The sequence below is a fragment of the Mangrovibacter plantisponsor genome (assembly GCF_003182475.1).
Taxonomy (GTDB): Bacteria; Pseudomonadota; Gammaproteobacteria; order Enterobacterales; family Enterobacteriaceae; genus Mangrovibacter; species Mangrovibacter plantisponsor.
The window spans coordinates 1-115,343 of record NZ_QGTS01000006.1 but is presented as its reverse complement, the minus strand read 5'-3'; the positions used below and the strand labels follow the sequence as shown (position 1 = coordinate 115,343).

Below are 115,343 nucleotides of genomic sequence, written 5' to 3'. Positions count from 1 at the left end.
TCTCGGTTGGTGTGGGCGGTAATATCGGCCTGCCAGCTCTGATGCTGTTGGATTCACCTCATGAGTTGTATGTGCTTGAGCTTTCCAGTTTCCAGCTTGAAACCACTTACAGCCTTAATGCTGCCGCGGCCACTATTCTCAATGTCACTGAAGATCATATGGATCGTTATCCTTTCGGTCTTCAGCAATACCGTGCCGCCAAGTTACGTATTTATGAAAACGCTCATGTCTGCGTGGTGAATGCCGATGACGCATTGACGATGCCAGTGCGTGGCGCTGATGAACGGTGTGTCAGTTTTGGTGTGGATGTCGGCGATTACCACCTGAACCGCCAGCAGGGTGAAACCTGGCTGCGGGTTAAAGGTGAGAAAGTGCTCAATGTGAAAGAGATGAAACTGGTTGGGCGGCATAACTATACCAATGCGCTGGCGGCACTGGCGCTGGCAGATGCAGTGGGCTTACCTCGTGCCAGCAGCCTGAAAGCGCTGACCACGTTTACCGGCCTGGCTCATCGCTTTGAGTTGGTGCTGGAAAGTAAAGGTGTGCGTTGGATTAATGACTCCAAAGCCACCAATGTTGGCAGTACTGAAGCCGCGCTCAACGGTTTGCATTGTGAAGGGGCGTTGCATCTGCTGCTGGGGGGCGATGGTAAATCGGCAGACTTCTCGCCTTTGCGTCCTTTCCTTCAGGGGGACAGCATTCGTCTCTATTGCTTTGGCCGGGATGGTGCTCAACTGGCGGAACTCCGCCCTGATGTGGCGGAACAAACCGAAACGATGGAAGAAGCAATGCGGCTGATAGCTGCGCAGGTTAAGCCGGGAGATATGGTGTTGTTATCCCCCGCCTGTGCCAGCCTGGATCAGTTTAAAAACTTTGAACAGCGTGGTGAGATCTTCGCGCAACTGGCGAAGGAGTTGGGCTGATGCGTTTATCTCTCCCTCGTCTTCGTATGCCGCGGCTACCCGGGTTTTTTATCCTGGGGTGGTTATTTACCGCGCTGAAAGGCTGGGTGATGGGGTCCCGGGAGAAAGATGCCAACAGTATGGTGTTGTATGACCGTACATTGTTCTGGCTGACTCTGGGGCTGGCGGCAATTGGCTTTGTCATGGTGACTTCAGCGTCAATGCCCGTAGGGCAACGTTTGGCGGGCGATCCCTTTTTGTTCTCTAAGCGTGATGGGGTGTATCTGGTGCTGGCTTTTATCCTTGCGCTGGTTACCCTGCGTTTGCCTATGACGTTCTGGCAAAAATACAGTGCGCCTATGCTGCTGGCTTCAATTGTTATGTTGCTGGTTGTGTTGGTGGTAGGTAGCTCAGTAAACGGGGCATCACGCTGGATTTCTCTGGGGCCACTGCGTATTCAGCCAGCGGAATTTTCGAAGTTATCGCTGTTTTGTTATCTCTCCAACTACCTGGTGCGTAAGGTGGATGAAGTTCGTAACAATTTGCGCGGCTTCCTGAAACCCATGGGCGTTATCCTGGTAATGGCGGTGTTATTACTTGCTCAGCCTGACCTTGGTACCGTGGTTGTATTGTTTGTCACGACTCTTGCGATGCTGTTCCTGGCGGGTGCCAAGCTTTGGCAATTTATTGCCATCATCGGCATGGGTATTTCCGCCGTGGTGTTACTGATTTTGGCCGAGCCTTATCGTATCCGGCGTGTGACCTCATTCTGGAACCCCTGGCAGGATCCTTTTGGCAGCGGCTACCAGTTAACGCAATCACTGATGGCCTTCGGGCGCGGTGAGCTTTGGGGGCAAGGACTCGGGAATTCAGTACAAAAACTCGAATATTTGCCCGAAGCACATACCGATTTCATCTTCTCGATTATCGGTGAGGAGCTGGGATATATCGGTGTGGTACTGGCACTTTTGATGGTATTCTTCGTCGCTTTTCGCGCCATGTCGATTGGCAAGCGTGCTTTGGAAATTGACCAGCGTTTCTCGGGTTTTCTGGCATGTTCTATCGGTATCTGGTTTAGCTTCCAGGCACTGGTAAACGTTGGGGCTGCTGCCGGTATGCTGCCAACGAAAGGGCTGACACTGCCGCTTATCAGCTATGGTGGTTCCAGCCTGCTGATTATGTCTACAGCAATCATATTATTGCTGCGAATTGATTATGAAACACGCCTGGAAAAAGCACAGGCGTTTACACGAGGTGCACGATGAGTAGTGGACCTAAGCGATTAATGGTGATGGCTGGCGGGACTGGCGGGCACGTTTTCCCCGGGCTTGCTGTTGCTCACTATTTGATGGCTCAGGGCTGGCAGGTTCGCTGGCTGGGTACCGCAGACCGCATGGAAGCAGATTTGGTTCCGGCGCGTGGTATCGAAATTGATTTTATTCGTATTTCAGGGATTCGCGGTAAAGGGCTGAAAGCCATGTTACTGGCACCATGGCGGATATTTAACGCCTGGCGTCAGGCCCGGGCCATTATGAAAAATTATCGCCCGGATGTGGTATTAGGCATGGGTGGTTATGTGTCCGGCCCTGGCGGCCTGGCTGCATGGTCGTTGGGTATTCCTGTGGTTTTGCATGAGCAAAATGGCATTGCCGGGTTAACCAATAAATGGTTGTCGCGCATTGCCAGTAAAGTAATGCAGGCATTCCCGGGGGCTTTCCCTAAGGCAGATGTTGTGGGTAACCCTGTCCGTGAGGATGTGCTGGCACTGCCATTACCGCAAGACAGGCTGTCCGGGCGTACCGGGCCAGTTCGGGTATTAGTGGTGGGTGGTTCTCAGGGCGCCCGGGTGCTCAACCAAACAATGCCCGGAGTTGCCGCGCAATTAGGGGAACACATCACCATTTGGCATCAGTGTGGGAAAGGTGCCGGAGAAGAGGTTTCGCAGGCTTATGCAACGGCAACGCCTGTCAGGCATAAAGTTACTGAGTTTATTGACGATATGGCTCAGGCGTATGCCTGGGCAGATGTTGTGGTCTGCCGCTCCGGAGCTCTGACAGTTAGTGAAATTGCTGCTGCGGGTTTACCCGCTATTTTTGTGCCTTTTCAGCATAAAGACCGCCAGCAATACTGGAATGCTGCGCCACTGGAAAAAGCCGGGGCTGCACGCATTTTGGAGCAACCGCAATTCACGGCTCAGGCCGTGGCCGATATTCTGAGTGGTTGGGATCGTCAGGTTCTGCTCTCGATGGCGAAATTAGCCCGGGAAGCAGCGATTCCTGATGCAACACAACGTGTGGCAAATGAGATTGTGCATCAGGCCAGAGCCTGATGTGTCGGGTTGCGACAGGCAACCGCATGTTTTTGATGTGAAGGCAAAGAGCCTCAGGTTTAAAGAATGAATACACAAGAACTGGCAAAACTGCGTTCAATCGTTCCTGAAATGCGCCGCGTGCGGCACATTCACTTTGTTGGCATCGGCGGTGCCGGCATGGGAGGGATTGCCGAAGTGCTGGCGAATGAAGGTTATCAAATCAGCGGTTCTGATTTAGCGCCAAACCCGGTTACGCAGCAACTGTCAGCGCTGGGCGCGACGATTTACTTTAATCATCGGCCTGAAAACGTCCGCGATGCCAGTGTGGTTGTGGTATCCACTGCCATTCGGGCGGATAACCCGGAAATTATTGCTGCTCATGAAGCACGTATTCCGGTTATTCGCCGGGCTGAAATGCTGGCGGAATTGATGCGCTTTCGTCATGGCATTGCTATTGCCGGTACGCATGGGAAAACTACCACCACGGCGATGGTGGCGAGTATTTATGCAGAAGCAGGTCTTGACCCGACATTCGTGAATGGTGGCCTGGTCAAAGCGGCAGGTACTCATGCGCGTTTAGGGCACAGCCGTTACCTGATTGCGGAAGCAGACGAAAGCGATGCCTCTTTCCTGCATTTGCAGCCAATGGTAGCTGTGGTAACCAATATCGAAGCCGACCATATGGATACTTACCATGGCGACTTTGAGAACCTGAAGCAGACATTTATTAATTTTCTTCACAACCTGCCGTTTTATGGCAGAGCGGTGATGTGTGTGGATGACCCGGTTATCAAAGAGTTGTTGCCACGGGTTGGGCGTCAACTGACCACTTACGGTTTTAGTGAAGATGCGGATGTTCGCATTGAAAACTACCGGCAGTCAGGCGCGCAAGGGCACTTTGACATCCTGCGCCAGGATAAACCCGTACTGCATGTTATGTTGAATGCACCAGGACGGCATAACGCCCTGAATGCAGCTGCTGCAGTGGCAGTAGCAACCGAAGAAGGCATTGATGACAGCGCAATTTTACGCGCGCTTGAAAGTTTTGCCGGTACCGGGCGTCGTTTCGATTTCCTTGGCGAGTTTCCGCTTGATGCCATTAATGGCAAAGAGGGCAAAGCGTTGTTGGTTGATGACTACGGTCACCACCCGACTGAAGTTGACGCAACTATCAAGGCTGCGCGTGCAGGGTGGCCGGACAAACACCTGGTAATGGTGTTCCAGCCTCACCGTTACACGCGTACCCGCGATTTGTACGACGACTTTGCCAATGTGTTATCGCAGGTTGATGCGCTAATTATGCTGGATGTGTACCCGGCTGGAGAAGCACCGATCCCTGGCGCAGACAGCCGTTCTCTGTGCCGTACTATTCGCGGGCGTGGCAAGGTTGACCCGATTCTGGTTTCCGATCATGCACAGGTAGCCCAAATGTTGGCGCCGATTCTGTCGGGGAATGATTTAGTGCTGGTTCAGGGGGCGGGCAATATTGGCAAGATAGCGCGTACTTTGGCAGAGACACGTCTGGTTCCTCAGTTACAGGAGGAAGACAGCCATGGTTGAGAAATTAGCATTTTTACAGGGTGGCAACGCAGGTCAGTTACCTGTTGTGTTCCAGCCTGGCCCCAAAGCTTTTGGGCAGTTTGTTGTAAATACACTGGAACTGGCGGAGTGATATGTCCCAGGCGGCGTTGAATACACGTACTCAACAGGAAGAAAAAGCCTTTTCCGGGCGCAGTAATGGCTCGCGTCTTGCGGGCATTATCTTTCTGATGGCGGTACTACTGACAATCTTTATCGGCGGCTGGATGGTTGTGCGCTGGATGGAAGATGCTCAGCGCTTGCCTCTGTCTCGTCTTGTTGTGACGGGTGAGCGCCATTACACACGTAATGATGATATTCGCCAGTCAATATTGGCTTTGGGCGCGCCAGGAACGTTTATGACGCAGGATGTAGACATTATCCAGCAGCAAATAGAACGGCTTCCCTGGATAAAACAGGCCAGTGTCAGAAAACAGTGGCCTGATGAATTGAAGATTCATCTGGTTGAATATGTGCCGATTGCACGCTGGAATGACCAGCACATGATTGATGCACAAGGGAATTCATTCAGTGCACCTGCTGACAGGTCGGCAAAACAAGTATTGCCGGGTCTGTCTGGTCCGGAAGGAAGCGAGGTTGAAGTCCTTGAAGGATACCGGGCAATGAGTGATGTGCTGGCGAAATCCAGGTTTACGTTGAAGGATGCAGCCATGACGGCCAGACGGTCGTGGGTTTTAACCCTGAATGACGGGATTAAACTCAACCTCGGCCGTGGCGATACGATGAAACGCCTGAACCGCTTTATCGAACTTTACCCAGTTCTTTTAAAGCAGGCGCAGACGGACAACAAGCTTATTAGTTATGTTGACCTGCGCTATGACTCAGGTGCCGCGGTGGGTTGGGCTCCGGCCCCGGCTCCCGTTGAAGGAACTAATCAACAACAGAATCAGGCACAGGCAAAACAACAATGATTAAGTCGACGGACAGAAAACTGGTGGTTGGACTGGAGATTGGCACTGCAAAAGTTGCCGCTTTAGTAGGGGAAGTTCTGCCCGACGGAGTGATTAACATTATCGGTGTGGGAAGTTGTCCGTCCCGTGGTATGGATAAAGGCGGGGTTAACGATCTTGAATCTGTGGTTAAGTGCGTACAGCGTGCCATTGATCAGGCAGAGTTAATGGCAGACTGCCAAATATCTTCTGTCTACCTGGCGCTGTCAGGTAAACACATTAGCTGCCAGAACGAAATCGGCATGGTGCCAATTTCAGAAGAAGAAGTAACCCAGGAAGATGTGGAAAATGTGGTGCATACGGCGAAATCTGTTCGCGTAAGAGATGAACATCGTGTACTGCACGTCATTCCACAAGAATATGCCATTGATTACCAGGAAGGGATTAAAAACCCGGTTGGTTTATCGGGTGTGCGTATGCAGGCCAAGGTGCACTTGATTACCTGCCACAACGATATGGCGAAAAATATCGTGAAAGCCGTGGAGCGTTGTGGCCTGAAGGTTGATCAACTGATTTTCGCCGGGCTGGCCTCAAGCTACGCTGTACTGACAGAAGATGAGCGCGAGTTGGGCGTCTGTGTCGTCGATATCGGCGGTGGTACAATGGATATGGCAGTATACACTGGCGGCGCGTTGCGCCACACCAAGGTCATTCCTTACGCAGGGAATGTGGTCACCAGTGATATCGCTTACGCTTTTGGTACACCGCCCAGCGATGCAGAAGCTATTAAAGTGCGTCACGGTTGTGCACTGGGGTCACTGGTGGGCAAAGATGAAAGTGTTGAAGTACCCAGCGTGGGTGGCAGGCCGCCGCGCAGCCTTCAGCGCCAGACTTTGGCAGAGGTTATCGAGCCTCGCTACACCGAATTGTTGAATTTGGTGAATGAAGAGATCCTGCAACTGCAGGAACAGTTACGCCAGCAAGGTGTCAAACACCACCTGGCTGCAGGGATTGTGCTGACAGGTGGCGCAGCCCAAATGGAAGGTTTGGCCGCGTGTGCCCAACGAGTATTCCATACTCAGGTGCGCATTGGTCAGCCTTTAAATATCACAGGTCTTACCGATTATGCCCAGGAGCCGTATTATTCAACCGCAGTTGGGTTATTACATTACGGCAAGGAATCGCATTTAACCGGTGAAGCTGAAGTGGAAAAGCACACATCAGTCACTTCGTGGTTTAAACGAATTAATAGCTGGCTGAGAAAAGAGTTTTAATTTTATTAAGAGACTATGACAATAAGTAGTCTCAGGCGACAGGCACAAAACGGAGAGAAACTATGTTTGAACCTATGGAACTGACCAATGACGCGGTGATTAAAGTCATCGGCGTCGGTGGTGGCGGCGGTAATGCCGTAGAACACATGGTGCGCGAACGTATTGAAGGCGTTGAATTTTTCGCCGTCAATACTGATGCACAAGCACTGCGTAAAACAGCCGTTGGCCAGACAATTCAGATCGGTAGTGGCATCACTAAAGGTCTGGGTGCTGGTGCAAACCCGGAAGTAGGCCGTAATGCAGCGGAAGAAGACCGTGAAGCGTTGCGTTCTGCACTGGAAGGTGCTGATATGGTCTTTATCGCAGCTGGTATGGGCGGTGGTACCGGAACCGGTGCAGCGCCAGTTGTTGCTGAAGTTGCAAAAGATTTAGGTATTCTGACCGTTGCTGTGGTGACCAAGCCTTTTAATTTTGAAGGCAAAAAGCGCATGGCATTCGCGGAGCAGGGTATCACTGAACTGTCCAAGCATGTCGATTCATTGATTACGATTCCGAACGACAAACTGCTGAAGGTGCTTGGCCGTGGCATCTCTTTGCTGGATGCATTCGGTGCAGCGAACGACGTTCTGAAAGGCGCAGTACAGGGGATCGCAGAACTGATTACTCGTCCAGGCCTGATGAACGTTGACTTTGCTGACGTACGCACGGTGATGTCCGAAATGGGTTATGCCATGATGGGCTCAGGTGTGGCAACCGGCGAAGACCGTGCTGAAGAAGCTGCTGAAATGGCTATCTCCAGCCCACTGCTGGAAGATATCGATCTGTCTGGCGCTCGTGGCGTGCTGGTCAACATCACCGCTGGCTTCGACCTGCGTCTGGATGAGTTCGAAACTGTTGGTAATACTATCCGTGCTTTCGCGTCTGATAATGCTACAGTGGTTATCGGTACTTCTCTGGATCCAGAAATGAACGACGAGCTGCGTGTGACTGTTGTTGCCACCGGGATTGGTATGGACAAACGTCCTGAAATCACGTTGGTAACCAACAAGCAACAGCAGCAGCCGGTTATGGGTTACCAGAGCGGTATGACTCAGTTGCAGCCAGAACAGAAAAATGTGGCGAAAGTCGTGAACGATACGGCTTCCCAGAGCAATAAAGAACCTGATTATCTGGATATTCCAGCCTTCCTGCGTAAGCAGGCAGACTAAGAATTAGCCGGAATTTGGGTATCTCAGCTCTTTGTGCTACTATGGCCTGCCGATAGTGATGTACACTTTCGGTTGGATCAGTAACAGGCGAGATAATGCGATGATCAAACAAAGGACATTAAAACGTATTGTTCAGGCGACAGGTGTCGGTTTACATACCGGCAAGAAAGTCACGCTGACGCTACGCCCTGCACCGGCTAACACCGGGGTCATCTATCGTCGTACCGACTTGAATCCACCGGTAGATTTCCCGGCTGATGCCAAATCTGTGCGTGATACCATGCTCTGTACGTGCCTGGTAAATGAGCATGACGTGCGGATATCAACTGTGGAGCACCTGAATGCAGCTTTGGCTGGTTTAGGCATCGACAACATTATTGTTGAAGTGAATGCGCCGGAAATCCCAATTATGGATGGCAGTGCTGCTCCCTTTGTTTATCTGTTGATGGACGCAGGGGTTGACGAGCTGAATGTTGCGAAGAAATTCGTGCGCATTAAAGATGTCGTCCGGGTTGAAGATGGTGACAAATGGGCAGAGTTCAGGCCGCATAATGGCTTTACTCTGGATTTCACCATTGACTTTAATCACCCGGCGATTGATGCCAGCACTCAGCGTTACAGCATGAACTTCTCGGCAGATGCGTTTATGCGCCAAATCAGCCGGGCGCGTACTTTTGGTTTTATGCGTGACATCGAATATCTTCAGTCACGTGGTTTGTGCCTTGGTGGTAGCTTTGATTGTGCTATCGTCGTGGACGACTACCGTGTGTTGAATGAAGATGGCCTGCGTTTTGAAGACGAGTTTGTGCGTCACAAAATGCTGGATGCCATTGGTGACCTGTTTATGTGTGGTCACAATATTATCGGTGCGTTTACTGCGTATAAATCCGGCCATGCGTTGAATAACAAACTGTTGCAGGCTGTGCTTGCTAAACAGGAAGCGTGGGAATACGTGACCTTCGAGGACGAAGCTGAACTGCCACTGGCTTTCAAGGCACCGTCGACAGTCCTGGCATAAGGGCGAGATACGTTTAAAACGACTGGTTAATCAGGCACTCTCTCCGGCCTGGTGACCCAGTCGTTTTTTATTTCTGCTGCACAACAGCTATTTCCTCTTTTTTGCTCCTGTTTTTTCATTTAATCGGTTTGTTCGCTCATTTGTTACGCGTTTTTTCGGGGTTCATCGCAGGGATTAAGCTGATGAACGGCGCGTTTGGTGATACTATTTGGTCGCTAAAATGTGGCTTGTCAGTTTGAATAGCCAAAATGATTCAATTCCTTTGGTGAAATAGAGTGTCTGGTATATTTGCGCGTTGGCGACAATTAGGTAGACGATATTTCTGGCCCCATCTCCTGTTAGGGATGGTCGCGGCCAGTTTTGGGCTACCTGTTTTAGCGAGCAGCAGCGCGGGTGCTAGCACACCAGCAGAAACCACTGCGAACTATAATCGTTTTAATCCCGCACTTTCGTTGGCGCAATTGCAGGAAAGCAACCGCCGCCAGTCAACTTTTAGCGTCGACTACTGGCACCAACATGCAATTCGTACTGTTATCCGCCACCTGACTTTTGTGATGGCGCCTCAGGTGATGGCCGGGGCTTCGGTGTCCGATGACTCGCCACTGGAAAAACAGCATATTGCATTACTTGATACACTTAGTGCGCTGCTTACTCAGGAAAGCAAACCACCGTCAGTTGTACGCCAGGAACCCTGGCCTGCAATGGCACCTTCACTCTCCTTTACCTTCACGAACTGGCTGGGTACCGCTCAGGGGATTCGTGCAGGCCCGCAGGCTCGCTGCTGATAAACACCACTACTCTTATCATTTTGTTTTATCGCTCAGCGAAGCGTTTGGGAATTTATTATGTTAGTCAAACTATTAACTAAAGTATTCGGAAGCCGTAACGACCGTACATTGCGTCGTATGCGTAAACTTGTTACGCAAATTAACGCCATGGAACCGGCAATTGAAAAATTGTCAGATGATGAACTCAAAGGCAAAACAGGCGAGTTCCGTGCACGCCTGGAGAAAGGCGACGCACTGGAAAGTATCCTGCCTGAAGCGTTCGCGGTAGTTCGTGAAGCCAGTAAACGCGTATTTGGTATGCGCCACTTTGATGTCCAGTTGCTCGGTGGTATGGTGCTCAATGAGCGCTGCATTGCAGAAATGCGTACTGGTGAAGGTAAAACACTGACAGCAACATTACCTGCTTACCTGAATGCCCTGAGCGGTAAAGGTGTGCATGTAGTAACGGTGAACGATTACCTCGCCCAGCGTGATGCTGAGAATAACCGCCCGCTGTTTGAATTCCTGGGCCTGAGCGTGGGTATCAACCTGCCAGGTATGCCAGCGCCAGCGAAGCGTGAAGCTTATGCTGCAGATATTACTTACGGCACCAACAATGAGTACGGGTTCGATTACCTGCGTGACAACATGGCATTCAGCCCGGAAGAGCGTGTTCAACGTAAACTGCATTATGCGCTGGTGGATGAAGTTGACTCCATCCTTATCGATGAAGCGCGTACTCCATTGATCATTTCTGGCCCGGCGGAAGACAGCTCAGAAATGTACCGCCGTGTGAACACCATCATTCCTCATCTGGTCCGCCAGGAAAAAGAAGATTCCGACACCTTCCAGGGTGAAGGTCACTTCTCCGTAGATGAAAAAGCACGCCAGGTTAACCTGACTGAACGTGGTCTGGTGCTGATAGAAGAATTACTGGTACAGGAAGGCATTATGGATGAAGGTGAATCTTTGTATTCACCGGCCAATATTATGCTGATGCACCACGTAACGGCGGCGCTGCGTGCACATGCCCTGTTTACCCGCGATGTTGATTACATTGTAAAAGACGGCGAAGTCATCATTGTTGATGAACATACTGGCCGTACCATGCACGGGCGTCGTTGGTCTGATGGCCTTCACCAGGCAGTGGAAGCAAAAGAAGGGGTTGATATTCAGAATGAAAACCAGACCCTGGCGTCAATAACCTTCCAGAACTACTTCCGCCTGTATGAAAAACTCGCGGGTATGACGGGGACGGCAGATACCGAAGCTTTTGAGTTCAGTTCAATCTATAAACTGGACACTGTTGTTGTGCCAACCAACCGGCCTATGGTTCGTAAAGACATGGCTGACCTGGTCTACATGACCGAAGCAGAGAAAATTGGCGCGATCATTGAAGATATTCGTGATCGTACTGCAAATGGCCAGCCTGTTCTGGTTGGTACTATCTCCATTGAGAAATCTGAACTGGTTGCTCAGGAACTGACGAAAGCAGGCATCAAACACAATGTACTGAATGCGAAGTTCCATGCGCGTGAAGCAGACATTGTTGCTCAGGCCGGTTACCCTGGCTCTGTTACTATCGCCACCAACATGGCTGGCCGTGGTACTGATATTATGTTGGGTGGTAGCTGGCAGGCTGAGTTGGCCGAGCTTGAAGCGCCAACTGAAGAACAAATTGCTGAAATCAAGAGTAACTGGCAGCAACGTCACGATGCTGTACTGGCATCCGGTGGTCTGCATATTATCGGTACTGAACGCCATGAATCGCGCCGTATCGATAACCAGTTGCGTGGCCGTTCAGGCCGCCAGGGCGACCCGGGTTCATCACGTTTCTATCTGTCAATGGAAGATGCCCTGATGCGTATTTTCGCATCAGACCGCGTGTCTAACATGATGCGTAAACTGGGGATGAAACCAGGCGAAGCCATTGAGCACCCCTGGGTTACCAAAGCTATCGCCAACGCGCAGCGTAAAGTTGAAAGCCGCAACTTTGATATTCGTAAGCAATTGCTGGAATATGATGATGTGGCGAATGACCAGCGGCGTGCAATTTATACTCAGCGTAACGAATTGCTGGATGCAACTGATGTCAGCGAGACAATCAACAGCATTCGTGAAGATGTATTTAAAACCACGATTGATGCCCATATTCCGCCTCAGTCTCTGGAAGAGATGTGGGATATCCCTGGTTTGGAAGAGCGTCTGAAAAGTGATTTCGACCTCGAACTGCCGATTTCTGAATGGCTGGACAAAGAGCCTGAACTGCACGAAGAAACATTGCGTGAACGTATTCTGCAGATGGCTGTTGAAGTCTATCAGCGTAAAGAAGAAATTGTCGGCACCGAGATGATGCGCAATTTCGAAAAAGGTGTGATGCTGCAGACGCTGGACAGCCTGTGGAAAGAGCACCTTGCTGCCATGGATTACCTGCGTCAGGGGATTCACTTGCGCGGCTATGCGCAAAAAGATCCTAAGCAAGAGTATAAACGTGAATCTTTCTCTATGTTCGCAGCTATGCTGGAGTCACTGAAGTACGAAGTAATCAGTACGCTGAGCAAAGTTCAGGTGCGTTTACCGGAAGAAGTTGAAGCCATGGAACAGCAACGCCGTGAAGAGGCTGAGCGCCTGGCGCAAATGCAGCAACTGAGCCATCAAAGTGATGATCTCCAGGCTGCACAGTCTCTGGCTGAACAGACCGGTGATCGTAAAGTGGGTCGTAATGATCCTTGCCCTTGCGGCTCAGGCAAAAAATATAAGCAGTGCCATGGGCGCCTGAGCTAAGCCTGGTACATGTTGTTGGTAAGATTTTAACGTTAATTAATCGGGCCAGGGGGAAACCTCTGGCCCGGTCGTATCCGGGGCACAGGCAACTGCGCCTCTTTTTCAGGAGCTTCCCGATGAAACGATTTGAGATAGCGGTTGGGATCATTCGTAATCAGAACGCAGAGATTTTTCTGGCGCAACGAAGTGCTGACTCGCATATGGCGAACATGTGGGAGTTTCCCGGTGGAAAAATTGAGCAAGGCGAAACCCCCGAACAGGCACTGGAACGGGAGTTAATGGAAGAAGTTGGAATTACGCCCACAGGTTTCTCATTATTTGAAAAACAGGAACACCAGTTTCCGGACAGGCACGTCAGCCTGTGGTTTTTCCTTGTAGAACAGTGGGATGGTGAACCCTGGGGGAAAGAAGGGCAACCTTCTCGTTGGGTGGACCAACAGGCGCTGGAGCCGGAACAATTTCCGCCCGCCAATGCGCCTGTTATCGCGAAGCTGAAGCAAACGGCTTAGTCCTGCTTTTCACTCCAGTCATCGCTGTCAGATAAGGTGTTTTGGCTGGGGATACGTTTCTCTTCTGCGGCCCATTCACCTAAATCAATCAACTGGCAGCGCTTTGAACAAAATGGCCGCCATGGGCTTTGTTCACCCCAGATAACGGTTTTGCCACAGGTTGGGCAGTTCACTTCTGTTGTTTCAGACATCTTACTTCCTTAGCAGCAAGCTAAATTGAAATCAATCCGCTCTGGTATCACCCCATGTTCACTATCAAGAGGCAGGAAACGAATAGCAAAACGGCTTTTATGGCCGGACACTTGCGGATAGATAGCATCCTCAAGATTCATCTCCAGGCGCAACAAATCAGCATCATCACCATTGTCCTGATAAAACCCATTGAGGCTGGTTTGTTTACGAAAGGGCGAAGAATGGCGAATCAGGTCAAGGATCAAGACAAGCGTTTCGCGCAATGGCTCCAGGCTGCTGAGCCAGTGGCTTACCTGATTACTGCGTGTACTTTCGCTGGATTTCAGCCAGACATGCAATGTTGGCAAATCAAAGCTACAGCACCCGCCAGGAATGCTTAAGCGCTGGCGAACCAGGCTTATCAGTTTATCTTCACGCAATGTTTGCCCTAAACGCGAGCCTGCCATCAAACGGGAGCCTGTATTCTTTAACTGCTCTTTTAGTGATGTGATTCGCTGCATATCCACACCAGGGACTTCCACCCATGCCTGAAGTTTACGCTGCTGGCGTTCAAGTTCTTTTAGTAATTCAGTACGAATATCACCGCGTTCAAAAATATCCAGCAGGTCACTAATATTTCTTAAAAAATAGAGTGCGGAAGGGTAATCATTCAAAGGGAGCTGAGAAGAAAGTTGTTGTAGCAAAAACTCTATACGCAACCAGGTGCGCATTTTCTCGCTCAGGGGATGTTCAAAAAGTATTTGCGAGCTCATTCTTCCTCATTCCTGTCTGACGGACTGCATAGCCAGCGCCATGTATCGTTGGTGCAGGCGGGCCACATCGCGAGTTAATGTTTGTGGTAAACCATCATTATTAATAATGTCATCTGCGACAGCAAGACGCGCCTCCCGGCTTACCTGTGCTGAGATAATGTGTTGCGCAAGTTCACGGCTGACATTATCTCGTGCCATGGTTCTCTGAAGCTGTGTTTCAGTGCTGACATCAACAACCAATACGCGGTCAGCCTGCTGCTGAAGTTGGTTTTCAACCAGCAAAGGTACGACCCACAAAACATAAGGCGAAGACGCCTGAGCAATAGCTTGCTGCGTCCGTTGGTGAATTAATGGGTGTAATAAGGCATTAAGCCACTGCTTTTCTTTGGGATCAGTAAAAATAAGTTCGCGCAGAGCTGTGCGGTTGAGTGCGCCTTCGTGGTTGATAACCCGTTCGCCAAAATGCCCGGCAATTTTTTGCAGGGCTGGCTGGCCCGGCGCCACAACTTCTCTGGCGATAATGTCTGCATCAACAAGCGATACACCATGGTTGGCAAACAACGCGGCAACAGTACTTTTGCCACTGCCAATCCCTCCGGTAAGCGCAACAGTGAAGACCATAAACAACGAAACCCCGATGTGATGAGTGTGCTTATAACAAAAGAAAAATGCCTTTCCCCTTGTGAAACCATGCCAGAGCTCAACATGCCGCCATTAGCTGTGTTTTTTTACACAGCAGGGCAAACAGTACTTCGAAATATTTACCTCCAGCTCTGCTTAGCCTGGGCTGGCTGACTCATGTTTTCGAAAAAAACGAGCAATACATGGTAATAAATAAGCTTTTAATACAGGTTATTCCTTAACACCATACTTACGCTAAATTTATAGGATTGTAGCGTAAAAAAGTCGCTTTTCGCAGTCTTGCGCTCCCTTTATTAGTGCGTAAGATAACGTCACTGGAGTCGGCAGTTGTATCGCCTCTTACCTTTTAATTACATCGCCACGACCAGGATAATCGCAAATGCGTATTGAAGAAGATATCAAGTTAGGTTTTAAAGACGTTCTCATCCGCCCCAAACGTTCCACACTGAAGAGCCGCTCTGATGTAGAGCTTGAACGCCAGTATACTTTTAAACATTCTGGCGTGAACTGGGCTGGCGTTCCTGTTATTGCAGCAAATATGGACACAGTGGGAACCTTCAGCATGGCAAGTGCTCTGGCGGCGTTTGATATTTTGACCGCCGTCCACAAGCATTATTCCGTTGAAGACTGGCGCCAGTTTGTTGAGCAATCTCCGGCGTCTGTGCTGCGCCATGTCATGGTATCCACGGGGACGTCCGCTGCCGATTTTGAAAAAACCAAACAGATTCTGGCGTTGAGCCCGTCTCTGGCTTTTGTGTGTATCGATGTGGCTAATGGTTACTCCGAGCATTTCGTTCAGTTTGTGGCAAAAGCGCGTGAAGCATGGCCTGATAAAGTTATTTGTGCCGGGAATGTGGTAACGGGCGAAATGTGCGAAGAACTGATCCTGTCAGGTGCTGATATTGTGAAAGTCGGCATTGGGCCCGGATCTGTTTGTACCACTCGGGTAAAAACCGGGGTCGGTTACCCACAGTTGTCTGCTGTCATCGAGTGTGCAGATGCCGCTCATGGCCTTGGTGGGCAAATTGTCAGCGATGGTGGTTGTACTGTGCCAGGTGACGTGGCCAAAGCATTTGGCGGTGGTGCTGATTTTGTCATGCTTGGCGGTATGCTGGCAGGCCATGAAGAGAGTGGTGGCACTGTAGTTGAAGAAAATGGTGAGAAATTTATGCTGTTCTATGGCATGAGTTCTGCTTCTGCTATGAACCGCCATGTCGGTGGTGTGGCTGAATACCGGGCTGCAGAGGGCAAAACCGTGAAGCTTCCCTTGCGTGGGCCGGTTGAAAATACTGCACGGGATATCCTGGGTGGGCTGCGTTCAGCCTGTACCTATGTGGGGGCTTCCCGCCTGAAAGAGTTGACTAAACGCACGACATTTATCCGTGTGCAGGAGCAAGAAAACCGGGTGTTTAACAGCCTGTAATAGTTTGCCACAGTACTAACAGGGTAAGAAGATCGTCTTACCCTGTTGCGCTTTATTAACCCACAGTAATTAACCTGCTCCCATTGCTTCCCCCAGCCCAAAAATGGGCAAATACATTGCCAGCACAAGCAAACCAGTTATCAGCCCGGTAATTACCATTAACAATGGTTCCATTAATTGAGTTAACTGGCTGGCCTGTAGTTGCGTATTTTCTCTGTGCCAGTCGGCAAGTTTTTCCAGCATAGTATCCAACGCACCAGATTGTTCCCCGGTTGTCACTAACTGATAGCAGAGTGGTGTAAAACAGCCATGCTGGCGCATAGCTTCACCCAGAGTTATACCCTGAGTAACATCTTCCAGAAGTTGCCCTATAACCTGCCGCCAGTGGCTGGTGTCGGGTAGAGCCTCTTTAACAAGCTGTAACCCCTGCAGAATATTTACGCCTGATTGTTGTGTCAGGGCGAGCATCATAAAAATCTGGCTGCGCATCAGTGACTCGTACAGCCGATTCATTACTGGAGCGCGTTGTAACAGGTATTGGGTAAATCTGTGCCATGCTTTTCTGGCAGGCCACACCACAAGGATAACCGCCGTAAGGCCAGTAAACGCCAGAATGTACAGATGTTGGCTAAGCCAGGCAGATACAGACATCAAAATACGTGTCACTGCTGGAAGTGGAGTATTAAATGCCTGGTAGATATCCGCGAAAGTTGGCAGAACAAACAGTAGCATGCCCAGTGTAACGGCCAGTGCCATACACAGAGTCAGTAATGGGTAGCGTAGTGCTTTCGACACAGTACGCTGCAAGGTGCGCTGTTGTTCTTGTTGCTCAGACAGGTGCGTAAAGCATAAATCCAGCTTCCCTGTCATTTCACCTGTGCGGCTCAGAGCGACGAACAAGGGAGGGAAGAGCTCAGGCCAGCTTTGAATAATGGCCGAAAAAGGTTCACCTTCGTTGAGCCGTAATGTGATTTGTTGCATTACCGCCTGCCAAAGCGGAGAAGCATGTTGCTGGCCGAGTAACACCAGTGCATCTGGCAGGCTGATACCCGCTTTCAGCAATGCCGACAGCTGTTGTAAAAAATGGATTCGGTGATCCATATGGCGGGGTTTACTTTCATACGCCCGTGCCCGTTGAATGCGTACCGGAAATAATGCCTTGCTACAAAGCAGGGTCATTATCTCAATTTTCCCAACGGCAAAGCTGATGCCGGATTGCGGGTTGCCTTTTATATCAAGTGCAGACCAGCGCCAAAGCGATAACTTAGCTGCCATGAGGTAACCCCAACACTCGGTACAGCTCATTCACTGTCGTTTCTCCGCGGCTGACTGCCTGGCAGCCATGTTCGAAAAGTGCTATGCAACCTTGTTGCTTTGCGAGTTCAGCAATTTGTGTGGCTGTATCTCCGCGTAATAAAGCATCATGAACCTCGGGTGTGATAGCCAGAACTTCAAACAGTGCCACCCGCCCATAGAACCCGCTGTAGCACTGCTCACAGCCAACCGGTATCCAGTTTGGTAAAGGTAACCGGCTCACTGTCCGGGGCAGAACCAGTGGTTTGGTATGTTGTTTACGGCAGTGTGGGCACAATTTTCTGACCAGCCGTTGCGCAATAACCAGTTTGAGTGCTGAAGCAATCATCCAGCGGGCAATGCCCATTTGTTCCAGGCGAACAAGTGTATCGGTCGTGGAGTTGGTGTGTAGCGTGGATAACACCAAATGCCCGGTTTGTGCGGCCTTAATAGCAATTTCAGCAGTTTCGTTGTCACGGATCTCACCCACCATAATGACATCAGGATCCTGGCGCAGTAGAGCCCGCAACACTCGCTGAAATGTTAAACCCGCCTTCAGATTTACTTGCGCCTGGTTAAGCCCGCTTAGTGGAATTTCTATTGGGTCTTCAACACTGCTGATATTAATACCTGGTTGATTAAGGGCATTCAGGCCGCTATATAAGGAGACGGTTTTCCCACTCCCGGTCGGGCCTGTCACCAGAATCAGCCCTTGCGGCGCGTTGAGTGCATTTTTAAATTCATCCAGTTGCCGGGGGGCAAGGCCAAGTGCATCAAGTGAGAGTTGTTCATCCTGCTTATGTAAAACCCTTAAGACGATTTTTTCTCCAGCCCGGCAAGGGAGTGTCGCCAGGCGAAACGAAATATTCCCGGGGAGGTCCGGAAGTGTGAATTGCCCGTCCTGGGGAAGGCGTTTCTCAGCGATATCCATATCGCTGAGTACTTTCAACCGGGCAACAAGAGCGGGGTAGGCGTCTGCATTCCCCTGGTACTGTGTGTGTAATACGCCATCAATACGGAAACGCACACGGAACAGTGGCGTATCGGGCTCAAAATGAATATCCGAGGCCCGCTGGTTTAACGCCTGCTGCAATGTCTGTTCGATATGGACAACGGTGTTGTTGGCTGAGCCTGACGTGGGCTGGTAAGGTTCTGTTGCGTGGTGCTGTGCCCGGTGCCGTTCTATTTGTGCCGGTGACCAGTGCTCAACCACTACTTTTTTGTGGGACAGAAAGCGCAGTGAGTTGAGTAGTTCATCAGGGGCGCTATTTGCAACTGCAATGACAATCTCCGGGTCATGGCGCAGAAGCAGTGCGTGATGGCGGGCACACAGGGCAAAGAGTTTCTCATCACTCATTTATTCGTTCTCCAGTTTACTCGTCAGCAAAGCGGAATATGTCATTGCATGCCTGCTCAAGGCCTGTATTACCAGGCGCCGAACAGGTTTTTCGCCAGCCAGTGATACCCTGGTTGTCATCCCATTGTGGAAGCAGTGTTAATGAGAGACCGTTGAGGCTGTCCTGCCCGTTAAGCTGAATGCTCCCTGCTGTAACTGACAAGCTGGCGATATACCTTGAGGTTCGTGGGGCTGGAATTCCGTTGCTGTCAGCATGGCAGGGTGTGATGCCACCGCGTTCAATAGCGCAGAGTTCGACAGCGCTGCGGTAGGGCAATACATTTTGTAGAACGTCGGTTAATGCCGCTTTACGTAAGTAGTTTTGATATGCGGGAATAGCGGTTGCGCTAAGAATAGCGATGATGCCTACTACTACCATTAATTCAATCAGGGTGAAGCCACGTTGCCTGTGCATGGTTGTCTCCTTTGGTGTAACGGAGCTCGACTATGGCAGGTTGCGCCATATGCTTCGACAGGGTGTTTTTTATTCTGGAGTTTCTGTTCCTGAGTGAATATGCACACTGCAAAAAAAGCGGAATAAATGCGAGGATGCCTGAAAATACGGGCAGGCTGGCTGCCCGTAACGGAGAAAAAGCGCTCTAAGCGTTTAGCGGAAACGCATTGAGAGATCCAGTGCGCGGATATGTTTAGTCAGGGCACCTACTGAAATAAAATCCACACCAGTTTCAGCGCAGGCGCGCAGCGTATCCAGAGTCACGTTGCCAGACACTTCCAACTGGGCATTGCCCTGGGTTATCCCAACAGCTTTGCGCATCATATCGGTATCAAAGTTGTCCAGCATGATGATATCTGCACCAGCATGTAGGGCATCCTGCAGTTCTTCAAGGCTTTCAACTTCGACTTCAATAGGAACATCTGGATGGATCCAGCTCGCTTTTTCGATTGCCTGGCGAACAGAGCCGGCGGCAATAATATGGTTTTCCTTGATTAGGAAAGCATCGGATAACCCCAGGCGGTGGTTGCTTCCGCCGCCACAGAGAACTGCATATTTTAGTGCGGTGCGCAGGCCAGGAACTGTCTTGCGTGTATCCAGTAATTGGGTGTTCGTACCAGCCAGTTGTGCAACATAACGGTGAACTTCACTGGAAACACCAGAGAGAGTTTGTACAAAGTTCAGTGCGGTTCGTTCACCTGTGAGCAGTATACGCGAGGAGCCCGTCAGCTCGAATAATGGCTGGTTTGCCGTGATTTCATCACCATCATTGACATGCCATGTAACCTGTACGTTGCCGCCAAGCTGGATGAACACTTCTTCAACCCAGCGTTTGCCACAAAAAATACCTTCTTCGCGGGTGATAACAACAGCATGAGATGTGCTTTCCGGCGGGAGTAATTGCGCAGTAATATCGTTATTGGCATCAATGTTACCGCCAAGGTCTTCTTTTAGCGCAACAGAAACTGTACCGGGAATATCGGTATTAATCCGCTCCAACAGTGCTTCACGTCGGTGGTCTGGGTTATAGCGGCGTGGTGGCATTATTAACTCCGAAATGGCTGATATAAATTGGAAACATGCTACTCTGAAGCGACCTTTAGTGCCACAGCAAGGAGAACCATAATGAAGCTTCAGGATGGCTGGTTAAGCGAAGCAAGGCATGCGCCTTCACCGCATTGTGATGATCGCCCGGAAGGTGAATCGCCTTCATTGCTGGTCGTACATAATATCAGTTTACCACCCGGTGAATTTGGGGGCCCGTGGATTGATGCTCTGTTTGCCGGTACGCTGGATGCCAAAGCCCACCCTTATTTTGAAGGCATTGCACAATTACGTGTGTCAGCACATTGCCTGATTCGCCGTGATGGTGAAGTGGTTCAGTACGTCCCTTTTAATAAAAGAGCCTGGCATGCTGGTGTTTCTTCCTGGCAGGGGCGGGAAAAATGTAATGATTTTTCTATCGGGATTGAACTGGAAGGCACCGATGTCTTGCCATATACCGATGCACAATATCTGCGCCTTGCTGAGATAACACGAGTTTTGGCGGCATCCTGGCCGGATATTGCCAGAAATATGGCAGGGCATTGTGATATTGCACCTTCCAGAAAAACGGACCCTGGCACTGTTTTTGACTGGCCGCGCTTTCACGCACTGGTTTCAGTTTCTGGTAAGGAGAAGGTATGACGCTATTTACCTTATTGTTGGTGTTAATTTCAGAACGTTTATTTAAGTTTGGAGAACACTGGCAATTGGAAAGCCGCCTGGAGGTTATCTTCCGCCGAACCCGTTATTTCTCTATGGGTTACACGCTTTTGCTGTCTGTTGCCGCGATGGCGATTATTGCTGCGTGTCTGTATTTATTAAAAGGGATTTTGTTCAATGTCCCGCTATTGGTGTTCTGGATCCTGATTGGCGTTTTGTGTATCGGTGCCGGCAAGGTACGTCTGCACTATCATGCTTACCTCAAAGCGGCCAGCCGCGGGGATTCACGTGCCTGTGATGAAATGGTGGCTGAGTTAACGATGATCCATGGTGTCCCGCCTGGTTGTGATGATCGTGAGTTTTTACGTGAGTTACAAAATGCCCTGTTGTGGATTAATTATCGTTACTACCTGGCACCTCTTTTCTGGTTTGTTGTGGGGGGGAGCTTTGGGCCGGTAACCTTAGTCGGGTATGCAGTTCTCAGAGCCTGGCAGACATGGCTTGCCCGCCACCACACTCCGCATCAGCGGTTACATGCGGGTATTGATGCCATTTTGCACGTTCTGGATTGGGTGCCGGTCAGGTTAGTTGGGCTGGCTTATGCGTTATTGGGGCATGGTGAAAAAGCGCTACCGGCATGGTTCGCATCACTCGGTGACCGGGGAACTTCTCAATACCAGGTATTGACACAACTGGCACAATTTTCCCTGGCGCGGGAACCTCACTCTGACAAAGTCAGAACCCCGAAAGCGGCTGTATCAATGGCGAAGAAGACTGCGCTGGTGGTGGTAGTGGTGGTGGCTTTATTAACGATTTACGGCGCACTGGTTTAAGTACGCCGTTTTTTTGATTGCTACTTTTTACTGCTACGGGTGGTCTGCGGGTGGTATGCCGAAATCAGGCATACCATCGGGCCCCCACTCAATCAATTTAACCCGGGTGTGGCGGCCGGGGTCATAAAGCGGGTCGCCTTCTATTTCAGTGTAGTTGCGTGCATGGTAAACCAGCACATCCTGGCCGTCTGGTGTGGTGGTGAAACTGTTATGCCCGGGGCCAAACTGGCGGTTGGCTTCACTGGTGGTAAACACCGGTTGGAGGGACTTATGCCAGTTTTTCGGGTCCAGAATATTGGCATCTTTATTGGCCCACAACAAACCCATGCAGTAGTTTTCATCGGTAGCGCTGGCTGAATAGGTAATAAAAATACGTTCGCCATGGAAAATGACCGCCGGCCCTTCATTCACCAGAAAACCCCGGCATTCCCAGTCAAACTCAGGCTTGCTTAACATGACGGCTTCCCCTTTCAGAGTCCACGGGTTTGCCATTTCACTTAAATATAAATTGGAATTACCTGGGATATCTGGTGCTTTTTGCGCCCACAGGTACCACTGCTTGCCCTGGTGTGAAAAGGTGGTGGCATCAAGGCAGAAGGTATCGAACTGCGTGGTTAACTGGCCTTTTTCAACCCAGTTACCGGTTAACGGGCAGCTATCTGCGCATTCGAGCACATACATGCGGTGCTGGAACATGTTGTCGCGCAGTGCCTTGGTATGTGCTGCAGCATAATAGATATACCACTTACCCTCTATGCGGTGGAGTTCAGGAGCCCAAATCAGCTCACTCATCGGGCCGGTATCGGGTTTACGCCAGACAACCACGCCCTCGGCCTGGGCCAGTTCTGCAATAGACGAAGCCCGGCGAATCTCCAGCCTGTCATATTCAGGAACGGAAGCAATAAAATAGTACTCTGAACCTTCATGCAAAATAAAAGGGTCTGCACGTTGTTCAATTAATGGGTTAGGCCATTGCAACATAACGTCTTTCCTTATCGTTTCGTTTGGCACTCAAACTGGCTTTTCAATATGTTGGTCGGCGGTTTTGCCAACGGGTTGCGCAGGAGCTTCGCTGTCTTGCTTACCTTCCTGGTAGTCAACCAGTTCCTGGTAGTTTTTACGGCGTTTTTCCAGGTCAATCTGAATCTGTTTCATGGTTTCACGGTCAACTTTGAGCAGACGCACCACCCCGGCAGTAATTAAATAACCCACACCAGGAATCACAGTGAACAGTAAAATTATGCCGTTGATGGCACTGGCGGACTGCTGCTTCAGGGATGCGTCATAGCCATACCAGGACAGCAAGAAACCACACATGGAACCCGCGATTGCCAGGCCTAACTTCAGGAAGAACAGGTTGCCAGAGAAGCTAATCCCGGTAATGCGTTTACCTGTTTTCCACTCGCCATAATCGTCGACGTCTGCCATCAGTGACCAGTGCAGCGGTGATGGGATTTGGTGCAGGATATTAAGCAGGAAGTACATGACGATGATAAGTACGGTGGCATGGGGATCGAGGAAATAGAACCCACTGGAGAAGATTGCCAGCACAATGTTTGTCCAGAAGAAGACTTTCAGCTTACACCATTTATCAGTCAATACCTTGGCGAGTGTGCTGCCAATCATCATGCCGATAACACCAAGGCTGATAAACATAGTGGCAAAACCGGTGCTTTGCTGCATGACCCAGGTGACGTAATACATGGTGGCTGCCATGCGAATAAAACCAGGGCAGACATTGCACAAGGTCAGCAACAAAATACGCACCCACTGGTCGTTCTTCCATACATCACGCAAGTCAGATTTCAGGTCGTCATTTGTGGGGACGGCTGGGCGAATACGTTCACGCACAGTTGAGAAACAATACAGGAACATAAACAGCGCGATGATAGCCAGGGTGCCCATCGCCATCTGGTAGCCTTTCGCTTTATCTGCACCACCGTACCATTCTGCCAAAGGCAGAAGTGACAGGGATAAAATTAACGTGGCAATACCGACCATAACGAAGCGGTAAGACTGGCAGGAAACCCGCTCATGGGGATCATTAGTGATGACACCACCCAGTGAGCAATAAGGGATATTAATAGCGGTATAGGTCAGCGACATCAGGAAATAGGTGATAAACGCATAGATAACCTTGCTGTTATAGCTCCACTCTGGCGTGGTGAACATGAGTACGCTGAAGAGTACGTAAGGCAGTGAAATCCATAGCAACCATGGACGAAAACGCCCCCAGCGGCTTTTTGTACGGTCAGCAATAGCGCCCATGATAGGGTCAGTTACTGCATCAACTACACGCACAGAAAGGAGTAGTGTGCCCACCAAAGCGGGAGCAAGGCCGAAAATGTCGGTATAAAAAAAGTTTAAAAACAGCATGATGGCACCGCCGATGATATTACAACCGGCATCCCCCATCCCGTAGCCTATCTTTTCCTTAACTGTTAGCTTGTTGCTTTGCATCTGCCTCACTCCATTCAGAAGATATGGACAGAATTATTGGTGCTAAAGTGAAATTTTTCGCAGCAGGAATCAGCCGCAGAAATGGACAATCATGTCATTGGGTGGGAAGTGTGAAGGAGATAACAATACTCTGCACCCGCAAAATACGGGTGCAGAGGGAAGGTACAATTAATTGGTTTTCACGGTGTTGCGGCTTTTCTGCTTACACATATAGCCCACACCAAGGACAGCAACCCAGACAGGGATAAGGTAAACAGAAATTGCCATACCCGGGGTGATCAACATGATAACCAGCACGGCGGCCATGAACAGCAGGCAGACCCAGTTGCCCAATGGGTAGAGCAGCGCCGGGAAGCGTGTGGTGACACCCTGCTGTTGTTTGGTACGGCGGAATTTCATGTGCGCCAGGCTAATCATTGCCCAGTTGATAACCAGAGCAGAAACCACCAGAGCCATAAGCATACCGAAAGCTGACTCCGGCGCCAGGTAGTTAATCAGTACACAGAGTGCTGTTACCACTGCAGAAACGATGATGGTGTTTACTGGCACGCCACGTTTATCCACGGTAAGGAGTGCTTTCGGTGCGTTACCTTGCTGAGCCAGGCCGAACAACATACGGCTGTTACAGTACACACAACTGTTATATACAGACAGCGCGGCGGTCAGCACCACGATATTTAAGGCATTGGCTACGAAAGTATCACCCAGTTCGTGGAAGATGAGCACGAACGGGCTGGTATCTGCTGTAACGCGCGTCCAGGGCAACAGAGAGAGCAGAACTGCCAGTGAGCCAATATAGAAAATCAGAATACGCCATATAACCTGGTTGGTTGCTTTCGGGATGCTCTGCTCCGGGTTATCCGCTTCTGCTGCGGTAATACCCACTAATTCCAGCCCACCGAAGGAGAACATAATAATCGCCATCATCATGACCAGACCAGTCATGCCATGGGGCAGGAAACCACCTTGATCCCACAGGTTATGTATTGTGGCCTGAGGGCCGCCTTTACCACTGAACAGCAACCAGCCGCCAAAAATTATCATTGCCACAACCGCGAACACTTTGATGATGGCAAACCAGAACTCCAGTTCACCAAACACTTTTACGTTGGTCAGGTTAATGGCGTTGATAATGACAAAGAAGGCTGCAGCAGAAACCCAGGTTGGAATTTCTGGGTACCAGAACTGAATATACTTACCGACAGCTGTCAGCTCAGCCATGGCAACCAGCACGTACAGCACCCAGTAGTTCCAGCCAGAAGCAAAGCCCGCGAAACTGCCCCAGTATTTGTAGGCAAAGTGGCTGAATGAGCCTGCAACAGGCTCTTCAACAACCATTTCACCTAACTGGCGCATGATCAGAAAAGCAATGAAGCCGGCAATAGCATAGCCCAAAATTATCCCCGGGCCGGCAGACTGTATAACCGATGCGCTACCCAGAAACAAACCGGTACCGATAGCGCCGCCCAGCGCGATTAGCTGTATATGGCGGTTTTTAAGGCCGCGCTTTAGCGAGTCGCCTTGTTGTTGACCTTCCATCTTACAAACCTCGTGTGTGGTGATATTGTTGGTTTAAATAGCACCGTATGTAATTGATACATTCCATATGCTGTAGTGTTTTTTTTACGGTAACAAAGCGCGTTTTTTTATTCGTCTACTACCGAAGCGCAAAGAATAGTGTTAAGAGCAGCGAGTTGCACCTGGTTTCTGCATTCCTCTTCCCGGACTGAGCAAAATCTCACCATTCCTGTTAGCTGTATTTTTCCATTGATAATTCTCATTTTGACTTTGTATTCAAAATTAATGGATTTTTATTCATTAAATCCTGTGTTGAATCGGTTCAATTTGAGAAATAATTGGTTTCAAATTGGTTAAATGTGCATCGGGCCAGGTAACATTATGATTTGTGCAAAGTTACATGTCTGAAACGCTATTTCTGTAATGTTGTTAAAATGTGTGGTGTTTAATGATTTCAATCAAAACCAATATGGACATAAGGTGAATACTTTGTTACTTTAGCGTCACGAATATGAAATTGGTCTTACCAATTGACTCCGGGCGAAAGGCAGAGAAAATAACGAATGGCCTACAGCAAAATCCGCCAACCTAAGCTATCCGATGTAATCGAGCAGCAACTGGAGTACCTCATCCTTGAAGGGACACTGCGCCCGGGGGAAAAATTGCCGCCGGAGCGTGAATTAGCGCGTCAATTTGATGTTTCACGCCCTTCATTACGTGAAGCTATCCAGCGCCTTGAAGCGAAAGGGCTGTTGTTACGTCGTCAGGGTGGCGGCACTTTTATCCAGAATAACCTCTGGAAAAGCTTTAGTGACCCTCTTGCTGCTTTGCTGTCAGACCATCCCGAATCTCAGTTTGATCTTCTCGAAACGCGCCATGCACTGGAAGGTGTCGCCGCTTATTACGCTGCGCTGCGAGGCACGGATGAAGATCTCGCGCGTATTCGTGAATGCCACGAGAGCATTGAAAGCGCCAAACAGGCGGGTGACCTGGATGCTGAATCGGAAGCCGTGCTTCAGTATCAGATAGCGGTCACAGAAGCAGCACATAATGTGGTACTGCTCCACTTGCTGCGCTGTATGGAGCCTATGCTTGCCCAGAATGTTCGACAGAATTTTGAATTGCTCTACACACGAAGAGATATGCATCCCCTCGTGAGTAGTCATCGCGCCAGTATTTTCGAAGCGATCATGGCACGTAAGCCGGAACAGGCCCGTGAAGCATCGCACCGGCATCTGGCGTTTATTGAGGAAATATTGCTGGACCGCAGCCGTGAGCAAAGTCGAAGAGAACGTTCATTGCGCCGCTTACAGCAACGAAAGGACTAGCGTTTTTTCAGGTCTTTTTGCCGGAATAAAACGCAAAAGCGCCCAATCATAGAGCGCGGCAACTAAACGCAGAACCTGTCTTATTGTGTTTTTACCCCAGGCTGAGAATGCAATGGGACAGGTTCCAGACAATCAACGATTAAAAGATAAGGAATACCCCATGTCAGAACGTTTGCAAAATGACGTGGATCCGATCGAAACTCGCGACTGGCTACAGGCGATCGAATCGGTCATCCGTGAAGAAGGTGTTGAACGTGCGCAGTTCCTGGTTGATCAGTTACTGAGCGAAGCCCGTAAAGGCGGTGTTAAAGTTGCCGCTGGCGCTGGTGCTGGCAGCTACGTCAATACTATTGCCGTTGAAGATGAACCTGAATACCCGGGTAATCTGGACCTGGAACGTCGTATTCGTTCTGCGATTCGCTGGAACGCCATCATGACTGTGCTGCATGCGTCTAAAAAAGACCTGGAGCTGGGCGGTCACATGGCGTCTTACCAGTCTTCTGCCACGTTTTATGAAGTGTGCTTTAACCACTTCTTCCGTGCGCGCAATGAAAAAGATGGCGGTGATCTGGTGTACTTCCAGGGCCACATCTCCCCAGGCGTTTATGCCCGTGCTTTCCTTGAAGGCCGCCTGACTGAAGACCAGATGAATAACTTCCGTCAGGAAGTTCATGGTAATGGTCTGTCTTCTTACCCACACCCGAAACTGATGCCAGAATTCTGGCAGTTCCCGACTGTTTCCATGGGGCTGGGCCCAATCGGTGCCATTTATCAGGCTAAGTTCCTGAAATACCTGGAACACCGTGGCCTGAAAGATACCGCTGCACAGACTGTGTACGCATTCCTTGGCGATGGCGAAATGGATGAACCTGAATCCAAAGGCGCCATCACTATCGCGACTCGTGAAAAACTGGATAACCTGGTTTTCGTCATCAACTGTAACCTGCAGCGTCTTGACGGCCCGGTAACGGGTAACGGCAAAATCATTAACGAACTGGAAGGCATCTTTGGTGGTGCTGGCTGGAACGTGGTTAAAGTGATTTGGGGTGGTCGTTGGGATGAACTGCTGCGTAAAGACACCAGCGGTAAACTGATCCAACTGATGAATGAAACCGTTGATGGTGACTACCAGACCTTTAAATCTAAAGATGGTGCTTACGTTCGCGAACACTTCTTCGGTAAATACCCGGAAACTGCTGCTCTGGTTGCTGACTGGACTGATGACCAGATTTGGGCACTGAACCGTGGTGGTCACGATCCGAAGAAAGTCTATGCTGCACTGAAAAAAGCGCAGGAAACCAAAGGCCAGCCGACTGTTATTCTTGCTCACACCATTAAAGGTTATGGTATGGGTGACGCTGCCGAAGGTAAAAACATCGCCCACCAGGTTAAGAAAATGAACATGGACGGCGTACGCTATGTGCGTGACCGTTTCAATGTGCCTGTTGCTGATGAAGATATCGAAAAACTGCCGTATGTGACTTTTGCTCCGGATTCCGAAGAAGCGAAATACCTGCATGCGCAGCGTGAAAAACTGAACGGCTACCTGCCGACTCGTCAGCCTAAGTTCACTGAAAAACTGGAACTGCCGACGCTGGAAGATTTTGGCCCGCTGCTGGAAGAGCAGAACAAAGAAATCTCCACCACTATCGCGTTTGTGCGTGCACTGAACGTGATGCTGAAAAACAAATCTATCAAAGATCGCCTGGTGCCGATTATCGCCGATGAAGCGCGTACCTTTGGTATGGAAGGTTTGTTCCGTCAGATTGGTATTTACAGCCCGAACGGCCAGCAGTACACCCCGCAGGACCGTGAGCAGGTTGCATACTACAAAGAAGACGAAAAAGGCCAGATTCTGCAGGAAGGGATCAACGAACTGGGTGCCGGCGCATCCTGGCTGGCTGCTGCGACCTCTTACAGCACCAACAACCTGCCGATGATTCCGTTCTACATCTACTACTCCATGTTCGGGTTCCAGCGTATTGGCGACCTGTGCTGGGCTGCTGGTGATCAGCAGGCTCGTGGCTTCCTGATTGGCGGGACTTCAGGCCGTACCACCCTTAACGGTGAAGGTCTGCAGCACGAAGATGGCCACAGCCATATTCAGTCACTGACTATTCCTAACTGTATCTCTTACGACCCGTCTTACGCATACGAAGTTGCGGTTATCATGCATGATGGCCTGGAACGTATGTACGGTGAGAAACAAGAGAACGTTTACTACTACATCACCACTCTGAACGAAAACTACCACATGCCAGCTATGCCGGCAGGTGCCGAGGAAGGTATCCGTAAAGGTATCTATAAACTCGAAACCGTAGCGGGTAGCAAAGGTAAAGTTCAGTTGCTGGGCTCTGGTTCTATCCTGCGTCATGTTCGTGAAGCCGCACAAATTCTGGCTAACGACTACGGTGTGGGTTCTGATGTGTACAGCGTAACCTCCTTCACTGAACTGGCTCGTGATGGACAGGATTGTGAACGCTGGAACATGCTGCACCCGCTGGAAACTCCGCGCGTACCGTACATTGCTCAGGTAATGAACGATGCACCGGCAGTGGCATCTACTGACTATATGAAACTGTTTGCTGAACAGGTTCGTACTTATGTACCGGCTGATGACTACCGTGTACTGGGTACTGACGGCTTTGGTCGCTCTGACAGCCGTGAAAACCTGCGCCACCACTTCGAAGTTGATGCTTCCTATGTGGTTGTAGCGGCACTTGGCGAACTGGCTAAACGTGGCGAAATCGATAAGAAAGTGGTTGCTGATGCAATTGCTAAATTCAACATCGACGCAGAAAAAGTTAACCCACGTCTGGCGTAAGAGGTAAAAGAATAATGGCTATCGAAATCAATGTACCGGACATCGGGGCTGATGAAGTTGAAATCACCGAGATTCTGGTCAAAGTGGGCGACAAAGTAGAAGCAGAACAGTCGCTTATCACCGTAGAAGGCGATAAGGCTTCTATGGAAGTTCCCTCGCCGCAGGCTGGCGTGGTGAAAGAAATCAAAGTTGCGGTGGGTGATAAAACCGAAACCGGCAAACTGATTATGATTTTCGATTCCGCCGACGGTGCAGCAGCAGCTGCACCCGCGCAGGAAGAGAAAAAAGCAGCCGCTCCGGCAGCCGCGCCTGCTGCCGCTGCCGCTAAAGAAGTACACGTACCTGATATCGGCAGTGATGAAGTAGAAGTCACTGAACTGCTGGTTAAAGTGGGTGATACCGTTGAAGCTGAGCAATCTCTGATTACTGTTGAAGGTGACAAAGCTTCAATGGAAGTGCCTGCACCATTTGCGGGTACCGTTAAAGAGATCAAAGTTAACACCGGTGATAAAGTTTCTACCGGCTCACTGATCATGGTCTTCGAAGTTGCAGGTGCCGCTGGCGCTGCGGCTCCAGCACAGGCGGCTGCTCCGGCTGCTGCTGCACCAGCTGTTGCTGGTGGTGCGAAAGACGTACAGGTTCCGGATATCGGTGGTGACGAAGTTGAAGTCACTGAAGTGATGGTGAAAGTTGGCGATAAAGTTGCCGCTGAACAGTCACTGATCACCGTAGAAGGTGACAAGGCTTCAATGGAAGTACCTGCACCGTTTGCTGGTACTGTCAAAGAAATCAAAATCAGCACTGGCGACAAAGTGTCTACCGGTTCACTGATCATGGTCTTCGAAGTAGAAGGCGCTGCACCAGCAGCAGCCCCAGCTGCAGCTCCGGCACCTGCCGCGGCAGCACCGGCTCCGGCGCAAAAAGCGGCAGCACCTGTAGCGAAAGCGGAAGGTAAATCTGAGTTTGCTGAAAACGATGCTTACGTTCACGCAACCCCGCTGATTCGCCGCCTGGCACGTGAATTTGGCGTTAACCTGGCGAAAGTGAAAGGGTCTGGCCGTAAAGGCCGTATCCTGCGCGAAGACGTTCAGGCTTACGTGAAAGATGCCGTTAAACGTGCAGAAGCTGCTCCTGCTGCGGCTACCGGTGGTGGTCTGCCAGGCATGCTGCCATGGCCGAAAGTGGACTTCAGCAAGTTTGGTGAAGTTGAAGAAGTGGAACTGGGCCGTATCCAGAAAATTTCTGGTGCTAACCTGAGCCGTAACTGGGTAATGATCCCGCATGTTACGCACTTCGACAAAACAGATATCACCGATCTGGAAGCATTCCGTAAACAGCAGAATGCTGAAGCAGAGAAACGTAAACTGGACGTGAAATTTACTCCAGTGGTCTTCATCATGAAAGCTGTTGCTGCAGCGCTTGAGCAGATGCCGCGTTTCAACAGCTCTCTGTCTGAAGATGCACAGCGCCTGACTCTGAAAAAATACATCAATATTGGTGTAGCGGTTGATACGCCGAATGGTCTGGTTGTTCCGGTCTTCAAAGACGTGAACAAGAAGAGCATCACTGAGCTGTCTCGTGAACTGACCACCATCTCCAAGAAAGCGCGTGATGGTAAACTGACTGCCGGCGAAATGCAGGGCGGCTGCTTTACTATCTCCAGCATCGGTGGCCTGGGTACTACCCACTTTGCTCCGATTGTTAACGCGCCGGAAGTGGCTATCCTCGGTGTGTCTAAATCAGCGATGGAGCCAGTGTGGAATGGTAAAGAGTTTGTTCCGCGCCTGATGATGCCTATCTCCTTGTCTTTCGACCATCGTGTGATTGACGGTGCTGATGGTGCGCGTTTCATTACCATCATTAACAACACCCTGAGCGACATTCGCCGCCTGGTGATGTAATTAGAGAAAGCCGGCCTGACGGTCGGCTTTTTTCTGGTAACCTCATACCTGTTGTGAGGTTATGCGAGCCAAATTGATTCGTTACCCGTTTGTTGTTTCAAAATTGTTAACAATTTTGTAGAATGCGGACGGATAGAACGTCCCGGTGGATGATGGGCGTAAAGACCAGGGACCGCCGGAAATAAATTAAGAGGTCATGATGAGTACTGAAATTAAAACTCAGGTCGTGGTACTTGGGGCGGGCCCGGCAGGTTACTCTGCGGCCTTTCGTTGCGCTGATTTAGGTCTGGAAACCGTTCTGGTTGAGCGCTACAGCACCCTGGGTGGTGTTTGCCTTAACGTCGGTTGTATCCCTTCAAAAGCTCTCCTGCACGTTGCTAAAGTTATCGAAGAAGCAAAAGCACTGGCTGAACACGGTATTGTATTCGGCGAGCCGCAGACTGATATCGATAAAATCCGTACCTGGAAAGAAAAAGTCATCACTCAGTTGACGGGTGGCCTGGCAGGTATGGCAAAAGGCCGTAAAGTGAAAGTGGTTACTGGCCTGGGTAAATTTACTGGCGCAAACACGCTGGAAGTTGATGGTGAGAATGGCAAAACGGTTATCAATTTTGATAACGCGATTATTGCTGCTGGTTCTCGCCCAGTTCAGCTGCCGTTCATTCCTCATGAAGACCCACGTATTTGGGACTCCACCGATGCACTGGAGCTGAAATCTGTACCGAAACGTATGCTGCTGATGGGCGGTGGTATCATCGGTCTGGAAATGGGTACTGTTTACCATGCGCTGGGTTCACAGATTGACGTGGTCGAAATGTTCGATCAGGTTATTCCTGCCGCAGATAAAGACGTGGTTAAAGTCTTCACCAAACGTATCAGCCAGAAATTCAACCTGATGCTGGAAACGAAAGTGACTGCTGTCGAAGCGAAAGAAGACGGCATCTACGTTTCTATGGAAGGCAAAAAAGCGCCTGCTGAAGCACAGCGTTATGACGCCGTTCTGGTCGCGATTGGCCGTGTACCAAACGGCAAACTGATTGACGCCGGTATGGCGGGTGTTGAAGTTGATGAACGTGGCTTCATCCATGTTGATAAACAAATGCGTACCAATGTGCCGCACATCTACGCTATCGGTGACATCGTTGGTCAACCAATGCTGGCACACAAAGGCGTGCATGAAGGCCATGTGGCGGCTGAAGTTATCGCCGGCATGAAACACTACTTCGACCCGAAAGTGATCCCATCTATTGCTTACACTGAACCTGAAGTTGCATGGGTTGGGATGACAGAAAAAGAAGCGAAAGAGAAGGGTGTTAGCTATGAAACAGCAACCTTCCCGTGGGCGGCATCTGGCCGTGCAATCGCTTCTGATTGCGCTGACGGTATGACTAAACTGATTTTCGATAAAGAAACGCATCGTGTTATCGGTGGCGCTATTGTTGGCACCAACGGCGGTGAGTTACTGGGTGAAATTGGCCTGGCAATCGAAATGGGTTGTGATGCAGAAGATATCGCTCTGACCATTCATGCGCACCCAACACTGCACGAATCTGTTGGCCTTGCGGCTGAAGTATTCGAAGGCAGCATCACCGACTTGCCGAACGCGAAAGCGAAGAAAAAGAAATAAGTCGTGTGAAGACGTAAAGCAAAGACAAAACGGCCCTCTGTGGCCGTTTTTTTTGCGCCAAAAATCGTAAACAAGACAGCAATCTACCGTACTTAACGATTCAGCAAATATTTAATGTTGCTTTTTTGTAAACAGATTAACAGCCCACCGAAATCCTGATATGCTCCCAGTGCGGGACTGGGCTCTTTACCCTACATTCTGAGGTCTCATCGGAAAGTGAAGAGGAGCGTCCGGTGCCGATATGACAATGAGAGCGAGGAGAACCGTCGTGCTAGAAGAATACCGTAAGCACGTAGCTGAGCGTGCTGCAGAAGGTGTTGTACCGAAACCGCTGGATGCAACCCAGATGGCCGCACTGGTAGAGCTGCTGAAGACCCCGCCTGCGGGTGAAGAAGAATTTCTGTTAGATTTACTGACCAACCGAGTCCCTCCGGGTGTTGATGAAGCCGCCTACGTCAAAGCAGGTTTCCTTGCTGCTGTTACTAAAGGCGAAACGACCTCTCCACTGATTACTCCTGAAAAAGCTGTCGAGCTCCTTGGCACAATGCAGGGGGGGTATAACATCCATCCGTTGGTGGAAGCGCTGGACGATAACAAACTGGCGCCCGTTGCTGCTAAAGCGCTGTCTCACACCCTGTTAATGTTTGATAATTTTTACGACGTTGAAGAAAAAGCGAAAAATGGCAACGTCTTCGCCAAACAGGTTGTACAGTCCTGGGCCGATGCCGAGTGGTTCCTGTCCCGCCCGAAACTGGCTGATAAAATTACCGTTACTGTATTTAAAGTGACAGGTGAAACCAACACCGATGACCTGTCTCCGGCACCTGATGCCTGGTCCCGCCCGGATATCCCGTTGCATGCACTGGCTATGCTCAAGAACGCCCGTGATGGCATTGAGCCAGACCAGCCCGGCAGCGTAGGCCCGATTAAGCAGATTGAAGCGTTGCAACAAAAAGGCTTCCCGCTGGCGTACGTCGGGGATGTCGTAGGTACAGGTTCATCGCGTAAATCTGCAACTAACTCCGTTTTGTGGTTTATGGGTGATGACATCCCTGGTGTGCCTAACAAACGTGGTGGTGGGGTTGTGCTGGGTGGCAAAATTGCGCCAATCTTCTTCAACACTATGGAAGATGCCGGTGCGCTGCCTGTTGAGGTTGACGTATCAAACCTGAATATGGGCGATGTCATTGATATCTACCCGTATAAAGGTGAGGTTTGCCGCCACGATTCAAGTGAAGTACTGGCAACCTTTGAGCTGAAAACAGACGTTCTGCTGGATGAAGTGCGTGCTGGTGGGCGTATTCCGCTGATCATCGGCCGCGGGCTGACCACTAAAGCGCGTGAGTCCCTTGGCCTTGAGCACAGCGATGTGTTCCGCAAAGCGAAAGATGTTGCCGACAGTAACCGTGGCTTCTCCCTGGCGCAAAAAATGGTTGGCCGTGCTTGTGGGGTTGCCGGTATTCGTCCGGGCCAGTATTGCGAACCGAAAATGACGTCTGTTGGTTCACAAGATACCACCGGGCCGATGACCCGTGATGAGCTGAAAGACCTGGCATGCCTTGGCTTCTCTGCTGACCTGGTGATGCAGTCATTCTGCCACACTGCTGCTTATCCAAAACCGGTTGACGTACAAACTCACCACACCCTGCCAGATTTTATTATGAACCGTGGCGGTGTGTCCCTGCGTCCGGGCGACGGTATTATTCACTCCTGGCTGAACCGCATGCTGCTGCCGGATACCGTTGGTACCGGTGGGGATTCCCATACCCGTTTCCCGATTGGGATCTCGTTCCCGGCAGGCTCCGGGCTGGTGGCTTTCGCTGCGGCAACAGGTGTTATGCCGCTGGATATGCCGGAATCGGTGCTGGTGCGTTTCTCCGGAAAAATGCAGCCGGGTATCACTCTGCGTGATCTGGTTCATGCTATTCCGCTGTACGCCATTCGCCAGGGTCTGTTAACGGTTGAGAAGAAAGGTAAGAAAAACATCTTCTCTGGCCGTATTCTGGAAATCGAAGGCCTGCCCACACTCAAAGTTGAACAGGCATTTGAACTGGCGGATGCCTCGGCAGAACGTTCTGCAGCGGGCTGTACTATCAAGCTGGATAAAGACCCGATCACTGAATACCTCAATTCCAACATCGTTCTGCTGAAATGGATGATCGCGGAAGGTTACGGTGACCGCCGTACTCTGGAACGCCGTATTCAGGGTATGGAAAAATGGCTGGCCGACCCGCAGTTGCTGGAAGGTGATGTCGATGCGGAATATGCCGCTGTGATAGACATTAATCTGGATGAGATCAAAGAGCCGATTCTGTGCGCGCCGAACGATCCTGATGATGCGCGTTTGTTGTCTGATGTTGCGGGCAGCAAAATTGATGAAGTCTTTATTGGTTCCTGTATGACCAACATCGGCCACTTCCGTGCGGCCGGTAAGTTGCTCGACAGCCATAAAGGCCAGTTGCCAACGCGTTTGTGGGTTGCTCCCCCGACACGTATGGATGCCGCACAGCTAACGGAAGAAGGTTATTACAGCGTATTCGGTAAGAGTGGCGCTCGTATTGAAATCCCAGGCTGTTCACTGTGTATGGGTAACCAGGCACGTGTTGCGGACGGGGCGACAGTTGTGTCGACTTCCACCCGTAACTTCCCGAACCGTTTAGGTACCGGGGCGAATGTTTACCTGGCTTCTGCAGAACTGGCCGCGGTTGCATCTCTGCTCGGTAAATTACCGACACCTCAGGAATACCAGGCCTTTATGGAGCAAGTCGATAAGACAGCGACAGATACCTACCGTTACCTGAACTTTGACCGCCTGTCTCAGTATACGGAAAAAGCAGATGGCGTGATTTTCCAGACCACCGTCTGACTTTCAACCCTGCCATAATGTAGAATCCCTTTCCCTTCGGGGGGAGGGATTCTTTTTTTTAAGTTGTCACCGTCCCCGCTTTTTTTCTGGTGTTTGACTGAGATAATAGCGTTGTCAAAGCCCGCCTGCAGGTTGGGGCACGCATAGAGAGGAACACATTATGGACTATGAGTTTATGCGGGATGTTACTGGCGTGGTAAAAGTGCGTATGTCGATGGGTCATGAGGCAATCGGCCACTGGTTTAACGAAGAAGTGAAAGAGAACCTGGAGCTGCTGGATGAAGTAGAGCAGGCTGCGCGTACAGTAAAAGGGAGTGAGCGCCACTGGCAACGGACCGGGCATGAATACACGCTGTGGCTGGATGGTGAAGAAGTGATGGTGCGGGCCAACCAACTGGATTTTTCGGGCGATGAAATCGAAGAAGGGATGAGTTACTACGACGAAGAAAGCCTGGCGATGTGTGGTGTAGAAGATTTCTTACAGGTTGTCGCCGCGTATAAACGCTTTTTAGCGGGAAAATAAGCAGATAACTACGCTCCCGGAAATTAAAAGCCCTGCATTTCGCAGGGCCTGAATCTGTTAGTGTTACATTGCCGGAATATTGCGGCCGTAATAAATTTCGCGCATCTCTTTCCATAACAGATCCGTTATCACTTTACGTTCTGCGGCGGTTAAATCTTCTGGCCGGGTATGGAACATATAGTGTTTCAGATCGAATTCTTTCAACAGCATCTTGGTGTGAAAGATATTCTCCTGGTAAACATTCACATCCACCATGTCGTACAGCGACTTCATATCTTCAGACATAAAATTCTGAATAGAATTTATCTCATGGTCGATGAAGTGTTTCATGCCGTTAATATCCCGGGTAAAGCCCCTGACGCGGTAGTCAATGGTGACGATATCGGATTCTAACTGGTGGATAAGGTAATTCAGTGCCTTCAGGGGGGAAATAACACCACAAGTGGAGACTTCAATATCTGCACGGAAAGTACATAAATCCCCTTCAGGATGGCTTTCCGGATAAGTGTGCACGCAAATGTGGCTTTTATCCAGGTGAGCAACGACGGCTTCAGGCAGTGGCCCTGGGTGTTCAGATTTATCTATGTGTAGTGGGTCAATGGGTTCTTCACTGACCAGAATTGTCACGCTGGCACCCTGCGGTTCATAATCCTGGCGGGCAATATTCAGAATATTAGCGCCAATAATTGAACAGGTTTCGCTCAGAATCTCTGTCAAACGGTTGGCATTATACAACTCATCAATATAAGCAATATAGCCATCACGCTCAGCGGGTGTCTTGGCATAACAGATATCGTAGATACAAAAACTCAGGCTTTTAGTCAGATTATTAAAGCCATGTAGTTTCAGCTTTTTCAATTTCGCTCACCTCCTCAGGAATCGGGGCCAGAAAGGGCATTAAGTAAATACTGGGGCAGGGCAAACGCCGCAGTGTGAATTGCCGGGTTGTAATAACGGCAAGTCAGGCTGGCCTGGCGGAAACGTGCCTGAATGATTTCGGTACGCAGATGGCGCAGTGCCGTATTATCAGTCGCCCAGGCAAATGTCATTACGCCGCCGTAATAGGTGGGGATAGCGGCCTGGTAAAAGCTGACATCACCAAAATAATTGCTCAGTTTGCGGTGGCTGCCGATAGCTTCATCCTGTTGCAGGAAGCACACACCATTTTGGGCAACAAAAACACCGCCAGGCGTGAGGCAACGTTTACACCCTTCGTAAAATGCGGAAGTAAACAGGCTTTCACCGGGGCCAATCGGGTCAGTGCAGTCAGAAATGATGACGTCAAACGTTTGCGTGGTTTGGTTAACAAAATTCACACCATCGTCAATAACCAGCTTAAAGCGTGGGTCGTCATAGGCACCGGCATTGTGGTGTGGCAGGTACTGGCGGCAGAAGGACACAACGCCTGCATCAATTTCCACCATCGTAATGGTTTCAACATTTTTATGGCGGCAGACTTCACGTAACATTGCACCATCACCACCACCGATAATCAGCACATGCTTTGCCTGGCCGTGAGCCAGCAAAGGTACGTGGGTCATCATTTCGTGGTAAATGAACTCGTCGCGTTCAGTTGTTTGTACCACGCCATCCAGCGCCATTACGCGCCCAAATGCGCTATTTTCGAAGATTACCAGATCCTGGTGATCTGTCTTTTCATGGTACAGCACATTATCAACAGCAAAGTACTGACCAAATTGATCGTGTAGCGTTTCATGCCACTGGCGGTTATCAGCCATAGGTTGGCACCTCCTTCATTAACACCCGGATAAAATGGGCGCAACATCATAACGAACAATGACCGCGCATGCACGGTCATTATTTCAGCGAAGGGGCCAGAGGTGGGCTATTTTACGTAGGCCAGCAAACTCAGTGAATCGCGGGCCAGCGATTTGCATTTTTTAGCGGTGGGAATCGCAATACCGCTTAAATCGCGGTAACTCTCTTCCCCCATTTTTTTCATATTAAAACTGTCATAATTACTCAGGTCCCACTGATTTTGCTGTGCAAAGAAAATCAAAGCATGGCGAATTTGGTCATTGGGTAAATCCTGATAACCGCAATCATTCTTTAAATACACAAAAACGGCTGTCAAATCAGCCATATCTTCGGCTTCTGCTTCATTTAACGCCTGGCTGGCGGTGGAGAAACCTAACAAGCTTCCCAGGAGGGTTATTTTAACAAACGTCTTCATTGCGCTGACCACGTGATTGCGGAAATAAAACGTTAGCATATTTACAGTTTTCGGGAAGTGATTTCTTGTTTTTAACGTGGATTGACCTTCCTGTTAGGTCAGGGTTTAGACTGTGGTCATTATGTCATCACCTGCAATGGAGAAAAGAATGCGACGTCGTGAGTTTATTAAGTATTCAGCTGCTTTGGGCGCACTGAGTGCAATACCCGTCTGGGCCAGAACGCCAGTCTTTTCTGAACGCCCTGCATTACCAGTACCAGACCTTCTCCAGGCAGATATCCACGGTAAAATTCGCTTACGGATTCAGGCAGGAAAAACACTTTTTAATGGGAAACAGGCCACAACCTGGGGATATAACGGCAATCTTTTGGGCCCGGCGCTGGCACTGAAAAAAGGGGCTGCGGTGACAGTGGAAATGCACAATGCACTTTCACAACCTACCACTGTGCACTGGCATGGTCTGGCTATTCCCGGAAGTGTGGATGGTGGCCCGCAAGGCATTATCGCACCAGGTGCAACCCGAACAGTCACGTTTACACCAGACCAGGCAGCGTCTACTTGTTGGTTTCATCCCCATTACCATAAACATACCGGCCAACAGGTCGCGATGGGGCTGGCCGGGCTGGTATTGATTGATGATGCTGCACAGGGCGCGTTGCGGCTACCGAAGCAGTGGGGGATCGATGATGTACCACTGATCATTCAGGACAAGCGCTTTACCCCTGCCGGGGAAATTGATTATCAACTGGATGTGATGACTGCGGCGGTTGGCTGGTTTGGCGATACATTATTGTGTAACGGTGCTGAATATCCGCAACATGCGCCACCACGCGGTTGGTTACGGCTGCGTTTACTAAATGGCTGTAATGCGCGTTCGTTGACGATTGCCGCCAGCGATAATCGCCCTTTCTATGTGATAGCCAGCGATGGCGGGCTATTACCTGAACCGGTCAAAGTCACTTCATTGCCGTTATTGATGGGGGAACGCTTTGAGATAATGGTCGATACCAGTGATGGCACCCCATTTGATTTGGTGACTCTCCCAGTCAGCCAAATGGGCATGGCATTGCCTCCTTTTGATAAACCTTGCCCGGTCGTTGGTATTCGCCCACTGCGTATTCCGGCATCGGGGGATTTACCCGATACACTGGTGGCGTTACCTGCACTACCAGCTCTGGAAGGCCTGACTCAGCGTGTTTTGACACTAAGTATGGATCCACGGTTGGACAGCCAGGGGATGCAGGCTTTGAAGGACAAATATGGTCAGCAGGCGATTGGCTGTATGAACATGTCAGGCATGAATATGCATGATGCCAGCGATATGAACAGCATGCCGGGGATGTCTGGCATGAAAGGGATGCCAGAAACCCATCATATGAGTAATTCAGCAATGGAGCAGGGGGCATTTGATCTCTATACCGCCAACCGTATTAATGGTAAAGCCTTCGATATGAACCACCCTGCGTTTCATGTACCTCTTGGCCGTTATGAACGCTGGGTTATCTCCGGGGAAGGCGACATGATGTTGCACCCTTTCCATATTCATGGCATGCAATTCCGTATATTAACTGAAAATGGCCAGCCGCCCGCTGCGCATCGCCGGGGATGGAAGGACACTGTGCGGGTCGAAGGTGGGCGCAGTGAAGTGCTGGTGCGTTTTGATTATGTCGCCAGCGCTGAACATGCTTACATGGCTCATTGCCACCTGTTAGAACACGAAGATACAGGCATGATGCTGGGCTTTACTGTGGGCGAGGCTTAAGCAAACTGAGTAACTGGTTGTTATTGAAAAAGGGCCGGTCACCTCTAAATAGTGGCCGGCCCTTTTATTGGTTGCAGAATAGTATTGCGCCTTATTTCTGCATGCTATCGGTCATGCGGCAGGTTATTTCTGGTCTGGCAGTGCCCAGGCAATAATATAATCACCCAGTTTGGTGCCAAACGAGCCATGCCCGCCTGCGGCTATCAGTACATACTGCTTACCGTTGACTTCATATGTCATCGGTGTTGCCTGGCCGCCTGCTGGCAAACGTGCCTCCCAGAGTTTTTTCCCGTTACTCATGTTGTAAGCTCGCAGGTAGTTATCTGCGGTTGCACCAATAAACAGAACATTACCGGCTGTTGAAATTGGCGCACCCAGCATTGGCATACCCATCCGGAAAGGTAACGGCACTGGTGAGCTGTCACGCACGGTACCAATACGTTTTTTCCATACAACCTGGTTGGTTTTCAGATCCAGAGCGGAAATATAACCCCAGGCCGGTTGTTTACAGGGCAGACCAAACGGCGACAAGAAAGCATTCAGTGTTACACCATAAGGTACACCGTACTGGGGCTGGATACCGGATTCAGTACCTGAACCTTTGGCATCTTTCGGCGGCTCCATTGGGTTACCCGGGCCACGTGGAACCAGGCGAGAGACGAAAGGCAGCGCCATTGGGTTAGCAATAGCCACCTGGCGTTGTGGATCAATGGAGATACCACCCCATTCAAACATACCAAGGTTACCCGGGAAGACCAGCGTACCTTGCTCTGACGGCGGAGTGAAAATGCCATCATAACGCAGGCGGTGGAACATCACGCGGCAAACTAACTGGTCATACATTGTCGCGCCCCACATGTCCGCACCGGTCAGTTTTTTGGCCGGGCGGAAAGTCAGGTCAGAGAACGGCTGAGTGGGGGAAACATGGTCACCTTTAGCGGCACCCTGAGGAACCGGTTTTTCCGGTGCCGGCACAATAGGTTTACCGGTGCGGCGGTCCAGCACAAAGATATTACCGGTTTTCGCCGGGGCATAAATTGCCGGAATGGTATTGCCATTTTTATCTTTGATATCAGCCAGTGTCGGCTGGGCAGGCATGTCCATATCCCACAGGTCGTGGTGAACAGTTTGATATGACCAGGCAAGCTTACCGGTAGAGGCATTCAGCGCAACAATGCTGCTGGCATAACGCTCCTGCTCAGGCGTACGGTTACCACCCCAAATATCAGGTGTGGTGACACCCATCGGCAAATAGACCAGGTCCAGTTTGGCATCATAAGACGCCGGAGCCCAGGAGTTAGGTGAATTCAGCGTAAAGTGATGTTCATCTGCCGGAATAGCATTCGGGTCTTTGGCACCAGGGTCAAATGCCCAGACCAGTTTCCCGGTATTTACGTCAAAACCACGGATGACGCCAGACGGCTCACGGGTTGAGAAGTTGTCGGTTACCGCTCCCGCAATCACAATCACTTTGTCAGTAACAACTGGAGGCGAAGTGGGTTCGTACATACCCGGCGTGGTAACCGGCATGTTAGTTTGCAGGTTCAGCACACCTTTGTTGGCGAAGGTTTCGCACAATTTACCGGTGTCTGCATTCAGGGCAAATAAGCGCCCGTCATTCACCGGCAGAAGGATCCGGTGGGGGCAGTCAGCAACCACGTCTGCGGGCGCGTTCTCCGGGGTTGCCTCATGGTAAGACACACCACGACAGGTCACATGCTGGAATGACGGGTCGGTTTTCAGTTGTGGGTCAAACGACCATTTCTCTTTCCCGGTTGCGGCATCCAGTGCAAACAGGCGCTGATGCGGAGTACACAGATAAAGCGTGTCACGAATTTTAATCGGGGTGACTTCATCAGTGATTTCTACCGGGTCACTGGCTGTCTTCAGATCGCCAGTTCGAAAACTCCAGGCTTCTTTTAACTGATGAACGTTGGTGTCGTTAATTTGGTTCAGTGGAGAGTAACGCTGCCCTTCCTGAGTACGGCCATAAGCAGGCCAGTCTCCATCTGCCACGGTGCTGGTTTGCTGTGTGGCGGAGGTGGTGTCATTGCTCAGCGTACCATTGATTTCTTGCGGGTCGTTGAAAATTGCCCATCCAAGAATAATGCCGCTTACCACCAGGCTGACACCCAGGGTAGGAATAGCCAGCGACGAAGGTGTGGCAAGGCGACGCCAGATAAAGGGCAAAATTAACCAGATGCCGAAGAACACCAGAATATCGCAGCGCGGCGTCAGTGCCCAGAAATCGAAACCAACTTCCCAGACAGACCATATCATGGTGCAAAGTAAGAATGCCCCGTACAACACAAGAGCGGAGCGCTTGCCACGCCATACCAGTGCTGCCGTGAGTAACATTACGATACCCGCAATGGGGTAGTACCAGGAGCCGCCAATGGCGACGAGCCAAATCCCGCCAATCAACAGATACAACCCTGTTAATAATGCAAACAGTGCCGTAATGATGACGAGCCAACGTGACTGCGTAGCTTCTTTATTTACAGACATAAACACTCTTTTAATAATTAAGACGTATTTAATTATAGTCATTAACAAATGTGATGTGCATCACAAAATTTGCTTTTTGATCCGGCTGAGCGTTACACAGCGTTTGCTGTTATACTTCCCCGGCAAATTCATGATGCTGGCTAATAAGTGACCAGTGTTTGATGATTTATATTTAAATCATATGGTTATAGAAATGAAACATACTGTTGAAGTGATGATTCCGGCGGCGGAAATCAAGGCGCGAGTTGAAGCGTTGGGGCGTCAGATCACTGAGCATTACCGTGACCGTGGTAATGAAATGGTGCTGGTTGGGTTGTTGCGCGGGTCATTTATGTTTATGGCCGACCTGTGCCGTGAAGTTCATGTTCCGCACGAAGTTGACTTTATGACTGCCTCCAGTTACGGCAGCGGCATGTCCAGTACGCGTGATGTCAAAATTCTCAAAGACCTGGATGAAGATATCCGCGGTAAAGATATTTTGATTGTGGAAGACATCATCGACTCTGGTAATACCCTCAGTAAAGTACGTGAAATATTGAGCCTGCGTGAGCCAAAATCACTGGCTATCTGTACTTTGCTGGACAAACCATCACGCCGCGAAGTGAACGTGAATGTGGAGTATGTCGGTTTTTCTATTCCGGATGAGTTCGTGGTGGGCTACGGCATTGACTACGCGCAAAATTACCGCCACTTGCCATATATTGGTAAAGTCACTTTGCTGGATGAGTGATACTAACGGCACTTGCATAATTCAGGCTTAACATCGCTGCGTTTTAGCACAAATAGGAAAGGGGCGAATCATGCCCCTTTTGCTATTATTTGTGGCTCTGGTGTGTGAGCTTCAGGTTAGAAATACCATTACGGTATTGTTGTTCAAGGCCAGAACGGCTGGTGGCGGAGACATCCAGGTCGCGTAGTAAACCATCATGGATACCGTAAACCCAGCCGTGAAGAGCGACTTTTTGGCCACGTTTCCAGGCTGACTGCATAATGGTAGAGTGGCCCAGGTTATAGACCTGTTCCATCACATTCAGCTCGCACAATGTGTCCATGCGGCGTTCTTGTGGGAGTTCTCCCAGTAATGTGCTGTGTTTGAACCAGATATCACGAATATGCAGTAACCAGTTATCTATTAACCCCAATTCCGGGTTTTCAACAGCAGCCTGAACACCCCCACAGCCATAGTGGCCACAAATAATAATGTGTTCGACTTCCAGCACATCGACTGCATACTGGACAACAGAGAGGCAGTTCAAATCAGTATGAATGACCAGATTTGCAACATTGCGATGCACAAAGATTTCACCGGGCTCCAACCCGGTCAGGCGTTCAGCAGGAACGCGGCTGTCGGAGCAACCTATCCATAGAAAGCGTGGCTTTTGAGACAGTGCCAGTTGTTCAAAGAATCCAGGTTCTTCTTCTTTTAATAACCTGGACCAGACACGGTTATTGCTGATGAGTGTTTCAATATCTTTCATGGAGGTTTCTGACCTGTCAACAGATAGACGCATTGGACTACAATAAGCAATTCGATTTTATGTTAAACCACACAGACAGTGTAATAATCAAGGTAATTGGTAACCTATGACGTATGCACTTGAGTTAGAACAACTCAAAAAAATCTACCCGGGTGGTGTTCAGGCGCTGCGCGGCATTGATTTAACCGTTGAAGCCGGTGACTTTTATGCGCTGCTCGGACCTAATGGTGCGGGCAAATCAACAACTATTGGCATTATCAGCTCCCTGGTAAATAAAACCTCAGGCCAGGTGCGGGTGTTTGGTTATGACCTGGACCGGGACGTTGTGAATGCCAAACGTCAGTTGGGCCTGGTGCCGCAGGAATTTAACTTCAATCCCTTTGAAACTGTCCAGCAAATTGTGGTTAACCAGGCGGGATATTATGGGGTTGAACGCCACGAAGCCGTCAGGCGCAGTGAAAAATACCTCAACCAACTGGATCTGTGGGAAAAACGCAACGAGCGCGCCCGAATGTTATCGGGTGGGATGAAGCGTCGCCTGATGATTGCCCGTGCACTGATGCATGAGCCGCGTTTGCTGATCCTCGATGAACCGACTGCGGGTGTCGATATTGAACTGCGCCGTTCTATGTGGGGCTTTCTGAAGGATCTGAACGATCAGGGGACGACAATTATCCTCACAACCCATTATCTTGAAGAGGCGGAAATGTTGTGCCGCAATATTGGGATTATTCAAAGTGGTGAGTTAGTTGAAAATACCTCAATGAAGGCGCTGCTTTCTAAACTGAAGTCTGAGACTTTCCTGCTGGATCTGGCACCGAAAAGTCCGCTGCCTGTACTGGATGGTTACAATTATCGTCTGGTTGATACCGCAACGCTTGAAGTAGAAATCTTGCGGGAACAAGGGATAAACAGTGTGTTCAGCCAGTTAAGTAAACAGGGTGTTCAGGTATTAAGTATGCGCAACAAGGCAAACCGCCTGGAAGAGCTGTTCGTTACGCTGGTGCATGAGAAAAAAGGAGGCCAGGAATGATGCAGCTGTACTGGGTTGCGTTAAAAAGTATCTGGACCAAAGAGATCCATCGCTTTATGCGTATTTGGGTTCAGACACTGGTGCCACCTGTTATCACCATGACACTCTATTTTATTATTTTCGGTAACCTGATTGGTTCGCGTATTGGTGAAATGCATGGGTTTACTTACATGCAGTTTATTGTGCCCGGGTTGATCATGATGTCGGTTATCACCAACTCCTACGCGAATGTGGCCTCATCATTTTTTAGCGCCAAATTTCAGCGTAATATTGAGGAGTTACTGGTTGCACCGGTACCGACTCATGTTGTAATTGCCGGGTTTATTGGTGGGGGTGTGGCGCGTGGTTTGTGTGTTGGGGTGTTGGTAACGGCGGTTTCGTTATTCTTTGTCCCTTTCCAGGTACATTCATGGTTATTTGTTGCCCTGACACTGCTACTGACCACTATCCTGTTTTCACTGGCTGGTTTGCTGAATGCTATTTTTGCCAAAACATTTGATGATATCAGCCTGATTCCTACATTCGTGCTGACACCACTGACGTATTTGGGCGGGGTATTTTATTCCCTGACTTTATTGCCGCCGTTCTGGCGCGGATTATCTCATCTGAACCCTATCGTTTACATGATAAGTGGTTTCCGCTTTGGTTTTCTGGGTATAGCTGATGTTTCGCTGAGCTTCACCGTAGCGGTATTAGTCGGCTTTATTGCGTTATTTTACGCGTTATGCTGGTTTTTAATTCAGCGTGGGCGCGGTCTGCGCAGTTAGTTTTTCATTTCTTTCGTCCCCGGTGATATTTTGCCGGGGAAACCTGCCATTATTGATAAACGTCACAACATCATTATTCCTGTCTGGCACACTGGTATGGTACTTCAGGAGGATGGATGATGCTGGGTTGGGTAATTGCCTGCCATAATAATATGGCACTGGAAATTCGGGATGCGCTGGAAGCGCAGGCAGGTGTGTTGCCACAATGTTGTACGGTGAATTTTTGGCCCGAAATGAGTAATAATATGCTCAGCCGTGCTATGTGTGACGCATTGCATAATACCGACAGCGGCGATGGCGTGATTTTTTTGACCGACCTGCCAGCAGCACCACCTTACCGTGCAGCTGCATTACTAAGCCATAAACACCCGGGGTGTGAGGTTATTTGCGGTATTTCACTGGCGTTGTTGCAGTCTATGTTGCCAGCCAGGGAAACCCTTACCAGCGAGCAATTTCGCCAGCAAATTGTGGCAGCCGGGGGCGACAGCGTAACCAGCTTATGGCACCAGCAGCAGAAAAACCCACCGTTTGTTCTTATCAAACCCGGTTCCCACAGTTAGTGCAGGCGGGCGCTTTTTTATGAACCAGGGCTGGTTGAACCAACCCTGGTATACGCAATCAGGCGACCTGTACCGGTACAGCTTTTGCCTGGCGTTTCATTTCATTTTCACCATCGAAATAAGCGACTTTCGGGTGCCAGTCGCGGGCCTGTTCATCAGGCACGTCTACATAGCTGGCGATAATCAGTATGTCGCCAACATCTGCACAGTGTGCTGCTGCACCGTTTACTGAGATGATTTTCGAACCGCGTTCGCCAGCAATAGCGTAGGTTGAAAAACGTTTCCCGTTGGTGACGTTATAGATATCAATGGCTTCATACTCAAGAATCCCGGCCGCCTCAAGGAAATCTTTGTCGATGGCGCAGGACCCTTCGTAATGTAAGTCTGCCAGAGTCACTTTGACACGATGGAGTTTGCCTTGCAGCATTTTGCGAATCATAGTTTAAACCTTTGTGGCATTGACTGACGGTGTGCCTCAACACACCGGAACCAGGGCAGTATTGCCCGTTTTATGTACACTGTCTAGCGTGTCAGTGTAACGACCATATTATCAATCAGGCGTGCCTGCCCGAGCCAGGCCGCCATCAGAATAACAGCGGCTTTGCTTTGTTCACTCAGTGCTTCAAGCGAGCCTGCATCACGAATTTGCAAATCATCGCTACGCAGACCTTTTTCATTTAATGCGTTGGCTGCCAGAGCCAGAATTTCATCCAGATCTCGTTCTCCCTGACGCAGTTTTTCCGCAACAGTGTTCATCACCTGGTACAGCCCAGGCGCGAGTTTTCGCTGCTCACTGGTCAGGTAACCATTGCGTGAACTGAGTGCCAGGCCATCTTTCGCGCGCACAATAGGTACGCCAACAATCTCTGTGCCATAGCCCATATCTGCCACCATTTTGCGAATCAGAGCCAGTTGCTGGTAGTCTTTCTCACCAAAGCAGGCAACATCAGGCTGAACCAGGTTCAGTAACTTGCTGACAATGGTCGCAACACCGCGGAAATGACCGGGGCGGCTGGCACCTTCCAGCATGGTGGAGAGCCCGGGAACTTCTACATAGGTCTGGGTATCCATCCCCTGAGGGTAGATTTCGGATGGCGCGGGTGCAAAGACCAGATCCACACGGCGGCGATTGAGCTTTTCACAATCTTCCTGCAGTGTGCGCGGGTAACGCGCCAGGTCATCCGCCCGGTCAAATTGCATTGGGTTCACAAAAACAGAAACAACAACAATATCGGCATGGCGACGGGCTTCATCAACCAGTGTCATATGGCCATCGTGCAGGTTGCCCATAGTGGGAACCAGCGCAATGCGCTTTCCTGCCTGCCGCCATTCACGAATGTGTTGGCGCAGGACGCTGAGTGATTCAACAATTAACACAACGTACTCCCGTTACTGAAAACTATGTTCTTCACCCGGATAAACACCCGTTTCGACTTCGTGAACGTAAGCCCGAACGGCTGCGCGTATGTCACCGGCTTCACGAAGAAAATCTTTAGCGAATTTAGGAATATGACCCCCGGTGATCCCGAACGCATCATGCATCACAAGAATCTGCCCATCGGTGACATTACCTGCACCAATGCCAATCACCGGAATCGATAACGCTTGTGTTACCCGTTCAGCTAAAGCTACCGGAACACACTCCAGCACCAGCATTTGTGCCCCTGCCGCTTCAAGTGCTTTGGCGTCATCAAACAGGGTTTCTGCGGCAGCGGTATCACGGCCCTGAACTTTATAACCACCGAAGATATTCACTGACTGTGGCGTCAGCCCCAGGTGGCCGCAAACCGGCACAGCGCGCTCGGTGAGCATACGCACGGTATCTGCAAGCCAGCTCCCCCCTTCGATTTTTACCATATTGGCCCCGGCACGCATCACGGTTGCCGCGTTCTCAAAGGCTTGTTCCGGCGTGGCATACGCCATAAAAGGCAAATCAGCCAGCAGCAGGCATTCTGGCGCACCACGGCGTACTGCGGTTGTGTGATAGGCAATATCTGCAACTGTTACAGGCAAAGTGGAATCGTGCCCTTGTACGGTCATCCCCAGAGAATCACCGACCAGCATTACCCGAATCCCTTCATCGAAAAAGAGTTTTGCAAAACTAAAATCGTAGGCGGTTATAGTCGCAAATTTCTTGTTCTGGTCTTTTAGCTGGCGCAGGTGAGTCATGGTGGTTGGTTTCATGGTTACCCCGTCGCATCATAGGAAAAATATAGGACAGGGCATTCTAGAAGAATGTGGGAGGGGGTGTTAGTTATTTTGCGCTGAATTAGGTTGACGGGTGGCTGGAAAAGCAGCAATTGACTGACTGAAATGATCCAGCTCGAAAAAAAGCCTACCAGCGCTCTGGCGGGGTATCTTTCAGGCGGGACAGGCAGCCACGCAAACTTTGCCCGTCGGGGAAAAATAAATCAGGAGCCAGCTGGAACAAAGGCCAGAGCATGAACATACGATGCTTCATATCGTAATGCGGGATGGTCAGGCGCTCATTCTCAATGGTGTCATTGCCATACAGCATGATATCCAGATCCAGCGTCCGTGGCCCCCAGCGTTCTGCTTTACGTACCCGGCCTTGCTGGCGTTCAATTTCTTGCGTGTTATCCAGCAAAGCCAGTGGTGAGAGCGTTGTATCCAGCGCAACGGCGGCATTCAGGTAATCAGGTTGATCCTGTGGGCCAAGGGGCGGGGTGCGAAAAAAAGGCGAGACAGCAACCACCTGGCTTTCAGGCAGTTGTTTCAGTGCATCAATGGCTGCCTCTACCTGGTTCAGTGGTGATGCCAGGTTGCTGCCAATAGCAATATAAACCCGTGTCATGAATTGCCTTCACGTTTCGGGATTCTCCGGCGCGGGCGATGGCGCTTGCGACGAGCAGGGCTGTCATCACCTAACTGGTTCAGCATCTCTTTTTGAGCCGGAGGCGTTGCGGCCTGGAATTCCCCCCACCATTGAGCAAGGCGCTGTAATTCTGGGTTACGCTCTGCTTCAGCCCGCATTTCCAGTAAATCGTATGCTGCACGGAATTTTGGATGTTCCATCAATTTCCATGCACGTTTACCCTGGCGGCGTGAAAGGCGTAATTGTAATTGCCAGATATCACGGATAATGGTGGTAATGCGTTTCGGAATGGCCAGTGAGCGGCACGCTTCGTCCAGCAGATCATTCATGGCCAGTGAAAAAGCGTCAAACCAGGTCAAACCACCTTCATGGGCAATTTTTTGCGACATTTCCAGTTGGGGATACCAGTAAATCGCCGCAAACAAAAACGCCGGGTTCACGCGCAAATCATTTTGCAAACGTGAGTCGGTGTTCTTGAGTACCCGGGTGATGATCCGCTCCATTGGACTGTCACCTTGCTCGGTGAAATAGCGTGCAATCCCCGGAAACAGTGGTTGAAAAAGTTGGTACTGGCACAGTAACTGATAAGTCCGGTAGCCATAACCTGCCTGCAGCATTTTCAGCGATTCTTCAAACAGGCGGGCAGGGGGAACATCATTAAGCAGAGAAGCGAGACGTGGAATCGGCTCGGCTGTTTCCGGGCTGATTGTCATATTCAGCTTGGCGGCAAAACGAACAGCCCGCAGCATGCGAACCGGGTCTTCCCGGTAACGTGTTTCCGGGTCGCCAATCAGGCGAATAATGCCTTCCTGCAGGTCTTGCAGGCCGCCGACATAATCACGAATAGTAAAGTCAGCAACATTGTAATAGAGGCTGTTAATCGTAAAGTCACGCCGTTGGGCATCTTCTTCAATGGACCCGAAGATGTTATCGCGCAGCAGCATGCCATTCTGGCCGAGCTGAGATGTGGTTCTGTCGCTGTCATGTAATTCATGATGACCACGGAAGGTGGCAACTTCGATAATTTCCGGGCCGAACATGACATGAGCCAGGCGAAACCGGCGCCCGACCAGGCGACAATTACGGAACAGTTTGCGCACCTGCTCCGGAGTGGCACTTGTTGTGACATCAAAATCTTTTGGGCGCGCGCCGAGGAGTAAATCCCGGACACCACCGCCTACCAGCAGCGCTTCATAGCCTGCTTTATTCAGCCGGTAAAGTACCTTGAGGGCATTTTCACTGATATCTTTGCGGGAGATCGTATGCTGTTCTCGCGGGATAACGGTCATCTTCGGTTGCATAAGCACCTCAGGAGCTTCAGACTCCTCGCGGTTTAGCACCTTACGGCAAAAATTAGCGACTCGGGTAAAAATGTTGCACCTCTGTGTATCGTGGTCGGGATAAAACAGCGGCTAATCATAGCTCAGTGTTCACCATTTGAGAATGCCGGATTCGCGCTGACCGTAGCCGGAACATCACTTAATTGCCAGTTTTTTACTGCAAAAGCCAGCAACTCACCAGTATTCAGGTCTTGCCAGCCGCCAGGAACGGGTTGGTTAAGAAATGCCAGAGCCTGGGTAAGAACGGGCCTTGGGTCGCCTTGTGGCAGTGCTGGCGCATGGTTTTGCTTGGATAATTTATCGCCATGCGCGTTACAGGCAAGGGGTAAATGAATATAGCCGGGCTCAGCCCAGCCAAAAGACCGGTATAACGCTATTTGGCGCACTGTTGGTTCAATCAGGTCGGCACCACGCACAATTTCTGTTACCCCCTGGAAATGGTCATCCACCACAACCGCCAGGTTGTAGGCGAACAGCCCATCGCGCCGGTGAATGATAAAATCTTCCCGGGCCATTGCATCGCTGGCGTCAATATTGCCACGCAATTTATCGTGAAAATGAGTAACCGGGTGGGTTTGCCGTAGCCGAATTGCAGCATGCTCGCCGCTATGGTGTTTATCCCGGCACCAGCCTGGGTAAAAACCACCACTGGCCTGAATTTGGGCGCGGGTACAAGTACAAAAATAGCTCATGTTCTGGCTTGCCAGCCAGTGCAGGGCATCCTGATATGCCTGGTGGCGGTGCGATTGCCACAATACTTCGCCATCCCAGAACAACCCATAATGTTCAAGCTGGCGCAAAATAGTGGTGGCAGCGCCCGGTACTTCACGAGGCGGGTCGATATCTTCAATGCGAACCAGCCAGACTCCCTGGCAGGAACGAGCCTGGAGATAACTGCCTAACGCAGCAACCAGGGAACCGAAATGTAACTCGCCAGAAGGTGAGGGGGCGAAACGCCCAATATAACTGTTTGCAGACATGATTCAGCGTGGGAAGTTGCTTCGGCGGGAAGACCCGCCGAAGAAAAGGAGAATTACCGCGGGCGGATTAACCAGCCATTTGTTTTTCGCGGATTTCTGCCAGTGTTTTGCAGTCAATGCATAAGTCAGCGGTAGGACGAGCTTCCAGACGGCGAATGCCAATTTCAACACCACAGGATTCGCAGTAGCCGAAATCTTCGTCTTCCACTTTCTTAAGCGTTTTTTCGATTTTTTTGATCAGCTTACGTTCACGGTCACGGTTACGCAGTTCAAGGCTGAACTCTTCTTCCTGGGCTGCACGGTCAACCGGATCCGGGAAGTTTGCTGCCTCATCCTGCATGTGTGTTACGGTACGGTCTACTTCATCCCTGAGCTGATTACGCCATGCTTCAAGAATGCGCCTGAAGTGCGCTAATTGGGCGTCGTTCATATACTCTTCGCCCGGTTTTTCTTGATATGGTTCCACCCCAGCGATGGCGAGAATACTCAGGGACGATGTTTTACGGTTTTGCCCTTCTTGCATGTTGCTTCTCCTTAACACGCACTATCGATCCCCTGTCGGGGGAAAATCAGGTCGCTATAAATAACAGAAGCTTTTCCGGATAGCAATTATATAAACACACCTCTTGACAACCCTGTGAGGAAAAGCGTATTCACGCGCGCAGCATTTATCCAACAACATACTGACACGAAACAATCTGTTAGACCACAACATTGAGCGGGCGGTTCAGTACCATTTTTTCAGGGCTGATTGAGGCCCCCCAGGCATAAACCTCTACGCCGCTGTGCAGTGCTTTTTTGAGCAACTGCGCATAGGCCGCATCAATGTGGCTGGCGGGAGAAACACACGTAATGGCAGTGTGTAACGCCGCAAACAGTAATACCGCGCGTTCCCCCTGTTCCGCAATTGCTATCAGTTCACGCAAATGCTTTTGACCACGGGTTGTCACTGCATCAGGAAAATAGCCCTGACCCTCGTCCGAGAGCGTGACAGACTTAACTTCAATATAGCAGTTAACCTGTTTACATGCCTGTAACATAAAGTCGCACCGGCTGTTTTCGTGCCCATATTTTACTTCACGCTTAATATTTTCATAGCCAGTTAAGGCCGGAATACACCCAGCCCGCAAGGCTTCTTCTGTGAGTTGATTGGCACGCTGTGTGTTAACACAAATAACAGCGCCACTGCGGGTTTCTGTCAGTTCCCAGGTGCAGGCATACTTCCTTTTCGGGTTATCCGAGGTGGAATACCAGACTTTGTCGCCCGGGCTGCCGCACCCGGTCATTGCGCCGGTATTGGGGCAATGCAGTGTCAGGGCTTCTCCCTGCTCAGTAATAACATCAGCCAGAAAACGTTTGTAACGGCGCACCAGGGTGGCGGAATGTAATACAGGGGAAAAATCCATTAACTCTCCGGTTGCTCAAGAGGAAATTCAGCCAGTGGGGTATAGCGTGTGCGGCCCCGGGCGAATTGCGACTCGTAGAGTGCAAAACTGCTGACAGTGAAAGACCAGCGAAAACCAGGTGCAGGAAGCCGGGCATCGCGAACTGCGTTGCGCCACAGTGTGATATGCGGATGGAATGGCTGCGGGCTTTGGTAGCAGCCATTACGCGCGGCTTGTGCTCGCAGCATATCAGCCAGTGACAGTAACCCGCGCGCCGGGCTGCGTGTCCCCAGCCAAATCACCTGTGAGCGCACCCACAGCCCAGCGTCATCCAGTGTCAGAGCAAAAGCACCCTGGCGAATTCTGCGGGCCAGTTGCATCAATACTTGTTGTTTCTCAGAGGTAACATCACCTAAAAAGGCCAGCGTCAGATGAAGGTTTGCTGCTGCAACTGGCCGCCCGGTTGTTTCCGGGAAGTGCGTTGCGCGCCAGTCAATAATTTCCTGTTGCAGGGGGGCTGGCAGGGCAATGGCAAAAAAGAGCCGTTTGGTTTCAGGCATAGTCGTCTGCTGGTGTAGTAAAAGTTACGGGCCGTGCATAATCACAGCTTACAGCCTACAATGCTGCTCTTTTTATGTTAACCCCTGGAGTGCTCTGTGTCGTTATTACCTGTTGCAGAAGTTGTGGATGAGCTGGTTTGTGCGCTGAACTCGGCACCACAGGTTTTGCTGAATGCACCTACCGGTGCAGGTAAATCGACGTGGCTACCGCTGCAACTATTGGCGCATTTTCGTGCTAAAGGGCGGATTATTTTGCTGGAGCCTCGCAGGCTGGCCGCGCGCAATGTCGCGCAGCGTCTTGCTGAGTTGTTGGGTGAAGAGCCGGGAGAGACTGTTGGTTACCGCATGCGGGCACAAACCTGCGTAGGCCCGCGAACCGTGCTGGAAGTCGTAACCGAAGGGATCCTCACTCGCATGATTCAGCAGGATCCTGAGCTTAGTGGCGTGGCGCTGGTCATTCTGGACGAGTTTCACGAGCGCAGCCTCCAGGCCGATATGGCTCTGGCATTGTTGCTGGATGTTCAGGCGGGTTTGCGTGACGACCTGCGGGTACTGATTATGTCGGCAACTCTGGACGACGAACGCCTGAGTGCCTGTTTACCTGATGCGCCGGTGGTGGTTTCGCGTGGGCGTGCTTTTCCCGTCGAACGCCGCTACCAGTCTTTGGCAAGCCATATTCCTTTTGATGTGGCTGTTGCCCGTGCGGTGAACCAGTTATTACGGGAAGAAACAGGTTCTTTGTTATTGTTTTTACCCGGTGTTGGAGAAATTCAGCGTGTGCAGGAGGCGTTGTCATCCCTGGTCAGTGATGATGTGGTGCTGTGCCCTCTGTATGGCGCATTACCGCTGGCGGAACAGCGCAAAGCGATTCTTCCCGCTGGTGATGGGTTTAGAAAGGTGGTGCTGGCAACCAATATTGCTGAAACCAGCCTGACGATTGAAGGTATCCGGCTGGTGGTGGACAGCGCTCAGGAGCGCGCAGCCAGGTTTGATATCCGTACCGGGTTAACCCGCCTGGAAACGCTGCGCATTAGTCAGGCTTCCATGACACAACGCGCTGGCCGCGCCGGGCGGCTTGAGCCGGGTATCTGTGTCCATTTGACCAGTAAAGAACAGGCAGACAGAGCACCACTACAAAGTGAACCTGATATCCTGCACAGCGAAATGAGTGGGCTGTTGCTGGAGCTTGCACAATGGGGCTGCCATGATGTTACAGCACTTACCTGGCTGGATACGCCTCCACAGGCAGCAGTAGCCGCAGCGCAAGCCTTACTACAACAGCTGGGTGTTATGGATGCGCAGTGGCGCCTCACTGAGCTGGGGCGCCAGGTTGCCGCCTTTGGTATTGAGCCGCGTGCCGGTGTAATGCTGGCTAACGCTCGGGATGCTGATGAGCGCGCGACTGCGGCAAAACTGGTCGCAATTATAGAAGAGCCGCCAAGAAACAGTGACGGTGATTTGCATGCTTTGCTGTACCGCAATATGCCTCAGTGGAACCAACGCGCCCGGCAATTGTTACAGCGTATCCACAAAAAAGCACCAACGGGTGAAGTGAACAGCCAGTGTGCAACCCGGTTGTTGGCTTTGGCTTATGCTGACCGTATTGCCCGGCGCCGGGGGCAGAGTGGGCGCTATCAACTGGCGAATGGTATGGGTGCCATGCTGAACCAGGATAATGCGCTGCACCGCTATGACTGGCTGATCGCTGTGAGCTTGTTACAGGGCAACCAGTCACCCGATGCCCGTATCCTGCTGGCACTGCCGCTGGATATTGACGCTGTGCAGGCAGAAATGGGGCACCTGGTTGCTGTGCGCGACAGCGTTGAATGGCATGAAGATCAGGGAACATTGCGTGCAATTCGCCGTTGGCAAATTGGTGAGCTGGTGGTGAAGAGCCAGCCACTTGCCAAACCGTCTCAGGCGGATATGACTCAGGCGATTTTGAATGGCATACGTGATAAAGGCTTGTCTGCCCTGAACTGGACAGAAGCATCACAACAAATGCGGGTGCGAATTGCCTGTGCGGCGAACTGGTTACCTGAGTACAACTGGCCTTGTGTGGCTGATAGTGCATTATTGGCAACTATCGACACCTGGCTGGCGCCTGAAATTCAACAGGTTAGCTCTCGGCAGGCTTTGCAGAATGTGGATTTAGTTAAAGCTCTTTGCAATTTACTGGACTGGTCATTACGCCAACGTCTGGATAGTGAGCTACCAACTCATTACACTGTGCCCACCGGGAGTCGGGTTGCCATTCGTTATTTTAGCGATAAACCCCCCATACTCTCGGTAAGAATGCAGGAAATGTATGGCGAGGCCGTGACCCCGTGTATTGCACAGAACCGTGTTCCGCTAACGCTGGAGCTGCTTTCACCGGCAATGCGCCCGTTACAGGTAACCAGTGATCTGGGTGGGTTCTGGCAAGGGGCGTATCGGGAGGTTCAAAAAGAGATGAAAGGGCGTTATCCCAAACATCTCTGGCCGGACTCACCCGCGACAACTGCACCGACCCGCAGGACGAAAAAGTACCAGCCGCCAGTCTGAATCAGGCGGTTATCTGTTTTTTTGAGAGATTTCTTGTTTCAGAATTGGCGCAAGCAATGAGAATCAAACGCCTGCGCCTGGCGTTTTTTGGAGAAAAAGCATGGCGGGGAATGACCGCGAACCAATCGGACGTAAACCCAAATCTGGCCGTCCTTCAAAACCGAAAGCAAGCCGTCGCGGGCATCGTGATGATGATTACGATGACGACTACGACGATTACGACGATGAGTATGAGGACGAAGACGAGGAGCCCATGCCGAGTAAACGGAAAGGTAAGAAAAAGAGCCCACCCGGCAAAAAGCGCTGGTTGCTGTGGCTACTGGTAAAACTGTTCATTATTTTTGCAGTGATTGTCGCTGCATATGGGGTTTACCTCGACCAGAAAATCCGCAGCCGTATTGACGGGCAGGTCTGGCAATTACCGGCAGCCGTTTACGGCCGCATGGTAAGCCTGGAACCGGATATGCCGACCAGCAAAAAAGAGATGATCAATTTGCTGGAAGCAACCCAATACCGCCAGGTGACGCGGATGACGCGTCCTGGTGAGTTTACCGTCCAGGCGAATAGTATTGAGATGATCCGCCGTCCATTTGATTTCCCGGATGGCAAAGAAGGCCAGGTGCGGGCGCGCCTGGTGTTTGATGGTGACCACCTTGATTCCATCCAGAATATGGACAATGGCCGCAGCTTTGGCCTGTTGCGCCTCGACCCACGTTTGATAACCATGCTTTCTTCGCCTAATGGTGAAGAACGTTTGTTTGTGAAACGCTCAGGTTTCCCTGACTTGCTGGTGGACACGCTGATTGCTACAGAAGACCGGCATTTCTATGAACACGACGGGATAAGCCTGTACTCCATTGGCCGTGCGTTTATCGCGAATATCACCGCCGGTCGTGCCGTTCAGGGTGGGAGTACTCTGACTCAGCAGCTGGTCAAAAACCTGTTTTTATCCAATGAGCGTTCTTTGTGGCGTAAGGCCAATGAAGCCTATATGGCGCTGATTATGGATGCCCGCTACAGCAAAGACCGTATTCTCGAACTCTACCTGAATGAAGTTTACCTGGGGCAGAGTGGCAATAATGAGATTCGCGGTTTCCCGCTTGCCAGCCTGTATTACTTTGGCCGCCCGGTAGAAGAACTGAGCCTGGATCAACAGGCGTTGCTGGTTGGTATGGTGAAAGGGGCGTCATTATATAACCCATGGAGCCGGCCAAAACTGGCCCTGGAACGGCGTAATATCGTATTGCGCTTGTTGCAGGAACAGAAAGTTATTGACCAGGATCTCTACGACACGCTAAGTGCGCGCCCGCTCGGTGTGCAGCCGCGTGGTGGCGTGATTTCGCCACAGCCTGCGTTTATGCAACTGGTTAAACAGGAATTGCAGCAGAAACTTGGCGATAAAATCAAAGACCTTTCCGGGGTGAAAATCTTCACAACGTTTGACCCGGTTTCCCAGGACGCCGCAGAAAAAGCGGTTACCGAAGGGATCCCGCAGTTGCGTAAGCAACGTAAATTGAGCGATCTGGAAACGGCGATGGTTGTCGTTGACCGTTTTACCGGGGAAGTTCGGGCGATTGTCGGTGGGTCTAATCCTCAGTTTGCCGGGTATAACCGTGCACTGCAGGCACGCCGCTCTATTGGTTCTTTGGCAAAACCAGCAACATACCTGACAGCACTGAGCCAGCCTAATCAGTATCGCCTGAATACCTGGATTGCTGATGCGCCTATTACTTTGCGTTTATCCAATGGCCAAACCTGGTCGCCGCAAAACGACGATAAGCGCTTCAGTGGGCAGGTGATGCTGGTGGATGCGCTTACTCGTTCAATGAACGTGCCGACGGTTAACCTGGGTATGACGCTGGGCCTGTCTTCTATTGTTGATACCTGGCAAAAACTGGGTGTCTCCAAAGACCAACTGACGCCAGTGCCCGCGATGTTGCTGGGTGCATTGAACCTTACCCCGATTGAAGTTGCACAGGCTTTCCAGACGATTGCCAGTGGCGGAAACCGGGCGACATTATCCGTATTGCGTTCAGTGATTGGTGAAGATGGTACCGTGTTGTACCAAAGCTTCCCGCAGGCGGAACGGGCTGTGCCGGCTCAGGCTGCCTATCTGACGCTCTACACCATGCAACAGGTGGTTAGCCGTGGTACCGGCCATGCGCTGAGCGTGAAGTTCCCGAAACTGCATTTGGCCGGTAAAACCGGGACTACGAACAATCTGGTGGATAGCTGGTTTGCGGGGATTGATGGCCGTGAGGTCGTGATTACCTGGCTTGGCCGCGATAATAATCAGCCAACACGTTTCTATGGTTCGAGTGGGGCAATGACTCTGTATCAGCGCTATCTTACTAATGAATCGCCAATGCCACTTGATTTGGTACCTCCGGAAGACGTTGTCGACATGAGTGTGGACGATATGGGGCAGTTCCAGTGCAACGGTGGTGGTGTGCGTACATTGCCGGTGTGGACCACCGACCCGTCTGTGTTGTGCCAGCAGTCTCAGCCAATGTCTCAGCAACCACCTGCGGCGGATGGCCAGCAGCAAGGGCAGCCGTCTCAACAACCGCAGCAGCAGCAACAGCCTCAACAACAAGAGAAGAGTGATGGTGTGGCTGGCTGGATAAAAGACATGTTCGGCAGTAATTAACCGTACAGCCCCTGTGAATGGCGTACTGTTTCCCCCTCTTAGCCAGAGGGAAGCAGTCGCCAAACAGGGGCTTTTTTTATCCGCTGAAACGTTCTGAAAACGGATGGCAGAGAAGAGGAGAGGTCAGGGCGTGAACGTTGCCGTTATTCTTAAGCGAACAATCAATTAAGAGATAAAAGGATCTGCCAGGGGAGTTCGAGGAATGTGTCTGTCCTGATTTATGTTAGTGCTGTTGTGTATGCAGACAGAGCCAGAAGGATAAATTCAGGAGCAGGATTAAATCATCAACAAGCCATTTATTAATATTATTGAATGCTTTTATAACCAGCCTGGTAATAATTTTGCCAAGAGAGATATATTTATTATCTTTTGCGTGTGCCTGCTAATAAATATACACCTTTCACTACTATACATATAAAATATGGTGCCTGATACAGAAATAAGTTTCCGTTCAGTTGCGAGATTTCATTATCTCTTATAAGCCTGATGAATTTCTTGTTCGAGAAACGATAGCGTTTTTTATGTATGACAATAGTACATTGCCATGACGCGCTACAAAATCGGGTTGCATGCTCGCGAGAAAACGGTTGCCAGCAATTTTCCTTATCTTCTTAATGATATAACATCCTGTTATTTTAATATAAAGCGGAATTATAGTTCATAAAGTCAGTATTTATTGGTATTTATATTTATTTTTACAATTACTTTCAATATATAAGACTATAAAAGAGGTTTACTGATAGCATTTCTCCTGCTCTGGAGAGTGTAGTGTGTGGCGTACTGAAAACAATGAGGATAAAAGTAATGAAGGTTGCCTGGTTGCTGTTAACCTTCACTATATTAAGAGTGCTTTTCAGATAAGTTTGTTCCTGCAATCAATTGGTATATTTTTTTTAAATATTTTCTGTGTGATCTCCAAAATACCTTCAGTGCTACATATTTTTTATCTATTAAAAATACTTTCTTGCGCTAAATTATTTTTATTAAAACGTAAAAGGTGATTTATGGATTTTCAAGTGAAATATCTTTCATGTTTCGTTCTGTTAGCATCTGAGGGGTTTCCAGTAACGTCGATTGCATCTTTATCTCAGTATTCTCAAAACAGTGGTAATGTAGGTTCAGATGAAGTCGTTGAAGACATTATTCTTGAATTTACTAACATGCAGACGGTATATGGAACTGCGGTTAATACAACTATTTACAATAATAGTGTTCAGTTTGTTAAAGGTGGTGGGGTAACAAATAAAGTAACCATTAATGATGCCGGTGAATTATATTTACTCGGTTCTGGGTCAGAAATAACAGTGAATGATAATGGTAAGGTATTCCTTAATGGTGAAGCATCTACTGTGGTTCTGAACGGTGAGTCCCAAATGTTTATTGATGGGTGGATGACACAGGCATCAAATGTGACTTTGAATAATCATGCGCGCCAGTATGTTTCTAATGATGGGCAGGCTACCGGAGTGGTCCTTAACGATTACTCCACCCAGGTTATTGAAAGTGGTGGGCAGGCAACTAATGTAACCCTGAACAATAATGCTGAGGTGTTCGTTCATAATAGTGGGAAAACAGTAAATACAACCATAAATGGTGGCGCAGTTTATCTCGGGCAGGGCTCTCTGGCTGGCGGTAAAACTGAAATCAATGCGGCGGGTAAAATGAAGATGTCTGTCGGTTCCCGTGCAACTGATGTTCACGTTAACGGAGGGGTGCTCTCTATTTCTACTATCACAGACCCTGATGCTCAAAACCCTTTAGACCCAGGTACCCCAGTGCAGGTAGATAAGCTCACCATGAATGGCGGCAATGTTTTGTTTATGCAAGATGTGGAGGATGGTTATGCATCGCTGCATATCTCTGAGCTGAATGGTACCGGAAGCTTTTTCTTTAATTCGTCTCTTGCTGAACGCCATTCTAATTTTTTGACCATTGAACAGGGTTCAGGAACATTTGGTGTCGCTGTTTCAGACTCAGGTAAGGAAATAACCGATCACACCGATCTGACGGTTAACCTTATCCACGACCAGGGCGGCGAAATTGATTTCGCCATGGTCACAGCGAACGGCCGCAGCACCGGTGCGGTTGATGGCGGTACCTATATGTACACGCTCTACAGCGGGCAGGATAAAGACGGGCTGAACGGCGGTAATGTCTGGTACCTGGGCGCGATGACTGATGAGCCCGATGGCGGGGAAAACCCCGGCGGAGGTGAAAACCCGGGTGGAGATGAAACCCCCGGCGGTGGCGGAAACCTTGTTACCACGCCATCCACAGACGCCATACTGAGCATGGCTACGGCAGGCCTGAATGTGATGCGCGGCGAGCTGGAGGCATTGCGCGCATACCGTAACAGCCAGCGTGCTGAACACCGTCATGGTGAAGGTAACGTCTGGGGCCACTACCTGGGTAAAAAAAGTGCCGTCGAGACCAGCAACGGCGCCGCTTACAAACTGCACCAGAATGGCATTGAACTGGGTGGCGATATCACCACCGGCTTTGGCAGGGGTAACCTGGTTACCGGTGCATTTATGACGCTCTCCGGCAACAGGGTGAACCACGCACGCGGCGGGAAAAGTAAGGTCGACAGTTATGGCCTGGGTGCATATTCCACCTGGTATGACAACAGGGGTTTCTACGTTGATGGCGCGGTGAAGGCAAACCGCCTGGAAAGCTCGCTGAATGCGCAAATGACCAACGGTAACAGCACCACCGGCAACTGGCACCAGTACGGTATCAGCACGGCGCTGGAAGGCGGGTACACCATTAAACCGGGTGCGCTCTTCTCTGTTGAGCCGTTTATGCGCACCACCGCCACGCACATTAACAGCGCAAACGTTGGGTTGACCAATGGTATGAAGGCTGAAACCGGTAAAGCCCGCTCCCTGACGGCGGAAGCCGGTACGCGGCTGGGGGCAACATTCTCTCTTGGCAAAACTGAGTTCGCGCCTTATATGCATCTTGGGGTTGAGCAGGAGTTTGTTAAATCGAACCGGACAACAGTCAACGGTGTAAACCGCTTTGGTAACAACCTGAATGGTACGGCGGGTAAATACGGCGCGGGGATGTCGGCGAAATTAGCGGATAACGTCGCACTGTATGGTGAATTCAGCTACCGGCAGGGCAGCTATATTGAAGAGCCGGTTCAGGGAGTGGCGGGTATTCGTATCGGGTTATAACATACATGTCAGGGGCCTGCCGGCCCCTGATATGATGGCAGCAAAGAAAGATATCTCTGTCTCGCAGTGAAGGTTCCACTTCTGCTTTGCATTAACAACCCGCCATTCAGGCTTGCTTCATGCCGCCCAGTTCGCATATTATTCATCGATTATAATAATTATTCTCGTTTACGTTCCTGTTTCCACCTGCCGGGATCGTAATATTCAACGGGAATTCATTATGTTACCGGGTGCTGCTGCACCGGTTTTTTCAATTCACACACCGCCAGGGCGACGTTGGCACCATGCAGGATACACAGAACACTACAACTCCTATCACTTTCCGCCTTGATAATGTTACGTTTCGGGTACCCGGGCGTACATTACTTCACCCTCTGAGTCTGGCTTTTCCTGAAGGTAAAGTTACCGGCCTGATAGGCCACAATGGCTCTGGAAAATCAACATTGTTGAAAATGTTAGGGCGCCACCAAACACCGAGTGAAGGGCAAATAACACTGGGTAATGCGCCACTGGAAACATGGAACAGTAAAGCCTGTGCGCGGCGTGTTGCATATTTGCCACAACAGTTACCAGCAGCGGAAGGGATGACCGTTCGGGAACTGGTTGCTATTGGGCGTTACCCCTGGCATGGCGCATTAGGGCGCTTTAGTGCCGAAGACCGGCAACATGTTGAAGACGCAATTGCCCTGGTTGGCTTGAAACCCTTTGCTCAACGCCTGGTAGACAGCTTGTCTGGTGGTGAACGCCAGCGGGCATGGATAGCGATGATGGTGGCGCAAAACAGCCAGTGTTTGCTGCTTGATGAACCCACCTCTGCGCTGGATATTGCTCACCAGGTTGAAGTGCTGGCACTGATTCACCGGCTCAGTGAACAACGTGGTTTAACCGTGATTGCGGTGCTGCATGATATCAATATGGCGGCCAGGTATTGCGACTATTTAGTCGCACTGCGCGGTGGGCAGATGATTGCTCAGGGGGAACCTGAACACATCATGCAACCTGAAACGCTGTCCATGATCTACGGTATTCCTATGGGAACCTTGTCTCACCCGGCGGGTGGTGCGCCAGTGAGTTTTGTTTGCTGATGAAATCTTTATCGCCTTCTTTATCCCGCCGTCAGTTACTCACGCTAATGGCTTCATCGCCGTTATGGTTGAAATCGCAGAATGCACTGGCGGCACGAATCAATCCGCACCGTGTTGCCGCACTGGAGTGGCTGCCGGTTGAGTTGTTGATTGCACTGGGTGTTACCCCTTACGGTGTGGCGGATATTCCCAATTATCGCCGTTGGGTCAATGAGCCGTCATTGCCAGACTCGGTGATTGATTTAGGGTTACGTACTGAGCCGAACCTTGAATTACTGGCAAGTATAAAACCGTCACTGATTGTCTGGTCTGCTGGTTATGGCCCGGCAGCGACGAAGCTGGCCCGTATTGCTCCCGGGCAGGGTTTCACCTTCACCGATGGTAAACGCCCTCTGGATATGGCTCGCCACTCTTTAGTGCAAATGGCTGAGTTGCTCGATATGCAACAGGCGGCGCAAACCCACCTCAAGGAATACGATCAGTTTATCGATGGCCTGAAACCGGGCTTTGCGCACCGGGGGAAACGCCCGGTATTACTGATGAGTTTGCTTGAGTCCCACCACGCTTTAGTGCTGGGTAATAACAGCTTATTCCAACAAGTGATGGACCCACTGGGTATTGAAAATGCCTGGCATGGTGAGATGACTTTCTGGGGCAGTGCGATTGTTGGTATTGAACGCCTGGCTGATATCCGCGATGCGGACGTATTGTGTTTCGGGCATGGTGACGATGCCACAGAACAGGCCATTATCAATACGCCTTTATGGCAGTCGATGCCCTTTGTGCGCCAGAACCGCTTTCATCGTGTTCCGGCTGTCTGGTTTTATGGTGCCACACTCTCAGCCATGCATTTTGGTCGTGTTCTGAGCCAAACGCTGGGGGAGAAAAAGTGATGCGTACTGTGCATATTTCACTTGGCGTGTTTGCTGCCATTCTGCTGTGTGGCACAGGGCTGACTGTGTTTAATTTACAGTCTTTATTGCCCTTTACTTACTGGTCTGCCGCATTCTGGTCGCCCTCATTTGATGCAGTCAACCAGATGTTATTCCACTACAGCGCATTACCTCGCCTGGTGATGTCGCTGATGGTCGGTGCCGGGTTGGGGCTGGTTGGGGTGTTATTCCAGCAGGTGCTGCGCAACCCACTGGCTGAACCCACCACATTAGGGGTGGCGACCGGGGCGCAATTGGGCATTACGGTGTCCACCTTGTGGGTTTTACCTGGTGGGGTGCTGGCTCAGCAATTTTCCGCACTGTTTGGTGCCTGCGTGGTGGGCGGGCTGGTCTTTGGCGTTGCCTGGGGCAAACGCCTGTCACCTGTTACGCTCATTCTTGCCGGGTTGGTGGTCAGCCTGTATTGCGGTGCGGTGAACCAGCTCCTGGTGATTTTTCACCATGACCAGTTACAAAGCATGTTTTTGTGGAGCACGGGCGCATTGAATCAGACGGACTGGCTGGGGGTTACCCGGTTATGGCCGGTACTGGTTTTCGGTGTACTGATGACCGTGCTCTTGCTACGCCCATTAACTTTGTTGGGGCTGGATGATGGCGTTGCCCGTAATTTGGGGCTGATGTTGTCACTGGCTCGTTTTGCCACGCTTATCCTGGCGATAGGCATCAGTGCAATGCTGGTCAACGCGGTAGGAATTATTGGCTTTATTGGGCTGTTTGCTCCGCTCCTGGCAAAACTGTTGGGTGCTCGCAGGCTGACCAGCCGTTTGTTGCTTGCCCCGGTCATTGGCGCGCTGATTCTGTGGCTATCTGACCAGGTCGTTGTGTTATTGACCCGGGAGTGGCGTGAAATCTCAACCGGTACCATTACGTCGTTAATTGGTGCGCCATTGTTATTATGGTTGCTGCCGCGCCTGCGTTCACTGAACGCACCCTCTTTGGCTCAGGGCGACAGTGTGACTCCGGAGCGCCAGCATGTGGTGTGGTTCGTTCTGGTTGGCGCAGGCATCTTGTTATTACTGGCGGGGGTGGCGTTATCACTGGGGCGCGACAGCCATGGTTGGTTCTTTGCCACCGGGCATGAGCTGGACTCGCTGCTGTTCTGGCGCTGGCCGCGAGTGCTGTCTGCCCTGAGTGCCGGGTGTATGCTGGCGGTCGCCGGGTGCATTATTCAGCGCCTCACGGGGAATGGCATGGCAAGCCCGGAGGTTCTGGGTATCAGCTCCGGGGCTGCATTCGGCGTAGTGTTAATGCTGTTCTTTGTTCCCGGTGATGCGTTTGCCTGGTTGCTGCCCGCCGGGTGCCTGGGGGCTGCGGCTACACTGGTGGTGATTTTGTTGGTGGCCGGCAAAGGCGGGTTTTCTCCGCAACGCATGCTACTGGCCGGGATGGCGCTCAGTACCGCATTTACTATGCTACTGATGATGCTACAGGCCAGTGGTGATCCGCGTATGGCACAGGTTCTGACCTGGCTTTCTGGTTCAACTTATAATGTTTCTGCAGAGCAGGCCATCCGGGCAACTGTCATCATGGTTGTGCTTCTGGCTATTACGCCACTGTGCAGGCGCTGGTTGACTGTACTCCCGCTGGGAAGTGAAATGTCGCGCTCGGTAGGGCTGGCTCTGACACCAGTGCGCATTGGTTTATTGTTGTTAGCCGCCGCACTGACTGCCGCCGCAACGCTGACTATCGGGCCACTAAGTTTTGTTGGGCTGATGGCCCCACATATCACCCGTATGATGGGGTTTCGCAGAACATTCCCGCAACTGGTCATTGCAGCGCTGTTAGGTGGGTTGTTGATGATGTCTGCTGACTGGCTGGGCCGGATGTTATTGTTCCCATACCAGGTACCTGCCGGGTTGCTCGCCACTTTTATTGGCGCACCCTATTTTGTTTACTTGTTGCGTAAGCAAACACACTGACTTGTGAGGCGGCCAGCTCAGTGAGCCTGGCCGCCTTTACACGCTTACTTTATTGTTTACCTGAGTCTGGTATCAGGCGAGTTGCGCAAATACATTACGGGCAACATCAATCGTGGCGTTAATGTCTTCCGGTGTGTGAGCCACAGACATAAAACCAGCTTCAAATGCAGACGGCGCCAGGTAAACCCCGCCTTCAAGCATCAGGTGGAAGAAGCGTTTAAACCGCTCAACATCACAGGCCATAACATCCTGGTAGCAGGTGACAGCGGGCGCATCGGTGAAGAACAAGCCAAACATGCCTCCCACATGGTTTACCACGAAAGGAATTCCAGCCTGGTCTGCGGCTTCTTTGAGGCCTTCAGCCAGTTGTGTGGTTAAGGCGTCCAGCGTGGCATGTACACCGGGTTGCGCTACTTCGGTCAGGCAGGCATAACCAGCCGCCATTGCAATTGGGTTACCGGAAAGGGTACCGGCCTGGTACACCGGGCCAGTTGGCGCCAGTGCTTCCATGATTTCTCGCCGCCCACCAAATGCACCTACCGGCATACCGCCACCAATGATTTTACCCAGGCAGGTTAAGTCTGGTTCAACATTGTAGTAAGACTGAGCGCCCGCCAGTGCGACACGGAAACCCGTCATCACCTCATCAATTATCAGCAATGCACCAAACTCATCGCACAGTGCGCGCAGGCCTGGTAAAAACTCAGGCAGAGGCGGAACACAGTTCATATTGCCAGCGACAGGCTCAACAATAATGCAGGCGATCTCTTCCGGGTATTGTTCGAATGTCGCACGTACTGAATCCAGCGAGTTATAAGTGCAGGTCAGTGTATGGCGGGCAAAATCAGCCGGCACACCAGGGGAATTAGGCTGCCCGAGGGTGAGTGCGCCTGAGCCTGCTTTCACCAGCAGGCAGTCTGCGTGGCCATGATAACAACCTTCAAACTTGATTAGCTTGTCGCGTCCGGTGTACCCTCGTGCAAGGCGGATAGCACTCATAGTTGCTTCCGTACCTGAGTTGACCATACGAACCATATCCATGGTTGGCACTAACTCAGTCACCAGTTGCGCCATCTTAACTTCCATTTCAGTTGGTGCACCAAAGCTCAATCCACGTTGAGCGGCTTCGATCACCGCATTACGGATAGCCGGGTGATTATGGCCAAGCACCATTGGCCCCCAGGAACCCACGTAGTCAATATAGGCTTTGCCATCGGCGTCGTAGAGTCTGGCCCCGTCAGCACGTTCGATAAATAGCGGTACGCCGCCGACGCCTGTAAATGCGCGGACGGGGGAATTGACGCCACCAGGGATCAATTCTCTGGCGGTGGCATACAAGTTTTCTGACTTACTCATCAATGGACTCCTGAGGGGTATATGTAAGCGTGCGGGTCATTCTAAGTGATTCGGTAAACGTTATGAAAGTTTTGCCCGATTGAAACAACACATTATGTATTGATTTCGGACAGGACTAACCCGAGCGGGGCAGGTAGAATGCTGCCTCATTTGTATTACTAATCGCACTGATAACTCATGAAACCTGAAACACCTTCTTTTGAAGCACAGCAGATTATTCGGTTACGGCGTGGCGACATGGTTCGTCGGCTGGTAAGGCGAGACAAAACGCCACTGGCAGTTCTTATTATGGCCGCTGTTGTAGGAACCCTGGCAGGTCTTGCCGGAGTAGGTTTTGAGAAAGCTGTTAATTGGGTATTACATTACCGAATGAGCATGCTACTCAACTTTGCTGATTCCCATTTTTTGGTGTGGCCGCTGGCATTTATTGCCTCTGCACTACTGGCAATGGTGGGGTATTGGCTGGTTCGCCGTTTTGCCCAGGAAGCGGGTGGTTCAGGCATTCCGGAAATTGAAGGTGCGCTGGAGGAGTTACGCCCGGTCCGCTGGTGGCGAGTTATTCCAGTGAAGTTCATTGGTGGGATGGGCACCCTTGGGGCCGGTATGGTGCTTGGGCGTGAAGGGCCAACCGTGCAACTGGGAGGGAATATCGGGCGTATGGTGCTCGATATATTTCGTATTCGTGGTGCGGAATCCCGCCATACATTGCTGGCAACCGGGGCGGCTGCCGGGCTGTCTGCGGCGTTTAATGCGCCACTGGCAGGCATATTATTCATTATTGAAGAGATGCGCCCACAATTTCGCTACAGCCTGATTTCTATTAAGGCTGTGTTTATTGGTGTGATTATGTCCACGATTGTTTTCCGTTACTTCAATGGTGAAGTATCGGTGATAGAAGTGGGCAAGCTCAGCGTGGCGCCAGTCAATACGTTATGGCTGTATCTGATCCTCGGTATGATTTTTGGGATTGTCGGCCCGATTTTTAACTCACTCATTTTTCGTACCCAGGATATGTTCCAACGCCTGCACGGCGGCGAGACCAAAAAATGGGTACTGATCGGTGGGATTTTGGGTGGTATATGCGGGGTTTTAGGGTTTATTGAACCGGAAGCTGCTGGTGGTGGCTTTAATTTAATCCCTATTGCTGCAGCCGGGAACTATGCGGTAGGGACACTGTTATTTATCTTTATTGCGCGCATTATTACTACCTTGCTGTGTTTTAGTTCTGGTGCACCTGGCGGGATTTTTGCACCGATGCTTGCGTTGGGCACACTTTTTGGCACCGCATACGGTATGGCCTGTACTGCCTGGTTCCCCGGGTATCACCTGGAAGCAGGTACATTTGCTATTGCAGGAATGGGGGCGCTGTTTGCTGCTTCTGTGCGTGCGCCGTTGACTGGTATCGTTCTGGTACTGGAAATGACCGATAATTATCAGCTCATTTTGCCAATGATTATCACCTGTCTCGGCGCTACGCTATTAGCACAATTCTTAGGCGGAAAACCGCTGTATTCTTCTATTCTGGGGCGTACATTAGCCAAACAGGATGCGCAGCAGAAAACCGCTCAACCCCAGGCCGCTTCGCTGGAGAATACTTGAACGATTCACCAGGGTATTAGATAATCACCAATAAGTACTGGCGCAGGGCAGGTGTATCCACCGGGTATTGTGTTGTCTGGCAGGCCTGTTTGTGGGCATGCCTTGCGTGAGTTGTTTCTTCGTTGGGAGCAGAAAATGAGTGATGATGTCGCGTTGCCGTTGCAGTTTACTGATGCAGCCGCTAATAAAGTAAAAAGTCTGATCGCGGATGAAGAGAACCCGAATCTGAAGTTGCGTGTATATATTACTGGCGGTGGTTGCAGTGGATTCCAGTATGGCTTCACCTTTGATGATCAAATTAACGAAGGTGATATGACCATCGAAAAACAGGGTGTGGCACTGGTTGTTGACCCAATGAGCCTGCAGTATTTGGTAGGTGGAGCAGTAGACTATACCGAAGGGCTTGAAGGTTCCCGTTTTGTGGTGAATAACCCCAATGCGAAAAGCACCTGTGGCTGTGGTTCTTCTTTCAGTATCTGACCAGCCCTTTGTGATGTTTCGCCTGGCGCCGTGCAAATGCACGGCGTCGTCGTTTTGGCCGGGCGGTGCTATGGCTTGTGCGTCAGTGCGTTCTGTCATCCAGTGCAAAGGTGGGTAGCTTCAGGTGCCAGCGAATTGCGGCCAGGCGAATAACCAGCGTGATTACCATGCCTGCCATACTGGCGATTTCAAGTGGTACGCCAAAAGCGTAGTAGGCGGTCGCATGGACAATCCCGCCAACAATACAGGCTGTTGCATAGATTTCCGTTCTGAGGATCATCGGGACTTCCCGGGCCAGAACATCACGAATAATCCCACCACCGACACCTGTTACCACCCCCATACAAATGGCAACCAGCGGGCCGGTATCGGCAGCAAAAGCCTTATTCACCCCAATTCCGACAAAAACAGCCAGGCCAACGGCGTCGAGCACCGGCAGGATCCACTTAGGTAAGCGGCGGGGCTGGCGAACTAACAAAATAGTCAGCATACAGGTCACCATCGCAACGACCAGGTCAGTTGGGTCCTTTACCCAAAAAACGGGTCCGTTATTCAGGGCCATATCCCGTATCGTGCCACCGCCAATAGCGGTTACCACCCCAAGCACCAGCACACCAAAAGGGTCCATACGCAGCTTGCCCGCTAACAAAACACCTGAAATAGCAAAAACAGCTGTGCCGATGATATCCAGCCAGTACACCAACATGGTCTTCCTCTTGAATGCCTTTCCAAAAACATTTCCCGGCGGATTGGTACCGCCAGGTGAGTTAATGTGCCGGCTTGTTTACATTGGGCAAACCAGCCAGCCCTGCACATATCTGTTGTGCGGCGAGGATAATACGTGGGCCTGCACGTTCAAACCAGTCGTTATTTACCGCAATAACCGACGCTGAAAGTTGATTGTGCCAAAATTGTTCAATTTTTGGGATTTGTGCCTCATTGCCGGTAACCAGAATCACCTGAGGTTTCCTGGCCAGAACCTGCTCGCGGCTAACCTGCGGCCAGGGAACCGCACTGCCGGCAAAAACATTGTCGCCCCCACATACCTGCAGGACCTGGTTTTGAATGGAATCCTGGCCGGTTGTGAACAGTGGCTGGCCACCAAATTGTAAAAACACCCGCTTGCGTGGGGTGGCGGCATAGCGTTTTTCAAGCGCCGCAAACTGTGACATCAACGTGTCTGCGGCCTTTGATGCCTGCTCCGGGTGGGGGCTCCACGCAGCCAGTTGGCGAATGGCATCTGCAACCTGAGAGACACTTTGCGGGTCAAGCCACAATACATGAATCCCCAACGCAGACAACTGGTCGACCTGCCTTTGAGCATTGGCTCCCTGCCAGGCCACCACCAGGTCAGGCTTCAATGCAACGATACGTTCGAGATTGATTCCCTGCCAGTTGGCCACCTGCTCAATTGACTTTGCCGCTGGCGGGTAATCAGACCAGGCGCTGACAGCAACAGGGGTGATCCCGGCAGCAAAAGCCAGTTCGGTATTGCCAGGCGAGAGTGTAATAACACGTGGCGCGGCCATAAGCCACGCCGGGAAGAGCAATAAAGCGAATACACGTAACAGCAGGTAATTAGCCCTGAGCAAGTTTTTGTACCAGGCGCTCAACCAGTAAGGTTGACTGTTTCGCCGCAACAGTCAGAAACTCGTCAAAACTCAGGTGTGACTGTTGGTCTGCTACATCGGAAATGGCACGGACCACAACAAAAGGCACGGAAAATTTATGGCAGACATGGCCAATTGCCGTTGCTTCCATTTCTACTGCAATGGCTTTCGGGAAGTTGTGGCGAATTTTTGCCAGGCCAACGGAGCCATTAATAAATGCATCACCGCTAACAACCAGGCCGCGTACGGCGTGAAGTGACAACTCTGTAATGCATTGTTCCGCAGCTTCCACCAGTTTTTCATCGGCTTTAAAGCCGGCAGGGCACCCTGGAAGCTGGCCATATTCATAACCAAATGCGGTCACATCGGCATCGTGGTAGCGAACCTCATCGGAAACCACGATATCACCCACTTTCAACGTCGGTGCCAGGCCACCAGCTGAGCCGGTGTTAATAATGACATCGGGTTTGCAGTGCTCCAGTAACAATGTCGCGCCAACGGCTGCAGACACTTTACCTATCCCGGATTTTAACAGCGCGACTTCAGTGCCGTTCAACGTACCGGTATAGATTTCGCAACCAGCCAGTTCAATCGTCTGGCGGTTTTCGATTTTGTCACGCAGGAGCGTAACTTCTTCTTCCATTGCACCAATGATGCCTGCTTTCATAGCCATACCTGTTTAAATGATGTATTCAGAGACATAGTCTATCATGGCAGACAAACAGGATTTAATCGGATTATTTTTTCCCTTTTAAGGCGGTGATATGAGTGAGTTCAATTTCCAAAAGAAAATAAACTGGCATCGTCAATTCCGTTCGCCAGAGGGGACAAAAAATGAGCATGAAATCCAGCGGATTTTTGAAAGTGATCGCGGGCGAATTATTAATTCAGCGGCCATTCGCCGGTTACAGCAAAAAACGCAGGTGTTTCCACTGGAGCGTAATGCTGCAGTACGCACACGCCTCACCCATTCAATGGAAGTACAGCAGGTAGGGCGTTATATCGCTAAAGAGGTTATCAGCCGCCTGAAAGAGGCCCGGTTGCTGGAGCAATACGGGTTAAGTGAACTGACCGGGCCCTTCGAAAGTATTGTTGAAATGGCCTGTCTGATGCATGACGTCGGTAACCCGCCATTCGGGCACTTTGGTGAAGCGGCTATTAACGACTGGTTCCGGCAACGCCTGCTTCCTGGTGCTGATACAGACGCGCCGGGTAAAGAAGCCCGCGCAGCAGAGGTTTTGTGTTTGCGTGAAGGGGAGACTGCACTGAATACTCTGCGCCAGCATGTAATAACAGATTTGTGCCACTTTGAAGGAAATGCTCAGGGTATTCGTCTGGTCAATACCTTGATGCGTATGAACCTCACCTGGGCACAAATGGGGTGTATTTTAAAATACACCCGGCCAGCCTGGGAAAGCGGCCCGGCACCAGAGGGTTTCCACTATTTAATGAAGAAACCGGGTTTTTATCTTTCAGAAGCGAATTATATTGTACGGTTACGTAAAGAACTTTCACTTGAGGAAAATTGTCGTTTCCCTCTTACCTGGATAATGGAAGCTGCAGATGATATTTCTTATTGTGTTGCCGATTTAGAAGATGCAGTAGAAAAGCGGATTTTTAGCCTTGAGCAACTTTACCAGCACCTTTCTACTGCCTGGGGAACCCACCAAACGGGAGATCTTTTCTCACTGGTTGTGGAAGATGCATGGGAAAAATCACGAGCGGGAAAAGTACGCAGTGGTGCTGAAGATGTGTTCTTCATGTATTTGCGCGTTAATACTCTCAGTAAACTGGTTCCTCATGCTGCCCGGCGATTTATTGATAATCTGCCTGAAATATACCCCGGGCATTTTAATCATGCGTTATTGGAAGATGACAGCCAGTACAGCCGTTTACTTGGTATGTTCAAACATGTTGCTATGCGGCATGTTTTTTCGCACCCGGATGTCGAACAACTCGAATTACAAGGTTACCGAGTAATCAGTGGGTTGCTTGATATTTACCGGCCTCTTCTCCTGCTGCCACTTGCTGATTTCCATTTATTAGTTTCTGGGGAAAATGTTCGTCGGTTGCCCATAGAAAGCAGGCTGTATCATAAACTTTCCAGCAGGCATTGCATGGCGTATCAGGAAGCAATTGAGAAGCTGGATAACACAAAGCCTGAATATCCTGTTTGGGAGTTCTATTACCGTTGTCGGCTTATTCAGGACTATATCAGTGGCATGACAGATTTGTATGCATGGGATGAATACCGTCGCCTGATGGCCGTGGAATAATATCGGTGAGTTTTGTAAAGACGCACAATACTTTTTTACTTTTGTGAAAACGCTGTCGTGGAACTTAACGCTATAAATATGACTCTGATAACCACGAACACAGCAACGTTGTATTACCTGCTTAATTTGAGAATGAGCCATATGAAAAAAACGACACTAGCATTGAGCGCCCTGGCACTGAGCCTGGGCCTGGCATTAAACCCGGTGGCAGCGCTGGCGGCGGAAACCTCTTCAGCTTCAACTTCGCAAGAAATGCCCAGCCTGGCACCTATGCTGGAAAAAATTATGCCTTCTGTCGTCAGTATTAATGTCGAAGGCAGCACGACAGTGAATACGCCACGTATGTCGCGTAACTTCCAGCAATTCTTTGGTGATAATTCACCATTCTGCCAGGATGGTTCACCATTCCAGAACTCACCCTTCTGCCAGGGCGGTGGTAGCGGTGATGGCGGCGGTAATGATGGCAGCCAGCAGCAAAAATTTATGGCGCTGGGTTCCGGTGTCATTATTGATGCGGACAAAGGCTATGTGGTAACCAATAACCACGTTGTTGAAAACGCAACGTCAATTAAAGTGCAACTGAGTGATGGCCGCCGGTTTGATGCAAAAGTGGTTGGCAAAGACCCGCGTTCTGATATTGCGCTGATCCAACTGAAAGATCCCAAAAACCTGACTGCGATAAAAATTGCTGATTCCGATAATTTGCGGGTTGGTGATTATACTGTGGCGATCGGTAACCCTTATGGTTTGGGCGAGACAGTAACATCAGGTATTGTTTCTGCGCTGGGGCGTAGTGGGCTGAATGTTGAAAATTATGAAAACTTTATTCAGACCGACGCCGCCATTAACCGGGGTAACTCTGGTGGTGCGCTGGTTAACCTCAAAGGTGAGTTAATCGGTATTAACACCGCTATTCTGGCGCCAGATGGCGGCAACATCGGTATTGGTTTTGCTATCCCGAGTAATATGGTGAAAAACCTGACAGCTCAGATGATTCAGTACGGGCAGGTTCGCCGCGGTGAACTGGGCATAATGGGGACAGAACTGAACTCTGAACTGGCAAAAGCGATGAAAGTTGACGCCCAGCGTGGCGCTTTCGTAAGCCAGGTTCTGCCGAACTCTTCTGCAGCCAAAGCAGGTATTAAAGCCGGGGACGTAATTGTCTCTATGAACGATAAACCGATTAACAGTTTTGCAGCGTTGCGTGCTGAAATTGGTTCTATGCCTGTCGGCAGCAAAATGAAACTGGGCTTGCTGCGTGAAGGCAAGCGCATTGACGTGAATGTTGAACTGCAGCAGAGCAGCCAAAACCAGGTTGATTCCTCCAGTATCTTCAGTGGTATTGAAGGTGCAGAGATGAGTAACCGAGCCGGTAAAGATAAAGGCGTTGTGGTGAACAGCGTGAAAGCAGGTTCACAGGCGGCGCGTATCGGGCTGAAAAAAGGCGACATTATTGTGGGGGCAAATCAGCAACCTGTGAACAACATTGCTGAACTGCGCAAAATTTTGGATAGCAAACCGAGCGTACTGGCGTTGAATATTCAACGTGGTGACAGTTCCATTTATCTGCTCCTCCAGTAATGCATTGCTGATCAATTTTTCCGAGTTAAAGGCCGCGTATGCGGCCTTTTTTGTGAGCTTTTACACAACTCTGCATTATTATCTGGTGAATTGGTCATTTGCCCAATGCAAGGCATCAGTCTCTTCATTATGCTGTGCTGATGACGTACAGGAGGCGGCAAACATGGCAGGCTGGCACTTTGATACGAGAATGGCGCAAGAGATAGTCGCTCGCACCATGAAGATAATTGATACCAATATCAATGTAATGGATGCGCGCGGGCGGATAATCGGCAGTGGCGACCAGGAGCGTATTGGGGAATTGCACGAAGGGGCGTTACTGGTACTGTCCCAGGGGCGCGTTGTCGATATTGACAATGCTGTCGCCCGCCATTTGCATGGTGTCCGGGAAGGGATCAACTTGCCCCTGCGCCTTGAAGGCGAAATAGTCGGGGTTATTGGGCTCACAGGCGAACCAGAGAACTTGCGTAAATACGGTGAGCTGGTATGCATGACGGCAGAAATGATGCTGGAGCAGTCTCGTCTGATGCACTTACTGGCGCAAGACAGCCGTTTGCGTGAAGAACTGGTGATGAATCTGGTTCAGGCAGAAACCATTACACCGGCATTAAGTGAGTGGGCTCAGCGGCTGGGAATTGACCTGGCGATGCCCCGAGTGGTGGCAGTGGTTGAAGTAGACAGTGGGCAGTTAGGGGTGGATTCTGCCATGGATGAACTCCAGCAACTGCAAACAGCATTAACCACACCTGAGCGAAATAACCTGGTGGCAATTGTCTCCCTGAGTGAAATGGTGGTACTGAAACCTGCACTGAATCAGTACGGGCGCTGGGATGCCGATGATCACCGGCGCCGGGTAGACGTCCTGCTGTCACGAATGAAAGAAAACGGCCAACTACGTTTTCGCGTCGCACTGGGAAACTACTTTACCGGAGAAGGCAGCATTGCCCGCTCTTACCGAACGGCGCGCACCACCATGATGGTGGGTAAACAACGTATGCCTGACAGCCGTAGTTATTTTTACCAGGATCTGATGCTGCCCGTTTTACTCGACAGCCTGCGTGGTGGCTGGCAGGCGAACGAGCTTGCCCGTCCGCTGGAGAAACTCAGAGCAATGGATAATAACGGGTTGTTACGCCGCACGTTAACTGCCTGGTTTCGCCATAACGTACAGCCGCTGGCAACATCCAAGTCTCTGTTTATTCACCGTAATACGTTAGAGTACCGGTTGAACAGGATCGCGGAACTGACCGGGCTTGATTTAAGTAGTTTTGACGACCGCTTGCTGTTGTATATTGCATTACAGCTGGATGAACAGCATGGCTGAAAAGGCTGGCATAACGCCAGCCTGAAGGTTATTTGCGGGTGAGTTTTTCCAGATCGGCTTCGATTTCGCTGATCTTGTTGGCAACAACACTTTCAAGGTGGCGCAGATCGTCAAGAATCTTTCTTTTCAGATCGACTTCACTGCGATCGCGCTGGCAAATTTGATCCAACTCATCAATCACATAACGGAGATTTGGGCTGATTTCCTGAATCTCTTTGTAACCCTGGCCCACACTGTCTGACACAACTGTTTTACGCTGGCGTGGGTATTTGAATTTAACGCTTTTCGCGAAAAATTCGCCTTTATCCTTATGAAAATAGATCTTCAAAATATCATTATTCGCTTCCTGCCGGAGGCTGTAACGATCAATTTCATCAGGATTGGTAATACCCAGGCTTTTCAGATTATCGTACATAGCGGTACCCTCAGCGAATAAATAACTATTAGATAATTAACGAAAAAAAGTATTTTCGCCAGTGCCAGACACAAAAAAGGCAGGTTCTCCCTGCCTTTTTATCACCGCAATTAGTCGATAGTACGCAGCAATTCGTTGATACCTACTTTGCCACGGGTTTTCGCGTCGACTTTCTTCACGATAACCGCACAGTACAGGCTGTATTTACCATCTTTAGACGGCAGGTTGCCAGAAACCACGACAGAGCCAGCAGGTACGCGGCCATAGTGAATTTCGCCAGTTTCACGGTCATAAATACGTGTGCTTTGGCCAATAAAGACGCCCATAGAAATCACTGAGCCTTCTTCAACGATAACCCCTTCAACAACTTCAGAACGGGCACCAATAAAGCAGTTATCTTCAATGATGGTCGGGTTTGCCTGCAGCGGTTCCAGAACCCCACCGATACCCACACCGCCAGACAGATGCACGTTTTTACCAATTTGCGCACAAGAACCAACAGTGGCCCAGGTATCGACCATCGTACCTTCATCAACGTAAGCACCGATATTGACATAAGAAGGCATCAGTACAGTGTTGCGGGCGATAAATGCACCCTGGCGAACGGCTGCCGGCGGCACAACACGGAAACCTTCTTTCTGGAAGCGCGCTTCGTCGTAATCGGCGAATTTCATCGGCACTTTGTCATAGAAGCGCGTTTCCGCACCCTCGATGACCTGGTTGTCGTTAATACGGAAAGAAAGCAGCACAGCTTTCTTGAGCCATTGGTGCGTTACCCACTGGCCGTCAATCTTTTCCGCAACGCGCAGCGCGCCGCTGTCGAGCAGTGAAATCACCTGGTTAATTGCTTCACGGGTGACGGTATCTACATTTACCGGCGTAATATCTGCACGGCGCTCAAACGCGGACTCAATAATGTTCTGTAGCTGCTGCATTGTTAATCATTTCCTGATGTTTTATGTGAATGACATGAAAAAAACTTCACTACACTTTATCGTTTGGATTGAGGCCTTCTGTCAACCGTTGTTGTACTTCTTGTTGCAGAGTGGCATCCAGAGCGCGCCGCTCGCTGGTGGCGACAATAAATAAATCTTCAACACGTTCACCAATGGTGGTGATACGTGCACCGTGTAATGAAATACCGAGGTCAGCGAAGACCTGGCCGACAATGGCCAGCAGGCCGGGCTGGTCTAACGCGATAAGTTCAATGAATGTGCGCCGGTCGGTATGCGTTGGCAAAAAGTTGACTTCAGTGTCTACCGTAAAGTGGCGCAGGCGGGCGGGTTGGCGCCGTGGCTGTGGTGGCTGCCAGGTCCGCTGGTTAACGGTTTGCTCCAGGCCCAGGCGAATTGCTTCGTGCCTGTCAGGTGACAGCGGGCTGCCATCGGGCTCCAGTACAATAAAGCTGTCCATTGCCATACCGTCGCGAGTTGTGAAGATCTGGGCGTCGTGAACACTGAGGTTACGCCGGTCAAGTTCAGCACATACTGCGGCAAACAGATAAGGTCGGTCCGGGCTCCAAATGAATATTTCGGTACCGCCACGTGTCGCCTGTGGGCTGAGCAAAATCATGGGTTGCTTTAAATCGTGTTGTAACAAGTGGCGGGCGTGCCATGCCAGTTGATTCGGGGAGTGACGGACAAAATAGCTGGCCCGGCAGCGTGCCCAAATCTTATGCAATGCTTCTTCATCGATATTTTCCATGCGCAGTAACGCCAGGGCCTGGGCCTGGTGATTACGCACACGCTCCCGCATATCCGGGGTATTTTGCATGCCCCGACGCAGTTGTTTTTCAGTGGCGAAGTAGAGTTCGCGGATCAGGCTCTGTTTCCAGCTGTTCCATAACGTCTCGTTGGTGGCACAGATATCGGCAACAGTCAGGCAAACCAGGTAACGTAAGCGGTTTTCTGTCTGAACTTCTTCAGCAAACTGCACAATGACTTCAGGATCCTGAATATCACGGCGTTGCGCGGTAACTGACATCAACAGGTGCTGGCGCACCAGCCAGGCGATTAACTGGCTTTCCCGGGAGTTAAGGCCATGGAGTTCAGCAAATTTAATGACATCCTGCGCTCCCAGAACAGAGTGGTCTCCGCCCCGGCCTTTGGCGATATCATGGAACAGTGCGGCAATCAAAATGAGTTCAGGATGGGAAAGTCTCGGCCATAGCTCTACGCACAGTGGGTGGCGCTGGCGGGTTTCTTCGTGGGAAAAACTCTCCAGTTTTTGCAACACTCGCAGGGTGTGTTCATCTACGGTGTAGGCATGGAATAAGTCGAACTGCATTTGCCCAACAATATGCGACCATTGGGGCATATAAGCGGACAAAACACTGTAGCGATGCATTGGCACCAGCCCACGGCTGACTGCGCCGGGGTGGCGCAGCATGACCAGGAACAGTTCACGTGCCTCGGCTTTGTAGCACAACGGCTCATTCAGATGCCGCCGTGCATGGCGCAAATGGCGCAAGGTCGTTGAGTAGATGCCGCTAATTTCCCGGTTACGCACCATGGTGTAAAACATACGCAAAATAGCGCAGGGATCCTGGAGAAAAAGCGTGTCATCGCGCAAATCAATTAGCGTGCCCCGCAGTTGGAAATCATCATCCAGTGGGCGTGGCTTCTCGTTCGCATCAAGCGCAAGAATTGCTTCGTCAAACAGTTGTAGCAGCATCTGATTGAGTTCGCTGACATGCCGGGTTGCACGGTAGAAATCTTTCATCATATGTTCGACTGGCTCATTGCCTTCGCCCTGGTATTTCAGGCGTTGGGCAACACTGAGCTGGCGGTCGAACAGCAGGCGGTTATCGTAGCGGTTCAGTTCCAGATGCAGTGCAAAACGGATACGCCACAAGATATGCTGGCATTCATTCAGTTCATCGCGTTCGGCCTCGGTCAGAAATCCAAAACCGAGCATTTCATTCATGGAGGTTGCGCCAAAATGGCGGCGGGCCACCCATTGCAGTGTCTGGATATCTCGCAGGCCACCCGGGCTGCTTTTGATATCGGGCTCCAGGTTATAGCTGGTACCGTGGTAGCGTTGATGGCGTTCATTTTGCTCATCAATTTTAGCCGCGAAAAATTTCTCAGAGGGCCAGAATCCATCACTAAAGACTTGTTTTTGAAGTTCGAGAAACAGCGCCACATCGCCTGTCAGCAGCCGTGATTCAATCAGGTTTGTGGCAATAGTCAGGTCGGACAGCCCTTCGAGCAGGCACTCTTCAAGGCTGCGCACACTGTGGCCCACTTCCAGCTTGATATCCCAGAGCAGTGTCAGTAGCTCACCGATTTTTTGTGACTGGTCTTCAGGCAGGCGTTCACGGCTTAGTACCAACAAGTCGATATCCGACAACGGGTGCAGTTCTCCACGCCCGTAACCGCCAACAGCTACCAGGGCCGTATCGGCGATAGTGTCGAACCCAAAGTGGGACCACAGGCGCTCCAGAAGTTGATCAATGAATTCAGTACGGGCAGCAACCAGCTTCTCGACAGACACACCTTCATCAAACGCACTACCCAACCATTGTTGAAAAGTATCCAGGGCGCTTTTTATGGGCTGGCATTCTAGTTGGCAACCAGGCCAGGAAGATGGGTAATCAGGTTGACCTGGGAGTAGAGGGAGGTTTGGCTCGATATACTGCTCGGGAAAACTATTGGTCATATGTGGTGCCCATAAAAAAGGCCGGCAAATGCCGGCCTGAGAGTAATGATAAATCGGCCTGAGCCGGTTTTTCACTTATTCATCGTGCGAAATAATGTTGGGGATGGTGTCATCTTTACGCAACGTAAGAATTTCGCAGCCGTTATCTGTAACCACAATAGTATGCTCGTATTGGGCAGACAAGCTTCTGTCTTTGGTTTTTACCGTCCAGCCATCTTTCATTGTCCGGATGCGGTAATCACCCGCATTTACCATGGGTTCAATAGTAAAGGTCATGCCGGTTTTCAGTACCACGCCGCCATCATCTGCATCATAGTGCAGCACCTGGGGTTCTTCGTGGAAAACACGCCCGATACCGTGGCCACAGTATTCACGCACAACAGAGTAGCCTTCGGCTTCAACAAACTTCTGGATTGCAGCGCCGATGGTACGCAGGCGAATACCAGGCTTCACCATACGCAGGCCCAGGTACAGACTTTCCTGGGTGATACGGCACAGACGCTCGCCCAGAATAGTGGGTTTACCGACGATAAACATTTTAGATGTGTCGCCGTGGAATTCGTCTTTAATCACGGTGACATCGATATTAACAATATCACCATCTTTCAACACCTTGTCTTCACTGGGAATGCCATGGCATACCACTTCATTGACAGAGATGCAGACAGATTTGGGGTAGCCGTGGTAGCCCAGGCAGGCAGAGACAGCTTTTTGATGATTTACGATGTAATCATCACAAATACGATCCAGCTCGCCAGTGGTTACCCCAGGTTTTACATGGGATTCGATCATTTCAAGAACGTCGGCAGCCAGGCGGCCAGCAACGCGCATTTTTTCGATATCTTCAGGGGTCTTAATTGAAATAGCCATTAATCAGGTCCGCAGATGCCGGGATTTCGGCAATAATTAAAGAAAGTAACGCTAATGTTATCAGGGCAGGCGAAGGAGTGCCAAATCGGGAATGATGAAGTAAAGAACCCGGCAACAACTATTGGAGTCCTTGCGTCATTTGTGGTATAAAGCGCGCCGGACTTCCGTGTCAAAAACGGACTACGGAAGATTTCAATCTCACTTTGTGTATAACACACACGTATCGGCACATATTCCGGGGTGCTCTTCGGGGTCGGTAATATGGGATACGTGGAGGCATAACCCCAACTTTATATAGAGGTTTTAAAACATGGCAACTGTTTCCATGCGCGACATGCTCAAGGCTGGTGTTCACTTCGGTCACCAAACCCGTTACTGGAACCCGAAAATGAAACCGTTCATCTTCGGTGCGCGTAACAAAGTTCACATCATCAACCTTGAGAAAACTGTACCGATGTTCAACGACGCTCTGGCTGAGCTGAACAAAATTTCTTCCCGTAAAGGTAAAATTCTGTTCGTTGGTACAAAACGCGCTGCAAGCGAAGCGGTAAAAGACGCTGCTCTGAGCTGCGACCAGTTCTTCGTGAACCATCGCTGGTTGGGCGGTATGCTGACTAACTGGAAAACTGTTCGTCAGTCCATCAAACGTCTGAAAGACCTGGAAACTCAGTCTCAGGACGGTACCTTCGACAAGCTGACCAAAAAAGAAGCGCTGATGCGTACCCGTGAACTGGACAAGCTGGAAAACAGCCTGGGCGGTATCAAAGATATGGGCGGCCTGCCGGACGCACTGTTTGTTATCGACGCTGATCACGAACACATCGCTATCAAAGAAGCAAACAACCTGGGTATCCCGGTATTTGCTATCGTTGATACCAACTCTGATCCGGATGGTGTTGATTTCGTTATCCCGGGTAACGACGATGCAATCCGTGCTGTCAGCCTGTACCTGGGTGCCGTAGCAGCAACCGTACGTGAAGGCCGTTCTCAGGATCTGGCTACTCAGGCGGAAGAAAGCTTCGTAGAAGCTGAATAATAAGGTTCGCTCTTTAAGAGCCCTTATTAACCAGGTATGAATAGTTTGGTTAGGGGGCCTGTCTCAGGCTCCCTTTTTTGTTTGAGTCCGGCCTGTCCGGCTTTATAAAGCCAGACAAGCTGAACGCTATACCCTTTTGCATTGGTGTCACAGTGGTGTGGTAAAACACATCTGAAAGCACTTGTTACAGGTGCCGGGTGTGGCTTCAACATGCAGGGTATATCTCCCCGCACGAGATAACCGAGGATTAGAAAATGGCAGAAATTACCGCTTCTCTGGTAAAAGAGCTGCGCGAACGTACTGGCGCAGGCATGATGGAATGTAAAAAAGCGCTGGTCGAAGCTAATGGCGACATCGAACTGGCAATCGATAACATGCGTAAATCTGGTCAGGCAAAAGCCGCTAAAAAAGCAGGCCGTGTTGCTGCTGAAGGCGTTATCCTGACTGCTATCGATGGCAAATTTGGTCTCGTTCTGGAACTGAACTGCGAAACTGACTTCGTTGCTAAAGATGCTGGCTTTAAAGCATTCGGCGAAGAAGTTCTGGCAGCAGCTCTGGCTGGCCGTGTTTCCGATGTTGAAGTTCTGAAAGCGCAGTTCGAAGAACAGCGTACTGCACTGGTTGCTAAAATTGGTGAAAACATCAACATCCGTCGTGTTTCTGTTATCGAAGGTGATGTTCTGGGTTCTTACCTGCACGGTGCGCGTATCGGTGTTATGGTTGCTGCGACTGGTGCGGATGACGAACTGGTTAAACACATTGCCATGCACGTTGCTGCCAGCAAACCAGAATACGTTAAACCGGAAGATGTACCGGCTGACGTAGTAAGCCACGAACACCAAATCCAGCTGGATATTGCCATGCAGTCTGGCAAACCGCGTGAAATCGCTGAAAAAATGGTTGAAGGCCGTATGCGTAAGTTCACCGGTGAGATCTCTCTGACTGGTCAGAACTTCGTAATGGATCCGAGCAAAACTGTTGGTCAGTTGCTGAAAGAGCACAATGCTGACGTAACAGGTTTCATCCGCTTTGAAGTGGGTGAAGGCATTGAAAAAGCGGAAGTTGACTTCGCTGCTGAAGTTGCAGCAATGTCCAAAAACTCGTAATGCCGGAAGGAGCCGTCTTAGGGCGGCTCCTTTTTTGTATCTGTCATTTTCAGAACTAAGCCACCCTAAAAAAATGTGATAATGCCTGCAACCGGCAGGGGAAAGCATGACAACAGGATGGCACTTGTCCGGCGAAATACCAGAACATTGAGGTGGCCTGCAAAAATCGGCCTGCTCTGATGTCCGCCGTCCTGAAATATGACAAATATTGTCACCAGATTATCCATTCCATTTGTTTACTGTCCCAGGAAAGAAACATGGCTACCAACGCAAAACCTGTCTACAAGCGCATTCTGCTCAAATTGAGTGGGGAAGCACTGCAAGGAGCGGAAGGCTTCGGTATTGACGCGAGCATACTGGATCGTATGGCTCAGGAGATCAAAGAATTGGTTGAACTGGGGATCCAGGTCGGGGTAGTCATCGGCGGCGGTAATTTATTCCGCGGTGCCGGCCTTGCTCAGGCTGGGATGAACCGTGTGGTCGGTGACCATATGGGCATGCTGGCGACAGTAATGAATGGCCTGGCTATGCGTGACGCTTTGCATCGTGCTTATGTGAATGCACGTTTGATGTCAGCTATTCCGCTTAATGGCGTGTGTGATAACTATAGCTGGGCAGAAGCAATCAGCTTGTTGCGTAACAACCGTGTCGTTATTTTTTCCGCGGGTACTGGTAATCCTTTCTTTACTACTGACTCAGCAGCATGTCTGCGTGGCATTGAAATTGAAGCCGATGTAGTACTGAAAGCAACGAAAGTTGATGGTGTGTTTTCTGCTGACCCGGTTAAAGACCCTTCCGCAACGCTTTATGAACAATTGTCTTATCACGACGTTCTCGACAGAGAATTGAAAGTGATGGACCTGGCCGCATTTACACTTGCGCGCGATCACAAATTACCCATCCGTGTTTTCAATATGAACAAGCCGGGCGCACTGCGTCGGGTGGTTATGGGTGAAAAAGAAGGCACTTTGATTACAGACTAATGTTCCCAGGGCCGGAATAGGGTACCATTCAGTCCAGAAAAGTTAGTTTGACGACAGGCAGCCATACGGGTGCCATGAATTTCACGAGACTATACTTAGGTCAACCACAGTAAGTGTGGGAGGAAACAGAAGTGTGGTCTGCCTGACAACCAGTTTTCAAGGATTCGTAACGTGATTAACGACATCAGAAAAGATGCTGAAGTGCGTATGGAAAAATGCGTTGAAGCATTTAAAAATCAAATCAGCAAAGTCCGCACAGGCCGTGCATCTCCCAGCCTGCTGGACGGTATCATGGTTGAATACTATGGTACGCCAACCCCATTGCGCCAACTGGCAAACGTGGTTGCAGAAGATTCCCGTACCCTGGCGCTGACTGTATTTGACCGCACCATGGGTCCGGCAGTAGAAAAAGCGATCATGGCTTCAGACCTGGGTCTGAACCCGAACTCCGCCGGGAGTGTTATTCGTGTGCCACTGCCGCCACTGACTGAAGAACGCCGTAAAGACTTGATCAAAGTCGTGCGTGGCGAAGCTGAACAGGCGCGTGTTGCGGTGCGTAACGTACGTCGTGACGCTAACGATAAAGTTAAGGCTTTGCTGAAAGAAAAAGAAATCAGTGAAGATGACGATCGTCGTTCTCAGGATGATGTTCAGAAACTGACTGATGCAGCAATCAAGAAAGTTGACGCAGCACTGGCAGATAAAGAAGCAGAACTGATGCAGTTCTGATTGAATGACTTAGCGCTGCAAGAAAAAGCCGTGTCTGACTCACGGCTTTTTTGTCAGTAGTGCTTAGTTTCTGGGCACTGACTGCCTTTGCCACCAGGCAATCTGGCGTATCAGCCAGCATCGTTTTAGGGCAATTCAGTGATTTTCTCTGTTCAGCCTGTGTGCTGAAAGAGAGGGTACTGCAGGTGTGCTGCAGTCAGGAGCGAATCAGGTAACGATGTGCCTGGTCACTCAGTTCTACAACAGGCAACGCATGAAGCAATTGACTATTCTCGGGTCCACCGGGTCAGTGGGTAGTAGCACCCTCGATGTCATCCGCCATAATTCTCAGCAATTTTCTGTTACCGCGCTTGTCGCTGGCAAAAATGTCACGCGCATGGTTGAGCAATGTCTGGAATTTAACCCGCGTTTCGCTGTGATGAACGATGAGGAGAGTGCCCGTGCTTTGCGCCAGCAATTGCGGGATGCAGGCATCAAAACAGAGGTGCTGTCCGGCCCGCAGGCTGCATGCGAAATGGCGGCACTGGATGGCGTTGACCAGGTTATGGCCGCTATTGTTGGGGCTGCAGGCCTGCTGCCAACCCTTGCCGCAATAAAAGCAGGTAAGCAAATTTTGCTTGCCAACAAAGAGTCGCTGGTCACCTGTGGGCGTCTTTTCATGAATGCGGTGAAGCAATATGGCGCGCAATTGTTACCTGTGGACAGCGAACATAATGCTATTTTTCAGAGTTTACCGGAACCAATCCAACAAAATCTGGGATACGCTGAACTGGAAGAGTATGGAGTGTCATCCATTCTTCTCACTGGATCTGGTGGGCCTTTTCGTGAAACAGCGCTGAGCGACCTTGAAATGATGACGCCTGAACAGGCTTGCCATCATCCTAACTGGTCAATGGGGCGTAAGATTTCAGTCGATTCGGCCACAATGATGAACAAGGGACTCGAGTATATTGAAGCCCGCTGGCTTTTTAATGCCTCAGCACAGCAAATGGAAGTTCTGATTCACCCTCAGTCGGTGATTCATTCAATGGTGCGTTACCGTGATGGTAGCGTGCTGGCACAACTGGGCGAACCTGATATGCGTACACCCATTGCCCATACAATGGGGTGGCCTGGCCGTGTTAACGCTGGCGTGAAACCACTCGATTTTTGCCGTCTGAGCCAACTGACTTTCAGCCAGCCAGATTATTCACGCTATCCTTGTCTGCGCCTGGCAATTGATGCCTCTCAGCAAGGCCAGGCTGCGACAACTGCACTGAATGCAGCCAATGAGGTTGCAGTAGCGGCATTTCTGGCGAATCGTATTCGTTTTACGGATATTGCCCAGGTTAACAGCGCAGTGCTGGATAAGCTGAATGCCAGGGAGCCATTATCAGTTGATGAAGTGCTGGATGTCGATGCAGGTGCTCGTGAACTGGCAAGTAAACAGGTTAGCCATATTGGGGGCTGGCGTGGGTAATATTCACGCGCTAAATTCCGTGCCATTTGTGAGCATCAGGCTGAGGTGATATAGTCTGCGCCACCCGATAAATGTCTGAGTTTGTTTTTTTATCGGGTAAGCCGTGATTGAGCACGGCTTTTTTACGTAAAGGCATCAGTATTCCTGAGAACCGCTTAATCCGATTAGGGAATAAAACGCGTTATGTTGTCTGCTAACCAACCATTAAGCGAAAGTTTGCCTGAACATGGTGCCCGTCATGTCGCCATCATTATGGATGGTAACGGGCGCTGGGCGAAACGTCAGGGTAAAATGAGGGCCTTTGGCCATAAAGCCGGTGCCAAATCGGTTCGCAGGGCTGTAACGTTTGCCGCGAATAACGGCCTGGATGCATTAACACTGTATGCGTTCAGTAGCGAAAACTGGAACCGTCCGGCACAAGAAGTCAGTGCTTTAATGGAACTGTTCATCTGGGCGCTGGACAGCGAGGTGAAAAACCTGCACCGCAACAATGTCCGTTTGCGGGTTATTGGTGATACCAGCCGTTTTAATGCGCGGTTACAGGAACGGATCAGAAAAGCGGAGGCGTTAACTGCTCAGAATACTGGGCTGACGCTGAATATCGCCGCCAACTATGGCGGGCGCTGGGATATCATTCAGGGAGTGAAAGCGCTTGCTGCGCGCGTTCAGTCAGGCGAAGTTCTCCCTGAGCAAATTGATGAAGACATGCTGGGGCAACAGGTTTGTATGAATGAGTTGTCACCCGTGGATTTAGTGATTAGGACAGGTGGAGAACACCGGATCAGTAATTTTTTGCTCTGGCAGATAGCCTATGCTGAACTTTACTTTACCGAAGTGCTTTGGCCTGATTTCGATGAACAAGATTTTGAAGGTGCACTCAATGCCTTTGCGAGCAGGGAACGTCGTTATGGCGGTACAGCACCGGATGGCGAAAAAGCCTGATGGGGGTTGCTTTTGCTGAAGTATCGCCTGATTTCCGCATTTATTTTAATACCGGTCGTCATTGCTGCGTTATTCTGGCTGCCGCCCGCAGGGTTTGCCATTGTGACGCTGGTCGTGTGCATGCTTGCCGCCTGGGAGTGGGGGCAATTGAGTGGCTTTAAGAGCCGCTCTCAACGTGTCTGGCTGGCGGTATTATGTGGCTTGCTTTTAGCCTTGATGTTGTTTCTGTTGCCGGAATATCGCCATAATGCGCGTATTCCTTTGATTGAGGGTTGGCTGTGGCTTGCCCTGGGCTGGTGGTGTGTCGCACTGCTGCTGGTATTAACTTACCCGGCTTCTGCCACTGTCTGGCGGCGCTCACACATCTTACGCCTGTGCTTTGGCGTTGCCACCATTGTGCCGTTTTTTTGGGGCATGGTAGTTCTGCGTTCCTGGCATTATGATGACAACCATTATGCCGGGTCTGTATGGTTGTTGTATGTCATGTTCCTGGTGTGGGGTGCAGATTCAGGGGCTTACATGTTTGGCAAACTGTTTGGCAAGCATAAGCTGGCACCGAAAGTGTCTCCGGGGAAAACATGGCAAGGGTTTATTGGTGGTTTGCTGACATCCGCTGTTATTGCGTGGGTATTTGGCGCACTGGCCCATTTAGACGTTGCGCCGGTTACTCTGTTAACTTGTTCTGTTATCGCCGCACTGGCATCAGTGTTGGGTGATTTAACAGAAAGTATGTTTAAACGTGAAGCGGGTATCAAAGACAGTGGTTCGTTGATTCCCGGGCATGGCGGTATTCTCGACCGTATCGACAGTTTGACAGCCGCAGTTCCTGTTTTTGCCTGTCTCTTGTTGTTAGTCTTCAGGACGATTTAACGGAAGGTTTTATGCTCAGCATACTCTGGAATCTGGCTGCTTTTATCGTTGCACTCGGGGTTTTAATTACGGTGCACGAGTTCGGCCATTTTTGGGTTGCGCGGCGTTGTGGAGTCCGTGTTGACCGTTTTTCTATTGGTTTCGGCAAGGCATTGTGGAAACGGACAGATAAACAGGGTACTGAGTTTGTCATCGCACTTATCCCCCTGGGGGGATATGTCAAAATGCTGGATGAGCGCATTGAACCTGTTGCGCCTGAACAGCGTCACCAGGCTTTCAATAACAAAACCATCGCTCAGCGTGCCGCAATAATTGCGGCAGGCCCGGTTGCTAACTTCATTTTTGCCATCTTTGCCTACTGGATGGTCTTCATTATTGGTATCCCCAGTGTCTATCCGGTTGTGAGTGGCGTTACGCCAGATTCAATCGCAGCGCAGGCACAAATTTCACCCGGTACGGAACTAAAAGCGGTAGATGGTATCGAAACGCCTGACTGGGATGCCGTTCGTCTCGCGTTTATCAGTAAGATTGGTGATAGCAGCACGACGCTGCGTGTGGCACCTTTCGGTACAGATAAACAGCGTGATGTCACACTGGATTTACGCCAGTGGCACTTTGAACCAGACAAACAGGATCCTGTTCTTTCTCTTGGTTTTTTACCGGTATCACCACAAGTTGAACCGGTACTTGCTGAGGTCCAACCTCATTCAGCCGCGAGCAATGCAGGTTTGCAAGCAGGGGACAGGATCGTTAAAGTCGATGGTCAGCCATTGGAACAGTGGTCAGATTTTGTCAATCAGGTGCGGGATAACCCTGGTAAACCACTGCGGCTGGATGTAGAACGCAAAGGAAATTTGCTTTCTCTTACACTGATACCAGCGGTGAAAGAGAACAGCAGAACTAAACAGGTTGAGGGTTTCGCGGGTGTAGTGCCGCACGTTATTCCTTTGCCTGATGAGTATAAGACAGTGCGCCAGTATGGGCCGTTTGCCGCAGTCATTGAAGCCACGGGGAAAACATGGCAATTGATGAAGCTCACGGTCGACATGTTGGGCAAATTAGTAATCGGTGACGTTAAGCTGAACAACCTGAGTGGACCCATTTCTATTGCTCAGGGTGCCGGAATGTCAGCAGAGTTTGGGTTGATCTATTACCTGATGTTTCTTGCTCTCATCAGTGTGAATCTTGGGATAATCAACCTGTTTCCTCTTCCTGTGCTGGATGGGGGACACTTGCTGTTTCTGGCTATTGAAAAGCTTAAAGGCGCACCGGTTTCCGAGCGAGTTCAAGACCTCAGTTATCGGGTTGGTTCTGTTCTACTGATGCTGTTAATGGGGCTTGCACTTTTTAATGATTTCTCTCGGTTATAGAGAGACTCAGGTTAGGAAGAACGCATAATAACGATGGCGATAAAAAAGTTGCTCATAGCGTCGCTGCTGTTTAGCAGCGCTACCGTATACGGCGCAGACGGTTTCGTAGTGAAGGATATTCATTTCGAAGGCCTGCAGCGAGTCGCCGTTGGTGCGGCCCTTCTCAGTATGCCGGTGCGTCCAGGGGACACCGTCACTGACGAGGATATCAGTAATACAATCCGTTCACTGTTCGCCACCGGTAACTTTGAAGATGTTCGTGTTCTGCGTGACGGCGATTCTTTGTTAGTTCAGGTCAAAGAGCGCCCGACGATTGCCAGCATCACGTTTGCCGGTAATAAGTCAGTGAAAGACGACATGCTCAAGCAGAACCTTGAAGCTTCAGGTGTGCGTGTCGGCGAAGCGCTGGACCGGACAACACTGTCTGATATCGAAAAGGGGCTGGAAGATTTCTACTATAGCGTTGGTAAATACAGTGCCAGCGTGAAAGCTGTAGTCACGCCACTTCCACGTAACCGTGTTGACCTGAAACTGGTTTTCCAGGAAGGGGTATCTGCCAAAATTCAGCAGATCAATATTGTTGGCAACCATGCTTACAGTACGGACAGCCTTGTATCCCGGTTCCAGTTACGCGATGAAGTGCCGTGGTGGAACGTTGTTGCTGACCAAAAATACCAGAAACAAAAACTGTCTGGTGACCTGGAAACCTTGCGCAGTTTCTACCTTGATCATGGTTATGCGCGTTTCAATATTGATTCAACTCAGGTCAGCCTCACGCCAGACAAGAAAGGCATTTATATCACCATCAATATCACTGAAGGCGATCAGTACAAGCTTTCGGGCGTAACCGTTCGCGGTAACCTGGCAGGTCACTCCGCTGAAATCGAAGCGCTGACTAAGATTGAGCCAGGCGAACTCTATAACGGCACGAAAGTGACGAAGATGGAAGACGACATCAAAAAACTCTTGGGTAAATACGGCTATGCGTATCCGCGCGTACAGACAGTACCCGAAATTGATGATGCGAATAAAACCGTTAAGCTGAATATCAATGTGGATGCGGGCAACCGTTTCTATGTTCGCCGTGTTCGTTTTGAAGGCAACGATATCACCAAAGATTCTGTGTTACGCCGTGAAATGCGTCAGATGGAAGGTGCGTGGCTGGGCAGTGATTTAGTTGAACAAGGTAAAGAGCGCCTGAACCGCCTTGGCTATTTCGAAACGGTAGATACGGATACACAACGTGTACCGGGTAACCCGGACGAAGTTGACGTAGTGTACAAAGTTAAAGAGCGTAATACCGGTAGCTTCAACTTTGGTGTCGGTTACGGTACAGAAAGCGGCGTCAGCTTCCAGGTCGGTGTGCAACAGGATAACTGGTTAGGTACTGGCTATTCAGTGGGTATCAACGGTACCAAGAATGATTACCAGACCTACTCTGAACTTTCTGTCACTAACCCGTATTTCACGGTCGACGGTGTCAGCCTCGGTGGTCGTATTTTCTATAACGACTTCAAAGCTGATGACGCAGACCTGTCTGACTATACCAACAAAAGTTATGGTCTGGACGGAACGCTGGGCTTCCCCATCAACGAATACAATACGTTGCGTGCGGGTTTAGGTTATGTGCATAACGACTTGTCAAATATGCAGCCTCAGGTGGCGATGTGGCGTTATCTGGATTCTGTTGGCCAGAAAGCTGACATGACTTCCACTGATAACGACTACAGTGCGGACGATTTCACCTTTAACTATGGCTGGACATATAACCGCCTTGACCGTGGTTTCTTCCCAACTTCAGGTACGCGCGTTAACCTGAATGGTAAAGTAACTATTCCTGGCTCCGATAACGAGTTCTACAAAGTTACGCTGGATACACAAAGTTATCTGCCGATTAACGATGACCACACCTGGGTACTGTTAGGCCGTACTCGTTGGGGTTATGGTGACGGGTTGGGTGGCAAAGAGATGCCATTCTATGAAAACTTCTACGCGGGTGGTTCAAGCACTGTGCGTGGCTTCCAGTCTAACAACATCGGTCCTAAAGCAGTTTATTATGGCCCGAGCCAGGATAACTGTAGCTCCGCTGCAGTTTGTAGCTCAAATGATGCAGTGGGTGGTAACGCTATGGGTGTGGCAAGCCTTGAGCTGATCACGCCAACTCCATTTGTTAGTGAGAAATATGCTAACTCACTGCGTACGTCGCTGTTTGTTGATGCAGGTAGTGTCTGGGATACGCACTGGAAAGATACCGCAGAGATGCGTGCGTTAGGTATCCCTGACTATAGTGATCCAACTAATATCCGTATGTCTGCGGGTGTGTCCTTACAATGGATGTCTCCATTAGGCCCACTGGTCTTTTCTTATGCGCAGCCATTTAAGAAATATGATGGAGACAAAGCGGAGCAGTTCCAGTTTAACATTGGTAAAACCTGGTAATTGTTTCGGGCCCGGGATGGCCTCGTAGTGCAAAGCTCAGCCAGTCAGTTCATTTTTGGTGACTACTGGCTGGCAAAAGCGTACCTTCGGGTATATTTGGGACGGTAAGGAGTTTTATTGTGAAAAAGTGGTTAGTTGCAGCAGGTTTGGGTCTGGTCATGGCTGCATCTGCTCAGGCAGCAGATAAAATCGCTGTAGTCAACATGGGGAACTTGTTCCAGCAAGTTGCGCAGAGCTCAGGTGTTTCTAAATCTCTTGAAAATGAGTTCAAAGGCCGCGCCAGTGAATTGCAAAGCATGGAAAACAGCCTGCAATCCCAAATGCAACGTCTGCAACGTGATGGTTCAACCATGAAAGCCAGCGACCGTAGCAAGCTGGAAAAAGATGTTATGGCTAAACGTGAAACCTTCCAGAGCAAAGCTCAGGCTTTTGAACAGGATCGCGCCCGCCGTTCTAATGAAGAACGTGGCAAACTGGTTACTCGTATTGAATCCGCAGTGAAAAAAGTGGCTGCTGATGAAGGTTACGATGTAGTGCTGGACGCCAACACTGTTGCTTATACCAGCAGTGACGTTAAAGATATCACTGCAGATGTTCTGAAACAGGTTAAATAAGTCTCATGCCTTCAATTCGACTGGCTGATTTAGCCCAGCAATTGGATGCCGAGTTACACGGTGATGGCGACATCGTCATCACCGGTGTGGCATCGATGCAATCTGCCGGGGAAGGCCAAATAACCTTTATGGTTAATCCACGTTATCGCGAGCACCTGGCCCAATGCCTGGCTTCTGCTGTTGTGATGACACCGGATGATTTACCTTACGCAAAAAGTGCCGCATTGGTGGTGAAAAACCCTTATGTGACTTATGCGCGTATGGCTCAAATTCTGGATACAACGCCGCAACCTGCAAAAAATATTGCTCCAAGTGCTGTTGTCGATGCCACCGCGAAATTAGGCGAAAATGTGGCAATTGGCGCAAACGCGGTTATTGAGTCAGGCGTTGAACTGGGTGATAACGTAGTCATTGGTGCTGGCTGTTTTGTGGGCAAGAACACCCATATTGGCGCTGGCACACGTTTGTGGGCCAATGTTACGGTTTACCATGAAATTCAGATTGGCCAGTCCTGCCTTATCCAGTCCGGCACTGTGATTGGTTCTGACGGTTTCGGCTACGCGAATGAACGCGGTAACTGGATCAAAATTCCTCAGCTTGGCCGCGTAATTATCGGCGATAACGTTGAGATTGGTGCATGCACCACCATAGACCGTGGCGCTCTTGACGATACAGTGATTGGCCAGGGTGTCATTATTGATAACCAGTGCCAGATTGCACATAACGTTGTGATTGGCGACAATACCGCAGTTGCTGGTGGTGTGATAATGGCTGGTAGCCTGAAAATTGGTCGCTACTGTATGATTGGTGGTGCCAGTGTTATCAACGGCCACATGGAAATTTGCGATAAGGTCACAGTAACAGGTATGGGGATGGTTATGCGTCCTATTACTGAGCCTGGCGTGTATTCGTCTGGTATTCCTTTGCAACCCAATAAAGTCTGGCGCAAAACAGCTGCGTTGGTGATGAATATCGATGACCTGACAAAACGTCTTAAAGCCATCGAGCGCAAAGTTAATCAACAAGACTGACGTCACCCGCGCTGACACGGATGTTGCCCGATTATCGGCCTGCAAGCGATCTATTTAGGTTGCCGCAGGCCGTGTTATTATTGCTTTTTAGTATATTGAACAGGAAGAGTATTTTGACTACTGACACTCATACTCTGCACATTGAAGAGATTTTAGAGTTACTGCCGCATCGTTTTCCTTTTTTGCTGGTAGACCGTGTGCTGGATTTTGAAGAAGGCCATTTTCTCCGTGCCGTGAAAAACGTTTCCGTCAATGAGCCGTTTTTCCAGGGACATTTCCCCGGTAAACCGATTTTTCCAGGTGTACTGATCCTGGAAGCGATGGCGCAGGCAACGGGTATTTTGGCATTTAAAAGCGTTGGTAAACTGGAGCCAGGTGAGCTTTACTATTTTGCAGGTATTGATGAAGCACGTTTCAAACGCCCAGTCGTACCTGGAGACCAGATGGTCATGGAAGTGACTTTCGAGAAAACACGTCGTGGACTGACCCGCTTTAAAGGCGTGGCTCTGGTTGACGGCAAAGTGGTTTGCGAAGCCACAATGATGTGTGCACGGAGCCGGGAGGCATAATACGTGATTGATAAAACCGCCTTTATTCATCCTACTGCCATTGTTGAAGACGGTGCTGTTATTGGTGCCGGTGCTCACATTGGTCCCTTTTGTATTGTCGGCCCCCATGTGGAAATTGGTTCTGGTACGGTTCTGAAATCCCATGTTGTTGTTAACGGTCATACGAAGATTGGCTGTGACAATGAGATTTACCAGTTTGCTTCAATTGGCGAAGTGAATCAGGACCTTAAATACGCAGGTGAACCAACGCGTGTGGAAATTGGTGACCGCAATCGCATTCGTGAAAGTGTCACTATTCACCGTGGAACAGCACAGGGTGGGGGATTAACTAAGGTGGGCAGCGATAACCTGTTGATGATCAATGCGCATATTGCGCATGATTGCACTGTGGGAAATCGCTGTATCCTTGCAAATAATGCAACACTTGCCGGGCATGTTTCCGTTGATGATTTCGCGATTATTGGCGGGATGACGGCTGTGCACCAATTCTGCATTATTGGCGCTCACGTCATGGTCGGTGGTTGTTCTGGTGTTGCTCAGGACGTACCACCGTATGTGATAGCGCAGGGGAACCATGCAACTCCATTTGGTGTGAATATTGAAGGCCTGAAACGCCGCGGCTTCAGCCGTGAAGCAATTACGGCAATCCGCAATGCGTACAAGCTACTGTATCGTAGCGGTAAAACGCTGGAAGAAGTGAAGCCAGAAATTACTGAACTGGCAGCTAAAATTCCTGAAGTTGCATTATTCACCGAGTTCTTTGAACGCTCGACACGTGGTTTAATTCGTTAAATGAAACCCGCTCGTCCCCTCACTATTGCCATGGTCGCCGGAGAAACCTCCGGCGATATTCTTGGTGCTGGTCTGATAAAAGCTTTAAAAGCCAGGCACCCTGATGCCCGCTTTGTTGGGGTCGCAGGGCCACGCATGCAGGCCGAAGGCTGTGAAGTTTGGTATGAAATGGAAGAACTGGCCGTTATGGGCATCGTTGAAGTATTAGGGCGTTTACCGCGCCTGCTTCATGTCCGTGCCGACCTGACCCGGCGTTTCAGTGAACTCAGGCCAGATGTGTTTGTGGGTATCGATGCACCAGATTTCAATCTCACACTGGAAGAGCGCCTCAAACAGCGTGGAATACGCACCGTTCATTATGTCAGCCCTTCAGTGTGGGCTTGGCGGCAAAAGCGTGTATTCAAAATAGGGCGGGCAACAGATATCGTTCTGGCGTTTCTGCCATTTGAAAAAGCCTTTTATGACCGTTACTCGGTGCCATGCCGGTTTATTGGGCACACAATGGCGGATGCGATGCCGTTAGACCCGGATAAGCTGGCTGCGCGTAAAACATTGGGTCTGGATCCGCAAGCGCGGTGCCTGGCGTTATTGCCAGGAAGCCGTCATGCCGAAGTATCAATGCTGAGCGCTGATTTTATTGCTACAGCGCAGTTACTTCGTAAGCGTTGGCCTAATCTTGAAGTTGTCGTGCCGCTGGTTAATGCTAAACGCCGTGCTGAGTTTGAAGAGATTAAACAGCGCGTTGCTCCTGATTTTCCGCTCCATTTACTGGACGGGCAGGCACGCGAAGCCATGGTCGCCAGTGATGCCGCATTACTGGCTTCGGGTACTGCTGCTTTGGAATGTATGCTGGCCAAATGCCCAATGGTTGTTGGGTATCGCATGAAACCGTTCACTTTCTGGCTGGCCAAACGCCTGGTGAAAACACAGTATGTCTCGCTGCCTAATTTGCTGGCCGGGCGCGAGCTGGTGCCGGAATTACTGCAGGATGAATGCCAGCCAGAAAAACTGGCGCAGGCATTAATTCCCATGCTGGAAGGTGGCGATGAGAGTAAGCATTTGCATGACACCTTCCGGGCATTACATGAGCAAATCCGGTGCAATGCGGATGAGCAGGCAGCACAGGCTGTACTGGAGTTAGTTCAATGAGTGAATTTATCTACCCGCATACACACAGAGTGGCGGGGGTTGATGAAGTGGGTCGGGGCCCACTCGTTGGGGCAGTGGTGACCGCCGCTGTTATCCTCGATCCCGCCCGCCCAATATCAGGACTGGCGGATTCGAAAAAATTATCTGAAAAGCGCCGCTTGTCACTGTACGACGAGATTGTTGATAAGGCTCTTGCCTGGAGCCTCGGTCGTGCTGAACCAGCAGAAATAGACTCGCTAAATATTCTTCATGCCACCATGCTTGCGATGCAGCGTGCTGTAGCCGGTTTGAGCATTTCACCTGAGTATGTATTGATAGACGGTAACCGTTGCCCGGTATTGCCTGTGCCTTCAATGGCAGTCGTCAAAGGTGACAGCCTGGTGGCCGAAATCAGTGCCGCTTCCATTCTGGCAAAAGTAACCCGCGATAAAGAAATGGTCGAACTGGACTTACAATATCCAGAATATGGGTTTGCTCAACATAAAGGCTACCCGACAGCTTATCACCTTGAAAAATTGGCGGCCCTGGGTGCGACAGAGCATCATCGCCGCAGTTTTGCCCCAGTCAAAAGAGCTCTGGGTCTGGCCTGAAACGCGGCCTGCCCATTGAGACCATTAACCGGATAAAGAGATGGCTGAACCACGTTTTGTCCACTTACGGATACACAGTGATTACTCGATGATTGATGGCCTGGCGAAAGTCGGGCCGTTGGTCAAAAAAGCTGCGTCACTCAACATGCCAGCAATGGCCATTACGGATTTCACCAACCTGTGTGGTCTGGTGAAATTTTATGGTGGCGCGCATGGCGTTGGCATGAAGCCTATTGTTGGCGCTGACCTGCAAATGACCAGTGAGATCAGTGGCGATGAAATGACGCAACTGACTGTGCTGGCTGTCAACAATACCGGTTATCAAAACCTGACATTGCTTATTTCTCATGCTTACCAGCGTGGTTATGGTGATGCAGGTCCGTGGATTGACCGCGAGTGGCTGGTTGAGTTGAGTGAAGGGCTGATTATCCTTTCCGGTGGGCGCATGGGAGAGGTGGGCAAAGCGATACTGCGCGGTAATGATGTTCAGGTTGAGCAGAGCCTGGCTTTCTGGAAACAGCATTTTCCGGACCGGTTCTACCTTGAATTGATTCGCACTGGTCGCCCCGATGAAGAAAGCTATTTGCATGCAGCTGTGAAGCTTGCAGAGCAGCATGGTTTGCCTGTTGTCGCAACCAATGATGTCCGTTTCCTGGAAGCATCAGACTTTGATGCCCATGAGATTCGTGTCGCCATTCATGATGGTTTTACACTCGATGACCCCAAACGCCCGCGCCTCTATTCTTCGCAGCAGTACATGCGTAGTGAAGACGAAATGTGCGAGTTGTTCGCCGATATTCCGGAAGCGCTGGAAAACAGCGTAGAAATTGCGAAGCGCTGCAATGTCACTGTGCGCCTTGGCGAATATTTCCTGCCTCAGTTCCCAACCGGTGATATGTCCACTGAGGACTTCCTGGTTAAAAAATCTCACGAAGGTCTTGAAGAGCGCCTTGCTTTCTTGTTCCCGGATGAAGAAGAGCGCCAGAAACTCCGGCCTCCTTATGATGAACGCCTGGAAACAGAACTCAAGGTTATCAACCAAATGGGGTTCCCGGGTTACTTCCTGATAGTCATGGAGTTTATCCAGTGGTCGAAAGATAACGGCGTTCCCGTTGGCCCTGGCCGTGGTTCAGGTGCGGGCTCACTGGTGGCATATTCACTCAAGATTACCGACCTCGACCCTCTGGCGCTGGATTTGCTGTTTGAACGTTTTCTCAACCCAGAACGTGTTTCCATGCCTGACTTCGACGTCGATTTTTGTATGGAAAAGCGTGACCGGGTCATTGACCACGTTGCGGACATGTACGGGCGTGATGCGGTTTCGCAGATAATTACATTCGGTACCATGGCAGCCAAAGCGGTTATTCGCGATGTTGGCCGTGTGCTTGGGCACCCGTATGGCTTCGTGGACCGCATTTCGAAACTGGTTCCACCAGACCCGGGGATGACCCTCGCCAAAGCATTCGAGGCAGAACCCCAGCTACCAGAAATTTATGAAGCGGATGAAGAAGTTCGTGCGCTGATTGATATGGCACGTAAGCTGGAAGGTGTCACACGTAATGCCGGGAAACATGCGGGTGGCGTGGTCATTTCACCCACCAAAATTACCGATTTTGCACCATTATATTGTGATGAACTGGGTGGTCACCCGGTTACGCAGTTTGATAAAAGCGATGTTGAATATGCCGGCCTGGTGAAGTTCGACTTCCTGGGCCTACGCACACTGACCATCATCAACTGGGCGATGGAAATGATCAACGCCCGCCGGGAGCGTGAAGGCCTGCCGCCATTAGATATTGCGGCGATTCCGCTTGATGATAAAAAAAGTTTCGATATGCTGCAGCGCTCAGAAACAACTGCGGTATTCCAGTTGGAATCCCGTGGTATGAAAGATCTGATTAAGCGCCTGCAGCCTGACTGCTTCGAAGACATGATAGCCCTGGTGGCACTGTTCCGGCCCGGGCCGCTGCAGTCCGGTATGGTGGATAACTTCATTGACCGTAAACACGGCAGGGAAGAAATATCCTATCCTGATGTTCAGTGGCAACATGAAAGCCTGAAGCCCGTTCTTGAGCCGACTTATGGCATCATCCTGTATCAGGAACAGGTGATGCAGATAGCGCAGGTTCTCTCTGGGTATACCCTGGGCGGCGCAGATATGCTGCGGCGTGCCATGGGTAAGAAAAAGCCAGAAGAGATGGCCAAACAACGCGGTACCTTCGAAGAGGGTGCAAAAAAGAATGGCGTTGACGGCGAGCTGGCAATGAAAATCTTTGACCTGGTGGAGAAATTCGCCGGTTATGGGTTTAACAAGTCACACTCCGCGGCTTATGCACTGGTGTCGTATCAGACGCTCTGGCTCAAGGCTCATTATCCCGCTGAGTTTATGGCGGCAGTGATGACAGCTGATATGGACAATACCGATAAAATTGTCGGGCTGGTGGATGAATGCTGGCGGATGGGGCTCAAAATTCTGCCACCAGATATAAACTCTGGTCTTTATCACTTCCATGTGAATAATGACGGGGAAATTGTGTATGGCATTGGCGCTATCAAGGGTGTGGGTGAAGGCCCGATTGAAGCCATTATTGAAGCGCGCAATGAAGGGGGCTATTTCCGCGAGTTGTTCGACTTGTGCGCCCGTACCGATACGAAGAAGTTAAACCGGCGAGTGCTGGAGAAACTGATTATGTCGGGGGCGTTCGACCGGCTGGGCCCACACCGGGCTGCGCTGATGAACTCTCTCGCCGATGCTCTTAAAGCTGCAGACCAGCATGCCAAAGCTGAAGCCATCGGCCAGGCAGATATGTTTGGTGTACTGGCGGAAGAGCCTGAGCAGGTGGAGCAGTCTTATGCCAGTGTAACACCCTGGCCTGAACAGGTTGTTCTGGATGGCGAGCGTGAAACCCTTGGGCTATACCTTACCGGGCACCCAATTAATCAGTATCTGAAAGAAATTGAGCGGTATGTTGGAGGGATGCGCCTGAAAGATATGCACCCGACCGAGCGTGGTAAAGTTACCACTGCTGCAGGTTTGGTGCTTGCTGCGCGGGTTATGGTCACCAAGCGAGGCAACCGTATTGGTATTTGTACTCTGGATGACCGTTCTGGTCGCCTGGAAGTGATGTTATTTACCGATGCTCTGGACAAATACCAGCAATTGCTGGAAAAAGACCGTATTTTGATCGTCAGCGGACAGGTCAGCTTTGATGACTTCAGCGGGGGGCTTAAAATGACCGCCCGCGAAGTCATAGATATTGACGAAGCCCGGGAAAAATATGCACGTGGGCTTGCTATCTCGCTGACGGACAGGCAAATTGATGACCAGCTTTTAAACCGTCTCCGCCAGTCACTGGAACCTCACCGTTCGGGGACCATTCCGGTACATCTCTATTATCAGAGGGCGGACGCACGTGCGCGGTTACGCTTTGGGGCAACGTGGCGTGTATCTCCGAGTGATCGTTTACTTAACGATTTACGTGGCCTTATTGGCTCGGAGCAGGTGGAACTGGAGTTTGACTAAAACAGGAATATTATGAGTCTGAATTTCCTTGATTTTGAACAGCCTATTGCAGAGCTGGAAGCGAAAATCGATTCCTTGACCAGCGTAGGCCGTCAGGATGAAAAACTGGATATAAATATCGACGAAGAAGTTCACCGTTTGCGCGAAAAAAGCGTGGAACTGACGCGTAAAATCTTCGCTGATTTGGGGGCCTGGCAAATTGCACAGCTCGCCCGTCATCCTCTGCGTCCTTATACTCTGGATTATGTTCGCCTGGCGTTCGATGAGTTTGATGAGCTGGCCGGTGACCGTGCTTATGCTGACGACAAAGCGATTGTCGGTGGTATTGCGCGTTTAGATGGCCGCCCGGTGATGATTATTGGTCACCAGAAAGGCCGTGAAACCAAAGAGAAGATCCGCCGTAACTTTGGTATGCCGGCACCTGAAGGTTACCGCAAAGCATTGCGCCTGATGGAAATGGCTGAGCGCTTCAATATGCCCATTATTACCTTCATTGACACACCCGGTGCTTATCCTGGTGTGGGGGCAGAAGAGCGTGGGCAGTCTGAAGCGATTGCCCGTAACCTGCGCGAAATGTCTCGCCTGAAAGTGCCTGTTATCTGCACAGTCATTGGTGAAGGTGGTTCAGGCGGCGCACTGGCAATTGGTGTTGGCGATAAAGTCAACATGTTGCAATACAGCACCTATTCTGTGATTTCACCGGAAGGTTGTGCCTCTATTCTGTGGAAAAGTGCGGATAAAGCCCCACTGGCTGCAGAGGCGATGGGGATTACCGCGCCACGTCTTAAAGAACTGAAACTGATAGACAGTGTGGTTGCCGAACCTTTGGGCGGGGCTCACCGTAACCCTGAAACCATGGCGGAATCACTGAAAGCGCAACTGATTGCTGATCTTGCTGATTTAGACGTGTTAAGCAAAGATGAGTTACTCGACCGTCGTTATCAGCGTTTGATGACCTACGGTTACGCTTAATTAACCGTTTGTCTTAAAGGGCCGCTTAGCGGCCCTTTTTCGTTTCAGGAATCAGGCAGCCTGGTTATGCTTACACAAAGGAATAAGCAAAGAGGTAACTGTGAATATTATCGCTATCATGGAAACGCATGGTGTGTTTTATAAAGAAGGCCCATTGCGTGAACTGGCCGATGCCCTGCGCCAGCACAATTTTCAACTTATCTTCCCAGGAAGCAGTGCTGACCTACTGAAATTGCTTGAGCATAATCCACGCATTTGTGGTGTGGTGTTTGACTGGGATGACTACGGCCTGGAGTTGTGCCCGGAAATCAACCAACTGAACGAACATTTGCCTCTGTATGCGTTCATCAATACGCATTCCACGTTAGATGTCAGTACCAATGAAATGCGTATGGCATTGTGCTTTTTTGAATACACCCTTGGAGTGGCACATGATATTGCTCAGCGTATTGTTCAGTACACTGATGAATATCTTGATGCCATTACTCCCCCTTTTACCAAAGCGCTGTTTACTTATGTCAAAGAAGGGAAATACACATTTTGTACCCCGGGCCATATGGGGGGAACAGCTTATCAAAAGAGCCCTGTTGGGTGCCTGTTTTACGATTTCTTTGGTGAGAATACCTTAAAGGCTGATGTCTCCATCTCTGTTACTGAACTGGGGTCTTTATTAGACCATTCCGGGCCGCATTTAGAGGCGGAAGAGTATATTGCCCGCACCTTTGGTGCCGAGCAGAGCTATATGGTCACAAACGGGACATCCACTTCGAACAAAATTGTTGGCATGTATGCAGCACCTGCTGGCAGCACAGTGCTGGTTGACCGTAACTGCCATAAATCCCTGACGCATTTGCTGATGATGAGCGATATCGTGCCACTCTGGTTAAAGCCGACACGCAATGCTCTGGGAATCCTGGGTGGTATTCCGCAGTCACAATTTTCACATGAGAGTATTCAGGGCAAAGTGGAGCTAACGCCTGGTGCGAGCTGGCCTGTTCACGCTGTGATAACCAACTCAACTTATGATGGCTTGTTGTACAACACCAACTGGATCAAGCAAACGCTGGATGTTCCGTCTATTCATTTTGATTCAGCCTGGGTGCCCTATACCCAGTTCCACCCAATTTATAGTGGAAAAAGTGGAATGAGTGGGGAGCGGGTTCCGGGTAAGGTCTTTTTTGAAACGCAGTCCACACACAAAATGTTGGCCGCACTTTCTCAGGCATCGCTGATTCATATTAAAGGTGACTACGATGAAGAAACCTTTAACGAAGCATACATGATGCATACTTCCACATCGCCCAGTTACCCCCTGGTGGCTTCCATTGAAACCGCTGCGGCCATGTTGCGGGGCAATCCCGGTCGGCGGTTGATCAATCGCTCTGTTGAACGGGCTTTGCATTTTCGCAAAGAGATTAAGCGCCTGCGAGAGGAAGCGGATGGGTGGTTTTTTGATATCTGGCAGCCAGAAGATATCGATGAAGCAGACTGCTGGCCCATAGAGCCCGGAGATAGCTGGCACGGTTTTCGCGATGCCTGCCATGCTCATATGTACCTTGATCCCGTGAAGGTCACGATCCTCACGCCGGGTATGGATCAACAAGGGACTATGGCGAGCGAAGGGATCCCTGCTGCACTGGTTGCCAAGTTTCTTGATGAACGCGGTGTGGTGGTGGAAAAAACGGGTCCGTATAATCTGTTGTTTCTGTTCAGTATTGGTATTGATAAAACCCGGGCGATGAGTTTGTTGCGTGGCCTGATGGAGTTCAAGCGTGCTTATGACCTGAATCTGCGGATGCGTAACATGCTGCCAGACTTGTATGCCCAGGCGCCTGATTTTTATCGTAATATGCGGATTCAGACACTGGCGCAAGGGATCCATGGACTTATCCAACAGCATGAGCTGCCACGCCTGATGTTAAGTGCGTTTGATGTTCTGCCCGAGATGGCGCTGACACCCCATCAAATGTACCAGCAACAGTTACGCGGTAATGTAGAAACGGTGGAAATTGAGAAACTTGCCGGTCGAGTTTCGGCAAATATGATCTTACCTTATCCTCCTGGCGTTCCCGTTGTTATGCCTGGGGAACGTATTACTGACGAAAGCAGGGGAGTGCTGGACTTTCTGCTAATGCTTTGTTCCATAGGTAAACATTACCCGGGCTTTGAAACGGATATTCATGGGACGAGGACTGGAGAAGACGGCGTCTACCGTGTGCGGGTGTTAAAAGAGTAACAGGCATTTTCACGCTGAAAGAAAGGGATAATGACATTATGCTGGCTATTAAACGCATTCATCATATTGCGATAATTGCTTCCGACTATGCGGCAAGTAAGCAATTTTATTGCGACATTCTGGGTTTTACTCTGCTTGCGGAGGTTTACCGTGAAGCACGGGACTCATGGAAGGCCGACCTCGGTTTGAACGGGCAGTATGTTATTGAGCTTTTCTCATTCCCTTTTCCACCTGCCCGGCCTTCAAGGCCTGAAGCCTGTGGTTTGCGCCACCTGGCGTTTGCTGTAGATGATATTCAGGCGGCCGTGAGTGTGCTGCAGAACAAAGGGGTAACCTGCGAACCAGTGAGAACAGATGAGTTCACCGGGAAACGGTTCACTTTTTTCAGTGACCCGGATGGGTTACCCCTCGAACTTTATCAGAGTTAATTACTGTGGCGAATGACAGTATGACGGCCATGTTACCCGGCCCTTTATTTTCCTTGTCTGACCTTGGCGCTCACCGCCACTTCCTGGTCGGTTTCAGTGGCGGGCTGGATTCGACAGTGCTGCTCCACCAACTGGTTGCACTGCGTGCTGAAAACCCGGCGTTATCTGTTCGGGCGGTACATGTGCACCATGGCTTAAGCGCTCACGCTGATGCCTGGCTGGCACATTGCAGGCAATTATGCCAGGTGTGGGGTGTTGAGTTCATTGCCTGCCATGTGATTGTATCCCCTGGTGGTAAAGGGGTCGAAGCAGCGGCGCGGGAAGCTCGGTATCAGGCGATTGAAACAGTTCTTGCTCCTGGCGAAGCATTACTGACTGCTCAGCACCTTGACGACCAAAGCGAGACTTTCTTACTTGCATTGAAGCGAGGTAGCGGGCCTGCCGGTCTTTCTGCCATGCCGCGAGAAATGCAGTTTTCCGGCCATACACTACTGCGCCCGTTATTATCACTTTCACGTACTGAGCTGGAGCATTATGCACAGGCTGCGAAGCTCCACTGGATTGACGATGACAGTAACACCGATACCAGGTATGACCGGAATTTTTTGCGCCTGGCTATCTTGCCTGAACTGAAACAGCGCTGGCCCCATTTCCCGCAGGCTGTAGCCAGAAGTGCACAGTTGTGTGCAGAACAGGAACAACTGCTGGATGAACTGCTTGCTGAAGAGCTTGAAGCACTGGTACAGCCTGGCGGTTCATTACAAATTGCACCTCTGAGCACCATGAGCGAAGTGCGGCGTGCTGCAATTTTACGGCGCTGGCTGGCGTATCTTGGCGCAAAAATGCCTTCACGGGAGCAATTAAAGCGGTTGTGGGATGAAGTGGCTATGAGCCGTGAGGATGCCATGCCTTGCCTTCATATAACACCATGGGAAGTTCGGCGTTTTCAGGGGGCGTTATACCTGGTCAAGCCTGCCAGAATTCCACGAGATGCCTGCATTCTCTGGGATAATCCGCAGGAGCCTTTGCAACTACCTGCCGGGGGAGGGCAAGTATATTTCCGCGAGACTCCGGGTAATGGCCTGATGGTGCGGCCAGCAAAAGCAGATGAAACCGTGTCCATTCGTTTTGCGGCTTCCGGGTTATTGCATATTGTCGGGCGGGACAAAGGGCGGGGACTGAAGAAAATATGGCAGGAACTGGGGGTTGCTCCGTGGGAGCGAAAGGCTGTTCCGTTATTGTTTTATAACGAGCAACTTATTGCGGCGGCAGGGTATTTTATTACTCAGCAGGGTGAGCCCGGGCCTGACCAGTGGTACTTTGGCTGGCTGCCTGAATAAATCAGGGCAGCGTTGCTGCCCTGAGAAATTATGAGTCACTGACCACTACAGTGCCAATTTCCGGGTGGCTGAAACTGGCAATTTTATCAAGGCGCAGCTCCTGACTGCTTCCTTCATCATCCAGCACCAGGTATTCAACGTTTTTACGCGAAATCAGATCCTGTGCCTTTGCTTTTATTACATCACCCGTTTTTAATTCTACGGTCAGCATCAGGTGATGCTGGCAGGCCAGTTCCAGGTTGTCGTAGTCATCGCAATTGATCGGTTGGTACGCATCATTCATTGACATAATCGCTCACCAGTAAGTTAGCGGCAGCGTAAGCTGCAGGTTCCCTGACAGAATCAGAAAGCGTTTCGTCTGAGGCAATGTTGTTCAACGTTTTCAATACACAACCCAGCGCATCAGGCACATAGCCCAGGTCGCCACTGGCAATTTCTGAGTAACGTCTGCGAATCAAATCACAATATTTTTCCACATACCCTCCAGTCAGCTTTTGGCTACAGACTTATACATGGGATGCCAGTTAAGCCTACGAAGATAAATGCTGTTTCGCAAGGTGACTATAGCATACTCATCTAATTGATATTACCGCGGGCTTATGTAAAGTCACGCATAAATTCATTCGTTTACCTGCGCAAATTAATGCTTTTCGTTACAATGCGCGTCAAGTGTATTTGTGGGGGATGTATGGCATTAAAAGCAACGGTTTATAAGGCTACAGTGAATGTGGCAGACCTGGACAGACACGTCTATCTGGAACAAAACCTTACTCTGGCTCAGCACCCATCGGAAACCCAGGAAAGGATGATGCTTCGTCTGCTGGCCTGGATAATGTATGCCAGCGAATCTTTGCAATTTACCCGTGGTTTATGTGCGGATGATGAGCCTGAACTCTGGTTACGCAATGACTTCGGTGGAATTGAACTTTGGGTAGATTTAGGACTCCCAGAAGAGAAGCGCCTCAAAAAAGCCAATAGTCTTTCAGATAAAGTGGTTTTGTTTGCTTATAATTCCCGGGCAGCACAAGTGTGGTATGAGCAGATGCAAGGCGTAATCAGTGGTTATGCTGATTTAACAGTATGGTATCTGGACGATCAACAACTGGCGCAACTTACTGCGTTGATATCCCGTACGATGTCACTCCAGGCAACGCTTCAGGAAGGTGTTATCTGGTTGTCTGATGGCAACAATAATCTGGAAATACAACCTCATCAATGGTGAATCACGGATGATTAGACTATCAAATAGTGTTGTTTTACAAGATGAAGAGCTGGATATAACAGCGATTCGTGCTCAGGGAGCGGGCGGGCAGCATGTTAATAAAACATCCACGGCAATTCATTTGCGCTTCAATATTCAGCAATCGTCACTACCTGAGCACTACAAGGCGCGTTTACTGGCTGCCACGCATCACTTAATTACGGAAGATGGCGTAATCATTATTAAATCGCAATCATATCGTAGCCAGCAGATGAACAAAGATGCTGCAATCTCGCGTCTTGTCACATTGATTCGTGAGTTGACCCGGGAAGAAAAGAACCGAAAAAGTACGAAACCAACACGGAAAAGTGTTGAACGCCGGCTGGATAACAAGAATAAACACAGTATTGTGAAAACCTTGCGCAGCAAGGTGCGCCGCTTTTTTGAGTGAGAAACTGGCGGTTTTTTCTAAAATATTGAGAATTTTCAGGCAGTCACCATATCGTTGTTCAGGTATAACGATAATAAAAAACAAAAAATCCTGCTTTTGAGGCAAGTTTAATGCCAGGCACAAGCCGAAAAGTTACTGGATAAGGAATGAGAAAGTGAGAAAAATTATTATAGCGGTATCTGTTGTGCTGGGCAGTATGCTGGCGCTGTCAGGCTGTAATAACCGTGCTGAGGGCGTTGCTGTCGTACCGGCAGAGTTCAAACCCATGCAACAGAGCTACAAGGGTGTTTTGCCATGCGCGGATTGTGGCGGGATTGAAACCAGCCTGTTCTTAGAAAAAGATGGCTCATGGGTTATGCAGCAAGAATATCAGGGGCGCGGCGACGGGGCTGTGACGGCTTCCTGGGGAACCTGGGCAAGAACGGCGAATAAACTGACATTAACGGCTACTGATGGTGAAAAATGGTACTTCCACCCTCAGGGCGATTCACTGGTGATGCTGGATAAACAAGGCGATTCCATTCATTCCTCGTTGAACTATACATTAAAACCGGCTCAGCAGGCGCTTCCCGTGCAACCGATGCCAATGCGGGGTTTGTATAAATATATGGCTGATACCGCGACTTTTACCGATTGTGCGACGGGTAAGCGGTTTTCTGTCGTCAGCAATATCGCGCTGGAAAGAGGTTACAGGGCAAATCGCAAGCCTGATATGGAGCCAGTTTTAGTGGTGTTGGATGCACATTTTACACGGGAGCCTAACCCCGACACCGGTGTAATGCATATTGCGCTGGTGGCAGATTCTGAGGGGATTTTTAAACCCGATACGGGCTGTAGTACAACAGCTCAACAGTGACAGTTAGATGTAATACGTAATATATGTAATAAAAGAAAAGCCCTGTGATTTCTCAACAGGGCTTTTTAGTCAGTAATCAGGTTTTAGCCTTTGATCTGGCTGACGAGGTAATCGAGAACTTCGCCAACTTTAATCATTTTCTTCTCACCTTCACGGCGATATTTGTATTCGATATCGTCGCTGTCCAGGTTACGGTCGCCGATAACAACCGTATGCGGAATCCCAATCAATTCCATATCGGCAAACATAACGCCCGGGCGTTCTTTACGGTCATCCAGAAGCACTTCAATACCCTGAGCGCGCAATTCGTTATACAGGCGTTCAGCAACTTCCTGAACCCGGAAAGATTTGTGCATGTTCATTGGCAGAATTGCAACCTGGAAAGGTGCAATGGCTTCAGGCCAGACAATACCGCGCTCATCGTTATTCTGTTCAATTGCAGCTGCCACTACACGTGTTACACCAATACCGTAGCAACCCATTGTCAGCGTCTGGTTACGGCCATCTTCACCCTGGACAGAGGCTTTCAGCGCAGCTGAATATTTGGTACCTAACTGGAAGATATGCCCCACTTCAATACCACGTTTGATAAGCAAAGTACCCTGGCCATCCGGGCTTGGATCACCTTCAACGACATTACGGATATCGGCAACAGCAGGCAGCGCGACATCACGCTCCCAGTTGATACCGAAGAAGTGTTTACCATCAATGTTCGCACCAGCGGCAAAATCACTCATTGCTGCCACGCTACGGTCAACAACTACCGGTATTGGCATGTTCACCGGGCCAAGGGAACCCGGGCCTGCTTTAACAATTGCACGAATTTCTTCTTCTGTTGCAAAAGTCAGTGGGCTGGCAACCAGCGGTAACTTCTCGGCTTTAACTTCATTCAGCTCATGGTCACCACGCACCAGCAGAGCAACCAGTGAGTGTTCGCTGTCTTCAGTGGCTTTTACCAGCAGTGTTTTGACGGTTTTTTCTACAGGTAAATTAAACTGCTCTACCAGCTCTGCAATAGTTTTCGCATTCGGAGTATCAACGGTGCTCATAGCCTGAGAAGGCGCAGCACGTTCTGTGGCTGGAGCTACGGCTTCTGCCAGCTCAATATTAGCGGCAAAATCAGACTCGGTAGAGAAAACAATATCGTCTTCACCGCTTTGTGCCAGGACCTGAAACTCATGAGAAGCACTGCCGCCAATTGAGCCGGTGTCAGCCTGAACAGCACGGAAATCCAGCCCCATACGGGAGAAAATCTTGCTGTACGCCTGGTACATGGTGTCGTAAGTTTCTTGCAATGATTCCTGAGTGGTGTGGAACGAATAAGCATCTTTCATGATAAATTCGCGTGAACGCATGACACCAAAACGGGGGCGCACTTCATCACGGAATTTGGTTTGGATCTGGAAGAAGTTGAGCGGTAATTGTTTGTAGGAGCTCAACTCGTTACGAACCAGGTCGGTAATCACTTCTTCATGCGTTGGGCCTAATACAAACGGGCGCTCACCACGGTCAACAAAACGCAGTAATTCCGGGCCATATTGTTCCCAACGGCCACTTTCCAGCCAGAGGTCAGCGGGCTGGACAACGGGCATAGACACCTCGATAGCACCGGCATTATTCATCTCTTCGCGCACGATGTTTTCGACTTTCTTCAGAACGCGTAAACCGGTGGGCAACCAGGTGTACAAACCGGAGGCCAGCTTACGAATCATACCAGCACGGAGCATCAACTGATGGCTGATGACTTCGGCGTCGGCGGGTGTCTCCTTAAGAGTGGAGAGCAAGTATTGGCTAGTACGCATGTTGTTACGGTTCCAGTTGAACAAAGGTTTCAGGCACAATGCCTGATATAAAAAGTGGTTTAGTTTACCAGTGTGGGCCAGATGTCAAAAGGGTGAACAGTGAAATTAGCGCGGCTCCAGCGCGAAGACTTCAGCGCCAGCCCCGGTTATTCGCCAGCGAACGTTGAAGCCTGCCAGCAATACTGCATAGGTTTTGCCTGGCGCCTCCGATTTTCGGTAAGCCGGGCGGGGATCCTGGGACAGAACCTCAACAATAAAACGTTCTAAGTCAGGGGAGTGTGATGCCAGGTGGTGCAACTGCTCCCTGACCTGGGTGGTAAAGGTTATGGCAAGAGCAGCCGGTGGCTCCGTCTGCGCATAACCAGCACGGGCATCCGGTATGGATTCAGCAAAAGGCAGATAGGGTTTGATATCAATAACGGGGGTTCCATCAACCAGATCCAGCCCGCCGAGGTGCAAAATCACTTTCTGACCCTGGCATTCCACACGTTTAAGAGCCACCAGAGACTGCCCTACCGGATTTGGCCTGAAAGTTGAGCGTGTGGCGAAAACGCCCATACGCGTATTCCCCCCCAGCCGGGGAGGACGCACTGTGGGACGCCAGCCGTTTTCCATTGTTTGGTGAAAAACGAATATCACCCATAAATGGCTAAAGTTTTCCAGGCCGCGAACAGCCTCTGCCTGATTATAAGGGGGGAGAAGGTGTAATTCCCCTCCCATGGCATTTACCAAACCGGGTTGCCGCGGAACAGCAAATTTTTCCTTATATGGGGAGTGAATAACCCCTATCTGGTTAAGCTCGAAAACGCTCATCTGGCGTTATTTCTCAGAAACCTGTAATGCTGAACCCTGGCATACGGCCTGGCGGTAGCAACCGGGGGTACCGCTGGTAACTTCGCAGCTATGCAGCAAAACCGCGTTGGCTTTCATTTTCGAAGCATTAATTTGCATACGCTTGCGTGCTGTTGGGATATTGGGCGGAGAATCCTGGCTACTTGACTGGCAGGATTCCCCAGAGACTTCGCCTAAATCGCGGAAGGGTTTACCCACCAGTGCAGTTGCGTCTGTGTAAATCTGAACAGGTGCCGCGTGGCTCACTTTGGGTTGAGTATGTTCTGTTTTCGGCGGCGTTACGGTGCTTTCAACAGGTTCTACAGGGGATCTATTTAACAATGAGCAGCCGCTGAGAAGACTCGCAAGCGCAATTAAACAGACCGGTAAAGCACGCATAATAATTCCTCGGTAAAAGTGAAAACGGAATAGTTAAAACGGCTGTTATTGAAGCAAGCTATGGCACAAATAACAAGACGGGCTTGCGCCCGTCCTGTAATTATTTGTTTGTTGCCTGAGAAAGTCTTACCAACCTTTCACCGCGCCGCCGTTAAAAATCTTGTTCGCAGCTTCAGCAACTTCATCTGATTCATATGCTTTAACGAATTTTTTCACGTTCTCAGCATCTTTATTATCTTCACGAGCCACAATCAGGTTCACGTACGGAGAATCTTTATCTTCAACAAAGATACCGTCTTTTTCCGGTGTTAAACCAATCTGGCTGGCATAAGTGGTATTGATAACAGCAAGAGCGATTTGCGCATCATCCAAAGAACGTGGCAATTGCGGCGCTTCCAGTTCAACAATCTTCAGGTTTTTCGGGTTTTCGGTGATATCCAGTACGGTCGGCAACAGGCCAACACCATCTTTGAGTTTAATCAGACCCACTTTTTGCAGTAACAGCAAGGAGCGGCCCAGGTTAGTCGGGTCGTTCGGTACGGCGACTTGAGCGCCATCCTGCAGTTCACTGAGGGATTTGATTTTTTTAGAGTAACCGGCAATCGGGTAAACAAAGGTGTTACCGACTGGAACCAGTTTATAACCACGGTCTTTAATCTGCTGATCAAGATACGGTTTATGCTGGAACGCATTGACGTCGATGTCGCCTTTGCTCAATGCTTCATTAGGCAGCACGTAATCGTTGAAGGTAACCAGCTCAACATCCAGACCATATTTTTCTTTAGCGACTTTCTGTGCAACTTCGGCAACTTGTTGTTCAGCCCCGACGATAACACCGACTTTAATGTGATTAGGATCTTTTTCTTCCTGACCACAACCCACCAGAGCTAAAGAACCGATTAATGCGCCAATTGCTGCAAAGGTTCTGAATTTAAAAGACATATCCTTTCCTTATTTATATACAGTCGTGTTGATTATGTAATTACTTGTGAGTCACAGCCCGGACGATACGATCGCCACAGAATTGAATCAGGTATACCAACAGTACCAGCAGTACCAGTACGGTATTCATAACAGTAGCATCATAACCGATATAGCCGTACTGATAACCAATCTGCCCAAGACCGCCAGCACCTACAGCACCGCCCATTGCGGAATAACCGACCAGGGTTATCAGAGTGATAGTAGCGGCATTAACCAGTCCTGCCAGTGCTTCAGGGAGTAAAACTTTACGAATAATTTGCAGCGGCGTTGCACCCATTGCTCGTGAAGCTTCAATTAACCCTGACGGAATTTCCAACAAGGCGTTTTCAACCATACGGGCAATAAATGGTGCGGCGCCAACAGTCAGTGGAACAATAGCAGCCTGAAGGCCAATTGATGTGCCAACAATCAGGCGCGTAAATGGAATCATCCACACCAGTAAAATAATAAAAGGAATGGAGCGGAAAATATTCACCAGTGCAGAGATCGAGCGATAGAGTTTCCCGTTCTCAAGGATTTGTCCTGGGCGTGTAATATAAAGCAGTACGCCGACAGGGAGCCCGAGCACAAAGCCAAAAAAGCCTGAGACGAATGTCATCGCAAGGGTTTCCCAGACACCGCGAACCATCAACCACATCATTGCTTCAGACATAACCCAGTACCTCAATTTTCACATGATGTTGTTGTAAATAAGCGATGGCTGCAGCTGTATCGGCACTTTCTCCATGCATTTCGGTCAGCATAATGCCGAACTTAACTCCACCGGCATAATCCATTTGCGCACTAATAATGTTGTTGTTCACATTAAAACGGCGAGCTGTTTCAGATAAAAGCGGTGCATCTACAGACTGGCCAGTAAACTCAAGCCTTAGCAGTGGGACAGTATCGCCATTGCTGGTGGGCGACAGGCGCTGCACGTAGTCATCCGGAATATCCAGGTGCAACGTAGACTGGATAAATTGTTGTGCCAGCGGTGTTTTAGGGTGAGAGAACACTTCACTGACGGTGTCTTGCTCAATCAGCTCACCATTACTGATAACCGCTACGCAATCACAAATACGCTTCACCACGTCCATTTCGTGGGTGATGAGTAAAATGGTCAGGCCCAGGCGGCGGTTGATATCTTTCAGCAGTTCCAGAATAGCGCGTGTTGTTGCCGGGTCTAGCGCACTGGTTGCTTCATCGCACAGCAGAACTTTAGGGTTACTGGCCAGAGCCCTGGCAATAGCAACACGCTGTTTTTGCCCACCAGATAAATTGGCAGGGTAGACATCTTTCTTCTCGCTGAGCCCTACAAGCTCCAGCAATTCTGTCACACGAGTGTTAATCGCATCGCGAGACAGGCCATCAAGCTCAAGTGGCAGTGCGATATTCCCGAAAACAGTACGGGAGGAAAGCAGGTTAAAGTGCTGGAAGATCATGCCAATCTGGCGGCGGGCTTTGGTTAATTGTGTGGCAGACAGCGCAGTCAAATCCTGGCCATCAACCAGAACGCTACCTTGTGTTGGGCGCTCAAGCAGGTTCACGCACCGTATTAAGGTACTCTTACCCGCACCGGATGCGCCGATGACGCCGTAAATTTGCCCGGCAGGAACGTGCAGAGACACATCTTTCAGTGCCTGTATTGTGCGGTTCCCCTGCTGGAACTCTTTGGTGATGTTAGACAGTTTAATCATTAGTGTAATTGTTATCTTATAAAAGTAAGCCGTGGCATTTTATTCTGCCCGATACACCCTCGGGCATCGATGGATATGGATGTTAAGGCATCCAGACGTCTAAATCAATCTAAGTCATCAGGCAAATGTTGTCGCGAAGGAAACGTGCGATAATAGCGCCACTTTATTTCGTCAGGAGTCTTCAGGTGGCCCAAACTGTACCCGCAATCTTTCTGGATCGTGATGGCACGATTAATGTCGATCACGGCTATGTCCATGAAATCGATAAATTTGAATTCATTGATGGTGTGATTGAGGCACTACGTGAGTTAAAAGCAATGGGGTTCGCCCTTGTTTTGGTAACTAACCAGTCTGGTATTGCCCGGGGCATATTCAGCGAAGCACAGTTTGAACAACTTACTGAATGGATGGACTGGTCGCTGGCAGACAGAGGTGTTGACCTGGATGGCATCTATTATTGCCCGCACCACCCGGAAGGCACTGTAGATGAATACCGCCAGCAATGTGATTGCCGCAAACCACAACCCGGTATGCTGATTTCTGCTCGTGATTATCTGCATATAGATATGGCTGCATCTTATATGGTAGGAGATAAAGCTGAAGATATGCAGGCTGCACAGGCGGCTGGTGTTGGAACAAAAGTGCTGGTGCGTACTGGTAAGCCTGTTACGCCTGAGGCGCAGGCTATGGCCGATATGGTGGCAGACAGCCTTGCAGACTTACCAAAACTGATTAAAAAACGCTGAAATGACTAAAAGGTGAGCGGTTGGAATTTTTTTTGTGTTTTCCGCTTGCCATCCCAAAACATGGCCCTATAATGCGCCTCCATCGACACGGCGGCACGCTTCACTGAGTGCAGTAAGCCGGGAAGATAAAGAGAAAAAATCCTGAAAAATTGGGTTGACTCTGAAAGAGGAAAGCGTAATATACGCCACCTCGCGACAGCAGGCAGAATGCCGGGTCGCACTGCTCTTTAACAATTTATCAGACAATCTGTGTGGGCACTCATAAGCACTGATATCTTAACGTCGAAAGACGCTAAAAATTATCAAGTCTTAAAGAG

The 115,343-nt window shown here is 50.2% G+C and carries 101 protein-coding genes (1 of these 101 running past the window's edge); 61 read left to right on the top strand and 40 right to left on the bottom strand.

All coding sequences use genetic code 11. The features are described from left to right. From murD to mutT, 12 genes are all read left to right on the top strand, one after another. Positions 1 to 923: the 3' portion of a UDP-N-acetylmuramoyl-L-alanine--D-glutamate ligase gene (gene murD, locus DES37_RS10965; protein ID WP_110025810.1), read on the top strand. 394 nt of this gene lie to the left of the window's left edge; 923 of the gene's 1,317 nt are visible here — the last part of the coding sequence; its start codon lies beyond the left edge, outside the window; it ends in the stop codon at positions 921 to 923. Then, a complete protein-coding gene (locus tag DES37_RS26175; RefSeq protein WP_425451707.1) occupies positions 847 to 1,056 on the top strand; it encodes a hypothetical protein in 210 nt (69 codons plus the stop codon). The genes murD and DES37_RS26175 overlap by 77 nt, the downstream gene beginning before the upstream one ends. Continuing rightward, the gene (gene ftsW / locus DES37_RS10960) at positions 974 to 2,167 is read left to right on the top strand and encodes a cell division protein FtsW (RefSeq protein ID WP_369792587.1); all 1,194 of its coding nucleotides are present in this window, start codon (positions 974 to 976) and stop codon (positions 2,165 to 2,167) included. Before DES37_RS26175 ends, ftsW begins: the two co-directional genes overlap by 83 nt. After that, positions 2,164 to 3,231: an undecaprenyldiphospho-muramoylpentapeptide beta-N-acetylglucosaminyltransferase gene (gene murG, locus DES37_RS10955; RefSeq protein WP_110025809.1), complete on the top strand. Its 1,068-nt coding sequence runs from the start codon at positions 2,164 to 2,166 to the stop codon at positions 3,229 to 3,231. Before ftsW ends, murG begins: the two co-directional genes overlap by 4 nt. A gap of 66 nt (positions 3,232 to 3,297) precedes the next feature. Then, positions 3,298 to 4,773, top strand: a complete 1,476-nt coding sequence (gene murC, locus DES37_RS10950; protein ID WP_110025808.1) for a UDP-N-acetylmuramate--L-alanine ligase — start codon at positions 3,298 to 3,300, stop codon at positions 4,771 to 4,773. A gap of 113 nt (positions 4,774 to 4,886) precedes the next feature. Further along, positions 4,887 to 5,723, top strand: coding sequence for a cell division protein FtsQ (ftsQ, locus tag DES37_RS10945; protein WP_110025807.1), 837 nt, complete (start codon positions 4,887 to 4,889; stop codon positions 5,721 to 5,723). Further along, positions 5,720 to 6,976: a cell division protein FtsA gene (ftsA, locus tag DES37_RS10940; protein ID WP_036106173.1), complete on the top strand. Its 1,257-nt coding sequence runs from the start codon at positions 5,720 to 5,722 to the stop codon at positions 6,974 to 6,976. Before ftsQ ends, ftsA begins: the two co-directional genes overlap by 4 nt. Before the next feature lie 62 nt (positions 6,977 to 7,038). After that, positions 7,039 to 8,184, top strand: coding sequence for a cell division protein FtsZ (ftsZ, locus tag DES37_RS10935; protein WP_036106169.1), 1,146 nt, complete (start codon positions 7,039 to 7,041; stop codon positions 8,182 to 8,184). Positions 8,185 to 8,284: 100 nt separating this feature from the next. Beyond that, positions 8,285 to 9,202, top strand: a complete 918-nt coding sequence (gene lpxC / locus DES37_RS10930) for a UDP-3-O-acyl-N-acetylglucosamine deacetylase (protein WP_110025806.1) — start codon at positions 8,285 to 8,287, stop codon at positions 9,200 to 9,202. A 275-nt stretch (positions 9,203 to 9,477) separates the two neighbouring features. Beyond that, positions 9,478 to 9,987: a secA translation cis-regulator SecM gene (secM, locus tag DES37_RS10925; protein ID WP_110025805.1), complete on the top strand. Its 510-nt coding sequence runs from the start codon at positions 9,478 to 9,480 to the stop codon at positions 9,985 to 9,987. A gap of 60 nt (positions 9,988 to 10,047) precedes the next feature. Next, positions 10,048 to 12,753: a preprotein translocase subunit SecA gene (gene secA, locus DES37_RS10920; protein ID WP_110025804.1), complete on the top strand. Its 2,706-nt coding sequence runs from the start codon at positions 10,048 to 10,050 to the stop codon at positions 12,751 to 12,753. A 116-nt stretch (positions 12,754 to 12,869) separates the two neighbouring features. Beyond that, positions 12,870 to 13,262, top strand: a complete 393-nt coding sequence (mutT, locus tag DES37_RS10915; protein ID WP_110025803.1) for an 8-oxo-dGTP diphosphatase MutT — start codon at positions 12,870 to 12,872, stop codon at positions 13,260 to 13,262. On the opposite strand, the gene yacG is transcribed toward mutT, so the two are convergent. The 3 genes from yacG to coaE are packed head-to-tail and all read right to left on the bottom strand — an operon-like array spanning position 13,259 to position 14,827. Then, positions 13,259 to 13,453 (bottom strand): DNA gyrase inhibitor YacG, encoded by a 195-nt coding sequence (yacG, locus tag DES37_RS10910; protein WP_036106156.1) that lies wholly within the window; start codon positions 13,451 to 13,453, stop codon positions 13,259 to 13,261. The genes mutT and yacG overlap by 4 nt on opposite strands. Positions 13,454 to 13,462: 9 nt before the next feature. Beyond that, on the bottom strand, positions 13,463 to 14,206 hold the full coding sequence (zapD, locus tag DES37_RS10905) for a cell division protein ZapD (RefSeq protein WP_036106153.1): 744 nt from the start codon (positions 14,204 to 14,206) through the stop codon (positions 13,463 to 13,465). Between the two features lie 6 nt (positions 14,207 to 14,212). Then, complete coding sequence (coaE, locus tag DES37_RS10900) at positions 14,213 to 14,827, bottom strand: dephospho-CoA kinase (RefSeq protein WP_110025802.1); 615 nt, start codon at positions 14,825 to 14,827, stop codon at positions 14,213 to 14,215. Positions 14,828 to 15,227: 400 nt separating this feature from the next. On the opposite strand from coaE, the gene DES37_RS10895 reads away from it, so the two are divergent. Beyond that, complete coding sequence (locus tag DES37_RS10895; RefSeq protein WP_110025801.1) at positions 15,228 to 16,271, top strand: GMP reductase; 1,044 nt, start codon at positions 15,228 to 15,230, stop codon at positions 16,269 to 16,271. Positions 16,272 to 16,340: 69 nt separating this feature from the next. Here the strand turns inward: DES37_RS10895 and hofC are convergent, their stop codons facing one another. The 4 genes from hofC to nadC all read right to left on the bottom strand — a co-directional run bounded on the left by hofC (position 16,341) and on the right by nadC (position 20,458). Beyond that, entirely contained in the window at positions 16,341 to 17,546 is a 1,206-nt protein-coding gene (gene hofC, locus DES37_RS10890; protein WP_170123759.1) for a protein transport protein HofC, read from the bottom strand. Further along, the gene (gspE, locus tag DES37_RS10885; protein ID WP_110025799.1) at positions 17,536 to 18,921 is read right to left on the bottom strand and encodes a type II secretion system protein GspE; all 1,386 of its coding nucleotides are present in this window, start codon (positions 18,919 to 18,921) and stop codon (positions 17,536 to 17,538) included. Before gspE ends, hofC begins: the two co-directional genes overlap by 11 nt. A 16-nt stretch (positions 18,922 to 18,937) precedes the next feature. Next, positions 18,938 to 19,375: a prepilin peptidase-dependent pilin gene (gene ppdD / locus DES37_RS10880; RefSeq protein WP_036106138.1), complete on the bottom strand. Its 438-nt coding sequence runs from the start codon at positions 19,373 to 19,375 to the stop codon at positions 18,938 to 18,940. 192 nt (positions 19,376 to 19,567) lie between these two features. After that, positions 19,568 to 20,458, bottom strand: coding sequence for a carboxylating nicotinate-nucleotide diphosphorylase (gene nadC, locus DES37_RS10875; RefSeq protein ID WP_110025798.1), 891 nt, complete (start codon positions 20,456 to 20,458; stop codon positions 19,568 to 19,570). A gap of 81 nt (positions 20,459 to 20,539) precedes the next feature. Between nadC and ampD the strand changes: the two genes are divergently transcribed. Continuing rightward, positions 20,540 to 21,100: a 1,6-anhydro-N-acetylmuramyl-L-alanine amidase AmpD gene (ampD, locus tag DES37_RS10870; RefSeq protein ID WP_110025797.1), complete on the top strand. Its 561-nt coding sequence runs from the start codon at positions 20,540 to 20,542 to the stop codon at positions 21,098 to 21,100. Continuing rightward, complete coding sequence (gene ampE / locus DES37_RS10865; RefSeq protein WP_110025796.1) at positions 21,097 to 21,951, top strand: beta-lactamase regulator AmpE; 855 nt, start codon at positions 21,097 to 21,099, stop codon at positions 21,949 to 21,951. The genes ampD and ampE overlap by 4 nt, the downstream gene beginning before the upstream one ends. Before the next feature lie 33 nt (positions 21,952 to 21,984). Here the strand turns inward: ampE and DES37_RS10860 are convergent, their stop codons facing one another. The 3 genes from DES37_RS10860 to aroP all read right to left on the bottom strand — a co-directional run bounded on the left by DES37_RS10860 (position 21,985) and on the right by aroP (position 25,950). Further along, positions 21,985 to 22,932, bottom strand: a complete 948-nt coding sequence (locus tag DES37_RS10860; protein ID WP_110025795.1) for a glycoside hydrolase family 43 protein — start codon at positions 22,930 to 22,932, stop codon at positions 21,985 to 21,987. A gap of 30 nt (positions 22,933 to 22,962) precedes the next feature. Next, positions 22,963 to 24,411, bottom strand: coding sequence for a glycoside-pentoside-hexuronide (GPH):cation symporter (locus DES37_RS10855; RefSeq protein ID WP_110025794.1), 1,449 nt, complete (start codon positions 24,409 to 24,411; stop codon positions 22,963 to 22,965). 168 nt (positions 24,412 to 24,579) lie between these two features. After that, positions 24,580 to 25,950, bottom strand: coding sequence for an aromatic amino acid transporter AroP (aroP, locus tag DES37_RS10850; protein ID WP_036106124.1), 1,371 nt, complete (start codon positions 25,948 to 25,950; stop codon positions 24,580 to 24,582). A gap of 542 nt (positions 25,951 to 26,492) precedes the next feature. Here aroP and pdhR point away from each other — a divergent pair. From pdhR to yacL, 6 genes are all read left to right on the top strand, one after another. After that, positions 26,493 to 27,257 carry a pyruvate dehydrogenase complex transcriptional repressor PdhR gene (gene pdhR, locus DES37_RS10845; protein WP_036106121.1) on the top strand — a complete coding sequence of 255 codons (765 nt, stop codon included), beginning with the start codon at positions 26,493 to 26,495 and terminating at the stop codon, positions 27,255 to 27,257. 160 nt (positions 27,258 to 27,417) lie between these two features. Continuing rightward, on the top strand, positions 27,418 to 30,081 hold the full coding sequence (gene aceE, locus DES37_RS10840) for a pyruvate dehydrogenase (acetyl-transferring), homodimeric type (protein WP_110025793.1): 2,664 nt from the start codon (positions 27,418 to 27,420) through the stop codon (positions 30,079 to 30,081). Between the two features lie 14 nt (positions 30,082 to 30,095). Then, entirely contained in the window at positions 30,096 to 31,982 is a 1,887-nt protein-coding gene (gene aceF / locus DES37_RS10835) for a pyruvate dehydrogenase complex dihydrolipoyllysine-residue acetyltransferase (protein WP_110025792.1), read from the top strand. Between the two features lie 199 nt (positions 31,983 to 32,181). Further along, the gene (gene lpdA / locus DES37_RS10830; RefSeq protein WP_036106878.1) at positions 32,182 to 33,609 is read left to right on the top strand and encodes a dihydrolipoyl dehydrogenase; all 1,428 of its coding nucleotides are present in this window, start codon (positions 32,182 to 32,184) and stop codon (positions 33,607 to 33,609) included. 268 nt (positions 33,610 to 33,877) lie between these two features. Then, positions 33,878 to 36,475, top strand: a complete 2,598-nt coding sequence (acnB, locus tag DES37_RS10820; protein ID WP_110025791.1) for a bifunctional aconitate hydratase 2/2-methylisocitrate dehydratase — start codon at positions 33,878 to 33,880, stop codon at positions 36,473 to 36,475. 160 nt (positions 36,476 to 36,635) lie between these two features. Next, entirely contained in the window at positions 36,636 to 36,998 is a 363-nt protein-coding gene (yacL, locus tag DES37_RS10815) for a protein YacL (protein ID WP_036106110.1), read from the top strand. A 63-nt stretch (positions 36,999 to 37,061) separates the two neighbouring features. Here yacL and speD read toward each other — a convergent pair whose 3' ends face one another. The 3 genes from speD to DES37_RS10800 form a co-directional block, all read right to left on the bottom strand. Continuing rightward, positions 37,062 to 37,856, bottom strand: a complete 795-nt coding sequence (speD, locus tag DES37_RS10810; RefSeq protein ID WP_110025790.1) for an adenosylmethionine decarboxylase — start codon at positions 37,854 to 37,856, stop codon at positions 37,062 to 37,064. A gap of 14 nt (positions 37,857 to 37,870) precedes the next feature. Beyond that, entirely contained in the window at positions 37,871 to 38,737 is an 867-nt protein-coding gene (gene speE, locus DES37_RS10805) for a polyamine aminopropyltransferase (protein ID WP_036106105.1), read from the bottom strand. A gap of 107 nt (positions 38,738 to 38,844) precedes the next feature. Next, positions 38,845 to 39,192 carry a YacC family pilotin-like protein gene (locus tag DES37_RS10800; protein ID WP_036106874.1) on the bottom strand — a complete coding sequence of 116 codons (348 nt, stop codon included), beginning with the start codon at positions 39,190 to 39,192 and terminating at the stop codon, positions 38,845 to 38,847. Positions 39,193 to 39,340: 148 nt separating this feature from the next. Here DES37_RS10800 and cueO point away from each other — a divergent pair, with 148 nt between their 5' ends. Beyond that, positions 39,341 to 40,954 (top strand): multicopper oxidase CueO, encoded by a 1,614-nt coding sequence (gene cueO / locus DES37_RS10795; protein WP_110025789.1) that lies wholly within the window; start codon positions 39,341 to 39,343, stop codon positions 40,952 to 40,954. A gap of 123 nt (positions 40,955 to 41,077) precedes the next feature. Here cueO and DES37_RS10790 read toward each other — a convergent pair whose 3' ends face one another. After that, complete coding sequence (locus tag DES37_RS10790; protein ID WP_110025788.1) at positions 41,078 to 43,462, bottom strand: glucose/quinate/shikimate family membrane-bound PQQ-dependent dehydrogenase; 2,385 nt, start codon at positions 43,460 to 43,462, stop codon at positions 41,078 to 41,080. Between the two features lie 193 nt (positions 43,463 to 43,655). Here DES37_RS10790 and hpt point away from each other — a divergent pair, with 193 nt between their 5' ends. Next, positions 43,656 to 44,192, top strand: coding sequence for a hypoxanthine phosphoribosyltransferase (gene hpt, locus DES37_RS10785; protein WP_170123758.1), 537 nt, complete (start codon positions 43,656 to 43,658; stop codon positions 44,190 to 44,192). A gap of 85 nt (positions 44,193 to 44,277) precedes the next feature. Here the strand turns inward: hpt and can are convergent, their stop codons facing one another. Next, a complete protein-coding gene (gene can / locus DES37_RS10780; RefSeq protein ID WP_110025787.1) occupies positions 44,278 to 44,940 on the bottom strand; it encodes a carbonate dehydratase in 663 nt (220 codons plus the stop codon). Between the two features lie 106 nt (positions 44,941 to 45,046). Here can and DES37_RS10775 point away from each other — a divergent pair, with 106 nt between their 5' ends. From DES37_RS10775 to DES37_RS10765, 3 genes are all read left to right on the top strand, one after another. After that, positions 45,047 to 45,973, top strand: a complete 927-nt coding sequence (locus tag DES37_RS10775; protein ID WP_036106094.1) for an ABC transporter ATP-binding protein — start codon at positions 45,047 to 45,049, stop codon at positions 45,971 to 45,973. Further along, on the top strand, positions 45,970 to 46,740 hold the full coding sequence (locus DES37_RS10770; RefSeq protein ID WP_036106091.1) for an ABC transporter permease: 771 nt from the start codon (positions 45,970 to 45,972) through the stop codon (positions 46,738 to 46,740). The genes DES37_RS10775 and DES37_RS10770 overlap by 4 nt, the downstream gene beginning before the upstream one ends. A gap of 119 nt (positions 46,741 to 46,859) precedes the next feature. Beyond that, a complete protein-coding gene (locus tag DES37_RS10765) occupies positions 46,860 to 47,300 on the top strand; it encodes a PTS sugar transporter subunit IIA (RefSeq protein WP_036106868.1) in 441 nt (146 codons plus the stop codon). Positions 47,301 to 47,358: 58 nt separating this feature from the next. On the opposite strand, the gene panD is transcribed toward DES37_RS10765, so the two are convergent. The 9 genes from panD to thpR all read right to left on the bottom strand — a co-directional run bounded on the left by panD (position 47,359) and on the right by thpR (position 54,401). Beyond that, positions 47,359 to 47,739 (bottom strand): aspartate 1-decarboxylase, encoded by a 381-nt coding sequence (gene panD / locus DES37_RS10760; RefSeq protein WP_036106088.1) that lies wholly within the window; start codon positions 47,737 to 47,739, stop codon positions 47,359 to 47,361. 83 nt (positions 47,740 to 47,822) lie between these two features. Then, positions 47,823 to 48,677: a pantoate--beta-alanine ligase gene (panC, locus tag DES37_RS10755; RefSeq protein ID WP_110025786.1), complete on the bottom strand. Its 855-nt coding sequence runs from the start codon at positions 48,675 to 48,677 to the stop codon at positions 47,823 to 47,825. Positions 48,678 to 48,689: 12 nt separating this feature from the next. After that, positions 48,690 to 49,484 (bottom strand): 3-methyl-2-oxobutanoate hydroxymethyltransferase, encoded by a 795-nt coding sequence (gene panB / locus DES37_RS10750; RefSeq protein WP_110025785.1) that lies wholly within the window; start codon positions 49,482 to 49,484, stop codon positions 48,690 to 48,692. 151 nt (positions 49,485 to 49,635) lie between these two features. Beyond that, the gene (gene folK / locus DES37_RS10745; RefSeq protein ID WP_110025784.1) at positions 49,636 to 50,115 is read right to left on the bottom strand and encodes a 2-amino-4-hydroxy-6-hydroxymethyldihydropteridine diphosphokinase; all 480 of its coding nucleotides are present in this window, start codon (positions 50,113 to 50,115) and stop codon (positions 49,636 to 49,638) included. Next, a complete protein-coding gene (gene pcnB, locus DES37_RS10740) occupies positions 50,112 to 51,509 on the bottom strand; it encodes a polynucleotide adenylyltransferase PcnB (RefSeq protein ID WP_072006910.1) in 1,398 nt (465 codons plus the stop codon). Before pcnB ends, folK begins: the two co-directional genes overlap by 4 nt. 50 nt (positions 51,510 to 51,559) lie before the next feature. Beyond that, complete coding sequence (gene gluQRS, locus DES37_RS10735; protein WP_036106074.1) at positions 51,560 to 52,456, bottom strand: tRNA glutamyl-Q(34) synthetase GluQRS; 897 nt, start codon at positions 52,454 to 52,456, stop codon at positions 51,560 to 51,562. Between the two features lie 67 nt (positions 52,457 to 52,523). Next, positions 52,524 to 52,979, bottom strand: a complete 456-nt coding sequence (dksA, locus tag DES37_RS10730; protein ID WP_036106071.1) for an RNA polymerase-binding protein DksA — start codon at positions 52,977 to 52,979, stop codon at positions 52,524 to 52,526. A gap of 178 nt (positions 52,980 to 53,157) precedes the next feature. After that, positions 53,158 to 53,862, bottom strand: coding sequence for a DNA/RNA nuclease SfsA (sfsA, locus tag DES37_RS10725; RefSeq protein ID WP_110025782.1), 705 nt, complete (start codon positions 53,860 to 53,862; stop codon positions 53,158 to 53,160). Then, on the bottom strand, positions 53,862 to 54,401 hold the full coding sequence (gene thpR / locus DES37_RS10720) for an RNA 2',3'-cyclic phosphodiesterase (protein WP_110025781.1): 540 nt from the start codon (positions 54,399 to 54,401) through the stop codon (positions 53,862 to 53,864). Before thpR ends, sfsA begins: the two co-directional genes overlap by 1 nt. A gap of 96 nt (positions 54,402 to 54,497) precedes the next feature. On the opposite strand from thpR, the gene hrpB reads away from it, so the two are divergent. From hrpB to fhuB, 6 genes are all read left to right on the top strand, one after another. Further along, positions 54,498 to 56,945: an ATP-dependent helicase HrpB gene (hrpB, locus tag DES37_RS10715; RefSeq protein ID WP_110025780.1), complete on the top strand. Its 2,448-nt coding sequence runs from the start codon at positions 54,498 to 54,500 to the stop codon at positions 56,943 to 56,945. 100 nt (positions 56,946 to 57,045) lie between these two features. Further along, a complete protein-coding gene (mrcB, locus tag DES37_RS10710; protein WP_110025779.1) occupies positions 57,046 to 59,595 on the top strand; it encodes a bifunctional glycosyl transferase/transpeptidase in 2,550 nt (849 codons plus the stop codon). Between the two features lie 1,304 nt (positions 59,596 to 60,899). Then, positions 60,900 to 62,774 carry an autotransporter outer membrane beta-barrel domain-containing protein gene (locus tag DES37_RS10700; protein ID WP_170123757.1) on the top strand — a complete coding sequence of 625 codons (1,875 nt, stop codon included), beginning with the start codon at positions 60,900 to 60,902 and terminating at the stop codon, positions 62,772 to 62,774. A gap of 284 nt (positions 62,775 to 63,058) precedes the next feature. After that, positions 63,059 to 63,859: a Fe3+-hydroxamate ABC transporter ATP-binding protein FhuC gene (gene fhuC, locus DES37_RS10695; protein WP_036106866.1), complete on the top strand. Its 801-nt coding sequence runs from the start codon at positions 63,059 to 63,061 to the stop codon at positions 63,857 to 63,859. After that, a complete protein-coding gene (gene fhuD, locus DES37_RS10690) occupies positions 63,859 to 64,752 on the top strand; it encodes a Fe(3+)-hydroxamate ABC transporter substrate-binding protein FhuD (RefSeq protein WP_170123756.1) in 894 nt (297 codons plus the stop codon). The genes fhuC and fhuD overlap by 1 nt, the downstream gene beginning before the upstream one ends. Further along, positions 64,752 to 66,731 carry a Fe(3+)-hydroxamate ABC transporter permease FhuB gene (fhuB, locus tag DES37_RS10685; protein WP_110025776.1) on the top strand — a complete coding sequence of 660 codons (1,980 nt, stop codon included), beginning with the start codon at positions 64,752 to 64,754 and terminating at the stop codon, positions 66,729 to 66,731. Before fhuD ends, fhuB begins: the two co-directional genes overlap by 1 nt. A gap of 72 nt (positions 66,732 to 66,803) precedes the next feature. On the opposite strand, the gene hemL is transcribed toward fhuB, so the two are convergent. Next, positions 66,804 to 68,087, bottom strand: a complete 1,284-nt coding sequence (gene hemL / locus DES37_RS10680) for a glutamate-1-semialdehyde 2,1-aminomutase (protein WP_036106054.1) — start codon at positions 68,085 to 68,087, stop codon at positions 66,804 to 66,806. A 177-nt stretch (positions 68,088 to 68,264) separates the two neighbouring features. Between hemL and clcA the strand changes: the two genes are divergently transcribed. Together clcA and erpA are read left to right on the top strand one after the other, a co-directional pair. After that, a complete protein-coding gene (gene clcA / locus DES37_RS10675) occupies positions 68,265 to 69,686 on the top strand; it encodes a H(+)/Cl(-) exchange transporter ClcA (RefSeq protein WP_110025775.1) in 1,422 nt (473 codons plus the stop codon). A 135-nt stretch (positions 69,687 to 69,821) separates the two neighbouring features. After that, positions 69,822 to 70,166 carry an iron-sulfur cluster insertion protein ErpA gene (erpA, locus tag DES37_RS10670; protein ID WP_036106861.1) on the top strand — a complete coding sequence of 115 codons (345 nt, stop codon included), beginning with the start codon at positions 69,822 to 69,824 and terminating at the stop codon, positions 70,164 to 70,166. 82 nt (positions 70,167 to 70,248) lie between these two features. On the opposite strand, the gene DES37_RS10665 is transcribed toward erpA, so the two are convergent. The 3 genes from DES37_RS10665 to mtnN all read right to left on the bottom strand — a co-directional run bounded on the left by DES37_RS10665 (position 70,249) and on the right by mtnN (position 72,443). Further along, entirely contained in the window at positions 70,249 to 70,872 is a 624-nt protein-coding gene (locus DES37_RS10665) for a TRIC cation channel family protein (RefSeq protein WP_036106049.1), read from the bottom strand. Positions 70,873 to 70,933: 61 nt separating this feature from the next. After that, on the bottom strand, positions 70,934 to 71,758 hold the full coding sequence (gene btuF, locus DES37_RS10660; RefSeq protein ID WP_425451706.1) for a vitamin B12 ABC transporter substrate-binding protein BtuF: 825 nt from the start codon (positions 71,756 to 71,758) through the stop codon (positions 70,934 to 70,936). Then, on the bottom strand, positions 71,745 to 72,443 hold the full coding sequence (gene mtnN, locus DES37_RS10655) for a 5'-methylthioadenosine/S-adenosylhomocysteine nucleosidase (RefSeq protein ID WP_110025773.1): 699 nt from the start codon (positions 72,441 to 72,443) through the stop codon (positions 71,745 to 71,747). The genes btuF and mtnN overlap by 14 nt, the downstream gene beginning before the upstream one ends. A gap of 97 nt (positions 72,444 to 72,540) precedes the next feature. Between mtnN and dgt the strand changes: the two genes are divergently transcribed. The 3 genes from dgt (at position 72,541) to DES37_RS10640 (ending at position 76,957) form a co-directional block, all read left to right on the top strand. Then, on the top strand, positions 72,541 to 74,052 hold the full coding sequence (gene dgt / locus DES37_RS10650; protein WP_110025772.1) for a dGTPase: 1,512 nt from the start codon (positions 72,541 to 72,543) through the stop codon (positions 74,050 to 74,052). Between the two features lie 141 nt (positions 74,053 to 74,193). Continuing rightward, positions 74,194 to 75,633, top strand: coding sequence for a serine endoprotease DegP (gene degP / locus DES37_RS10645; protein ID WP_036106038.1), 1,440 nt, complete (start codon positions 74,194 to 74,196; stop codon positions 75,631 to 75,633). A gap of 163 nt (positions 75,634 to 75,796) precedes the next feature. Next, positions 75,797 to 76,957, top strand: a complete 1,161-nt coding sequence (locus tag DES37_RS10640; RefSeq protein WP_036106035.1) for a CdaR family transcriptional regulator — start codon at positions 75,797 to 75,799, stop codon at positions 76,955 to 76,957. A 28-nt stretch (positions 76,958 to 76,985) separates the two neighbouring features. Here the strand turns inward: DES37_RS10640 and DES37_RS10635 are convergent, their stop codons facing one another. The 4 genes from DES37_RS10635 to map form a co-directional block, all read right to left on the bottom strand. Further along, a complete protein-coding gene (locus DES37_RS10635; RefSeq protein WP_064598916.1) occupies positions 76,986 to 77,372 on the bottom strand; it encodes a DUF3461 family protein in 387 nt (128 codons plus the stop codon). 110 nt (positions 77,373 to 77,482) lie between these two features. After that, positions 77,483 to 78,307: a 2,3,4,5-tetrahydropyridine-2,6-dicarboxylate N-succinyltransferase gene (gene dapD, locus DES37_RS10630; RefSeq protein WP_036106030.1), complete on the bottom strand. Its 825-nt coding sequence runs from the start codon at positions 78,305 to 78,307 to the stop codon at positions 77,483 to 77,485. Positions 78,308 to 78,356: 49 nt separating this feature from the next. Next, positions 78,357 to 81,032, bottom strand: a complete 2,676-nt coding sequence (gene glnD / locus DES37_RS10625; protein WP_110025946.1) for a bifunctional uridylyltransferase/uridylyl-removing protein GlnD — start codon at positions 81,030 to 81,032, stop codon at positions 78,357 to 78,359. A gap of 75 nt (positions 81,033 to 81,107) precedes the next feature. Continuing rightward, the gene (gene map / locus DES37_RS10620; RefSeq protein WP_036106027.1) at positions 81,108 to 81,902 is read right to left on the bottom strand and encodes a type I methionyl aminopeptidase; all 795 of its coding nucleotides are present in this window, start codon (positions 81,900 to 81,902) and stop codon (positions 81,108 to 81,110) included. A gap of 310 nt (positions 81,903 to 82,212) precedes the next feature. Between map and rpsB the strand changes: the two genes are divergently transcribed. The 20 genes from rpsB (at position 82,213) to tilS (ending at position 106,080) form a co-directional block, all read left to right on the top strand. After that, positions 82,213 to 82,938 carry a 30S ribosomal protein S2 gene (gene rpsB / locus DES37_RS10615; protein WP_036106023.1) on the top strand — a complete coding sequence of 242 codons (726 nt, stop codon included), beginning with the start codon at positions 82,213 to 82,215 and terminating at the stop codon, positions 82,936 to 82,938. Between the two features lie 254 nt (positions 82,939 to 83,192). Continuing rightward, complete coding sequence (gene tsf / locus DES37_RS10610) at positions 83,193 to 84,044, top strand: translation elongation factor Ts (protein ID WP_036106021.1); 852 nt, start codon at positions 83,193 to 83,195, stop codon at positions 84,042 to 84,044. A gap of 257 nt (positions 84,045 to 84,301) precedes the next feature. Further along, positions 84,302 to 85,027: a UMP kinase gene (pyrH, locus tag DES37_RS10605; protein WP_036106019.1), complete on the top strand. Its 726-nt coding sequence runs from the start codon at positions 84,302 to 84,304 to the stop codon at positions 85,025 to 85,027. Positions 85,028 to 85,198: 171 nt separating this feature from the next. Next, a complete protein-coding gene (gene frr / locus DES37_RS10600; protein WP_036106016.1) occupies positions 85,199 to 85,756 on the top strand; it encodes a ribosome recycling factor in 558 nt (185 codons plus the stop codon). Between the two features lie 253 nt (positions 85,757 to 86,009). Continuing rightward, complete coding sequence (gene ispC, locus DES37_RS10595) at positions 86,010 to 87,215, top strand: 1-deoxy-D-xylulose-5-phosphate reductoisomerase (protein ID WP_110025945.1); 1,206 nt, start codon at positions 86,010 to 86,012, stop codon at positions 87,213 to 87,215. Positions 87,216 to 87,398: 183 nt separating this feature from the next. Then, a complete protein-coding gene (gene ispU, locus DES37_RS10590) occupies positions 87,399 to 88,157 on the top strand; it encodes a (2E,6E)-farnesyl-diphosphate-specific ditrans,polycis-undecaprenyl-diphosphate synthase (RefSeq protein ID WP_036106013.1) in 759 nt (252 codons plus the stop codon). A 12-nt stretch (positions 88,158 to 88,169) separates the two neighbouring features. Then, a complete protein-coding gene (cdsA, locus tag DES37_RS10585; protein ID WP_110025771.1) occupies positions 88,170 to 89,027 on the top strand; it encodes a phosphatidate cytidylyltransferase in 858 nt (285 codons plus the stop codon). An 11-nt stretch (positions 89,028 to 89,038) separates the two neighbouring features. Beyond that, on the top strand, positions 89,039 to 90,397 hold the full coding sequence (gene rseP / locus DES37_RS10580; RefSeq protein WP_110025770.1) for a sigma E protease regulator RseP: 1,359 nt from the start codon (positions 89,039 to 89,041) through the stop codon (positions 90,395 to 90,397). 33 nt (positions 90,398 to 90,430) lie between these two features. Beyond that, the gene (gene bamA, locus DES37_RS10575; RefSeq protein WP_036106002.1) at positions 90,431 to 92,836 is read left to right on the top strand and encodes an outer membrane protein assembly factor BamA; all 2,406 of its coding nucleotides are present in this window, start codon (positions 90,431 to 90,433) and stop codon (positions 92,834 to 92,836) included. Between the two features lie 119 nt (positions 92,837 to 92,955). Then, entirely contained in the window at positions 92,956 to 93,450 is a 495-nt protein-coding gene (skp, locus tag DES37_RS10570; RefSeq protein WP_110025769.1) for a molecular chaperone Skp, read from the top strand. Positions 93,451 to 93,455: 5 nt separating this feature from the next. After that, positions 93,456 to 94,481, top strand: a complete 1,026-nt coding sequence (gene lpxD, locus DES37_RS10565; protein WP_036105998.1) for a UDP-3-O-(3-hydroxymyristoyl)glucosamine N-acyltransferase — start codon at positions 93,456 to 93,458, stop codon at positions 94,479 to 94,481. A gap of 113 nt (positions 94,482 to 94,594) precedes the next feature. After that, complete coding sequence (gene fabZ, locus DES37_RS10560) at positions 94,595 to 95,050, top strand: 3-hydroxyacyl-ACP dehydratase FabZ (RefSeq protein ID WP_036105996.1); 456 nt, start codon at positions 94,595 to 94,597, stop codon at positions 95,048 to 95,050. Positions 95,051 to 95,053: 3 nt separating this feature from the next. Continuing rightward, positions 95,054 to 95,842 (top strand): acyl-ACP--UDP-N-acetylglucosamine O-acyltransferase, encoded by a 789-nt coding sequence (lpxA, locus tag DES37_RS10555; protein ID WP_036105995.1) that lies wholly within the window; start codon positions 95,054 to 95,056, stop codon positions 95,840 to 95,842. Further along, complete coding sequence (lpxB, locus tag DES37_RS10550; protein ID WP_036105992.1) at positions 95,843 to 96,991, top strand: lipid-A-disaccharide synthase; 1,149 nt, start codon at positions 95,843 to 95,845, stop codon at positions 96,989 to 96,991. Beyond that, positions 96,988 to 97,581 (top strand): ribonuclease HII, encoded by a 594-nt coding sequence (gene rnhB, locus DES37_RS10545; RefSeq protein WP_036105989.1) that lies wholly within the window; start codon positions 96,988 to 96,990, stop codon positions 97,579 to 97,581. The genes lpxB and rnhB overlap by 4 nt, the downstream gene beginning before the upstream one ends. 40 nt (positions 97,582 to 97,621) lie before the next feature. Continuing rightward, positions 97,622 to 101,104 carry a DNA polymerase III subunit alpha gene (dnaE, locus tag DES37_RS10540; protein WP_110025768.1) on the top strand — a complete coding sequence of 1,161 codons (3,483 nt, stop codon included), beginning with the start codon at positions 97,622 to 97,624 and terminating at the stop codon, positions 101,102 to 101,104. A gap of 12 nt (positions 101,105 to 101,116) precedes the next feature. Beyond that, complete coding sequence (gene accA / locus DES37_RS10535; protein ID WP_036105984.1) at positions 101,117 to 102,076, top strand: acetyl-CoA carboxylase carboxyl transferase subunit alpha; 960 nt, start codon at positions 101,117 to 101,119, stop codon at positions 102,074 to 102,076. A gap of 100 nt (positions 102,077 to 102,176) precedes the next feature. Continuing rightward, positions 102,177 to 104,312, top strand: coding sequence for a lysine decarboxylase LdcC (locus tag DES37_RS10530; RefSeq protein WP_110025767.1), 2,136 nt, complete (start codon positions 102,177 to 102,179; stop codon positions 104,310 to 104,312). A gap of 38 nt (positions 104,313 to 104,350) precedes the next feature. Next, positions 104,351 to 104,740 (top strand): VOC family protein, encoded by a 390-nt coding sequence (locus tag DES37_RS10525; protein ID WP_036105978.1) that lies wholly within the window; start codon positions 104,351 to 104,353, stop codon positions 104,738 to 104,740. Positions 104,741 to 104,769: 29 nt separating this feature from the next. Next, positions 104,770 to 106,080, top strand: a complete 1,311-nt coding sequence (tilS, locus tag DES37_RS10520) for a tRNA lysidine(34) synthetase TilS (protein WP_110025944.1) — start codon at positions 104,770 to 104,772, stop codon at positions 106,078 to 106,080. Positions 106,081 to 106,108: 28 nt separating this feature from the next. On the opposite strand, the gene rof is transcribed toward tilS, so the two are convergent. Both rof and DES37_RS10510 read right to left on the bottom strand, forming a co-directional pair. Further along, positions 106,109 to 106,369: a Rho-binding antiterminator gene (gene rof / locus DES37_RS10515; protein WP_110025766.1), complete on the bottom strand. Its 261-nt coding sequence runs from the start codon at positions 106,367 to 106,369 to the stop codon at positions 106,109 to 106,111. After that, positions 106,356 to 106,556: a YaeP family protein gene (locus tag DES37_RS10510; RefSeq protein WP_036105974.1), complete on the bottom strand. Its 201-nt coding sequence runs from the start codon at positions 106,554 to 106,556 to the stop codon at positions 106,356 to 106,358. The genes rof and DES37_RS10510 overlap by 14 nt, the downstream gene beginning before the upstream one ends. Before the next feature lie 212 nt (positions 106,557 to 106,768). On the opposite strand from DES37_RS10510, the gene DES37_RS10505 reads away from it, so the two are divergent. The 3 genes from DES37_RS10505 (at position 106,769) to nlpE (ending at position 108,588) form a co-directional block, all read left to right on the top strand. Continuing rightward, positions 106,769 to 107,302 (top strand): YaeQ family protein, encoded by a 534-nt coding sequence (locus DES37_RS10505; protein WP_036105972.1) that lies wholly within the window; start codon positions 106,769 to 106,771, stop codon positions 107,300 to 107,302. 7 nt (positions 107,303 to 107,309) lie between these two features. Next, positions 107,310 to 107,732: an alternative ribosome rescue aminoacyl-tRNA hydrolase ArfB gene (gene arfB, locus DES37_RS10500; protein WP_036105968.1), complete on the top strand. Its 423-nt coding sequence runs from the start codon at positions 107,310 to 107,312 to the stop codon at positions 107,730 to 107,732. A gap of 154 nt (positions 107,733 to 107,886) precedes the next feature. Continuing rightward, on the top strand, positions 107,887 to 108,588 hold the full coding sequence (nlpE, locus tag DES37_RS10495) for an envelope stress response activation lipoprotein NlpE (protein WP_110025765.1): 702 nt from the start codon (positions 107,887 to 107,889) through the stop codon (positions 108,586 to 108,588). 83 nt (positions 108,589 to 108,671) lie between these two features. On the opposite strand, the gene proS is transcribed toward nlpE, so the two are convergent. The 6 genes from proS to metN all read right to left on the bottom strand — a co-directional run bounded on the left by proS (position 108,672) and on the right by metN (position 114,280). Then, positions 108,672 to 110,390 carry a proline--tRNA ligase gene (proS, locus tag DES37_RS10490; RefSeq protein WP_110025764.1) on the bottom strand — a complete coding sequence of 573 codons (1,719 nt, stop codon included), beginning with the start codon at positions 110,388 to 110,390 and terminating at the stop codon, positions 108,672 to 108,674. A 105-nt stretch (positions 110,391 to 110,495) separates the two neighbouring features. Then, positions 110,496 to 111,203 (bottom strand): tRNA (N6-threonylcarbamoyladenosine(37)-N6)-methyltransferase TrmO, encoded by a 708-nt coding sequence (gene tsaA / locus DES37_RS10485; RefSeq protein WP_110025763.1) that lies wholly within the window; start codon positions 111,201 to 111,203, stop codon positions 110,496 to 110,498. 6 nt (positions 111,204 to 111,209) lie between these two features. After that, positions 111,210 to 111,620, bottom strand: coding sequence for an Rcs stress response system protein RcsF (rcsF, locus tag DES37_RS10480; RefSeq protein WP_036105956.1), 411 nt, complete (start codon positions 111,618 to 111,620; stop codon positions 111,210 to 111,212). Positions 111,621 to 111,746: 126 nt separating this feature from the next. After that, on the bottom strand, positions 111,747 to 112,562 hold the full coding sequence (locus DES37_RS10475; protein ID WP_036105953.1) for a MetQ/NlpA family lipoprotein: 816 nt from the start codon (positions 112,560 to 112,562) through the stop codon (positions 111,747 to 111,749). Between the two features lie 40 nt (positions 112,563 to 112,602). Beyond that, a complete protein-coding gene (locus DES37_RS10470) occupies positions 112,603 to 113,256 on the bottom strand; it encodes a methionine ABC transporter permease MetI (protein ID WP_036105950.1) in 654 nt (217 codons plus the stop codon). Further along, a complete protein-coding gene (gene metN / locus DES37_RS10465) occupies positions 113,249 to 114,280 on the bottom strand; it encodes a methionine ABC transporter ATP-binding protein MetN (RefSeq protein WP_036105947.1) in 1,032 nt (343 codons plus the stop codon). Before metN ends, DES37_RS10470 begins: the two co-directional genes overlap by 8 nt. Before the next feature lie 185 nt (positions 114,281 to 114,465). Here metN and gmhB point away from each other — a divergent pair, with 185 nt between their 5' ends. Next, positions 114,466 to 115,026 carry a D-glycero-beta-D-manno-heptose 1,7-bisphosphate 7-phosphatase gene (gene gmhB, locus DES37_RS10460; protein WP_036105944.1) on the top strand — a complete coding sequence of 187 codons (561 nt, stop codon included), beginning with the start codon at positions 114,466 to 114,468 and terminating at the stop codon, positions 115,024 to 115,026. The last annotated feature ends 317 nt before the right edge of the window (positions 115,027 to 115,343 follow it).

Bases quoted from the DNA above. Each gene is read 5' to 3' on its own strand.
- murG (WP_110025809.1), top strand. From the start codon at position 2,164: ATGAGTAGTGGACCTAAGCGATTAATGGTGATGGCTGGCGGGACTGGC.
- murC (WP_110025808.1), top strand. From the start codon at position 3,298: ATGAATACACAAGAACTGGCAAAACTGCGTTCAATCGTTCCTGAAATG.
- ftsQ (WP_110025807.1), top strand. From the start codon at position 4,887: ATGTCCCAGGCGGCGTTGAATACACGTACTCAACAGGAAGAAAAAGCC.
- ftsA (WP_036106173.1), top strand. From the start codon at position 5,720: ATGATTAAGTCGACGGACAGAAAACTGGTGGTTGGACTGGAGATTGGC.
- ftsZ (WP_036106169.1), top strand. From the start codon at position 7,039: ATGTTTGAACCTATGGAACTGACCAATGACGCGGTGATTAAAGTCATC.
- lpxC (WP_110025806.1), top strand. From the start codon at position 8,285: ATGATCAAACAAAGGACATTAAAACGTATTGTTCAGGCGACAGGTGTC.
- secA (WP_110025804.1), top strand. From the start codon at position 10,048: ATGTTAGTCAAACTATTAACTAAAGTATTCGGAAGCCGTAACGACCGT.
- mutT (WP_110025803.1), top strand. From the start codon at position 12,870: ATGAAACGATTTGAGATAGCGGTTGGGATCATTCGTAATCAGAACGCA.
- yacG (WP_036106156.1), bottom strand. From the start codon at position 13,453: ATGTCTGAAACAACAGAAGTGAACTGCCCAACCTGTGGCAAAACCGTT.
- zapD (WP_036106153.1), bottom strand. From the start codon at position 14,206: ATGAGCTCGCAAATACTTTTTGAACATCCCCTGAGCGAGAAAATGCGC.
- coaE (WP_110025802.1), bottom strand. From the start codon at position 14,827: ATGGTCTTCACTGTTGCGCTTACCGGAGGGATTGGCAGTGGCAAAAGT.
- DES37_RS10895 (WP_110025801.1), top strand. From the start codon at position 15,228: ATGCGTATTGAAGAAGATATCAAGTTAGGTTTTAAAGACGTTCTCATC.
- hofC (WP_170123759.1), bottom strand. From the start codon at position 17,546: ATGGCAGCTAAGTTATCGCTTTGGCGCTGGTCTGCACTTGATATAAAA.
- gspE (WP_110025799.1), bottom strand. From the start codon at position 18,921: ATGAGTGATGAGAAACTCTTTGCCCTGTGTGCCCGCCATCACGCACTG.
- ppdD (WP_036106138.1), bottom strand. From the start codon at position 19,375: ATGCACAGGCAACGTGGCTTCACCCTGATTGAATTAATGGTAGTAGTA.
- nadC (WP_110025798.1), bottom strand. From the start codon at position 20,458: ATGCCACCACGCCGCTATAACCCAGACCACCGACGTGAAGCACTGTTG.
- ampD (WP_110025797.1), top strand. From the start codon at position 20,540: ATGAAGCTTCAGGATGGCTGGTTAAGCGAAGCAAGGCATGCGCCTTCA.
- ampE (WP_110025796.1), top strand. From the start codon at position 21,097: ATGACGCTATTTACCTTATTGTTGGTGTTAATTTCAGAACGTTTATTT.
- DES37_RS10860 (WP_110025795.1), bottom strand. From the start codon at position 22,932: ATGTTGCAATGGCCTAACCCATTAATTGAACAACGTGCAGACCCTTTT.
- DES37_RS10855 (WP_110025794.1), bottom strand. From the start codon at position 24,411: ATGCAAAGCAACAAGCTAACAGTTAAGGAAAAGATAGGCTACGGGATG.
- aroP (WP_036106124.1), bottom strand. From the start codon at position 25,950: ATGGAAGGTCAACAACAAGGCGACTCGCTAAAGCGCGGCCTTAAAAAC.
- pdhR (WP_036106121.1), top strand. From the start codon at position 26,493: ATGGCCTACAGCAAAATCCGCCAACCTAAGCTATCCGATGTAATCGAG.
- aceE (WP_110025793.1), top strand. From the start codon at position 27,418: ATGTCAGAACGTTTGCAAAATGACGTGGATCCGATCGAAACTCGCGAC.
- aceF (WP_110025792.1), top strand. From the start codon at position 30,096: ATGGCTATCGAAATCAATGTACCGGACATCGGGGCTGATGAAGTTGAA.
- lpdA (WP_036106878.1), top strand. From the start codon at position 32,182: ATGAGTACTGAAATTAAAACTCAGGTCGTGGTACTTGGGGCGGGCCCG.
- yacL (WP_036106110.1), top strand. From the start codon at position 36,636: ATGGACTATGAGTTTATGCGGGATGTTACTGGCGTGGTAAAAGTGCGT.
- speE (WP_036106105.1), bottom strand. From the start codon at position 38,737: ATGGCTGATAACCGCCAGTGGCATGAAACGCTACACGATCAATTTGGT.
- DES37_RS10800 (WP_036106874.1), bottom strand. From the start codon at position 39,192: ATGAAGACGTTTGTTAAAATAACCCTCCTGGGAAGCTTGTTAGGTTTC.
- cueO (WP_110025789.1), top strand. From the start codon at position 39,341: ATGCGACGTCGTGAGTTTATTAAGTATTCAGCTGCTTTGGGCGCACTG.
- DES37_RS10790 (WP_110025788.1), bottom strand. From the start codon at position 43,462: ATGTCTGTAAATAAAGAAGCTACGCAGTCACGTTGGCTCGTCATCATT.
- hpt (WP_170123758.1), top strand. From the start codon at position 43,656: ATGAAACATACTGTTGAAGTGATGATTCCGGCGGCGGAAATCAAGGCG.
- can (WP_110025787.1), bottom strand. From the start codon at position 44,940: ATGAAAGATATTGAAACACTCATCAGCAATAACCGTGTCTGGTCCAGG.
- DES37_RS10775 (WP_036106094.1), top strand. From the start codon at position 45,047: ATGACGTATGCACTTGAGTTAGAACAACTCAAAAAAATCTACCCGGGT.
- DES37_RS10770 (WP_036106091.1), top strand. From the start codon at position 45,970: ATGATGCAGCTGTACTGGGTTGCGTTAAAAAGTATCTGGACCAAAGAG.
- DES37_RS10765 (WP_036106868.1), top strand. From the start codon at position 46,860: ATGCTGGGTTGGGTAATTGCCTGCCATAATAATATGGCACTGGAAATT.
- panD (WP_036106088.1), bottom strand. From the start codon at position 47,739: ATGATTCGCAAAATGCTGCAAGGCAAACTCCATCGTGTCAAAGTGACT.
- panB (WP_110025785.1), bottom strand. From the start codon at position 49,484: ATGAAACCAACCACCATGACTCACCTGCGCCAGCTAAAAGACCAGAAC.
- folK (WP_110025784.1), bottom strand. From the start codon at position 50,115: ATGACACGGGTTTATATTGCTATTGGCAGCAACCTGGCATCACCACTG.
- gluQRS (WP_036106074.1), bottom strand. From the start codon at position 52,456: ATGTCTGCAAACAGTTATATTGGGCGTTTCGCCCCCTCACCTTCTGGC.
- dksA (WP_036106071.1), bottom strand. From the start codon at position 52,979: ATGCAAGAAGGGCAAAACCGTAAAACATCGTCCCTGAGTATTCTCGCC.
- sfsA (WP_110025782.1), bottom strand. From the start codon at position 53,862: ATGGATTTTTCCCCTGTATTACATTCCGCCACCCTGGTGCGCCGTTAC.
- thpR (WP_110025781.1), bottom strand. From the start codon at position 54,401: ATGCCTGAAACCAAACGGCTCTTTTTTGCCATTGCCCTGCCAGCCCCC.
- mrcB (WP_110025779.1), top strand. From the start codon at position 57,046: ATGGCGGGGAATGACCGCGAACCAATCGGACGTAAACCCAAATCTGGC.
- fhuC (WP_036106866.1), top strand. From the start codon at position 63,059: ATGCAGGATACACAGAACACTACAACTCCTATCACTTTCCGCCTTGAT.
- fhuD (WP_170123756.1), top strand. From the start codon at position 63,859: ATGAAATCTTTATCGCCTTCTTTATCCCGCCGTCAGTTACTCACGCTA.
- fhuB (WP_110025776.1), top strand. From the start codon at position 64,752: ATGCGTACTGTGCATATTTCACTTGGCGTGTTTGCTGCCATTCTGCTG.
- hemL (WP_036106054.1), bottom strand. From the start codon at position 68,087: ATGAGTAAGTCAGAAAACTTGTATGCCACCGCCAGAGAATTGATCCCT.
- clcA (WP_110025775.1), top strand. From the start codon at position 68,265: ATGAAACCTGAAACACCTTCTTTTGAAGCACAGCAGATTATTCGGTTA.
- erpA (WP_036106861.1), top strand. From the start codon at position 69,822: ATGAGTGATGATGTCGCGTTGCCGTTGCAGTTTACTGATGCAGCCGCT.
- DES37_RS10665 (WP_036106049.1), bottom strand. From the start codon at position 70,872: ATGTTGGTGTACTGGCTGGATATCATCGGCACAGCTGTTTTTGCTATT.
- mtnN (WP_110025773.1), bottom strand. From the start codon at position 72,443: ATGAAAGCAGGCATCATTGGTGCAATGGAAGAAGAAGTTACGCTCCTG.
- dgt (WP_110025772.1), top strand. From the start codon at position 72,541: ATGAGTGAGTTCAATTTCCAAAAGAAAATAAACTGGCATCGTCAATTC.
- degP (WP_036106038.1), top strand. From the start codon at position 74,194: ATGAAAAAAACGACACTAGCATTGAGCGCCCTGGCACTGAGCCTGGGC.
- DES37_RS10640 (WP_036106035.1), top strand. From the start codon at position 75,797: ATGGCAGGCTGGCACTTTGATACGAGAATGGCGCAAGAGATAGTCGCT.
- DES37_RS10635 (WP_064598916.1), bottom strand. From the start codon at position 77,372: ATGTACGATAATCTGAAAAGCCTGGGTATTACCAATCCTGATGAAATT.
- dapD (WP_036106030.1), bottom strand. From the start codon at position 78,307: ATGCAGCAGCTACAGAACATTATTGAGTCCGCGTTTGAGCGCCGTGCA.
- glnD (WP_110025946.1), bottom strand. From the start codon at position 81,032: ATGACCAATAGTTTTCCCGAGCAGTATATCGAGCCAAACCTCCCTCTA.
- map (WP_036106027.1), bottom strand. From the start codon at position 81,902: ATGGCTATTTCAATTAAGACCCCTGAAGATATCGAAAAAATGCGCGTT.
- rpsB (WP_036106023.1), top strand. From the start codon at position 82,213: ATGGCAACTGTTTCCATGCGCGACATGCTCAAGGCTGGTGTTCACTTC.
- tsf (WP_036106021.1), top strand. From the start codon at position 83,193: ATGGCAGAAATTACCGCTTCTCTGGTAAAAGAGCTGCGCGAACGTACT.
- pyrH (WP_036106019.1), top strand. From the start codon at position 84,302: ATGGCTACCAACGCAAAACCTGTCTACAAGCGCATTCTGCTCAAATTG.
- ispC (WP_110025945.1), top strand. From the start codon at position 86,010: ATGAAGCAATTGACTATTCTCGGGTCCACCGGGTCAGTGGGTAGTAGC.
- ispU (WP_036106013.1), top strand. From the start codon at position 87,399: ATGTTGTCTGCTAACCAACCATTAAGCGAAAGTTTGCCTGAACATGGT.
- rseP (WP_110025770.1), top strand. From the start codon at position 89,039: ATGCTCAGCATACTCTGGAATCTGGCTGCTTTTATCGTTGCACTCGGG.
- bamA (WP_036106002.1), top strand. From the start codon at position 90,431: ATGGCGATAAAAAAGTTGCTCATAGCGTCGCTGCTGTTTAGCAGCGCT.
- lpxD (WP_036105998.1), top strand. From the start codon at position 93,456: ATGCCTTCAATTCGACTGGCTGATTTAGCCCAGCAATTGGATGCCGAG.
- lpxB (WP_036105992.1), top strand. From the start codon at position 95,843: ATGAAACCCGCTCGTCCCCTCACTATTGCCATGGTCGCCGGAGAAACC.
- rnhB (WP_036105989.1), top strand. From the start codon at position 96,988: ATGAGTGAATTTATCTACCCGCATACACACAGAGTGGCGGGGGTTGAT.
- dnaE (WP_110025768.1), top strand. From the start codon at position 97,622: ATGGCTGAACCACGTTTTGTCCACTTACGGATACACAGTGATTACTCG.
- accA (WP_036105984.1), top strand. From the start codon at position 101,117: ATGAGTCTGAATTTCCTTGATTTTGAACAGCCTATTGCAGAGCTGGAA.
- DES37_RS10525 (WP_036105978.1), top strand. From the start codon at position 104,351: ATGCTGGCTATTAAACGCATTCATCATATTGCGATAATTGCTTCCGAC.
- tilS (WP_110025944.1), top strand. From the start codon at position 104,770: ATGTTACCCGGCCCTTTATTTTCCTTGTCTGACCTTGGCGCTCACCGC.
- rof (WP_110025766.1), bottom strand. From the start codon at position 106,369: ATGTCAATGAATGATGCGTACCAACCGATCAATTGCGATGACTACGAC.
- DES37_RS10505 (WP_036105972.1), top strand. From the start codon at position 106,769: ATGGCATTAAAAGCAACGGTTTATAAGGCTACAGTGAATGTGGCAGAC.
- arfB (WP_036105968.1), top strand. From the start codon at position 107,310: ATGATTAGACTATCAAATAGTGTTGTTTTACAAGATGAAGAGCTGGAT.
- proS (WP_110025764.1), bottom strand. From the start codon at position 110,390: ATGCGTACTAGCCAATACTTGCTCTCCACTCTTAAGGAGACACCCGCC.
- tsaA (WP_110025763.1), bottom strand. From the start codon at position 111,203: ATGAGCGTTTTCGAGCTTAACCAGATAGGGGTTATTCACTCCCCATAT.
- rcsF (WP_036105956.1), bottom strand. From the start codon at position 111,620: ATGCGTGCTTTACCGGTCTGTTTAATTGCGCTTGCGAGTCTTCTCAGC.
- DES37_RS10475 (WP_036105953.1), bottom strand. From the start codon at position 112,562: ATGTCTTTTAAATTCAGAACCTTTGCAGCAATTGGCGCATTAATCGGT.
- DES37_RS10470 (WP_036105950.1), bottom strand. From the start codon at position 113,256: ATGTCTGAAGCAATGATGTGGTTGATGGTTCGCGGTGTCTGGGAAACC.
- metN (WP_036105947.1), bottom strand. From the start codon at position 114,280: ATGATTAAACTGTCTAACATCACCAAAGAGTTCCAGCAGGGGAACCGC.